The organism is Pannonibacter carbonis, from assembly GCF_003012935.1.
In the GTDB taxonomy this organism is placed as follows: domain Bacteria; phylum Pseudomonadota; class Alphaproteobacteria; order Rhizobiales; family Stappiaceae; genus Pannonibacter; species Pannonibacter carbonis.
In genome coordinates this window covers 115344-203961 of the sequence record NZ_PUDR01000010.1, presented here as the reverse complement: position 1 = coordinate 203961, position 88618 = coordinate 115344, and the positions used below count along the sequence as shown (strand labels likewise).

Genomic DNA, 88618 nt, shown 5'->3' with positions numbered 1-88618 from the left:
GAAACACGCTATTCTCATGACGCATGACATTGACCTCCTGCCCGTGTCCAGACCGTCGCTAAACGCCTGAACACGAGTAGAATCAATGTCATGCACCTTGTCCAGAAACTTAAACCGGACAGCAGTGGCACAAGGCGGGGATGACCGCATCCGAGGTCACGGAGCTCCGTAGTCCGTTTCCGGCGGAGACGTCGGAGAGATGTGCTGGGAGGTTGATATCTTCAGGTGTCCGTGCACTTTTCTGTGCGATCAGCCGCTCTGAGGCTCACGCGTCTGCAACCGCATCCTCTTCGGTCCGGGTCGCCTCGGCATGCTGCAGGGCTGCGGCGATGGTGGCCGGGTCCTCGGCGCCGGCGAGCGCGAAGCGGCCGTCAATGATGAAGAATGGCACGCCGGTCACGCCCATTTCACTGGCCTGTTCGATCTGGCGCTTCAGCTTGGCAAGGTCAGAGTCCGTCTCGAACAATTGCTCGACGAGATCCGACTGCATGCCGGCCTTGGCGGAAATTTCGACGAGGGTCTCGGGCTTTGCCAGATTGCGCCCTTCTACGAAATAGGCCTTGAACAGGAGCTCTACAACTTCATCCTGCAGATCATCAGAGCGGGACCAGAGGATCAGGCGATGCGCATCCAGCGTGTTCGGCGAGACTTCGATCTTTTCAAAGGCAAAGGGGATGCCCTCCTCACGACCAGCCTGACGCACGCGCTCATAGGCAGCCTCCGCCCGCTCTGCGCCGCCAAATTTCTCATTGAGATAGGACGCCCGGTCCTTGCCTTCGGGCGGCAAGGTCGGGTCAAGCTGATAGGGGTGCCAGCGTACATCGACGGCAATGCCAGGAACCGACTTGATCGCCTTCTCGAGCCGCTTCTTGCCGATATAGCACCAAGGGCACATCACATCGGAGATGACATCCACCACGAGGGGCTTGAGTTCAGACATGCAGGGCTCCTCGTGAAAGCAGGTTTGGCGGCGGCCGGGTCCATCATTGCGGACCTGCGGGTGATTTTGCCGAAGACTAGTTACCGAGAGGTGCAGGAGCAAGACCGGCGTACCTGGCCGCAGTCAAAGCGCGGTCTGTCCCAGGATGGCTGAAATCCGATGCTGCAGCAGGGAGGCTCCCTGGTCACCCTTGAGCACGGCAACCGGCCCGAGCCCGCGCACTGCGCAGACCAGGTCTTCCTCGCGGCTTGTCGCATCGGCAATCGACAGGATGGCCCCGGTCATGTCGCCAGACAAGGACGCAACGGGCAGCGGGGTGATCTCGACCCTCGGCATCAGATGCAGTTCGCTGAGCCCCAAGCCCCTTGGATCGCACAGTGCCCGGCATCCGGTCAGATAGCGGTCGTATTTTTCGAGTGGCAAGCCACCACGCCCAGCTTCCTGCAGCAGCCACACTCGGCTTTCGGCAAGAACGCGGTCGGCAAGCCTGCGGCGGCGGCCGAGACGGATAGCGGCAGCCAGGCGTGCGGCAAGCTGCCGTTTGCCCAGGTCGCCTGACAACACATCATTGGCGCCGGCCCGGAACAACGGTTCAAGGTCGCGCTGGTCTGTCGACATCACCAGAATAGGAACACGGACGAAGCGCGCATCCCGCCTGAGCCGGTCGATCGTATCAACGGCATCATCCGCCGGTGTGTCCAGGATGACCGCATCGAAGGCACGTTGGCCGAGATAGGTTTCGCCCATATCCGTTGTCAGGGCGCCGACAAGCGTCACGTTGCGGGCCCGGGCGTCGAAGAGATCAAGAAAGCGTTGGCCGAGGCCGATCACCAGAAGACCCGAGCCGCCCGTGTGATGCGGCGCAGCTCCAAAGCGAGGCACACGGCCAAACACCAGTCGCCGCAGCCGGGCTTCCTCATTGCGCAGGATCGCCCGTTGCAGCGCGCAGATCATCCGGAACAGCGCATCTGCAGGAATCCCGGCATCGATCAGGGCATGGCTGCGGGGCAGGGGATCAGGAAGGACCGTGTCGGACCGGGTAAGGGCGATGACCGGAACTTCGGCCTTCAAGCGCCCGATATCTGCAAGCGCCATGGCCAGGCTGAAGCGAGTGGACGGATCGTCCAGATACAGCAGAACGGCCGCTGGCAGCCGGTTGGCATTCGCTGCCGAACTGCCCAGGTCAACATCGTCGGGCCATCCGGGAACGGATGCACCCTTCGGTCCACCGAGACGCCAGATCGGTCCCTGCCATACCAGGGCGCTGTCGCCCTCCCGGTCCGGTCCATTCATCGCTCAGGCCACCTGTTGGGCGAGCCGCTGGACGCGCATGGCAAGACGGGCACGGTCGACGCTGCCATCGTCATTGCGCGGCAGGGCAGACAGCATCAGAACTCGGGTCGGGATCTTGGCAAGGTCGACCCGTTCGGTGTCGAGAAAGGCGAAGAAGGCCTTCCCGTCCGGTGCCGTTCCAGGCTTGGCGACCAGGGCCGCATAGAGCCGCGCGCCCAGAATCGGATCCTCCACCAGGAAGGCCGCTGCATCGCTGACTTCCGGATAGGAGGCGAAGATCTGGTCGATGCCCGCAAGATCTCCGACGCCGGGGGCATGTTCACCCGGGATGCCGAAACCCGCCAGCCCACCCTCGGTCAACCGAAGCGAAATGCCTGTGCGAAGAAATCCGGCCTTGTCGGTTGCAGGTCCCTCGTCGGCTCCTCCGCCGGATTTCCATCCTCGGTCTGGAACCATCGGGCCTCGGACGAGAAGCTGCGCAGGCCTGCCATCCTCCGGATCGTCGACCTTGATCTCGAGCAGATGCGGCCCGCTGTCGTTGCCTGAGGGCGCAGAAATCTGACCGGTTGCGACCGGCAGGATCCGGGCCGACTTGCCGCGCAGCCGTGCGACCATGGCATACTCATCGGCAACATGCAGGTCGACCAGTGTGTGCCGTGGCACGAAGGTAGCCGCCTGCGGCGCCGAAATGCTCCAGCAGGCAACCAGCGTGGTGCTCTTTCGGGCCAGCCTGGCATCAAGGGCCTCGGCAAGTGGACCGGGCAACAGGACGTAATCTGCCTGGACCTCGTCAGCATGAGCGGCGAGGCGAGCCAGCGCAGTGGGATGGTGCAGATGCAACGTGCCATTTGACAGAAGCCAGGGCACCAGGCCGGCGCCAAGACCTGTCAGCCCGCTGAGGGCATAGGGCACGATGATCTGCGCGCCATCCTCAAGACGAGTTTCGAGATAAGGCATGAAACCGGCGGCAATCCACTGGTTGTGGCTGCGGGTCACGGGCGTGGCTGCAAGGCGGTTGCGGGACCAGGTGATCGTCGCGGTATGCTCGGCAGCCTCGGTCCGGTTGAGTTCGGGCGCTGTTAGGCCATCACCCATTTCGGCCAGCATAGGGCCAAGGTCGATCAATCCGTCCGGTACATCCTTGCCGAGGCCGAAGACAAAGCGCAGGCTGAACAGTTCGGCCGCAACGTCGCGGGCGGCAAAGCCGGTGTCCCGTGTTTCCAGCCGGTCGGCTGCCACCAGTCCCTTGGCACCGAGCCGGTTCATGGCATCCAGCACATCCTTCTGCCGCCAGTGCAGGGGCAGCGGACAGGCGATCAGGCCAGCCCTCAGGGAAGCCAGAAAGGCAATGACAGCGTCAACCGTGTTGGGCGCGTGCAACCCGATCACATGATCGGTTGCAAGGCCGACAGCGGCGAAGAAACCGGCCAGCCGGTCGATCTCTGCTTCAGCTTCGGCATAGGTCAAGCTGCGCGGTGCGCCGCCGGTCCACTCGGCCCTGTCCGGTGCATCAACCAGAGCCACGCGATCCGGATTGGTCTCGGCCACCTTGCGGAACAGCCCATCCAGGGTCACGCGACCCCAGACCTGATTCAGTCTGTGGCGCTCGATGGTTTCGGCTGGCGTCGTGATCATGATCGGGTGATCCTCTGGATCAATTGCCGGGTTTGACCGACCACCAGGTCGGGAACTCGTAGCCATAAATAGGGAAGGTGGCGGGCGCGGCGATCCGGGTCCACTGGCCAAGCCATTCGGCCGGCGGATGGAACAGCGGCACGGCATAGGCACCCGAGACCAGTACCCGGTCGAGAGCCCGCACGGCAGAGACGAAATCCTCGCGGCTGCGCGCGGCGACCATGGCGTCGATCAGGGCGTCAATCGCCGGCTCCTTCGCCCCGGTGATGTTGAGTGAGCCCGGCGTATCGGCGGCCTTCTGCGACCAGCGGCCAACCTGCTCGCCGCCCGGCGAAAGGGATGCTGCCCAAGTGTAGAACACCATGTCAAAGTCGAACTTGATGCGGCGTTCTTCGAACTGCGACGGATCGACCGTGCGCACGCCGGCCTTGATGCCGATGAGATCCAGTCCGCGCGAATAGGCAAGGGCGAGCTTTTCCTCATCCTCGTTCTTGGTCATGATCTCGAGGGTGACCGGCTGGCCGGCCGCATCGACCAGGACCCGGTCCTTGAGGCTGTATCCGGCCTCCTGCATCAGATCCAGCGCCGCCTTCAGGACCGCGCGATCGCGTCCGGAGCCGTCGGTCGCCGCCGGCTTCCAGGTGCCTTCGAGGACCTCCGGCAGGACAACGTCGGGGAAGGGGGCGAGCAACTCCCGCTCCCGCGCATCGGCCGGACGGCCGATGGAAGACAGCTCTGAATTGTCCCAATATCCGGCGGTCCGCTTGTAGAGATCTGAATAGAGGTTGCGGTTGACCCATTCGAAATCGAACAGCATCGACAGCGCCTGTCGCATCTTGCGGTCGGCGAAGACCGGGCGGCGGGTGTTGAATGCCATCCCTTGCATGTTGGCGGGCGTGCCCTTGATGATCTCGGTGCGGATCACCTTGCCGTCCTTGGCCGCCGGGAAATCGAATCCGTTGACCCAGCGTGTCGGATTGGAGAAGGGAAGCACATCGATCAGACCCTTGCGGAAAGATTCCTCAAGGGACGTCTCGTCCCGAAAATATTCGACCCGAATCTCGTCAAAATTGTCAAAGCCGCGTTTCTGCGGCAGATCCTTGGCCCAGTAGTCCGGGTTGCGCCGGTACACGACGCGGCGGCCCGGCACGATCTCCGCAAAGACATATGGCCCGGTCCCGAGCGGCGGCTTGAGCGTCGACTTGTCAAAGTTTTCCGCGTCGGTTGCCGCCTTCGAGAACATCGGCGCCAATGCGATCAGGAGCGGCAACTCGCGGTTCGTTCCATCCTTGAAGGAGATCCGGACTGTCCGCTCGCCCATCACTTCGAAATTCGTGATCTGGGCATACCAGTTGCGGAATGGCGGCCGGCCCTTGTCGCGCATGATCTGAAGGGAGAAAATCACGTCTTCAACGGTGAACGGGGTTCCGTCGGAGAACCTGGCCTTCGGGTTCAAGGTGAACTCGATCCACTCCCGGCTGTCCGGCATGCGCACGAATTCGGCCAGGTGACCGTAAAGCGTGAAAGCCTCACCATTGTTGCGCATCATCAGGCTCTCGGTGATGTTCTCACCGAACTGCCGCTCCTTCATGCCGCGCGCACTGGTAAATCCGCCCTGCACGATGAAGGAGTTGAGACTGTCGAACGTTCCCTGGACGCCCAGCGTCAGGGTTCCGCCCTTGGGCGCGGCTGGATTGGCATAGGAGAAATGGCTGAACCCGCTCGGCAACGCCGGCTCGCCATGCATGGAAATGGCATGCACCGCCGGAACCTCAGGGTCACGCACATCGGCAAGCGAGGCATTGCAGAACAAAGTCGCGGCAAATGGCAACAGCATCAGCGGCGGCAGAGCTGTCGCAAGCAGTTGGCGGCGTGTCACGGAACGGCATAACGCCGGAGCATTTCGCAGCATATCTGGCATGGACCCGCTGGAGCCTCCTTGATTCTCAAGCGTGGATGTTAACACAGGCCCCATGCGCTGCTGCTGTTTTGGCGCTTTCCAGTGCTGGAAATTCGCATGCGATGTGGTTAAACATGGGCCCGCGCATTTCGGGTCACCCTGTTGCCGTATTCATCGGCCATCGGGTGATCTTAAGAAGGGCTTGGCTTGAACGTCCGTCACGACCGGGCTGCGGCATACAGCTGCGCGGACAACGAGTTCGAGAATGGCCCTTGGGACAGCGAACGCACAATCGAGGATGGTTTCTGATGACGAGCTTTTTTAAGAAGGGTATGGCGGGCTGTGCGGTCGCGGCGCTTGCCGTGCTTGGGTCTGTGGCCGGCGTGAACGCCCAGACGGCCGAGCAGGAGTCCCCGTGGGTCAAGGTCTGTAACACCGACCCGAACGTGAACAAGGAAATCTGCCTCATCACCCAGGAACTGCGGACCGCCACCGGCCAGTTCCTGTCGTCGGTTGCCGTGCGTGAAATCGCCGGAGAAGCCCGCAAGACCCTGCTGATCGCAGTGCCGACCGGTATGTTGATCCAGCCGGGCCTGCGTGTCCAGGTCGATGCCGGCAAGCAGACGGAAGCCAAGTACGGCATCTGCTTCCCCAACGCCTGCTATTCCGAACTGGTGATCGATGATGCTTTCGTCGGCCAGCTGAAGAAGGGCACCAAGCTGGTCCTGACCACACTGAATCAGCAGGCCAAGCCGGTTCCGCTGGAACTGACGCTTGCCGGCTTCACCAAGGTCTATGACGGCGCGCCGATGGATGTTGCCGAGATCGAGAAGAAGCAGGAGCAGCTGCAGAACGAATTGCAGCGCCGCGCTGATGAGGCGCGCCAGAAGCTGATCGAGAAGCAGCAGTCCGCCACGGGCAACTGATCTTCAGCTTCCATGCTGTGAAAATGCCAAACGCCGCATCGATTGATGCGGCGTGAGCTTGATGACAAACCTCGACCTCACCGAAGTCATCCCGGCCAAGCGAAGCGCCGAGCCGGGACCGGAGAGCCGGGGTCTCTATCTTTCAATGAGTTACCCTAGGAGAGACCTTGGCTCTCCGGTCCCTGGTCTCCGCTGCGCTGCGCCCGGGATGACGATAGAGGGTTTGTCAGCAGTCTGACGCCGCATCGATTGATGCGGCGTTTTTGTTTGCCACACACGGCCGTTGATCAGTTGCCTGGCTCATATGCCGGGCTCAGTGCATGCCGATCGAGCGCGGGACGTAGGATCCGTCCGAGTTTTCGGCGAAAATCTCGTCCAGCTGCGGATGCCGCAAGGGTTCGCCGGTCATGTCTGGAACGAGGTTCTGTTCCGATACATAGGCGACATATTCCGTTTCCGCGTTCTCGGCCAGCAGATGGTAATAGGGCTGGTCGCGCGAGGGGCGGACGTCTTCGGGAATGGCGTTCCACCATTCCTCGGTGTTCGAAAAGGTCGGATCGACATCAAAAATCACCCCGCGAAAGGGGTAAACCCGGTGGCGAACGACCTGTCCGATCTTGAATTTTGCAGTACGCATGACAGTCACCGTGCACAGGGTCGCGGCACCGTCGCTGCTCCCGTTCGAGGGTTGCGGCTGATACCCGGTACCTTACGACGTTTTACACGATACTACTCAACTGTCTAAAGACCGTAAACCTCGGCAAGCCGAGGGTCGCGCGATGCGACAACCCGCGCAAGGTCGACAATCACCTTCGCCTGTTTCCAGGTCGCGTCGTCCTGCATCTTGCGATCGATCATCACCGCACCCGATCCATCCGGCATGGCGTCGAGGATCTTGCGGGCAAAGGCCACTTCCGCCGGATCAGGCGAGAACACCTGTTTGGCGATCTCGATCTGGGTGGGATGCAGGGACCAGGCCCCAAGGCAGCCCATCAGGAAGGCATTGCGGAACTGCGCTTCGCAGGCCGCCGGATCCGAGAAGTCGCCGAATGGACCGTAGAACGGCTTCAGGCCGGCCGAGAGGCAGGCATCGACCATCTTGGCGACCGTATAGTGCCAGAGGTCCTGCTGGTAGGCCGAGCGCGGCGCGCCGTCGTGGCCAGCGTCGGCCAGAACGGCATAGTCCGGATGGCCGCCGCCGACGCGCGTCGTCTTCATGCCGCGCGAGGCGGCAAGGTCGGCCGGACCAAGGCTCATGCCATGCATGCGCGGCGAAGCGGTGGCGATGGCCTCGACATTCTTGACGCCCTCGGCGGTTTCAAGAATGGCGTGGATCAGGATCGGGCGGCTCAGTCCTGCCCTTGCCTCAAGCTGGGCCAGCAACTGGTCCAGATAGTGGATGTCCCAGGGCCCCTCGACCTTGGGCAGCATCACCACGTCGAGCTTGTCGCCAACGGCCGGGATGATTTCAAGGAGGTCATCGAGAAACCACGGGCTGTTGAGGCAGTTGACCCGGGTCCACAGCCCGGTCTTGCCGAAGTCATTGGCCTTTGCCATCTCGATGAAGCCATGGCGGGCAGCGACCTTGGCATCGGCCGGGATGGCATCCTCGAGATTGCCGAGGACCACGTCGACTTGCGCAATGAGATCAGGCACCTTGGCCCGCATCTTTTCGATATGCGGTGGAACGAAGTGGATCATCCGCTCAAGACGCACCGGCAGGTCGCGAAAGGGGGCAGGGGCGCCGATGGCAAGCGGGGCGTAGAAGGCACGCGGGGTCTTCATGTCGGGTCCCTCCGTCTGGAACTGGGGTCCCAGCCGCTATAGCCTGTTTGTTGCGCCGCAACCATTGACCGAAAGGCGCAGGCATTGATCCCGGGGATCAACCGGGTGCTGCCGTGCTCCGCGCGTCAGGCGGACCATTTGCGATGGATCCACATCCATTGCTCAGGGTATTCGCGGATCCAGGCCTCGAACTGCGCATGAATCGCTTCTGTTCCGGCCTGGATGTCTGCCTCCTTGTCGTCGGTCCGCGGCAGGATCAGGCCGCGTCCCTCGATGCGAAAGCGCACGCCGTCGAGGCGGACGGTGCGGCCCATGATGATCGGCACATTGCAGGCGCGCGCCAGACTGACCGGAACCGGCGTGGCATAAGCCGGCTGGTCAAAGAACGGGACGACCAGTCCGCGCCGTTCGCGCAGGTCCGACATAATCGCGACCGCGCCGCCTTGACGCAGGATCGAAACGAGCTTGCGGGCTGTTTGATGCCCCTTGGAGAACAATCCGCCTGGATAGAGTTCGCCGCGTAACTGCCGCAGAACCGCATCCGAGTGCGCATTTTTCAGCGCCTGATAGACCCCGGTAATCGGGACGCCCCGCCAGACAGCTGGCGCGACACAAAGTTCCCAGTTGCCACTGTGCAGCGAAACAAAGACACACCCACCTTTCCGCTCGAAGACCTCCTGGGTCAGGTCGTCAATGTCGATCTCGAATCGTTGCTGCAGGTGCAGCAGGCGGTCAATGTGGAAGGCCTCGGCAGCAACCCGGCCCAGATTGTCCCACATGCCATCAACGATCCGCGCCCGGTCCGCCGGGCTCAGCTCGGGCATCGCATTGGCCAGATGCCGAAGTGCGCGCTTGTGGCGCGGATTGAAGGGCGCGATCCGTCGCCAGAGCCATCCCATCACGGCAGAAGCAACGTCGACCGGAATCAGACGGAACAGCCAGACCACGCTGACCAGCGCCAGCCACTCGATCCGGCGAACGATTGATCCTATCAGCCGGGAGAGGGATATCTGCATGGCAGGCGCGATCCGTGCTTTCAGGGCGCAAGGTCCAGCGTCGGGTCGCTCGCCCTGTCTGAAGCGATGAGTTCATGCTGCCGGGGCTTCATTGACCGCCCGGTTGGAACAGGCTAGGCCTGATATCAACGCCCTGACCACCATGCAAGCGGGTTGCGATCCCGGTAGAGCAGTCCGGAACAGTCATGCAAGATGTCATCTCACTCGCCTTTCCGTTTTTCGGCTTGATCTTTCTTGGTTTCGCCGCCGGAAAGATCAAGGATATTCCGCCTTCCGGCATGGCCTGGATGAATTTCTTCATCATCTATGTCGCCTTGCCGGCGTTGTTCTTCCGGCTGCTGTCTGAAACACCGGTCGAGCAACTGACGGATCTCAGCTATGTGACCGCCACCACATTCGCCACCTATACGGTCTTTGCCATCGCCTTCTGTATTGGCGTGTTGGCAACCCGGGGCAATATTGCCGAGTCCACCATCATGGCGATTGGCGGGTCCTATTCGAACATCGGTTACATGGGGCCAGGCCTGACCATGGCGGTGTTGGGCCCGGCGGCGACGGTGCCAACCGCATTCGTGCTCTGCTTCGACAACACGCTGATGTTCATTCTCGCGCCGCTGATGATGGCCATGTCGGGCAATGACAAGGAACCGATCACCCGAACCTTGTGGAAGGTGGTGGTCCGCGTCTTCACCCATCCCTTCATCCTGGCGACCATTGCCGGTGTTGGGGCTGCCTTCATCGGTTTCAAGCCGCCGCAGGGGCTGGACACCATGCTGAAGTTCCTGAGTGGTGCGGCAGCTCCCTGTGCGCTGTTTGCCATGGGGGTGACGGTGGCGCAGCGGCCGATCGGACGCATTCCGCTTGAACTGCCGGCCCTGCTCGCCGTCAAGCTGGTGCTGCATCCGGTGCTGGTGTTCCTGCTCTTGAACTGGATTGGCGGGTTTGACCCGATTTGGATTGCCACAGCCGTGCTGATGGCCTGCCTGCCGCCGGCCACCAATGTGTTCGTCATCGCGCAGCAGTATCAGGTCTACATGAACAGGGCCTCAAGCCTTGTCATGATCGGGACAATGGTCTCGGTGATCACCGTGACCGGCTTCATCTATGCCATTACCAACGGCTGGCTGACGCCAGCCGTCTGATCAGCAAGATCGCCCCTTAACGCCGTCCAAGCCGGGAGAAGAGTCGAGGGCGACCGGCAACCGGCGTGATGCCTTCGCGCATCAGCATGCGGCGCAACGGCCCAACCCGTCCCGCCGCATAGAGCCCGAAACTGCGTGCGGCCTGCACCGGAAGCAGATCGGTCAAAAGCGACCGGTTGAGCAGGTCGACCGCCGTCGTCCGTGTCGAGATGTCAACACGGCGGGCGGATTCGTAGCGGGCGAGGGTCAGATCACTGCCAATGTCGTCGCCGCGTTCCTTTGCCTCGCGCAAGACCCCGCCGAGATCGGCGACATCGCGCAAGCCCAGATTGAGCCCCTGTGCACCAATCGGGGGGAAGACATGTGCGGCCTCGCCGACCAGGGCGCAGCGCCTTGCCGCGACAGAGCGGGCGATCAGCCCGGACAGCGTGTAGACCTGACGCGGGCTGGCGATGCGGAACTTGCCGAGAATCGAATGTGCGCGCCGTTCAAGGTCCAGTGCCAGCGCCTCATCGGTGTAAGATGTCAGATGCTGTGCCGTTTCCGGTGTGACCACACAGACAAGCGAGGACATCCGCCCGGGCAGGGGCACCAGCGTGAAAGGACCGGTCGGCGTGTGGAACTCTGTTGAAATCGACTGGTGCGGCCGGTCATGCTCCAGATTGAGCACCAGCGCCTGCTGCGGATAGGTCCAGGTCCGCACGTCAATCCCGGCCGCCGCGCGCACCATCGAATTGCGCCCATCGGCACCAACGACAAGTGCGGCCGCGAGCGTCGTTCCGTCATCGAGCTGGACGGTCACCTGATCCTCGGCAGGCATAACCCGCTCGACCTTGGCCTTGACGAAGCTCAACCCGGGTTCCCGGCCTGCGGCATCCTCCAGGATCCCGTTCAGTTCCCGGTTCAGGACGTTGTAGCCGAAGGCCTCAAGCTGCAGTTCGCTGGCATCGAAGGTGATCTCCGGGGCCCGGATCAGGCGGCCTGTGTCGTCGATCAGCCGCATGTGGGCAAGGGCTGCAGCACGCGGGGCGATCTCCTGCCAGAGGCCGAGTTCGTCGAGCAAATTGACCGAGGCCTGCAGCAGCGCCGTCGTGCGGCCGTCCTCCCTGTTGACGGCGGGGGCGACAAGGACCGTCTGCAGCCCGCGCCGGGCGAGCAGGATCGCTGTGGTCAGACCCGACGGGCCGGCGCCGATCACGATGACGTCGTTCTTCTGCCGGGTCTGCGGGACCGGGGCGTGGGAGGCCTTGGTGCTCATGGTTTCAATCCCTTGCTGGCGCCAGTTGCGCGGGAGAATGGCGCTTTCGGCGGGATTTGCAAGTCTTGCCCCCTGGGGCAGATTGACCTGACGCAATGCGCCGCGTCGACGGATAATGTAGGTGGGTACACAATGTGCGAACTGTCGATGTCCGGTCGGCGTTCAGCAACCCGATGACAGGCAAGAAACAGGAACCTGGATGTCCGACGAGCCTTATCCTGCCAAAGCATTGCGCCCGCGGACCGAAAGTCGGGACAGGCGGCGGGAACGGTTCATTGTCACCGGGCTTGTCGGGCTGCTTGCTGTCATCGGCTGGTCCTATCTGATGGCAATGGTTGTGGCCATGGTTCCAGTGATGGACATGACCGAGGCCGGACCGGGCATGGGACTTCTCAACAGGTTCAATCTCTTTGCCGGCCTGCCGGCCGAGGCGCGGGCGGCGCTCGCGGTCCTGTGCCTGCCCGGTGAAGTTGCGACCTTCGGCATGCCGGATGGCACCAGCCTGGCCGGTGACGCCGGCCTCGTCTTTGTCATGTGGATGATGATGACCCTGGCGATGATGCTTCCGAGCGCGCTGCCGGTGTTCATTGCCCATGCTGGCCGCTGGCCCCAACGGCATCTGCTGGTGTCGACGGGCCTTCTGGCGCTGGGTTATCTTGGCGTCTGGACCGGATATGCAATCCTGGCCACGGCAGCACAACTGGTTCTGTCGGCGGCAGGATTGTTGTCGCCCATGATGGCCCCGGTGAGCCTCGTCCTGGCCGGCACGACCCTGATTGCCGCCGGGCTTTACCAGTTCACTCCGGCAAAGCTGTCGTGCCTGTCGCGCTGCTGGGTGCCGCGCTGGCAAAGCACCGGTCCGGATGGTTCGCCGCGCTCCCTCATGCAGGAGGGGCTGGTTCAGGGGCTTGCCTGTTTCGGTTGCTGCTGGGCGATGATGACAGTGATGTTTGCCGTGGGGATCATGAACATCGTCTGGGTTGCTGTACTCGGCATTATCATGACCGTTGAGAAGAATGTCCCAAGCCTCTGGCTTTACAAGCTGATCGGCGTCTTCCTCATTGCCTGGGGCGGGCTGCTTCTGGTCCTTGCCACCGGCGCTCTGGCCTGAACCGCGGCTTCATCCCCAGTCCCGCGACACGGATGCCGTCCCTTCATTCCGGCTTTTTCTGCAAGGGGACTGTTCAACCCGTCATGAAATTGAAATAATGCGCCGGGAAGCGGCCTTGTTTCGGTCGCCGCCATTGCCTGACGCTGCGGATTGTGCAGCGTCAGGGGCTCGGCCGCGATTGTTCCAGCGGCCGGGCGATAAGACTGGTGCTCAATCGCCGCGCGGCGCTCCGCGTTGCCGCCTGCCTGTGTGGGACATCTCCTGCGGCGGCAGATGGTATGTGACCGGACGAAGTGGAAGACGAACCGTCGTGACCGATATTACTCCTGACAAGGACAGGGCCGAACCGGCACTGTTCCTGATCCATATCCTGACCGCCTCCGGCGCGCCGATTGCCCTGATCGCGCTGCTGGCCGGTGCGCGTGGCAACTGGCAGGAGATGTTCGCCTGGCTCGGTCTTGCTCTTGTCGTTGACGGCATCGATGGCCCGCTCGCTCGCCGGTTCAACATCGCCGAGCGATTGCCGCGCTGGTCGGGTGCCTCGCTCGATTTCGTCATTGATTACGCGACCTATGTCTTCCTGCCGGCCTTTGCCCTGTCTGCCAGCCCGATGCTGGGCCAGCCGTGGAACTGGATCTGCGGTGGCCTCGTCGTCTTCACAGGTGCGCTGTATTTTGCCGACAATGGCATGAAGACCCATGACAAGGCTTTCAAGGGGTTTCCAGCCTGCTGGAACATGGTGGTGTTCGGACTGATGCTGCTGTCGCCAAGCCAGGGGTTCACCATTGCGGTGGTTCTGGCCTGCTGCGTGTTCACGTTCCTACCGGTCCGCTTTGTCCATCCGGTCCGCGTCAAGCGCTGGCGCCCGCTGACCTTGTGCATGACCGTGGCCTGGCTCGCAACCGCCGGCATCGGCCTTTACAACGAGATGAGCCTCAGCGAGCCGCAGGCGGTTATTTTCGCCTTGTCGAGCCTGTATCTTCTGACAGTATCTGCCCTGCATCAGGCGTTGGAGCGCTATTTCTGAGCAGGGAGCTTTTCGATGCTTGTCTGGATGGCAGATCCTCAGATCTGGGCCAGCCTCCTCACCTTGACCGTGATGGAAGTGGTGCTCGGCATCGACAATATCGTTTTCATTTCCGTCCTCGTCGCCAGGCTGCCGGCAGCGCAGGCCAAGAGGGCCCGTCAGATCGGTCTTGGCCTTGCGCTGATCTTCCGGATTGCCCTTTTATCCGTCCTGACCTTGCTGGTTGGTCTGACGGCACCGATCTTCAGCCTGTTCGATCACGGCTTTTCCTGGCGTGACCTGATCCTCATTGCCGGCGGCCTCTTCCTGCTGTTAAAGGCGACACACGAGATCCACAAGGGCATGGAACTGGAAGAGGAGCCTGGCAAGGCGCCGGTCGCTGCGACCTTTGCTGCGGTAATCGTCCAGGTGATCGTCATCGACATGGTGTTCTCGGTCGATTCGATCATCACGGCGATTGGCATGGCGCAGCAGATCGGCGTGATGGTCGCGGCCGTCGTCATCGCCATGGTGGTGATGTATCTCGCCTCCGGCACCATCGCCCGGTTCATCGAACAGCATCCGACGACCAAGATGCTGGCCTTGTCCTTCCTGATGCTGATCGGTGTCGCGCTGATTGCCGATGGGCTCGGGTTCCATATTCCGCGCGGATACATCTATTTCGCCATGGCGTTTTCGGCGATGGTCGAGATCATCAACGTGGTGGCCAAGGCCTGCCGCCGCAAGGCAAACCTGCCGCTTCACTGAGACAGCCTGAAACAGGGAGAGAACCTCATGCCCATGGCCATTCGTATCCACCGCACCGGCGGGCCGGAGGTTCTGACCTATGAGGAAGTAAGCGTTGCTGCCCCCATGGCAGGCGAAGCCCTGATCCGCCACACGGCAATCGGCCTCAACTTCATCGACACCTATTTTCGCTCGGGCCTTTATCCGGCGCCGAACGGGCTGCCGTTCATCCCGGGGAACGAGGGGGCAGGCGTCGTTGTCGCTGTCGGTGAGGGGGTCAGTCATGTCGCGGCCGGGGACAGGGTCGCCTATGTCGGCCCGCTCGGCGCCTATGCGCAGGAACGAGTCGTGCCGGCAGACCGGCTGGTCCGGTTGCCCGAGGCTATTGATGACCGCACGGCGGCCGGCATGATGCTGAAAGGCATGACGGCCCGCTACCTTCTGCGCAGCACCTTCCGCGTCGGTCCCAAGACGACGTTGCTGTTCCATGCTGCAGCTGGCGGGGTCGGGCTGATTGCCGGACAGTGGGCGGCGCATCTAGGGGCAACCGTCATCGGGACGGTTGGCTCCGATGACAAGGCGGAGCTGGCGCGGACACATGGCTACACTCATGTCATCAACTACAACCGCGAGAATTTCGTCACACGGGTGAAGGACATCACCGGCGGCAAGGGCTGCGATGTGGTCTATGATTCGGTCGGGCGCGATACCTATCCGGGGTCGCTCGACTGCCTGAAGCTGCGGGGCCTCTGGGTGTCCTTTGGTCAGTCATCCGGTCCGATCACTGACTTCAACCTTGGACTTCTGGCGCAGAAGGGCTCGCTCTTCGCCACACGTCCGACGCTGTTTAGCTATATCGCCGCCCCTGCGGACCTTGACGAGACTGCCAAGGACCTGTTCGACGTGGTCGCAGGCGGGGTCGTCTCCATCGGCATCAACCAAGAATATGCCCTGTCCGATGCGGCAAGGGCGCATGCCGATCTCGAAGGCAGGCGCACCACCGGCACCACCGTCCTGTTGCCCGGCTGACCCGATGGCGCAGGGCGGAGACCGGTCCCGCAGCCTCTATGCGCCCGCCATGCGCTATTTTGCGGCCGTGGCCGAGCGTGGGTCCATCCGCGCTGCCGCGCGCGATCTGAATGTTGCCTCCTCGGCAGTCAACCGCCAGATCCTCTGGCTCGAGGAAGCCCTGGATCTGGCGCTGTTCGAACGGGTCGGGCGCGGCCTGCGTCTGGCGCCGGCTGGCGAGGTTCTGCTCGCCCATGTCCGCCGCACCTATTCCGACTTCGATGGCACGATTGCCGAACTCGACGCCCTGAAAGGCCTGCGGCGCGGCACCGTATCCATTGCCACCGTGGAGAGCTTTGCCGAGACGATCCTGCCGGAGATCATCGGTTCTTTCCGCAAGGCCTATCCCGGTATCCATGTGGCGATCACGGTGACATCGGCGCAGCAGGCAGCTGCACTCGTCGAAAGCGCAGAAGCCGATGTCGGCTTCACCTTCGATCCGCCGCGCAATGCCGCCTTGTCGATTGCCTTTGCGCATGACCTGCCCATCGGGGCCGTCATGGTACCGGATCATGCTGCCGCCACTACGGAAGACCTGACGCTGGCCGACTGTCTGAAATATCCGATTGCCCTGCCGGCGCCGGGCCTGTCGCTGCGCACCCGCCTCGACGCAGCGCTTGCCCGTATTCCGGGAAACCTGCGTACCTATGTCGAGGCCAATTCCCTCAGCTTCATGCGGGCCCTGGCCCGCCGGGGCATGGCGATCACCTTTCAGACCCGGATCGGACTTGAAAAGGACCTGGAGGCGGGAACGCTCGTGTTCCGGCCCTTGGCCGATGCACCGCTGCAGCAGGATCGCTTTGCCATCGTCACCTCGTCCATGCGCGCATTGGCGCTTGCGCCGGGCATGTTCTTCGATCACGCCGTGATCACGTTGAAGGATCATTTGCCGACGATTGATGCCATTTAGGCATCGATAGACTTCATAAATGGTTCTATGTTCCGCGTGGCTTTTGCGGCAACCTGATTTCAGTTGACCTGCGGCAAACGGCCGCGACAGACGGCGCGCACCAAGCGCAGCGCAGGGCGACGCCAGAGGGAGAATGAAGTATGGGGCGTTTGACGACGCACGTGCTGGATACGGCGTTGGGTCGTCCGGCGGCTGGACTGGTGATCGAGCTGTGGGCCGTCGAGCCGAAGCCATCACGCCTGCGCCGGGTCGAGACCAACGCGGATGGCCGCGTTGATGGTGCGATCCTGGAAGGGGCAGAGTTTGGTCCCGGCATCTATGAGCTGCGCTTCTTCGCCGGTGACTATCTGAAGGCCAGTGGCGCTGCCCTGACCGAACCGCTGTTTCTCGACATCATCCCGATCCGCTTTGGCATTTCCTCGGCAAAGGACCACTATCACGTGCCCTTGCTGCTCTCGCCTTATGGCTATTCCACCTATCGGGGCAGTTGAGCCATGCGCGACACGATCCGCTTCCTGCGTGCTGGTGCTGTTGTCGAACTGACCGATGTCGGCCCGATGGACACCGTTCTCGACTATCTGCGCCTGACGGAACGCGCAACCGGCACCAAGGAAGGCTGTGGCGAGGGCGACTGCGGCGCCTGCACGGTGGCCCTTGGCCGACTGGTGAATGGCAGGCTGGTGTATCAGCCGGTCAATTCCTGCATCCAGCTGCTGGGCATGATTGATGGCGCGGAACTGGTGACGGTTGAAGACCTGAGCGCTGATGGCAAGCTGCATCCGGTCCAGAAGGCGATGCGGGATCTGCACGGCTCGCAATGCGGCTTCTGTACCCCAGGCTTCATCATGAGCCTGTTCACGCTGTATCACGCCCAGGGAATGGAACGGAGCCGCAAGGCGGTGACCGACTGGCTTGCCGGGAACCTGTGCCGCTGCACCGGCTATCGTCCCATCATCGATGCGGCCCTGGCCTCCTGTTTTGACGCCGCCGACGATGCCTTTGCCTGGCGCGCCAGCGAGACCCGCGATGCGCTGCGCCGCCTGGCGGATTCGCGCGATGTGTTTCTCGGCTCGACGGAGAGTTTCTTTGCTGCCCCGGCGACGGTCGAAGGGCTCGCCGCGATCTACGGCCAGCATCCGGATGCGACGCTTGTTGCCGGGGCAACCGATGTCGGCCTCTGGATTACCAAGGGCCTGCGGACACTGCCAAAGATCATCCACCTCGGCCGTGTTTCCGGCATGACCCGGATTGAGGAGACACCTGCCGGCCTGTTTCTTGGGGCAGCCGTGACTTACACCGCCGCCGAACCGGCCCTGACCCGGATTGCGCCGGACCTCGGCGAATTGCTGCGCCGCATTGGCTCAAAGCAGGTCCGCGCCTCTGGAACCATTGGCGGCAATGTTGCCAATGGCTCGCCCATAGGTGACACGCCGCCGGCCTTGATCGCGCTTGGTGCCAGGGTGGAGTTGCAGCAGGGCGACGATCTCCGCGTCTTGCCGCTGGAGGATTTCTTCCTCGACTACGGCAAACAGGATCGCAGGCCGGGAGAGTTTGTTGCCGGCCTTTTCGTTCCCCGGCCTGAGGCGGAGCATTTCTATCGCTGCTACAAGATATCGAAGCGCTTCGACCAGGATATTTCGGCCGTAATGGGGGCCTTTCGCCTGACGATTGTCGACAGCCTGATTCATGAAGCACGGATCGCCTTTGGCGGCATGGCGGCAACACCGAAGCGGGCATCCGGGGCGGAAGCTGCCCTGGTTGGGGCCAGCCTCGATGACCCGGCGACCTGGGGAGCCGCGATCCGGGCACTGACCATGGACTACAAACCGATCACCGACATGCGGGCCAGCGGAGACTACCGCACCGAGGCGGCGCGGGCCTTGCTCGTCAAGGCGCTAATGGAGGCAAGCGGTGCGACGGAACCGCTACGCCTAAAGGGCGCGGCCCATCAGGAAGGGGGCGACAATGAACGCGCCGCATGACACCCGCCAGATGACTGCCGGTCTCGCGCATGTTCACAAGTCGCTACCGCATGACAGCGCCGAGAAGCATGTCACGGGGACGGCGACCTACATCGATGACATGGTCGAGCCGCAGGGTCTCCTGCATGTGGTGCCAGGCTGGACGCGGCATGCAGCGCGTGGACGCATTCTCGCCATGGACCTTGAAGCGGTGCGCAAGGCCGAAGGGGTCGTCACGGTCCTGACCGCTCGGGATGTCCCCGGCCATAATGACTTTTCCCCCTCCATTGGCGGTGATCCCGTCCTGGCGGCGGATGAGATTCTGTTTCACGGGCAGGTGCTTTTTGCCGTGGTCGCGACGTCTCGCGATGCCGCCCGTCGGGCAGCCCGGCTTGCCCGGATCGAGGTGGAGCCACTGGCACCGATCGTCACCGTCGAAGATGCTGTCGCCGCAGACGTTACCGTGCTGCCGGATTACCAGTTCCGCCGCGGCGATCCCGAGGGCGCCCTTGCAGGCGCTGAACGCCGTCTGTCCGGATCGTTCCACATCGGTGGACAGGAACATTTCTATCTGGAGGGTCAGGTCGCTCTGGCACTGCCCGGCGAGGACCGCAGCATGCTGGTCCATACCTCGACGCAGCATCCGACAGAAGTGCAGCATGTCGTTGCCAAGGTTCTGGCGGTGCCGGATGCTCTTGTAACGGCGGAAATCCGCCGCATGGGCGGTGGCTTCGGCGGCAAGGAGAGCCAGGCGAACCAGTGGGCCTGCCTCGCCGCGCTGGCAGCAAGGGTCACCGGCAGGCCGTGCAAGATCCGGCTTGACCGCGATGACGATATGATCATGACCGGCAAGCGGCATGATTTCCGGGTCGACTGGGCCGTTGGCCATGATGACAGCGGCCGCATCCGCGCCGTCGACATGACGCTTCTGGCACGTTGCGGCTATTCTGCCGACCTGTCGCTCGGGGTTGTCGACCGTTCGATGTTCCATTCCGACAGCAGCTATTTCTATCCCGATGCGGTGATCCGGTCGCGGCGGCTGCGCACGGATACCTGTTCCAACACAGCCTTTCGTGGCTTTGGTGGGCCGCAGGGCATGCTGGCAGCCGAGCGAATGGTCGACGCCATTGCCATCACGCTGGGACTTGATCCACTCGAAGTGCGCAAGCGCAATTTCTACGATGGCACTCGCAATCTGACGCCCTACGGCATGCCGGTCGAGGAATGGCAGACCTTGCACACGATCGTGGAGCAACTCGAGGACGGCGCCGGCTATTGGCAGCGTCGGCATGAGGTTCGCGCCTTCAACGCTCGCAATCATGTGCTCAAAAAGGGCCTGGCCCTGACGCCGGTCAAGTTCGGCATTTCCTTCACGCTGAAACATCTCAACCAGGCCGGTGCGCTGGTGCATCTCTATACCGACGGCTCGGTGCACCTGAACCATGGCGGCACCGAGATGGGGCAGGGGCTCTACCAGAAGGTGGCACAGGTGGTGGCCGACGAGCTCGGGGTGACGCTCGACAAGGTCGCGATCACCGCCACGACCACGGCCAAGGTGCCCAACACGGGGCCGACCGCCGCGTCATCCGGCACTGATCTTAACGCCATGGCTGCGCGCAATGCGGCCCGCACGATCCGTGACCGGCTGACGGCCTTTGCAGCCGAGCGCTACACCTGTCCGCCTGAGGCCGTCGTCTTCCGCCGCAACCGGGTGATTGCCGGGGACATCGAAATCCCGTTGGCAGAGCTTGCCCGGGCAGCGCACCAGGCCCGTATCCACATGTCCGATGCCGGTTTTTACGCCAGCCCGAAAATCACCTGGGACCGCGAGACCGCCAGTGGCCGCCCGTTCCTCTACTTCGCCTATGGTGCGGCGATGAGCGAGGTGACCATCGACACCATGACCGGCGAAATGGTCGTTGACCGGATCGACGTGCTGCATGATGTCGGCCATTCGCTCAATCCCGCCATCGATATCGGCCAGATCGAGGGCGGTTTTGTGCAAGGCATGGGTTGGCTGACGACTGAGGAACTGGTCTGGGATGCGCAAGGCCGGCTGCGTACCCATGCGCCATCGACCTACAAGATCCCGACCGCATCCGACATTCCGGCGCATTTCAATGTGAAATTGTTCGACGGTCCCGGCAACCCTGAGGAAACGATCTACCGCTCCAAGGCGGTCGGCGAACCGCCGGTGATGCTGGCCAATTCCGTGTTCTGCGCAATCACGGACGCAATCGCCTCCTTGCGCCCCGGCCATGTTCCCGCGCTCGATACGCCGGCAACGCCCGAAGCCATCCTGAAGGCCGTTCGGGCGATGAAATCGGGAGTGGCCATATGAGCCTGTGGCGCCGGATAGCCGACGGCCTCGCCCGAGACGGGGCCTGCGCCCTTGTCACGGTGGCGGAGGTGGCCGGCTCGGCGCCGCGGGAAGTGGGGGCCCGCATGATCGTACGGGCCGATGGCGGCTTGTCGGGTACGATCGGGGGCGGAACGCTGGAGTATGAGGCAATCCGCTGGGCCAGGGCAGCGATGGCAGATGGCCGGAGTGACCTTGCCCTGCGGCGGGTTTCGCTCGGGCCTGACCTCGGCCAATGCTGTGGCGGGCGGGTTGAGGTTGCGATTGAAGCCTTTTCGGTCAAGGACTTGGCCGAGGTTTCGGCCCTGGCTGAGCGCGAGGCGATGGGGGGACGGTTTCTGACCCGGCGCGATCCCCTCACGGGGCAGCGCAAGGTCGCCGCGGTGAACGCCGACCTTCCCGCCGCCGCCTTTGTTCAAGCCGAAGACGGCAGTGTGCTGGAGTGGTTCGGGGCCTCCGAGCGGCCCGTCTGGCTGTTCGGGGCGGGGCATGTTGGCCGGGCGGTGGTTCTGGCTCTGGCACCGCTTCCGTTTGCGGTCACCTGGATCGACAGCAGGGCGGACATGTTTCCGGGGGCGATGCCGGGGCAGCTAACCTGCATTGCCCATGACCGGCCGGCAGAACTGGTGGACAAGGCCCCTGATGATGCCTTTATTTTGATCATGACGCATTCGCATGCGCTTGATGAGGACATCGCTGCGGCGGCACTGGGGATTGGCAGATTTCCCTATGTCGGCGTGATCGGCAGCGCGACCAAACGGGCGCGGTTTGTCAGCCGGCTTGGCAAACGTGGCGTCGCCCCTGCGGCAGTCGCGGCCATGGTCTGCCCGGTCGGGGCAGGGGGCGTCTCGTCCAAGCTGCCGGCGGCGATTGCGGCTTCGATTGCCGTGGAACTGCTGGTCAAAAATGAGGCAGCAAACGGGGAAACCTTATCCAATCAAACTCTTGCGCTAGGCTCAGGGCTAAGACAATAACACCGCCAAGCGTAGGAACTTCCGGGGGGACGGCGTGGACAGCAGCACTGCAGCGGCAGAAGAGGGCACAGACAACGCCCCGCCCGGTGGCGGAGGGCGGCGCGCGGGCGCTGAAATTCTCCTCGCCGCGCGCGGCATCACCAAGCGTTTTGGCAGTATCGCTGCCAACGCGGATGTGGATCTCGTCATCAACAAGGGCGAGATCCATGCGCTGCTGGGGGAGAACGGCGCCGGCAAGTCGACGCTGGTGAAGATCCTCTATGGTGCACTGGAACCGGATGCGGGCAGCGTCGAGTGGCAGGGCAAGCCGGTGCGGGTGGCCTCTCCGGCAGCGGCCCGGTCGCTCGGCATCGGCATGGTGTTCCAGCATTTCTCCCTGTTCGAAGCCTTGAGCGTGTCGGAGAATATCGCGCTTGCGTTGGAGAAACCCGGGACAATGCGCAGCCTTGGCGAGAGAATTCGCGCCGTCTCGCGCGAGTATGGCCTGCCGCTCGATCCGGACGCGCTTGTTGCCGATCTTCCCGTTGGTATTCGCCAGCGGATCGAGATCGTCCGCTGCCTGTTGCAAGCGCCGCGCCTGATCATCATGGACGAGCCTACCTCGGTCCTGACCCCGCAGGAGGCCGACGAGCTGTTCCTCACCCTCAAGCGCCTGGCGTCCGAAGGTTGCGCGGTTCTCTACATCAGCCACCGGCTGGAAGAGGTGCAGCGCATCTGTCACCACGCCACGATCCTGCGCCATGGCAAGGTGGTGGCAGAATGTGATCCGACACTGGAGACGCCAGGCTCGCTGGCCCGGATGATGGTGGGCGCCGAGATTGGCCATGTGGCGGCGGCGAGCCGGCCGGATGTCACGTCCCCGGTCCGCCTGTCTGCCCGTTCGCTCAGTCTTGCACCGGCGACACCCTTTGCCGTTCCGTTGAGCGGCGTAACGGTCGAGGTGAAGGCGGGCGAGGTGGTCGCGATTGCCGGTGTTGCCGGAAACGGGCAGGGCGAGCTGTTTGATGCCCTGACCGGCGAGCGCAGGACGGCGGCCGGGATGGTCACGATCGATGGCGCGCCTTGCGGCCAGGAGGGCATCACCCGCCGCCGCCAGCGGGGCGCGGCCTTCGTTCCTGAAGAGCGCCTCGGTCATGGCGCCGTTCCGGGATTCCGTCTGTCCTCGAACATCCTTCTGACGCGGCATGCCACCGATGATGGCCTGGTGAAGGGTGGTCTCGTTGCCTTCGGGCGGATCGGCGAGATGGAGAAGCGGATCAAGCAGGTCTATGACGTGCGCATGTCGCATGACGACCCGGAGGCCCGCTCGCTGTCGGGTGGCAATCTGCAGAAATTCGTCGTCGGCCGCGAAATGAGCCGCAATCCGGGTGTCCTGATCGTTAACCAGCCGACCTGGGGCGTCGACGCGGGCGCTGCCGCGCTCATCCGTCAGGCGCTGGTGGATCTGTCGCGCAAGGGATCGGCGGTGCTGGTGATCAGCCAGGACCTCGATGAAATTTACGAAATCGCCGACCGGATCGCCGTCATTTCACGCGGCCACCTGTCGCCAGCGGAACCGGCTGCAGCGATGACGCGCGAGCGCATCGGCCTGCTGATGGCCGGCGGAGCCGAGGCTGGCACGGCAGCACCTGTGCCGGTGACGGCGGCAGCGGCAGCGGGAGGGGCATGATGCGGATTGTTCTCATCAAACGGTCAGAACACAGCCGGCTGATGACCGGGCTGTCGCCTGTGATTGCGGTCATGCTGACAATGCTGTCCGCTGCGCTGCTGTTTGCCGTTGCCGGGCATGACGCAGGACTTGCGCTGTACAAGTTCTTCATCGAGCCGATGACCGACCTCTGGTCCTTGCAGGAACTGCTGGTCAAGGCGGTGCCGCTGGTGCTGATCGCCTGCGGCCTGTCGGTCTGCTACCTGTCCAACAACTGGAACATCGGCGCCGAAGGGCAGTTCGTGATCGGTGCCCTTGCAGGGTCCGTCCTGCCGGTGCTGTTTCCCGCCTTCGACAACGGCCTGACCTTGCCGTTGATGCTGCTGTTCGGTGCGGCGGGCGGCGCGCTCTATGCGCTGGTTCCGGCGCTGTTGAAAAACCGCTTCAACACCAATGAGATCCTCGTCAGCCTGATGCTGGTTTATGTCGCCAACCTGACGCTGGATTATCTGGTGCGCGGCCCCTGGCGCGATCCGGCCGGCTTCAACTTCCCCGAAACTGCGCTGTTTTCCGCCTCGGCCATGCTGCCGACTGTCGGTGACGGGCGGTTGTCGATCTCGCTCTACATTGCCATCGCCATTGCCATCCTGTTGTCGCTGCTGCTGGCGCGCACGCTCAAGGGCTTCGAGATCCGGGTGCTGGGCGAGAGCCCGCGTGCGGGTAGCTTTGCCGGTTTCTCGCAAAAGCGGATGACCGTCTTTGCCTTCATGGTTTCGGGCGGCCTTGCCGGTCTTGCCGGGATCATGGAAGTGGCCGGTTCGCTCGGCCAGCTGCAGCCGACGATTTCGCCGGGCTATGGCTTTACCGCGATCATCGTTGCCTTCCTCGGCCGGCTCAATCCGCTCGCCATCGTCGTTGCCGGTTTCGTGCTGGCGCTCAGCTACATCGGCGGGGAGAGCGTGCAGGCCTCGATGGGCATTTCGGACAAGATTGCAAGCGTTGTGCAGGGCATGCTGCTGTTCTTCGTGCTCGCCTGCGACACGCTCATCCTCTACCGGATCAAGCTGCAATTCGGCCAGACGGCCAAGGGAGGCCACGCCCATGTTTGAAGCCATCCTCCTGACTGTCATCACCGCGGCAACGCCGCTGCTGCTGGCGGCCATCGGCGAACTGGTGGTGGAACGCTCCGGCGTCCTGAACCTCGGCGTCGAGGGCATGATGATCATGGGCGCGGTGACCGGCTTTGCCGTCGCCAATCTTACCGGTTCGGGCACGCTCGGCATCCTGGGGGCCATCGGCGCCGGGATGGCGCTGTCGGCGCTGTTCGGGTTCCTGGTGCTGGTGCTGGTCACCAATCAGGTGGCCACCGGCCTTGCCCTGACGCTGCTGGGTCTTGGCCTGTCGGGCCTCATCGGTGAAGCCTTCATCGGTGTTCCCGGCCTCAAGCTGGAAAAGCTGGATCTGCCGTTCCTGACCGACTTGCCCTTCATCGGGCCAGTGATCTTCGGTCAGGATCCGATTGTCTACATGTCCGTCGCGATTGTCATTGCGGTTGCCTATGCGCTGGCCCGGACCCGGGCAGGCCTTGTGCTGCGGGCGGTGGGTGACAACCATGCCTCGGCGCATGCGCTTGGCCTTTCGGTGCTGAAAGTGCGTTTCCTTGCGGTTCTCTTCGGCGGGGCCTGTGCCGGTCTTGCCGGCGGCTACATGTCGCTCGCCTACACGCCGCAATGGGTAGAGAATATGACCGCAGGGCGCGGCTGGATCGCGCTGGCGCTCGTTGTTTTCGCCTCCTGGCTGCCCTGGCGGGTGGTGATCGGAGCCTATCTTTTCGGCGCGGTCACGGTGCTGACCTTCCATGCCCAGGCTGTTGGCGTCGGTGTGCCCTCACAGCTCTTGTCGAGCCTGCCCTATATTGCCACCATCCTCGTGCTGGTGTTCATCTCCTCGAACCGCCGCCTGACGCTGGTCAACACGCCTGCGTGCCTCGGCAAGCCGTTCGTCCCTGATCGCTGATCACCGCGTCAGCCGCCGGGGCCGTCGCGGTCCGGTCCCGGATGCCATCACCATGATCCGCCTGTGCTTCGATCCGAAGTCCCAACCAAAAGGGGAAGTGTCACAATGAAGAACATCCTGAAAGCTGCTGTCGCGGCTATTGCTCTTGCCGCTGCCGGCTCTGCCGCTCAGGCCGCTGACCTGAAGGCCTGCTTCATCTATGTCGGCCCGGTCGGCGACTTCGGCTGGTCCTACCAGCATGACCAGGGCCGCCTTGCCATGGAAAAGCACTTCGCCGGCAAAGTGGAAACTGCCTATCTGGAAAGCGTGCCGGAAGGCGCTGACGCCGAGCGCGCCATCGAGCGCTTCGCTCGTGAAGGCTGTGGCATCATCTTCACCACCTCCTTCGGCTACATGAACCCGACCCTGAAAGTGGCGGCCAAGTATCCGGACGTGAAGTTCGAACATGCGACCGGTTACAAGACCGCCGCAAACGTAGCGACCTATAACTCGAAGTTCCACGAAGGCCGTTACATCCTCGGCCAGATTGCTGCCAAGATGTCGACGAAGGGCACCGCCGGTTACATCGGCTCGTTCCCGATCCCGGAAGTTGTCTCCGGCATCAACTCGTTCCTGCTCGGTGCCCAGTCCGTCAATCCCGACTTCAAGGTCAAGATCGTCTGGGTCAACTCCTGGTTCGACCCGGCCAAGGAAGCCGATGCGGCCAAGGCTCTGATCGACCAGGGCGCGGACATCATCTCGCAGCACACCGATTCCACCGCGCCGCTGCAGGTGGCGGCCGAGCGCGGCGTGCTGGGCTTTGGTCAGGCCTCCGACATGATCGCCTTTGCGCCGAAGTCGCAGCTGACCTCGATCATCGACGAGTGGGGCCCGTATTACATCGAGCGCGTCCAGGCGGCTCTGGATGGCACCTGGGAAAGCAAGCAGACCTGGCACGGCCTGAAGGAAGGCCATGTGGTCATGGCTCCTTACACCAACATGCCGGATGACGTTGCCGCACTGGCCAAGGAAACCGAAGCCAAGATCATCGCTGGCTGGGAGCCCTTCACCGGTCCGATCACCAAGCAGGATGGCACGGAAGCGGCTGCGGACGGCGTGCGTCTCGACGACGGCGCGATCCTTGGCATGAACTGGTACATCAAGGGCATTGACGACAAGCTGCCGCAGTAACCGGCAAGCGGGCGGGGGCGGTCTTCGCGCCCCTGCCTTCGTTCCGGGATGTGCCCTTGGCGGGACCATTCCTCCCGGGTCATCCCCGCCTTGTGCGGGGATCCATCTGGCGTCTCACCAGGCTCTGATGGTTGTTGTTCGCTCTGGCCGTGGGGGTGGATCCCCGCACAAGGCGGGGATGACGGCTGCGGGTGAGTGGGGAGAACTGCTGAAGCCGGGACGCCGGTGATGGTGTCACTGGCCAAGAATGACGGGGTCGCAGGTTCCGTTCGCTGCACAAAAAGACGAAATTTCCAGAGAGAGTGCCATGCTGATGACCTTCGCTGCTGACTGGCTCAACCTGCTGCTTCGCTGGGCGCATCTGGTTGTCGGCATTGGCTGGATCGGCGCGTCGTTTTACTTCATCGCGCTGGACCTCGCCCTGCGCAAGCGAGAGGGCATGCGCGAGGGCGTCTATGGCACGGCCTGGGAAGTGCATGGCGGCGGCTTCTACCACGTGGAAAAATTCACCGTGGCTCCGTCGTACCTGCCGCAGGACCTGATCTGGTACAAGTGGGAGGCCTATCTCACCTGGGTCACGGGCTTTGCCCTTCTGGTGGTGCAGTACTACTTCAATGCTTCGACCTATCTTATTGATCCAAATCGACTTGTTCTGACGCCCGGTGAGGCGGTTTTGATTTCGGTCGCAAGCCTTGCTGCCGGCTGGTTCATCTATGACGGGCTGTGCCGCTCGGCGATCGGGCGCAACACGCCGCTGCTGGCGGGCTGTCTCATCATCCTGATCCTGGGCGCGTCCTACTTGTTCACACAGGTCTTCTCCGGCCGTGGCGCGTTGATCCACGTCGGGGCCTTCATTGGCACGATCATGGCCGTCAACGTGTTCGGCGTGATCATTCCGAACCAGAAGAAGATCGTCGGCAGCCTGCTGCGCGGGGAAGCGCCGGATCCAGCGCTCGGCCAGATGGGCAAGCAGCGGTCGGTGCACAACAACTACCTGACGCTGCCGGTGCTTTTGATGATGGTCTCGAACCATTACCCGATGCTGACGGGGCATCCGCATGCCTGGATTCTGGTGGCGCTGGTCCTCGTCATCGGCGGCATGGTGCGCCACTTCCTCAACCGGCATGAGGCCGGCGACCCGTTCGCCCGTTACTGGTGGTCGCTGCCGGTGGCAGCCGTTGGACTTGTGGCCGCGCTGGTGATGACCGCGCCGACCGACTATTCAGGCGCGGCCACGGTGGCCGATGCGGAGGCGCTGAAGATCAGCCAGGCCCATTGCGTCATGTGCCATGCGGCGACGCCAACCCATGAGGGCTTCGGCGAGGCTCCGAAGGAGGTGCGGCTGGAAACGGTTGCCGATCTCAGGCGCTACGCGGATCTGATCATGGCGCAGGCGGTGCAGTCCGATGCCATGCCGCTTGGCAACGAGACCGGCATGACCGATGCCGAGCGGCAGACGCTCGGTGCCTGGATCGCGCAGCAGAAGTGAAGCAGGCATATCCGATGAGCGCAAAGCTGAGTATCGACGCCGTCAACGGCCTGAGCGCCGAAGCGTTTCTCGGGCACTACGGCGATGTGGCCGAACATTCGCCCTGGGTTGCCGAGCTGGCGGCCACGCGCCGGCCCTTCGCCAGCCGCGAGGCGCTGGTCGCGGCGTTTGATGCGGCGATGCAGGCGGCCCCGCGGGAGCGGCAGATGGCGCTGATCCGGGCGCATCCGGATCTGGCCGGCAAGGCGGCGATTGCCGGGGAAATGGCCGAGGATTCCAAAAAGGAACAGGCCGGGGCTGGTCTTGACCGGCTCAGCGCGGACGAGTTTGCCCGTTTCACGGCGCTCAATGACGCCTACAAGGACAAGTTCGGCTTTCCGTTTATCTTCGCAGTGAAAGGCGCGACCAAGGACATGATCCTGGCCGCCTTCGAGAGCCGGATCGGCAATGACCCGGCGACCGAGTTTGCAACCGCACTGGCACAGATCGCGCGGATCTTCCGCTTCCGCCTGGAAGACCGCGTGGAAGATTGAGCGGCGCGCTCAGCCTTCGCGTTTCCAGATCAGCGGATAGGATTCCGGCGCGTCGTCGACGCCGTTGCAGTCCTTCTTTTCGCGCAGTTCCAGCGCCTCCCAGCCGATGCTCTCGCCTTCCAGGAACACCAGCTCGTAGGTCTCGAAGCGGCCGCAGTCGCCGACGCCGCGGGCGCGGGCAAAGGAGGTCAGCAGCGAGGTCTTCGGATCGAAGATCGGGCTGATGATCTCCGGATCCTCGGTCGGCTCGCCGGTCGGCGGGCCCTGGAAATGCAGCAGGGCGGCGTTGAGGTCGCCGTCGAGCAGGATGGAATAGACATAGACGAAGGTGCCCTGATAGGCGCCGAGGAAGCAGGGCAGCTCCCAGATGCCGCTGCGCTCGTCGATGCCGTAGAAGGTGCCGCCGATGCTCTCGATGGTGTCGGGCAGGGGGCAGGCGGGCCCGCCGGCGACCGCCTCGCGCACCCGGTCCGGGATGTCGGCAAGGGTGGCCAGCTTGCGCGTCTCGATGATCGGCACGCGGCGGTCATCCGTCACGGTCGACTGGACGACCTGGGTCTCGCCCGGGCGGAACGAGAGGAAATAGCGGCCGGCGGCCGGGTCACGCGGGCCCTGCACGACGACCGCATCTGTGCGGCCAATGCGGCCCTGGGCGTCATCCATCAACGCGAAAACGGGCGTGAAGCCATCGAGCGAAACGGCGATCTCGGTCTGCTTGCCGTCAGGCAGTTCGACCACGGCGGTGGCGGTGGCCGCGGCCTTCAGCGCCATCATCATCGGCTCGTTCGGCGTGATGCCGCCGAAGCGGACCTTGCCGTCCGAGGGCTCCTTGGTGATATCACCGACCATGCGGTAGTCCTCGCTCGGCACCCAGAGGCGGAGCTTGCCACCGACCGGCGGGGTCAGCGAGGATTGGAATTCCAGCACCATCTCCGCCGATGGATCAGCCGGGCGTTCCAGTGCCAGGCGCAGGTAATGATCCTGGCCGACCGAGACGAAGCTGTCGGCGATGCAAAGACCGTCCGTGTCGCAGGACAGGGTCCAGTTGCCATCCTGCAGCACCAGTTCACTGGCAAGGGCAGGCTGAGCCGCCAGACCAAGGAGAGCTGCTCCGGCCAGCATGCAGCGCTGGCGCATCATCCACCGGCTCATGGCCTTGGCTCCTGTTCAAGCTGTTCGAAACGACCATCGAGAAATTCATCCATGGGCCGGGCCCAGATCGTGCCATCGTGGCCCTGGTACAGGAAGGCCTCCGCGCCCGTCGCCTCGATGCGGCACTTGCCGAGGATCCGGTAGGTGCCTTGCGTCTTGCGGTGGCGCCAGAGGGTGCCGCGCAGCGCCGGGTCAAGCCCGTCGCGGGCCACCATCAGCTGAGCGTCTTGCGCAAGAGATGGGCTCGGCTGTTCGGCCGCAGTGGCAGTCAAGCCGGAGGCTGGCAAAGAACCTGGCAAAGAAACGCCGGACATGGATGCTCCTTGTGGCCCGGCACTGCGGGCATTTCACAAGTCATACGGCAGTCAGCAGAGGTTTCACAAGGCTCAGGTGTGTTATCAATCTATCGAAATGCAATCGGAATGGTGAAGGTCCAGCTGTCGCGGCGTGCGGCAGCGGGAATGGCCGGGAAGGGCGCGGCCCGGCGCACGGTTTCAAGCGCGGCCTCGTCCAGTTCAGGCACGCCGGAACTGCGGGCGACGCGGATCAAGGAGGCGCTGCCGCCCTTCGCGACGACGAAGGACACCAGCGTTTCGCCGGTCAGGCGGCGGCGCTTGGCCGAGGGCGGATAGTAAAGCGCACGGCGCAAGGCGCGGCTGATCTGGCCGGGATAATTGGTGACGTCGGAATTGCCTTCCGCATTGTCCGTGCCGATCCGTCCGGCGCCACCGGCGAGGGCGGTGACGTTCGACTGGCCACCGGCTCCCCCTTGGGCCGGCGCGGCGGGCGCACTGGTCTTGGCGTTGGATTGGGCGGCGGCACCCGGGGCCTTGGCCGCAGCTGGTTTGGCTGGCTTTTTCGGTTTGGGCGTGTCCGTTTTTTTCGGCTCGGGTTTGGCAGGCTCGGGCTTTGCCGGTTCTGACTTTGCCGGTTCTGGAAGGGGCTTCACCGCCTCGACGGGAACAACGGGCGCGAGCGACGCAGGGGCGACGGCGGAGACCGGCTCGGCGGGTTTCTGTGCGGGCGGGGCGCTCGGGGCTGTGGCAGCAAGTGCCAGCGTTGCGGTTGGGTCCGCAGCAAGGGGCTCGGGCAGGACGACTGGCGCTGCGGCCAGCGGAGTGGGCTCGGCCGCAGGCTGCAGAGGTGCCGGCTCGATGGCGGCGACGGGGGGACGCGGGGCCTCGGCGGGCCTGACCGGCTCAGTGACCGGCTCTGTTACGGGCGGGGCGACGGGCAGCGTCTCGGCCGGTTGCGACTGCGGGTCGGGGTCCGGGGTCTCAGGGGTGAGCGTGTCGGGTTGGGTCGCGGCGACAATGGTATCGCTGGGATCACCGGACTGGATGACGGTGTCAAAGGCCGTGCCGATATCCGCGCCGATCTGGACGCCGCCGCCGGCAAGCTGAGGTGTTTCCTCGCGCGTCAGGGCGATCACCCCGGCACCGAGATGGAAGGTCAGCGACAGGCCGAGAGCCAGGCCAATGTGCCACGGCCGCAGTCTCATGGCGTGATCCGTCGGGTGACGACCTTGACCCTTGCTGCGCCGGCCTGCTTGAGGGCATCGACGACCTCGACGAGCTTGCGCGCGTCCAGCTCCCGGTCGGCGGCGAGAAGGATTTCAGGTGCGTCCGTGGTCAGGCGCATGCGCCGGTCGGCGACGAAGGCGTCGGCGGAAATGTCTGCGCCGCGGAAGGTCAGGCGGCCGTCGGCATGGACGAACAGCGCATCGGGCGGCGGCAGGGATTCAGCGTCGCGGGCATCGGTCAGGGTGACCGCGCTGTCGAGCGGCGGGGCAAGCTGGCCGGCGACAAGGAAGAAGATCAGCATCAGGAAGACGATGTTGATCAGCGAGATGGTGGTTTCCATCTTGCGCACCGGCTTGTCGCGTTCGAGGCGGATCACGGGATAAGGTCCTTGTGGCAGATCAGCGGGCGACGGTGAGGGTCAGGTCGGTTCCTGACAGCCTTGCGGCCCGGCGCAGCGCCTCGACGGCATCGACCAAGGCCTGGGCATTGGCTCCCTCGCGCGGCAGGATCATCGCGGATTTTGCGCCCTTCGCGAGGTACCCGGCGAGATCTGCCTCGACCGCATCCGGGCTGACGACCGTTCCGTTGATGCGCAGCCCCTCGCCGGAAACCATGACAAGAATGTCGGGCGTCGTGGCAACGCCGCTTCCGCCAGCCTTGCCGGTCCCGCCAAAGTCGACAGACCCAAACCGGGTGAAGGTCGAGGACAGCATGAAAAACAGCAACAGCAGGAAGATGACGTCGATCAGCGACGTCATCGACAGGGGTCTGCGGCGGGGCGCCGGCTTGTCAATGTGCATGCGAGGCCCGGATCGCGACGGCAGGCGCCTGTCCGACAGCTACAGGGGCAACAGAGGCGGTCTGGTGGCTCAGGCCGGGTGTGCCGGGCAAGGCGACCAGGATTTCGGCGCAGATGGTTTCGATCGCCACGCGCTCGCTCTCGACCCAGCTCTCGAACATCGACAGGATGGCCGAGACCGGCATGGCGACCGCAAGACCGGCGGCGGTGGTCAGGAGCGCGACCCAGATACCACCGGCCAGAAGCGACGGATCGACGGAACTGCCGGCGGATTGCAGCGACTGGAAAGCCTCGATCATGCCGATGACGGTGCCGAACAGACCGAGCAGCGGGGCAAGCTGGGCAATGGTATCGAGCGCCTTGAAGCCGCCCTGCAGGCCATGCAGACGCGCGGTGGCGATGCGGGCAATCTCGGTCTCGATGTCGGAACGGTCCATGCCACCGGCCAGCGACAGGTGCATGGCATTGGCAATGGCTTCCTCGGCAGCGCCCGCCGGCTGGTCAAGGAGGCTTGCCGCCTCGCGCTTGCGGCCCTGCCGCCACAGGCGGGCCGCAAGGCGGGCCCGTCCGGGACGCGCCGTGCGGCAGGTGCCAAACTGGACAAGCTTCAGCAGGATGATGGCGAGCGCCACGACCGACATCAGCGCGATCAGGACCACGACCGGACCGCCGAGGTCCAGAAGATCCGTAACAGGTTGCAGCAGGGCGGCGCTCAGCATGGCAGGTATCCTACTTGTTGAAGCTGATGGGCGTGCGGGAGGCGGTGGACAGCGGGGCGGCGCAGAGCGGCGAGGCGGCCGTGGCACCGCCGCAGCCTGACGCGCCGTTGACCAGGATCGAACCGATGCTCTCGCAAGTCCCACCCGGGATCTGGAACTGGCGAACCACGGTCTTGCCCTCCGGCAGCGCGCCGAAGTCGAACACCGTCATGCGGTCCACCAGCCCATCCTTGTCGAAGAGCACGAACTCGAAGCCGGCCGAGGGCAGCGCCGCGCCGGTGGCGTTGCTGGCCACGAAGGTCAGCAGGCATCCGTTGCTCGCGGCGGCGGCCTTGTTCAGCTCCAGCGTCACGCCCTTGCCATCCGCCGCATGGGCCGGATTGGCAAAGAAGGCCGCAACGGTAAGCGAGACGGCGGCAAAGACTTCCAGTTGACGTGCAAATCGCATTCTTACCACCCGAACTGCTTGTTGACGGTGAGCTTGAACGTCCGCCCCCGGCCGTCATCGCCGGCGAGGTTGTTGCGGTAGCGCTTGTCGAAAATGTTGTCGACGGAGGCACGGACTTCCCAGCCCTTGAACTGGGTCGCCTCGTCGCCCTTCCAGCCGATGAAGGCGTCATGGACGGCGTAGCCCGCGAAAGGCCCGGTGGTCTGCCCGGTCGAGATCGAGGTCGCGAATTGGCCGCGCCAGCCGAAGGTGAGGTTGTAGTCCGGCACCCGCGCGCCGAGCGTCACGGCGACCGTGTCGGCCGGAATCGAGGCGAGGGTCTTTTTCGTCTTCTCGTCCTTGCCGCGAATGATGCTGTAGGCGAAGTTCGCAAAGGCATAGCGCGACTGATAGTCGGCCTCGAACTCGACGCCGTAAATGCGGGCCTGGTTGATGTTGACGTAATAGGGGACAGGCACGCTCAGATTGTTCTGCGGGTTGGTGGCGATCAGATTGGTCAGGTTGTTGTAGAAGCCGGTCGTCTTGAACTGCAGCGCGTCACCATCCTGGATCAGATCCTTGCCAGACACGGCAAAGCCGGCCTCGTAGTTGAGCGACTCTTCCTTCTTCAGCCCGAGGCTGGCTGTCCGTCCGCCGGGATAGGTGGCTCCGGGTCGGGTTGGCCGTGCCGATGTCGAGAACAGTTCATCGAGCGTCGGCAAGCGTTCGGTTCGGGCGAGCGATCCGAAAACCGAGAAGCTTTCGGTGAACTTGTACATGGCCGCGATCTTTGGCGAGAAGGCGAGATACGACTGCGACCGGGCGCCGGGGATGCGGCTGTCGGGTTCCAGCGAGACGTAATCGAGACGGACGCCGGGAATGATCGTCAGCTTTTCGTTCCAGATGAACTCGTTCTGAAGGAACACCCCGATCTTGCGGTCGGTGCCTTCCGGATGGAAGTCGACCCAGCCGGTGCCGCCTTTGGTCTTGCCGGTCCGCTGCTGATAGGACAGCTGGGTGCCGAGCGTCAGGAAGTTGGCGAAGTTGTCGCCGGTCGTCTCGAACGTGTTCTCCAGCTTGGCCTGCCAGGTGCGGTAGCCATATTCGCTATCGAGGAACAGCGGTGACGAGATGCGGGCGGTCGCATTGTCCTGAACGACCTTGGTGTCCGAGACAGACAGGTTCAGCTTGAGGTCCAGGAACGGATTGCCCTGCGCCGGGTTTTCATAGGCAAACACCAGCGTCTGGTCGGTAATCTGACGGTCGATGTTGCCGAAGTCATTGACGGTACGGTTCTGAGCGTAGGACGTGTCGTCCGCATCGCTCTGCCAGCGCTGATAGGACAGGCGGACGCTCTGTTCGTTGTTGTCACCGAAATGATGGGTGACCTTGGCAAGGCCCGAGAACGCCTCGAAGCCCGAGCCGGGAACCTTGGTGCCGTAGCCGGTGAGATAGTCATTGGCGCGGCGGAAATTGCCGTTGACCAGAACGTCCGTCTGCTCGCCAAGGCGCGCCGCAAGGATGGCCGACGTGCTGAGGCCTTCCTTGTTGGAATCGAGCATGGACTTCAGCCGCAGCGCGACCTTTTCGTTCGGCGACAGGAAGTCAGATGCATCCTTGGTGACGAAGTTGATCACGCCGCCGAGGGCGCCCGACCCGTACAGGGTGGAGGACGCCGGTCCACGCAGCACCTCGACCTGCTTGTAGAGCTCCGGATCGGAGAAGAACGAGCCCATGTTGTACTGTTCGTAGAACTTGGTCGCGCCATCCACGGTGATGATGATGGTCGATTCGTCCGAGGCATTGGCCGCGCCGACGCCGCGAATGTTGAAGCCCTGACCGCCGACACGGTCGGTGCCGATGATCGTCACGCCGGGCGTCTGGCGGAAGATGTCGCCGATGGTGATGGCCTGTTCGTCGTCGATCTGTTCCTGATCGATGACCGTGACCGCCTGGGGCGTGTCGATGGCGACCTTTTCGCGGCCGGCCCCCACGACGAGGCGCTGCAGCGCCGTTGCCTGAGCCTCGGTCTTTGCGGCCGGTGCGGAGGAAGGCGCGGCCTGTTGCGCGAGGGCGGACGAGGTGCCCGCCAGAGCCAGAAGGGCAACACCCCCCATCAGATATGTCACATGCTTGCGCGCCGTTGCCATCGAAAAAGCCCCTGTCTTTGGACTGGCTGGCGCGAGCTTGCTTGTCCCTGAAACGGATTGTGTTTCCTGAATATCGCATTCAGGTATTGCGGTCGATACAAAAGATGAATATTCAAGTCAACTATTGAACGAACCCTGCGGCCTGCCTTTGCGATCCGGCGTGGCTGCAGCGTCACAATGAGGACCGGCAAGAGCCGAACCCCGCCAGGTCATCCCCAGCTCCAAGGACGATCCGGCCGGTCCCCGTACACAGGATGTCCCGGAGGGACAGGAAATCACGGCCCGTGCCGCACCGCCTTGACCGGTTGCCGCACGAACATGAGGGGAAAGCCATGACCACAAACCAGAGCCAAGCTGCGGACCACGTTCCGGCCCAGCGTCCGGGACCGGAGGCCATCCGCGCGGCTGTTGCAGCCCATCCGGAGCGCCGCGAGCGGGACCTTGCCCGGGACCTGGGCGTCAGCGAAGCCGAGCTGGTTGCGGCCTTCTGCGGCGAGGGCGTGATCCGTCTTACACCGTCCTTGTCCGGGATCTGCAACGGCATGAAGGCCGTGGGCGAGGTAATGGCCCTGACGCGCAACGAAAGCGCCGTGCACGAGAAGATCGGGCCGTTCGAAAAGTTTGTCGATGGCAGCCGGGCGGCCATGATGCTGGGCAGCGCGATCGATACGCGCATGTTCCCGTCTCACTGGGTGCATGCCTTTGCCGTGGAAAAGCCGGGGGAATCCGGTCCGCGCCGCAGCATCCAGGTGTTCGACGCCCATGGCGATGCCGTGCACAAGATCCATCTGCGGGCGACCTCCGATGTGGCGGCCTTTGAGGCGCTGGTCAAAGACCTGACCCATGCGGACCAGAGCGCGGGGCTTGGCGTGGTGCCGGTTGCAGCGCTGCGTCCGGAGCGGCCGGCGCGGGACACGTCCAAGGCTGCCGAACTCAACCGGCGCTGGAGCGCGATGACGGATACGCATCAGTTCTTCGGCCTGCTGCGCGATATGGACCTGCACCGGCTGAACGCATTTGAACTCGTTGGCGAGGAATGGGCCTGGAAGGTCGATGGCGATTCGGTGCGTGCGATGATGCGGCTGGCCGCAGACAACGACATCCCGATCATGTGCTTTGTCGGCAGCCGGGGCTGCATCCAGATCCATTCGGGGCCGGTGCGCCAGATCAAGGAAATGGGGCCGTGGATCAATGTCCTCGATCCGACCTTCCACCTGCATCTGCGGCTGGATCACATTGCCGAGGTGTGGGCTGTGCGCAAGAACGCCGACAACGGGCATGTCACGTCGCTCGAGGCCTTTGATGCCGATGGCCAGCAGATCATCCAGTTCTTTGGCCTGCGCAAGGAAGGCCGCGAGGAACGCTCCGACTGGCGCGATCTGGTCGAGCACTTGCCGCGCGTCGGCCAGCTTGCGGTCGCCTAAGGGGAGGGGAACGATGCGTGCAGTCGTCTCTTTCGCTCGCCCCAAGGCAGCGGCCCTGATCGCCGCGGCCGTGCTGAATGTCGGCCTGACCCTGAGCCTGTCGTCCGCCTGGGCGGCAGAGACCGCGGATCTGACCGGTGCGAAGCGGATCGTGTCGATCGGTGGTTCGGTCACCGAGATCGTCTATGCGCTGAAGGCGGAGGGCCGGCTGGTGGCGCGGGACAGCACCAGTACCTATCCGCCAGAAGCAACGAGCCTGCCGGATGCGGGCTATATCCGCGCGTTGAATGCCGAAGGCGTGCTCGGCGTGTCGCCGGATGCGATCCTGGCGCTGGAAGGCAGCGGTCCGCCTGAGGCGCTGGATGTGCTGAAGACGGCCGGGATCCCGTTGGCCATGGTGCCTGAAAGCTTCACCGCAGACGGGATCCTGGCAAAGATCGACCGGGTTGGCGCGGCCCTCGGGCTTCAGGATGAAGCGGCCACTCTGGCGGCAGCCGTCCGGGCGGATCTGGCCGCTGCGACGGCCGAGGCAGAGGGCATGCCGGAGAAGCCGCGGGTGCTGTTCGTCCTGTCGATGAATGGCGGCCGCGTGCTGGCTTCGGGCAAGGACACGGCGGCCGATGGCATCATCCGCATGGCCGGCGCCGTCAACGCCGTCGAGGCCTTTGCCGGCTACAAGCAGCTGACCGATGAGGCGATTGCCGACCTCAGGCCCGATGTGGTGCTGATGATGGACCGGGGCGGACAGCATGATGCCAAGGCTGACGAGCTTTTCGCCCATCCGGCCCTTGCCCTGACCCCGGCCGCCAAGACGCGCCGGGTGGTGCGGATGGACGGGCTGTACTTGCTTGGCTTCGGACCGCGCACGGCCGGTGCGGTGCGCGAGCTTGCCGTGGCCCTGCGCCGTCCCGGGACAGCGGCGCAATGACGCTTACCTCCAGCGCAGTTGACGTTTCGCCGGTCCGCCGGCGCAGGATCGAGGGTGACCGTGCTCCCCGCGCCCGCGTTGCCCTCGTCCTGCTGGCGGCCTGCCTGGCGCTTGTCATGCTCGGGGCGGTCTCGATTGGTTCGACAGGCTGGGCCAATGGCGAGGCGCTGCGGCTGATCCTGTCGGGCGAGCGGCCGACGGACAATCCCTTGCTGCTGCGGGACATCATCGTGCTGGCGGACATCAGGATGCCGCGTGTCATCATGGCCGCGCTGATTGGTGCCTCGCTGGCCGTCTCCGGTGCGGTGATGCAGGGGCTGTTCCGCAATCCGCTGGCCGATCCCGGCATTGTCGGCGTGTCTGCAGGTGCAGGACTTGGCGCGGCGCTGATGATCGTGCTGGGCGGCGGCGTGCTGGCGCCGGTTATCGGGCTCTTCGGCAATCACGCCGTGTCGGTCGCCGCCTTCCTCGGCGGGCTGGCGTCGACGATGCTGCTCTACCGCATCGGCACGCGCGGCGGATCAACCAACATTGCCACGATGCTGCTGGCCGGAATCGCGCTCGGGGCCCTGGCGGGGGCCGCGCTCGGGCTGCTGGTCTTCGTGGCCGATGACCGCGCGCTGCGCGATCTCAGCTTCTGGGGGCTTGGCTCGGTGGCGGGTGCCACCTGGGACAAGATCCTGACCGCCGGTCCGGTCATTGCGCTGGTGCTGCTGCTCAGTCCGCTTTTGGCCCGCGCGCTGAACGCGCTGGTTCTGGGCGAGGCGGCGGCGGGGCATCTCGGCGTCAACGTGCAGCGCCAGAAACGCCTTGCCATCGTGACCGTAGCAGCCGCGACGGGCGCGAGCGTCGCGGTGAGTGGCGGCATTGGCTTTGTCGGCATTGTCGTGCCGCATCTGCTGCGCCTCACCATCGGGCCGGATCACCGGTATCTGTTGCCGGGCTGTGCGCTGCTGGGTGCGATCATGCTGATTGCGGCCGACACGGTGGCGCGCATCATCGTGGCACCGGCGGAGCTGCCGATCGGCATCCTGACGGCCCTGGCCGGAGCCCCTTTCTTCCTCTGGATCCTGCTGACACGCAGGGGCTTTTCCCTCGGATGAGATGATGAGCGAACTGGTGCTGGAACAGGTCAGCGTGCGCCTCGGCGGACGCGTGATCGTCGACGATCTGAGCTTTACCGCCCGGGCAGGCGAGGTGACCGCAATCATCGGGCCGAATGGCTCGGGCAAGAGCACGACGATGAAGGGGCTGTCCGGTGAGACCCGCTATCAGGGGCGCGCAAGGCTGAACGGGCGCGAGATCAACGAGACCCCAGCCGTCGAAATGGCCGGCTACCGCGCGGTGCTGCCGCAGCATGGCACGATCACCTTTCCCATGACGGTGAGCGAAGTGGTCAGCCTCGGCTTTCACGCAAGGCGGCGCGAACCGGCGTTGATTGGCGAGGCGCTGGCGCGGGTCGGGCTGGACGGGTTCGGCGGCCGGTTCTTTGAAACCTTGTCTGGCGGCGAACAACAGCGCACGCAGCTTGCCCGCGTGCTGGTGCAGATCTGGGAGCCGGTGCGGGGCGGAAAGCCGTGCTGGCTGTTTCTCGATGAACCGGTGTCGAGCCTCGACATCCACCACCAGATCCAGATCATGGATCTGGCCCATGCCTATGCCCGCGCCGGCGGCGGCGTTCTGGCGGTGATGCATGATCTCAACCTGACCGCGATGTATGCCAACCAGGTGGTTGCCCTGCGCGGCGGACGGTGCCTTGCCGCTGGTCCGACGCGGGAGACCTTGACGGGGCCGATCCTGTCGGCGGTCTATGGCTGTCCGCTGGCGGTCAACGAAGCCCCTCGCGATGACACGCCCTTCATCCTGCCGCATCTGGCGCGCAGCTCTGGCGCCTGAGCACTCGACCCGACAGGGACCTTGCACTTTCCGGCGGCCTCGTCCATTGCAGGACGGGGTCTACGGCCAAATGGGCCAGGGCGGGGGATCAGGATGCGCATGTACAGAGCAGTTGCCGCAGTGGCGCTTGTCGCGATGACCGGGGTGCTGCCGGGCTGTGCCGCCATCGCGGTTGGCGGTGCGGTGGTTTCAACGGCGGCAAGCGGCGTGACGACTGTTGCCAGCACGGCAGTCGGTGTGACCACAAGCGCCGCCGGTGTTGCTGTGGACGTGGTGACCCCGGGATCCAAGGAACCTCCGCGTCCTTGAGACCGTGCGCTGGTCAGTTTGCGGGTGCCATCCGGATCAGGCGGCCATCCTCGGCATCGGTGAGCAGATAAAGGTTGCCGTCCGGGCCACTGCGGACATCGCGGATGCGTTCGCCCAGATCCTCCAGCAGCCGTTCCTCGGCCACAACCTTGCCGTCCTTCACCTCAAGGCGGTTGAGATGGGTGCCGGCCAGCGCGCCGAGGAAAAGATCGCCCTGCCACTCGGGAAACCGTTTGCCGGAATAGAAAGCCATGCCGGACGGGGCGATGGAGGGCACGTAGATGTGGATGCCCTGTTCCATGCCCGGTTTTTCCGTGCCTTCTCCGATGCTGAAGCCGGAATAGGCGCGGCCATGGGTGATGACCGGCCAACCGTAATTGGCACCAGCTTTCAGCACGTTGATTTCGTCGCCGCCGCGCGGCCCGTGTTCATGGGCCCAGAGTGCGCCCTCCGGTGTTACGGTCAGGCCTTGCGGGTTACGGTTGCCGTAGGTGTAAATCTCCGGCAGGGCGTTCGGCTGGCCCAGGAACGGGTTGCCGGGAGCCGGCTGACCGTCGCGGGTGATGCGGATGACCTTGCCTGAGTGCAGCGACAGGTCCTGCGCCGTCTCATCGCTGCCATGGTCGCCAATGCTGGCATAGAGGAAGCCGTCCGGTCCAAAGGCGAGACGCGAGCCGAAGTGGCGGCCACTCGAGCCCTTGGTCTTTGCGGTGAACAGCACCGTGACATCGCGCAGGCCGCCGTCCACCAGCGTGGCACGGGCAATCGCTGTCGTGCCAAGGCGGCCCGAGGGAGCGGCGTAGGACAGATAGATCGTGCTGTTGCTGGAAAAGTCAGGGTCCAGAATCACATCCAGCAAGCCGCCCTGGCCGGTGTCATAGACAACCGGAACGCCATTCAGCGGCGCGCTGATATCGCCCTCGGGCGTGACAAGCCGCAAACGTCCAGCGCGCTCGGTGACGAGCATGCGGCCGTCGGGAAGGAAAGCCAGGGACCAAGGGTTCTCGAGCCCGGTTGCCACATCGCTCAAGGTGAAGCGCGCCTGCTGCGAGACAATGGTCTCCGCCTTTGCCATGCCCGTGAGGGCCAGAAGCGCAGCCAGGACCAGTCCGGCGCCGGTCAGCAGACCAAGCCGCAGCGTTTGCCGCTGCGAGGCCCTGGCCTCTTTCGCCAGCCGCTTTTTCTGACGCGTGGCAATGCTGGGATCCGTGGAAAACACAGGTTGGGGCGTGAGACGCATGGCGGGCCCTTTGCGGCTGACAGTCCACGCTGGCGTGGACACTTGCAACCGATATGGGGCGCTGCGGCGGGTGCGCAAGGCTTTGCCGGCGAAGGCTCACATCGTCGTGATCTGCAGGTCGGTCAGCTCAACCGGCACAGCGTCTTGACGTGACTGTCAGCCGAACGCGCTGGCCTTGCGCTTGACCGAGGCTGCCTTGTCGACCTCAAAGGCAACAGACCGGAAGGCCTTGAGCAGCGGCTGGTCAATCTTCTTGCCAAGGTCAACCAGCACGCCATAGGCCTGGCGCGGGCTGTAGGCAGGCTTGTAGGCGCGCTTCTCGATCAGTGCGGCGTAGATGTCGCAGATGGTCAGCATCCGCACGGCACGGCTGATCTCATCGCCCTTGAGCCCGTCCGGGTAGCCGCTGCCATCGAGATACTCATGGTGATGCACGGCAATATCGATGACGGCCTGCGACACATGCGGCTGGGCTTCGAGGATCTCGCGGGAGCGGACCGGATGCTGCCTGATGATCGCAAATTCTTCGTCGGTCAGTTTCGCCGGCTTGTCGAGGATCGACAGCGGGATATAGACCTTGCCGACATCATGCAGCAGCGCCGCAGCGCCCAGGAACGCCTGTTCCTCGCTGGACAGTCCGAGAGCTGACGAGAAGGCGAGGGCATAGCCGGTCACCAGCATCGAGTGGCAATAGGTGTGGCTGTGGTGCATCTGCACCGCAGAGATCCAGGCATCCATGCCATCCAGCCGGAAGGCGTCGAGCGTGTCGTCGACGGCGCGTGCCACCTGGGTCAGCGGCAGCAAGGTTTCGGTCACGACGGCTGTGGCGCATTCCCCCAGGGCCGCGCTCATGGCCTGGACCGAGCGGGCTGTCTGTTCCGGGGTGGATTTCGGCAGGTCTGCAAGGGCGTAGGACCCAAACAACTGGTCGATTTCGCGCAGCGCTTCCTTCGCCAGCCGGGTGCGCGACCAAACCCGGGTCAAACCCAGGGCGTCGGCCTGGATCTTGTCACGACGGCTGTCTCCCCGGGTGAGTCCGACGCTCACCGTCGAGCCGGATTTGGCGAGGGCCTCACGGACAGCGGACATTTCTTCATCCGTGCCATCAGCGATGTCGACGATCACCATATCCGCAGACTTGAGGTCAGCCTCGCCAACGTCACGGTGCTCGAAAATCTCGGCAGGATGCATCTGGCCGATGGTGTGCAGCAGGGCCGGACACTTTTCGAGATCCGTTACCAGCAGGACCAACCTAAACACAGCGCATTTCTCCCGACCTTCGATGCAATTCAAATTCACTGGCAACGCCTAAGCGAAGCTTAACCGCTTTCTCATGGCGGCAAGAACCGAAGTAGAATGGCATTGCATAATTTACGTAGGGTTATTCTAAGCATGAAAGTTTTACGTGACTGCCATGCGTCGCGCGCGCAGGTCGCCCCCCGGCCGCTTCCTCCTTTTGGACGGCTCGCCATTGCCACAGGAACGTGAAAAGGGGTCCGCTGGTCAATTGCCGGAGGAGAATGCCGGGTGGATGGAGTGCAGACCCTCGCAGATTTGCGCTGCAGCGTGGTGGACCACCTTGTTCCGACCGATCAAGGTTTCGTGTCTGTACGCCAGTGGCAGCCGCAGAACCATTCTCGAGCAGCAGGGGTGCCGATCATCCTGTTGCATGATTCCCTTGGATGCATTGACCTGTGGCGTGATCTTCCTGAACGGATTGCCCTTGCGATCGGCCGAAAGGTGATCGCCTATGACCGTATCGGGTTTGGCCGCTCCAGCCGATTGAATGAGCGTCCGCCTGCGAATTTCGTCACCCTTGATGCGACCGGGGAACTTGCCACCGTTCTTGATGCCCTGGGAATCGCGGAGTTTGTGGTTGTCGGGCATAGCGTCGGTGGCGGGATGGCGCTGGCGGCGGGGGCCGTGTTCGGCGCGCGGTGCCGCGCCGTGATCACCATCTCGGCGCAGAGCTTTCTGGAAGACCTGACCCGGGCCGGGATCCGCAAGGCCGCCGAGGACTTCGCCGATCCCCAGCTGAAAGCGCGGCTGGAGAAGTATCACGGCCCCCGCACGGACTGGGTGCTGGATGCCTGGATCGGATCCTGGCTGTCGCCGGCCTTTGACGACTGGTGTCTTGATGCGGAGATCGGGCGGATCACCTCGCCGGTGCTGACCATTCACGGCGCCCTGGATGAATATGGCTCGCCCGCACAGCCGCAACGCATCGCCCGGACAGCCAGGGTGCCGGTAAGCGCGCTGCTTCTGCCCGATGCCGGGCATTTTCCCCACCGCAGCCATGAGACACAGACGCTGAAGGCCATCATCGGTTTTCTGGCGCAGGTCCTGTAATCCCTGATCACGCGCAGGCCCCGCCGGGACTTGCTTCCGCTTGTTCTATCGTCTATCGACGATAAACGAAGCGAGGTGACAATGCCCGGTAGCAACGAACAGATCGCGGATCTGGCCAAGGCCCTTGGCCATCCGGCGCGTATCCGCATTGTCCGGCTGCTGATGGCAACGCCGGGATGCATCGGCGGGGACATCGTCAATGCCGTTGGACTGGCGCAATCGACCGTGTCCGAACACCTGCGCATCCTCAAGGCGGCCGGCATTATCAGCGGCGAGATCAGCGGCCCGAAGGTCTGCTACGCCTTGACGCCGGATGCCCTGGCGCCGCTCGCCGCCTTTATTGCTGCCCTGACACCGCCGACCGGGACCGGCTGCTGCCTGCCCGTTGCAGAGGAGAGATCATGAGCCTGTTCGAGCGTTGGCTGACCCTTTGGGTGGCTTTGTGCATTGTCGCCGGCATTGCGCTCGGCTGGTTGCTGCCGGACCTGTTCGCGGTGCTGGCAAAGCTGGAATATGCTTCGGTCAATCTTGTCGTTGCGGTGCTGATCTGGGCGATGGTCTACCCGATGATGATCGCCATCGACTTCACCTCCCTCAAAGCCGTCGGCAAGCGGCCCAAGGGGCTGGTCATTACCTTGGTGGTGAACTGGCTGATCAAGCCCTTCACCATGGCAGCGCTGGCGGTGCTGTTCTTCGATTATGCCTTTGCCGGCCTGATCGATCCGGCACGGGCCCCGGAGTACATCGCCGGCCTGATCCTGCTGGGTGCTGCGCCCTGCACCGCGATGGTGTTTGTCTGGTCGCAGATGACCAAGGGTGACCCGAACTACACGCTGGTGCAGGTCTCGGTGAATGACCTGGTGATGGTTATCGCCTTCGCGCCGATTGTGGCCTTCCTGCTCGGGGTGACGGAGATTTCCGTGCCGTGGGAAACGCTGGTGCTGTCGGTGGTGCTCTACATCGTCATTCCGCTGATCGCAGGCTGGCTGACGCGGCAGGCCTTGCTTGCCCGAGGCGGCGAGGGTGCTGTCAGCGACTTTACGTCCCGCATCAAGCCGGCCTCCATCGTCGGGCTGCTCCTGACCGTTGTGCTGCTGTTCGGGTTCCAGGGTCAGGTAATCCTCGCACAGCCGCTGCTGATCGGGCTGATTGCCGTGCCGATCCTGATCCAGTCCTATGCCATTTTCGCAGTCGGCTATGCCTGGGCCTTTGCCTGGCGTCTGCCGCACAAGGTGGCCGCGCCCTGTGCGCTGATCGGCACGTCCAACTTCTTTGAACTGGCGGTCGCAGTTGCCATCGGTCTGTTCGGGCTCAATTCCGGCGCTGCCCTTGCAACGGTGGTCGGGGTCCTGGTCGAAGTGCCGGTGATGCTGAGCCTTGTCGCCATCGCCAACCGCACGCGGGAGCGGTTTCCGGCAGCCTGACCCGTTCGCGTTCTTTTGCCTGTTCCTGTGCCTGTTCCTGGGTCGGGGGTGTCCCTGTCATCAAAACTTCACTGGACTGTGACAAACATTTCCTGCATTCAGGAAATATGGAAACAGAACGCGCTGCTCTTGCCTTTGCTGCACTTGGCCATGCCGGCCGCCTCGGTGTCTTTCGCCTGCTGATGCGGTTTGCGCCGCGCGGGGTGAGGCCGACCGAGATCGCGGACGCGCTCGGTCTGAAGCAGAACACGCTGTCTCACTATCTTTCGGACCTTTTGGCGTCCGGAATCATTCAGGTCGAGCGGCAAGGCCGCTCGCTGCTCTATTCGGTGAATCTCGAGGCGACCGAGGCCCTGATCGGCTATCTCGCGCTCGATGTCGGCAGGGCCCGGCCGGATCTTGTGGTGCCGCTTCTCCTCGCACAAAAGGATACTCCGCCTATGCGTGACACCGGTTTCAACGTGCTGTTCATCTGCTCGGGCAACTCTGCCCGCTCGATCTTTGCCGAAGCGCTGCTGCGCGATCTGGGCAAGGGCCGGTTCAATGCCTATTCGGGCGGGACCCGCGCAGGCTCCGAACTCAATCCCTTCGCGATCGAAGTGCTGCAGCGCAACGGCCATGACACGAGCGGATTGCGATCCAAGCAGATCACCGAATTCCAGCAGCCGGGTGCCCCGGTGATGGATTTCGTGTTCACCGTCTGTGACACCGCCGCTGCCGAGGAATGCCCGCCATGGATGGGCCAGCCGATCACCGGTCACTGGGGCCTGCCGGATCCGGTCAAGGCGACAGGCAGCGATGCCGAAAAGGCGGTTGTGTTTTCCCAGACCTATGGCGCCCTGCGCCGGCGCATCGCGATCTTCGTCGAACTGCCCTTTGCCTCGCTCAATCGCCTCGCCCTGCAGGCCCGGATAGATGACATCGCTGGCGATGGACTTGCCGGGGATGCAGCCGCTGCCGAGAGCGGTTCCTGACGCACGGCTCTTACGATGGATCGCCCCGCGACCTGAGTGCAACGGCGCTGGTCTGCGCCACCCGATCTCCGGTGAAGTTCCTCATCGGGGTCGGGCCTGATTTCCTGAAAGGTTGACTGACATGCCGCGTATCGCCCTGAACGGCCTTGGCCGCATTGGCAAGCTTGTCCTGCGGGACCTCATCGACAGCGGGGCAGGGGGCGATATTGTCCTCCTGAATGATCCGGTCGGGGATGCGGAGCAGCACGCGCTGCTGATGGAATTCGACAGCGTGCACGGACGTTGGCGCACCCCGGTGAGCCATCAGGACGGGGCGCTGATGCTGGACGGCAAGACGATCCGCCTGAGCCATGAAAAGACCATCGAGGCGCTGCCGCTGGCGGAACTCGGCGTGGACATCGTCATCGACTGCACCGGTGTCTTCAAGACGGGCGCCAAGGTCGCGCCTTACTACGAGGCCGGGGTTAAGAAGGTGGTGGTCAGCGCGCCTGTGAAGGATGGCGGGGCCCTGAACCTTGTTTATGGCGTCAATCACCATCTGTATCAGCCGGCCGAGCACAGCCTGATCACGGCAGCGTCCTGCACCACCAATTGTCTGGCGCCGGTGGTGAAAGTGATCCATGAGGCCATCGGCATCCGGCATGGCTCGATCACGACGATCCATGATGTCACCAACACGCAGACCATCGTCGATCGTCCGGCCAAGGACATGCGTCGCGCCCGGTCTGCGCTGATGAACCTGATCCCGACGACCACGGGTTCGGCCACGGCCATCACCCTGATCTATCCGGAGCTCAAGGGCCGGCTCAATGGCCACGCGGTGCGTGTGCCACTGCTCAATGCCTCGATCACCGACTGCGTGTTTGAAGTGGAGCGGGAAACAACGGCAGAGGAAGTGAACGCCCTGTTCAAGGCCGCTGCGGATGGTCCGCTCAAGGGCATCCTCGGCTATGAGACACGCGCACTGGTCTCGACGGACTTCGTCAATGACCCACGCTCGTCCATTGTCGATGCCCAGTCGACCATGGTGATCAACGGGACGCAGGTGAAGATCTACGCCTGGTATGACAACGAGTGGGGCTATGCCTGCCGCCTGGCCGACATCACCCGCATGGTCGCAGGTGCGCTATGACGGACGCTGTAACCCCTGCCAATCCGCTGCGCGCCTATGCCGCCGTGACGGCGGCCTACTGGGCCTTCATGCTGTCCGACGGCGCCCTGCGCATGCTGGTGCTGCTGCATTTCAATACCCTGGGTTTCTCTCCAATCCAGCTTGCCTGGCTGTTCCTGCTCTATGAAATCGCCGGGATCGTCACAAACCTTGCGGCCGGCTGGCTGGCCGCGCGCTTCGGGTTGGCAGCGACGCTCTATGGTGGTTTGGCGCTGCAGATCGCGGCGCTGGTGGCGTTGTCGCAGCTTGACCCTGCCTGGGGAATAGCCGCCTCCGTCGCCTTCGTCATGGCGGTCCAGGGCGTGTCCGGTGTGGCCAAGGATCTGGCCAAGATGTCCTCCAAGTCGGCAGTCAAGCTGCTGGCGCCGAAAGAGGACGGGGGCCTGTTCCGCTGGGTCGCGGCTCTGACCGGATCAAAGAACGCGGTCAAGGGCCTCGGCTTCTTCCTTGGAGCCGCGCTGCTGGCGCTCGCCGGGTTCCAGAGCGCCGTGTGGGGCATGGCAGCGGTGCTCACTGTCATCCTCACCGCTGTCGTCCTGTTCCTGCCGGCCGGCCTGCCGGGCCGGATGAAGTCGGACGAGGCCTGGGGCGGCTGGCGCTCGAAGGACAGCCGGGTAAACCGGCTGTCGCTGGCACGCCTGTTCCTGTTCGGCGCGCGCGACGTCTGGTTCGTGGTCGGGATCCCGGTCTATTTCCAGATGATCCTGTCCGATGGCACCCCTGACGGCCGGCGCGAGGCGTTCTTCCTCATCGGTGGTTTCCTGGCGCTGTGGATCATCGCCTATGGCGTTGTGCAGGGCTTTGCCCCGCGCATCCTTGGCGGCAAGGGCCAGCCGGAAGAGGCCACGGTGCGCAAGGCGATCTTCTGGGCCGGAGCCCTAGTGCCGATCCCCTTTGTCCTGGCCGCTGCTGCCTGGGTGGCAGGTGCGCCGGCACTGTGGCTGACCGTCATGCTGGTGGCTGGCCTTCTGCTGTTCGGCTTTGTCTTTGCCATCAACTCGTCGGTCCACTCCTACCTGATCCTCGCTTTTGGCGATGCAGGCCGGATCACCCGCGATGTCGGGTTCTACTACATGGCCAATGCTGCCGGCCGGCTGACCGGGACGTTGTTGTCCGGCCTCAGTTTCCAGTTCGGCGGCCTGCCGCTGTGCCTCGCCACCGCTGGTTTGATGGCTTTGGCAAGCTGGATTGCGGCGCGGCGTCTGGCCGCGGCGTAATCCGGGACTAGTGACCGGCGTGGTGCCCCGGTGCGGGGATCGGCTCCGCAGGGCCGGCAAAGGCCACGCCGATCTGGTTCGCCGTGCGCCAGACGACCTTGGCCGGACGGCGGCTGTGCTCCGAATCGATGTAGAGCAGGAACGTCTCCGGCACGTCGTGGGTGCTGGGAACGTTGAGCAGGACCCCGCCATCCGACGTGTTGCGGATCACGCAGTCATAAACCCGTGTTCCATTGTGGAAGACAATGCGGGCAGACTTCAGGGTGCGCCGTCGCGGGGCGCTGCGGCGTTCATCCACGGCAACCTCCAGCCTGTCAGGACAGGGCTACCCAAGGATAGCGCTGCGGTGTGAAACAAACCTTGCACTGATCCTGTAAAAGCAGCCACATGAGGCAGGAAATCAGGCCGGACGCGCGGCCTGATGAGGGAGATCCGGAATGTTGTACCTGATCGCAGGGCTTGTCCTGTTTTTCGGCTGTCATGGTGTGACCATGAAACGCGATCTGCGCGCCCGTCTGATCGGGCGACTGGGGGAGGGTGGCTACAAGGGGCTGTACAGCCTCGTGTCGGCAGCCGGCCTTGCCCTGATGATTTACGGCTATGGCGAAGCCCGCTTCGAGGGCGCGCCGCTTGTCTATGAGGCCCCGACCTGGCTGCGGCATGTGGCCCTTCTGCTGCTGGTTCCTGTTTTCGTGTTCCTGATTGCCGCCTATGTTCCGGGCCGGATCAAGACAACCTTGAAACACCCGATGCTGGTGGCCGTAAAGCTCTGGGCATTCGCCCATCTTCTGGCAAACGGAGACCTCGCCTCCGTGCTGCTGTTCGGCAGTTTCCTCGCCTATGCGGTGATCGACCGGATTTCGGTGAAGCGGCGGGCAGTCGGTGGTGGGAGCGGTGCCCCTTCTATCCAGCTCGGTGCTGCCGGTGACATCATTGCCGTGGTGGGTGGTCTTGCGCTTTATGGCCTGTTCGTCTGGAAGCTGCATCTGTGGCTGTTTGGCGTGTCGCCAATGTGAGCGATTCTCGTCGCCCCTGCAGATGGCCGCCTCACTTCAGCCATCAAGTCCTTGAAAACAGCTGAAGACGGACGTTTGCCACAGCGCAGGTGACACTGTAATGTGGCGCCGCGCCGTGCGGGCTTCGTTTCGCGCCGCTCACGCTCAGACAGTTTTCAGGAACCTGGCTCGTATGTCCGACATTTTCCGCGAAGTCGACGAGGATATCCGTCACGAAAAATACCGTCGCCTTTGGGACAGGTTCGGCATCTATGTCATCGGCCTTGCCCTGCTGGTGGTGCTAGGCACCGGCGGCTATCGCGGCTGGCTCTATTGGCAGGAACAGCAGGCGCAACTCTCCGGCGACACATTCCTGCAGGCCGTCAGTCTTGCCAATGACGGCAAGAGCGAAGAGGCGCAGGCCCTGTTCGAAAGCCTGACCGGGGCGACCGGCGGCTATCCCGTGCTGGCGCGCCTGCGCGCGGCAACGGATCTGGCCAGCCAGGGCAAGGAGGCCGAGGCAATCGAGCGCTTCGACGCCATTGCAGCTGACACCTCTGTCGACAGGCTGATGCGCGATCTGGCTGCGGTTCGGGCCGGTTATCTGGCCATGGACAGCGCCGACTACACCGCACTCAGCGCAAGGCTGGAGCCGGTTGCGGCGGCAGATGGCAATGCCTGGCGGTTTGCCGCACGGGAAATCCTGGCTTTCAGCGCCTGGAAGTCCGGCGACCTGACCGCGGCCCAGACATGGGTCGACAGGATCTCCGGTGATCCGCTTGCCCCGCGTGACATCACCGGGCGCATCGGCCTTCTCAATGATCTGATCCGCGCGGCGACGGGCAAAACCTCCGCCGGCGAGGGAGTAAGCAACTGATGCAGCGCCCGCGTTCCCCGCGTCTTACCGCCATTGCCAGCCTCACCGTCCTCCTGGCGGCCTTGCAGGGCTGCAGCTCGGTGTCGGAGTATACCGACGCGATCAACCCTTTCTCGGAAAGGGAGAAGATCCTGCCCGGCGACCGCAAGCCGGTGTTCGCCGAAGCCGATCCGCTGGCCTCGCCGTCCGGCAAGTCGGCCAGCATCGGCTCAGCCACCGGTGGCCAGAGCTGGCCGCAGGCCGGTGGCCCGGAAAGCAATGACCCGGGCAATGTCTCGGTGTCTGTCAGCGGGCAGCGCGCCTGGCGCGCCTCGATCGGTAGCGCCGGTGGCGGTCTGACATCCTCGGGCCTGCGCGCAGCCGCCCGTCCCGTCTCCGATGGCAGCCGGCTCTTCGTCTACAAACCAAGCGGCGAGGTGATTGCCTTCTCGACCGGTGGCGCGCGTGCCTGGACCCGCGACCTTCGTCCCGAAACGGAAGGCGATGTAGCCGCTGGCGGCGGCGTGGCGGTTGCCAATGGCCGTGTGTTCGCGGCGACCGGTTACCGCAAGTTTGCCGCCCTTGATGCGGGCTCCGGCCAGGTATTGTGGTCGATCGACCTCAGCGCCCCGGCGCGCGGCGCACCGGGTGTCGGCGGAGGCTATGTCTTCGTCGTGACCCAGCGCAATGAAGTCTATGCCATCAAGCAGGACGACGGCACGGTGGCCTGGACCTACTCCGGCATCGATGAATCCGCCGGTTTGCTCTCGGCCTCATCGCCGGCTGTTGTCGGCGGCACGGTGGTGGTGCCCTTCTCCTCCGGCGAGATCATGGCGATCGATATCAAGAAGGGTGAGCCGATCTGGGCCGAGGGCGTTGCCCGCGCCTTCCGCACCCTGACCCTGTCGACCATCGCCGATGTCTCGGCCAGCCCGGTGGTTGCCGGCGGTACGGTCTATGCGACCGGCGTTGCCGGACGCACCATTGCGGCCTCTCTGAAGACCGGTCAGGTAGAATGGGAACAGGACATCGGCAGCGTGCATACGCCCGTTGTCTCGGGTTCGGCGATGTTCATGGTCACGCTCGATGACCGGGTCGTCGCGCTGGATCGCAAGACCGGCCAGATCCTGTGGCGCGCTGACCTGCCGCAGCTTGAAAACAAGAAGAAGCGACGCAACTGGGCCGGTCCCGTGCTCGCAAACGGCACTTTGGTCGCTTTCTCGAACGATGGACGCATCGCACTGGTTGACGCGGCGTCCGGAAACGTGCAGAGCGTGAGGGATGTCCAGACCAATGTGTTCGTGACGCCGATCGTGGCCGGTGGCCGCGTCATCGTGCTTGAAGGCGATAGCGGTCTGGCGGCCTTCAACTGATAAAAAAGAAACGGCACCGCGATGGCGGCTGCCGGCAGGAGATGCAATTTGGGTGCGACCGTCGCCATTATCGGCCGGCCGAACGTGGGCAAGTCAACGCTGTTCAACCGGCTCGTCGGCAAGCGCCTGGCGCTCGTTGATGACACTCCCGGGGTGACGCGTGACCGGCGGCCCGGTGATGCCCGCCTCGGTGATCTTCGGTTTACCGTCATCGACACGGCTGGGCTTGAAGACGCGGATGCGGCGAGCCTCGAGGGCCGCATGCGCGCGCAGACCGAGGAAGCGATTGCAGAAGCCGATGTGGTGTTGTTCGTCATCGACGCACGCGCCGGCGTGACGCCACTTGACGCGCATTTCGCTGCCGTCGCGCGCAAGACCGACACGCCGGTGATCCTGCTTGCCAACAAGGCAGAAGGCCGCGCCGGCGAGGGTGGCCTCTATGAGGCCTTCTCGCTTGGCCTTGGCCAGCCGATCCCGGTGTCGGCCGAGCATGGCGAAGGTCTTGCCGATCTCTACGAAGCCCTGTTGCCCTTTGTCGAGCGAGTCGAGGAAGAAGAGCAGGCGGCAGCCGATGAGGCGCGCATCGCCATTGAACTCGACGAGGAAGGCCAGGATCTGGTTCCCGAAGAGCCGGTCGGCACCAAGGAACGCCCACTGCGGGTGGCCATCGTGGGGCGCCCGAATGCCGGCAAGTCGACACTGATCAACCGCATGCTTGGCGAGGAGCGGATGTTGACCGGTCCGGAAGCCGGGATCACGCGCGATTCCATCTCCGTCGACTGGATGTGGCGCGATCATCATATCAAACTTTTCGATACGGCCGGCATCCGCCGCAAGGCGCGCGTGCAGGAGAAGCTGGAAAAGCTCTCCGTCGCCGATGCGCTGCGCGCGATCAAGTTTGCCGAAGTCGTGGTCGTGGCGCTGGACGCCACGAACTCTTTCGAAAAGCAGGATCTGCAGATCATCGAACTGTGTGCCCGCGAGGGCCGTGCGGTGGTGATCGCCATCAACAAGTGGGATCTGATCGAGGACCGGGAAGCGGCCTGGCAGGCGATCCGCGATGCGCAGGAACGCTACCTGAACCAGATCCGCGGCGTCATGATCTGCACCCTGTCGGGCCTGCAGGGCCAGGGCATTGACCGGCTGATGGAAGCTGTGCTCGGCGCCTATGATATCTGGAACAGCCGTATCTCGACAGCGCGGCTCAACCGCTGGCTCACCGGGATCCTGGCGCACCATCCGCCTCCGGCCGTGCAGGGGCGCCGGGTCAAGCTGCGCTACATGACGCAGGCCAAGACCCGTCCGCCGCATTTCATCGTGTTCAGTTCCCGTCCTGAGGAACTGCCGGAGAGCTACACGCGCTACCTGACCAACAACCTGCGCAAGAAGTTCGAGATGCCCGGCACGCCGATCCGGCTGTCCTACCGCAAGGGGGACAATCCCTATGCGGCCCGGGCAAAACAACACCGCTGATGTTTCAGCCCGGGGCAGTGATGCCCCGGGTTTTGTATGCCCGCCGATATTTCCGTTTTCCCGTATTCTAGTGCCAGGAGGTCTGTCATGGCTGGTTCGCGCCTGGAATTTGCCCTTGCGCTGGCCGAGCGCGCCGGTGCGCTTGGTCTTGAGTATTTCCGCCGCCTCGAAACCCTGACCGTCACGGCCAAGGGACATCAGGATCTGGTGTCCGAGGCTGACCGCGACGTCGAAACGCTGGTCCGCGCGGCCTTGGCCGAAGCCTATCCCGAGGACGGCATCGTCGGCGAGGAACATGGCCGGCTGGCCGGCACCTCCGGCTACACCTGGGTGATCGATCCGATTGATGGTACGGCGAATTTTGTCGCCGGCATTCCGCAGTGGTGCGTGGTCATCGCCTGCGTCAAGGAGGGTCAGACGGTGATTGGCATCACCTATGATCCGGTTGCACGCGAGATGTTCCATGCCGAGCGTGGCTCCGGCACCTTCGTCAATGGGCGGCCGGTGAAAGTGTCGTCCAGCGACAGTCTCGGTCGCGGCTCGGTCGGTGTCGGTTTCAGCGGGCGGAGCCACGCCTGCGGTGCCGTCCAGGTGATCGACGCGCTGGTGGCCAAGGGCGGCGTGTTCTTCCGCAATGCGTCCGGCGGCTTGATGCTGGCCTATGTCGCCTCGGGACGGCTGATCGGCTATTGCGAGGCGCATATGAACGCCTGGGATTGCCTGGCAGGTCTCCTGATGATCGAGGAAGCCGGCGGCTTTGCCGTGGCCTATGATGCCGAAGCCGCCTTGACCGATGGCGTGCGCGTCATCGCCGGCGGCAAGGGCATCGAGGCCGACCTTATCGCGATCTGCGACGCGTCGTTCCCCAAGGTTGCCTGAGGCCAGATCGGAATCCAGACAAGAAAGCCGGGGCATGCCCTGGCTTTCTTGCTTTCAAACACCAGTGTCGCGTCAGACGACGAGCGGGACGAAGTCCTTGAACATGCCGGACGGGCGATCAAACAGGCGGCCGGTGTCGATAAAGTCCGGACGCAGCATGGCGATGATCTGAGGTGCCACTTCGGACGGATGCGGCAGGGTGTCCGGATCCTCGCCCGGCATCGCCTTGGCCCGCATGGCGGTGCGCATGGCGCCGGGGTTGAGCAGATTGACACGGACGGTGCCCGACTGGGTTTCGGCGGCGTAAGTCCGGACCAGCGCTTCAAGCGCTGCCTTGGAGGCTGAATAGACGCCCCAGAACGGCTTGCACTTGTGGGCGGCGCTGGAAGTCAGGAACACGGCGCGGCCCGCATCCGATTGGCGCAGCAGAGGGTCCAGCGAGCGGATCAGGCGCCAGTTGGCGGTGACATTCAGCGCCATCACCTTGTCGAAGGTCTTGATGTCGATATGGCCGAGCGGCGACAGACCGCCGAGCATGCCGGCATTCCCAACCAGCATGTCCAGCTTGCCCCAGCGCTCAAAGATCGCAGCGCCGAGACGGTCGATGCCGTCGTAGTCCATCAGGTCCAGCGGCACGAGAGTGGCGCTGCCGCCGAGCCCCTTGATCTCATCATCGAGATCTTCCAGGCCACCGACAGTGCGCGCCAGGGCGATCACATGCACGCCTTCGGCGGCAAGCGCCTTGGCAAGATGATAGCCGATGCCACGCGAGGCGCCGGTTACGACGGCGACGCGGCCTTGAAGTTGAGTATCTGTCATTCGTACTGGATCCCGTTACGGACTACCGGATTTCAACAAGCCGCGGCGGCTTGCGGAACTCGACGTCATCCGCAAGATCGGTCAGCGGGGTCGGATAGTCGCCGGTGAAGCAATGGTCGGTGAACTGCGGGTTGGCGCTGTCGCGTCCCTCATAGCCCATCGCTTTATAGATACCCTCGACAGACAGGAAGGCCAGACTGTCGGCACCGATGAAGGCGCACATCTCGTCGAGATTATAGCGCGCGGCGAGAAGCTTCTCGCGTACCGGCGTATCGATGCCGTAGTAGTCAGAATACCGGATCGGCGGGCTGGCGAGGCGGAAATGCACTTCCCGGGCGCCGGCATCGCGGATCATCTGCACGATCTTCACCGATGTCGTGCCACGCACGAGGCTGTCATCGATCAGGGTCACGCGCTTGCCCTCGATCTGGGCGCGGTTGGCCGAGTGCTTCAGCTTGACGCCGAGCGTGCGGATCGACTGGGTCGGCTCGATGAAGGTGCGGCCAACGTAGTGATTGCGGATGATGCCGAGTTCGAAGGGAACGCCGGATTCCTGGCTGTAGCCGATGGCAGCGGGTACGCCACTGTCGGGAACAGGAACGACGACATCGCTTTCGACATGCGACTCGCGCGCCAGCTGACGGCCCATCTCGCGGCGTACGTCATAGACCGAGCGGCCGCCAACGACGGAATCGGGCCTTGCGAAATAGACGTATTCAAAGATGCAGGGCCGCGCCGGACGGCGGCCGAACGGGAAGTAGCTCTCAATGCCGGAGGTGGTGCAGACGATGACTTCGCCGTTCTCCACTTCGCGGATGAAGCGCGCGCCGATGATGTCGAGGGCGCAGGTCTCGGAGGCGAGGATCGGCGCGCCGTTCAGGTCGCCCAGCACAAGCGGACGGATGCCGAGCGGGTCGCGGGCACCGATCAGCTTCTTGCGCGTCAGGGCCACCAGCGAGTAGGCGCCTTCCATCTGCTGGATGGCTTCGATGAAGCGGTCGACGATCTTCGGCTGACGGCTGCGGGCGACGAGCTGCAGCACCACTTCCGAATCCGACGTCGACTGGCAGATGGCTCCGTCGCGGATCAGCTGGCGGCGCAGGGTCAGCGCATTGGTGAAGTTGCCGTTGTGGCAGATGGCAAAGCCGCCGCCATCCAGTTCGGCAAACAGCGGCTGCACGTTGCGCAGGATCGGTTCGCCCGTGGTGGAATAGCGCACATGGCCGACTGCGGCCGAACCAGGCAGGCGCGAGATCGTGTTGGCGCTGGAGAAATGGTCGCCGACGAGGCCGAGATGCCGCTCGGCGCGGAACTGGTCGTTCTCGTCATAGGTGACGATGCCGGCCGCTTCCTGGCCGCGGTGCTGCAGGGCGTGCAGGCCAAGCGCCGTCAGGGCGGCGGCATCTTCATGCCCTAGAACGCCGAACACGCCGCATTCTTCGCGCAGCGTGTCGCCGTAGAGGTCGTCGGTCTGGTCAATAGCGTCTTTCGACACCTGGTCCGGGTGATGGGATGTTCCGGTCATGGCGATGTCCTCAGCTCTTTACAGGCCGGGCGGACCCGGCCCAACCTGGCTTAGTTTCCGGTGCCACCGGTGGTCAGTTGCTCGATGCCCTGGCGTTCAGCCGGGGAGTAGCCTGTGTTCTCATTGCCCGTCGCCGGGACTGTCCCGGAGGCAGACGCAGGCGAGGCGCCCTGGCCCGAGCGTATCCGGTTGAGAATAGCAGCTTCCGGGTCTTCCGGCAGCGCCGCAACGAGGCGGTCGCCGATATGGACGAGGAGATCACGTGACTTGGCCTGGGCAACCCAGGTCGGCTGACGCTCTGGGGCGACGAACCAGTTGAAGAACAGCATCGCCACTACCACCAGCAGCAGGCCACGGGCCGCGCCAAAGACGAAGCCGAGCGTGCGGTCGAGTGCCCCGATGCGGCTGTCCAGCACGAAATCCGAAATCCGCATGGTGATGTAGCTGACGATGATCAAGGTCAGCAGGAACACGCCGGCGACAGACGCGCCAAGGGCGACATATTCGTTGCTGATATACTGGCGCGCGAAGGGCAGCACATGTCCGTAAAGCATGTAGGCGCTGGCAGCTGCCGCCACCCAGGAGGCGATCGACAGCACCTCGCGGACAAAGCCGCGCACCATCGCCAGCACAGCCGAGATAAGCATGATGACGATAAGGATTCCGTCCAGAAGCGTGATCGGCATTGCTCGGTCTTGTCCTCATGTCCCGCGCGGCGCACCGGACATAAGCCGGTTGTGCCCTGCGCGCAAGGTGCAGGTCAAATTCCGTTCCGGCTAAGTGCTTTTTCCGCAGCTCAGCCGGCACTCCGGCCCGGTGTCCGGGCCGCTTCCCTGGTCGGCGCATCGCCCTTGCGGGCCGCACCGGCGGTGATCCTTGCTATGAAGGCTGCAAGATCCTGGACACCGTCCGCTGCAATCTCCGCCTTGCCGCCGTCCTTGACGGTGCCTTGCGGACAGATCGCGCGGTCAAAGCCGAGTTTCTGCGCCTCTTTCAGCCGGGCCTGTCCCTGCGCGACCGGTCGGATCGCCCCGGACAGGCTGACCTCGCCGAAATAGACGCAATTGGCCGGCAGGGCAAGGCCGCTGAGGGAGGAGACAAGCGCTGCGGCCACGGCAAGGTCGGCGCCGGGTTCGTTGATGCGCAGGCCGCCGGCGACGTTGAGATAAACGTCATGCTGGGAAAAGCGGACGCCGCAGCGCGCTTCCAGCACGGCCAGGATCATCGACAGGCGGGCGCTGTCCCAGCCAATCACCGCCCGGCGCGGCGTACCGAGGGAGGAGGGAGCCACCAGCGCTTGGATCTCGATCAGCAGCGGACGCGAGCCTTCCAGACCGGCGAATACGACGGACCCGGGCGAGTTGGTGGCGCGGTCGCCGAGGAATAGCGCCGACGGGTTGGCGACTTCCTGCAGGCCGGCCCCGGTCATCTCGAAGACGCCGATCTCATCCGTGGCACCGAAGCGGTTCTTCACCGAGCGCAGGATGCGGTACTGGTGCGCGCCGTCTCCCTCGAAATAGAGCACGGCGTCGACCATGTGTTCAACGACGCGGGGGCCGGCGATCTGGCCGTCCTTGGTGACATGACCGACGAGGACCATCGCCGTGCCGGATTTTTTCGCATAGCGCACCATGGCCTGCGCCGAGGCTCGCACTTGTGTGACCGTGCCCGGGGGCGAATCGGCCTGTTCGGTCCAGAGCGTCTGCACCGAATCGAGGATCAGCAGGGCAGGGGGCGGACCAGCTTCAAGCGTTGCGAGAATATCCTCGACGCTGGTTTCGGCGGCAAGCGCAACAGGGGCCTCAGACAGGCCCAGCCGTTCGGCGCGCAGGCGCACCTGGTCGACGGCCTCTTCGCCCGAAATATAGACCGAGCGCAGGCCCTTGTTGGCCAGCGCTGCGGAGGCCTGGATCAGCAGGGTCGACTTGCCGATGCCCGGATCACCGCCCACCAGCAGGGCCGAGCCGCGTACGAACCCGCCACCGGTGACCCGGTCGAGTTCCTTGATGCCGCTCTGGAAGCGCGGGGCTTCCTTGGCCTCGCCCGACAGGCCGACGAGCGGCACGACACGGCCCTTGGCGGGCTTGCCCTTGGCCGGCCCGCCGCCAATGCCGCTGCCAGTCTGTTCCTCGACAATCGAGTTCCATTCGCCGCAAGCATCACAGCGGCCGGCCCAGCGGGTGCTGACCGCGCCACAGGACTGGCACAGGAATGTGGTTGAGCGGCGCGCCATCTCAGCGGTCCTCTTTTAATGTGGCGGCTGCCGGCGCTTGCAAGGGGGCGTACACCCGCTGATGCCGGTGGCCGAGGCTGGTCAGGAGCTCGTAGTCGATGGTCTCTGCAGTGCCCGCGATATGGGACATGTCGACATCGGGCCCATACAGCTCGACAAAGGCACCGCGCCGGGCAAGTTCCGACGGCACGTCTGTGACATCCACGGCCATCAGATCCATCGAGACCCGGCCGAAGAGTGGCACCTTGTGCCCGGCCAGAACGCCATGGGCGGGTGGTGCGTCATCCGGTCGGGTGTCCGCCCCGCCAGCGCGGCGATGATAACCATCGCCGTATCCTGTCGACAGGATCGCAAGCCGTGTCGGGCGGCGGGTGGTCTGGCCCTGGCCATAGCCAACGGGCACATCAGCCGGGACTTGCCGGATCTGCAGGATCCGCGCCTCCAGTTTGACCACCGTCTGAAGCCGTTCCGGCGCGCCCTCGATGATTTCGCCGCCGTAGAGGGCAATCCCGGGACGGACCATGTCGAAATGATAGTCGGGGCCGAGATGAATACCGGCGGAATTGGCAAGCGAACAGGGCGTGCCTGGAAACAGTTCCTGCAGCGCCTTGAACCGCGCGAGCTGTTGTGCGTTGAAGGGCGAACCGGCCGTCGAGCCGCAGGCCAGGTGGCTCATCACCAGCGTCAGGTCGAAGGCCTGCAGCATCGCGCTGTCGGCGGCGATCCGCCGCGTATCGGCCTCGCTCAGTCCAAGGCGGTTCATGCCGGTGTCGATATGCAGCGCCGCGTCCAGCACCACCTTGCGGCTGCGGCAGAACAGGGCCCATTCCTCCGCTTCCGCCAGCGAGCCAAGCACGGGCCGCAGCCGCGCTTCAGCGTAAATGGGAGCTGCGCCCGGCAGGAGTCCGTTCAGCACATAGATGACGGCGCCGGGCACTTCGCGGCGCAGCACGACGCCTTCTTGCGGCAGGGCGACAAAAAAGGTGCTGCAGCCCGCGCCTGCCAAGGCCCGCGCAACCGGCGCCAGGCCGCAGCCATAGGCATCGGACTTGACCGCGGCAGCGCAGTTCACTGACGCCCCGACCCGCTCTCGCAGCACCTGCCAATTTGCGGCAATCGCATCAGTGTCGATGGTCAGGCGGCTGCCATGCACCATGCTGTCCGCATCACCGTCAGCCCCGGCTTCTGGCCGCAGGCCAGGCGATGCAGATGGCGATCTGGTTTGTTTGGTGACTGGCGTCATGCTTGGCGGTCTTGTCCGGCGATGCGTCGACAGGAAGGCGAATCGTGGCCCAGGCGGTTGAGGCCATCATAAAGACCTTAAGGCGGAATTTCGCCATTTGCCTTTGCCCAGAACAAAGATACCCGGACAACGCCGCCACCCGGGATTGTCCAAGGCCTGACAAGGCCGCAGTTGTCGGGGGATTTACTCCATCCGTTCGGGCAGATACTGGTCTTCGGCCAGATCCGAGAAGCGGGTGAACTCGCCCTGGAAGTGCAGCTGTGCCGTGCCGGTCGGGCCGTGACGCTGCTTGGCGATGATGATTTCAGCCTTGCCTTTCAGGCGGTCCATCTTGTCCTTCCAGACTTCGTATTCCGGGGTGCCTTCCTCCGGCTCGGTCTTGCTCATGTAATATTCCTCCCGGAACACGAACATGACCACGTCGGCGTCCTGCTCGATCGAGCCTGATTCGCGCAGGTCCGACAGCTGCGGCCGCTTGTCTTCGCGCGATTCCACCTGACGCGAGAGCTGGGACAGGGCGATGATCGGAACGTTCAGTTCCTTCGCCAGTGCCTTCAGGCCGGTGGTGATCTCGGTGATTTCCTGGACGCGGTTTCCGCTGTTCTTCTGCGAGCCGGAGAGGAGCTGGATATAGTCGACGATGAGCAGGTCGAGGCCGCGCTGGCGCTTGAGGCGGCGGGCACGGGCTACCAGCGAGGCAATGGAAATGCCACCGGTTTGGTCGACATAGAGCGGCACGGTCTGCATGTGCTGGGCGCAAGCCGCAAGCTTCTCGAACTCGGCCTCGGTGATGTCACCGCGGCGGATCTTGGACGAGGAAATCTCGGCCTGTTCGGAAATGATACGGGTTGCGAGCTGCTCGGCCGACATTTCCAGCGAGAAGAAGCCGACGACACCGCCGTTCATCGTCTTCATCGTCCCGTCTGGCTGCTCTTCGGCCATGAAGGCCTGAGCCACGTTGAAGGCGATGTTGGTGGCCAGCGACGTTTTGCCCATGGCGGGACGTCCAGCCAGCACGATCAAGTCGGAATGCTGCAAGCCGCCCATGAGCCGGTCGAGATCGGTCAGCCCCGAGGAGATGCCCGACAACGCGCCTTCGCGGTTATAGGCAGCATGCGCCATCTGGATGGTTTCGGTGAGCGCGTCGCTGAAGGAGACGAAGCCACCTTCGCTGCGGCCCGTTTCCGCCAGTTCGAACAGACGGCGCTCGGCATCGTCGATCTGCTGGTTCGGCGGCATGTCAATCGGCGCGTCAAAGGCGATGTTGACCATGTCCTCGCCGATGCGGATCAGGTTGCGGCGCACGGCAAGGTCGTAGATGGTGCGGCCGTAATCCTCCGCATTGATGATCGAGGCCGCGTCGGCGGCAAGGCGCAGGAAATACTGCGTCGCGCTCAGGTCGGCGATCTTGGTATCTGCGGGATAGAAGGTCTTCAGCGTGATCGGCGACGCGGTCTTGCCGGCGCGGATCAGCTGGCCGATCTTCTCGTAAATGTCCTTGTGCGGGGGCAGGAAGAAATGGTGCGCTTCGAGAAAGTCCGAGACGCGATAGTAGGTCTCGTTGTTCACCAGGATCGCGCCAAGCAGCTGGCGTTCGGCCTCCGCATTATGCGGCGCGACGCGCAGACTGTCGCTGGCAGCCTCGATCTTCTGAATGTTGCCTTTCATGGGGTCCCCCGCCTGTCGCACCCCTTCGTTTAGCGGGGATGGCGAGACAGGAAAAGGCGGGAGTGAAGGATCTGTTAATATCCTTCCCGCACCTCAGATCAGCGGGGACAACTGTCGTTTTCCGCCTTGACGTCCTTGCCCGAGGGGCCGCGCCCTGACCTATCCGGCAAACGAAAAACGGCGCCCGCAAGGGGCGCCGTCGTTCAGGTCTTCGCTGATGCGCAGACCAGAAGATCAGGCGTTGTCGCCTTCGCCTTCGATCTCGTCGTCACCGTCCTCGGCTTCATCTTCTTCAAACTCGAAGATGTCCTGTTCGCGGCCGGTCAGGTCTTCACCGGTTGCCTGGCGCGCGGCTTCGTCGGCCGAACGGGCAACGTTGATGTTGATCGTGACTTCGACTTCCGGGTGCAGCGCAACGATGACGCTGTGCAGGCCGATGTTCTTGATCGGCGCGGACAGAACCACCTGGGTACGGGCAACCGTGAAGCCGCCGGCGGTTGCAACTTCGGCGATGTCGCGGGTCGAGACCGAGCCGTACAGCTGGCCGGTTTCAGAGGCCGAGCGGATGACTACGAAGGTCTGGCCCTTCAGGGTCTCGCCAACAGCCTCGGCGTCCTTGCGGCGCTCCAGGTTGCGGGCTTCGAGCTGAACGCGGTCAGCTTCGAACTTGGCGAGGTTTGCCTTGTTGGCGCGCAGCGCCTTGCCCTGCGGCAGCAGGAAGTTACGGGCGTAACCGTCGCGGACGCGAACCTTGTCGCCCATCTGGCCAAGCTTGGCCACGCGTTCAAGCAGAATGACTTCCATTGGACTTCTCCAGTCGGTCTGTCCCACGGACAACACGGTCCGCGGTTAGAGGCCGAGCACCAGCCCGTCGGCCCCAATCCGGGATTGCCAGGTTTTACGCCGACAGCGTCAGGTCTTAAACTGACAAGGTCGCGGCAAGGAAAACCCCGCCGCGACCTGAACCGGGACAGGCCCGGGATTACTTGATGACGAAGGGCAGCAGCGACAGGATGCGGGCGCGCTTGATGGCGCGGGCCAGCTCACGCTGCTTCTTCGCGGAAACCGCAGTGATGCGGCTCGGAACGATCTTGCCGCGCTCGGAAATGTAGCGCTGCAGCAGACGGATGTCCTTGTAGTCGATGACCGGGGCACCGTTGCCGGTGAACGGGCAGGTCTTGCGACGACGGAAGAACGGACGACGGGTCTGGGACTGGGTCTGGGCGATTTCGGACATTGTCAATTACTCCGCATCTGCACGGCGGGGACCACGGTCACCGCGGTCACCACGAGCCGGACGGTCGCCACGATCCGGGCGGTCACTGCGCTCACCGCCAAAGCGGTCGTCGCGGCGGCGACGGTCGTCACGGTCGCGCTTCTGCATCATGGCAGACTGTTCTTCGTCATGTGCTTCGACCTTGATGGTCATGAAGCGCAGGACGTCTTCGTTGAGGCCCATCTGGCGTTCCATCTCGGCAATCGCGGCATGCGGTGCGTCGATGTTCATCAGGGTGTAGTGAGCCTTGCGGTTCTTCTTGACGCGGTAGGCGAGGGAGCGCAGGCCCCAGGTCTCGATCTTGCCGACCTTGCCACCGTTGGTCTCAAGGAGACCCTTGTACTGCTCGACGAGCTGCTCGACCTGCTGGGTCGACACGTCCTGGCGGGCCAGGAACACGTGTTCATAAAGCGGCATGTGTTGATTGCCTTTCTAAGTGTCAATCGGACAGAACCTGGCGCAAAGCCTCAACGTGCCTACGGAAAGGTACGTATAAGTCCTACGAGAGCGGAGACACGGGAAGGCGGATCCCTTACGATCCTGATGCACCGACAAGGCACATCCTTCCGTTCAGCCACCAGCCAAGGTTCCGGACGAGCCCGCTCTATACAGGAACTTTGCCGGATTGCAAGACGAATGGCGCTCCAAAGCCGGTCAAGGTGTGACAAGGGCGGGTTTGGCCATGGAGCTAGAAAGGCTCTGTGCGGGGAAACGAGGGATCGGGTCCTGCATTCCTGGACCCTGACCAAGGGAAAGCCACGGAAATCTAGGGGTGCATTGGGGGGCAGTCGCCCTGCAAGACTTGACAGCGGGCCAGTGCCCGGACCATAGCGGCGCAAAGAACGGTTGTATTCTGGCCCAAATGGCGCTGCTGCGTCAGGGGTGAGTGCAACCTGAACAGGATAACAAGGGCCGGGCGGATCACGCCTCGCCGCTGCGGAGGCACAGGCATGAGCGTTGCTTTCATCTTCCCCGGGCAGGGCAGCCAGGACATCGGCATGGGCAAGGAACTGGCTGACGCCTTTCCGCAAGCCCGGGCCGTGTTTGAAGAAGTCGACGCCGCGCTTGGCCAGAAGCTGTCCGAGTTGATGTGGTCGGGCGAGAAGGATGAACTGACGCTGACCGCGAACGCCCAGCCGGCGCTGATGGCCGTTAGTCTGGCCGCCATGAAAGCCATGGAATCGCGTGGCATCGAGCTGAAGGCAAGCGCTGCCTATGTCGCCGGGCATTCCCTGGGTGAATATTCGGCCCTGGCTGCCGCCGGAAGCCTGAGCATTGGCGATGCGGCGCGGCTGCTGCGCTTGCGCGGAACTGCCATGCAGGCGGCGGTTCCGGTCGGGGTCGGCGCCATGGCGGCCCTGCTGGGCCTCGATTTCGACGTTGCCCGAGAAGTGGCGGCAGAGGCAAGCGCACCCGGCGAGGTGTGCGAGGCGGCGAATGACAACGCGCCGGGGCAGGTGGTCGTCTCCGGCCACAAGGCCGCTGTCGAACGGGCCCTGGAAATTGCCAAGGGCCGGGGAGGGCGCCGTGCCGTTCTGCTTCCCGTGTCTGCCCCGTTCCATTGTTCCCTGATGCAGCCGGCGGCCGACGCGATGGCTGCAGCGCTTGCGGATGTCACCATTCACGCGCCGAAGGTGCCGCTTGTGGCCAATGTCCTGGCCGCACCGATCAGCGATCCGGACGAGATCCGGGCGCGCCTCGTCGAGCAGGTGACCGGCACCGTGCGCTGGCGCGAATCCATCGAGTGGATGGCCGGCCAGGGTGTGGATACTTTTGTGGAAATCGGGGCAGGCAAGGTGCTGACCGGCATGGTCAAGCGTATTGCCAAGGACGCGGGCGGCCTGGCCGTGAATGCGCCGGCCGATATCGATGCCCTGCTTGAAAAACTGAACGGCTGAGTGGCCCTTGCCGAAGTCGAACGAGGAAGGAAGAAGCAATGTTCAACCTGACCGACAGGATGGCCCTCGTCACCGGCGCGACCGGCGGGATCGGCGAAGCCATCGCCCGTGCCCTGCACGCCCAGGGCGCGACCGTGACCCTGTCTGGCACGCGCGCCGAAAAGCTGGAAGCCCTGGCTGCCGATCTTGGCGAACGGGTGCACGTGGCTCCGGCCAACCTGTCTGATCGCGCTGCAGTCGAGGGGCTCATCCCTGCGGCTGAAGCTGCAATGGGCCGGGTCGACATTCTCGTCAACAACGCCGGGATCACCCGCGACAACATCTTCATGCGGATGAAGGACGAGGAGTGGGACCAGGTGCTGGAAGTGAACCTGACCTCCGGGTTCCATCTCTGCCGTGCCGCGATCAAGGGCATGATGAAGCGCCGCCACGGCCGCATCATCGGCATTGCCTCGGTCGTCGGCATCACCGGCAATCCGGGCCAGGCGAACTATGCCGCGGCCAAGGCCGGCATGATCGGCATGTACAAGTCGGTTGCCCGCGAGATTGCCAGCCGCGCCGTCACGGTCAACACCATCGCGCCCGGCTTTATCGAGACGGCGATGACCGATGTGCTGAACGACAAGCAGAAAGAATCGATTCTGGGCAGCGTCCCGGCCGGACGGCTGGGGACGGCGCATGAAATCGCCGCCGCAGCCGTCTATCTGGCCAGCGACGAGGCCGGCTACATGACAGGTCAGACCCTGCATGTGAACGGCGGCATGGCGATGATCTGATATCCGAGCTGCCGGCGATCCGGCCCTTTGCCGGGCTGGTCCACAGCACGGTTGTTCAGCCACTATAAGGTGCTGATGCACCAGCATCATTGCATCTGTACAAGAGTTTTCGATTGCCGGTGGAACACGTTGTTCCCTGGCGTTTCAAGCCCTGGGTCGGCGGCTGGTAATGCCCTACAAAGTGTGTTACCTAGCCGCCGATTATTCTGGACAGATCAACGGACTGGCCTATTTTCTTTGGTCATGCCCGGCGATTGGCCCGGATATCTCCCGAGCGAGCACTTGTGGATTTCTGAAATATGCCCAAGATGCGCTGGCACGGGTGACCGGTTCGTAAAAACCACCGAGGTAAGTAAAATGAGCGATATCGCGGAACGTGTGAAGAAGATCGTTATCGAGCACCTGGGCGTCGATTCCGAGAAGGTAGTCCTGGGCGCGAGCTTCATCGACGACCTCGGCGCAGACAGCCTTGACACTGTTGAACTCGTCATGGCGTTCGAAGAAGAATTCGGCGTTGAAATCCCGGATGATGCAGCCGAGACGATCCTGACCGTCGGTGACGCTGTCAGCTTCCTGGAAAAGAACGCCGGTTAATCCGGTTCTCCCCCTGACCTTACGGGCAGCAGCGTTCGCGCTGCGCCCGAACCATGTGCGGGCTTATGAGACGAGTCGTCGTTACCGGTATGGGCATGGTCACTCCGCTTGGATGCGGAGTTGACGTGACCTGGAAGAAGATCCTCGAAGGTCAGAGCGGGGCGCGTCGCGTCACCGGCTTTGAGAGCGACGATCTTGCCTGTCAGATTGCGTGTCAGATCCCGCGCGATCCTTCGGTCGAGGGGGCCTACAACCCGGATGACTGGATGGATCCGAAAGAGCAGCGCAAGGTCGACGATTTCATCGTCTATGCCATGGCTGCCGCGGACCAGGCCCTTGCCGATGCCAACTGGAAGCCATCGACTTACGACGAGCAGACCCGCTCGGGCGTGTTGATCGGCTCCGGCATCGGCGGCCTCCAGGGCATCGAGGAAGCGGCCAATATCCTGCGGGACAAGGGCCCGCGCCGCATCAGCCCGTTTTTCATTCCCGGTCGTTTGATCAACCTGGCCGGCGGCCAGGTGTCGATCCGGCACGGGCTCAAGGGACCGAACCACGCGGTCGTCACAGCCTGCTCTACAGGTGCGCATGCCATTGGCGATGCGGCCCGGTTGATTGCCTTTGGCGATGCCGACGTGATGGTGGCCGGTGGAACGGAATCACCGATCTGCCGTCTGTCACTGGCCGGCTTTGCCGCCTGCCGCGCGCTTTCCACAAGTTACAACGATCAGCCGGCCAAGGCATCACGCCCGTATGACAAGGACCGTGATGGCTTCGTCATGGGCGAGGGAGCCGGTGTTGTCGTGCTTGAAGAGTACGACCATGCAGTTGCCCGTGGCGCTCGGATTTATGCCGAGGTCATCGGCTACGGCCTGTCCGGCGATGCGTTCCATATCACGGCCCCGTCCGAAGATGGCGATGGCGCCTTCCGCTGCATGAGCGCCGCCCTGAAGCGGGCCGGCGTCATGGCCAGCGATATCGACTACGTCAATGCCCATGGTACGTCGACAATGGCCGATACGATTGAACTGGGCGCTGTCGAGCGACTGGTCGGCAATGCCGCCAACCGCCTGACCATGTCGTCCACGAAGTCGTCGATCGGACATCTGCTTGGCGCTGCCGGTGCCGTCGAGGCGATCTTCTCGATCCTGGCCATCCGTGACAGCATCGTTCCGCCGACGCTCAACCTCGACAATCCGTCTGTCGAGACCGAGATCGACCTGGTTGCGCACAAGGCCAAGCCGATGAATGTCGACATTGCGCTGTCGAACTCGTTCGGCTTCGGCGGCACGAATGCCTCGCTGGTGTTCCGCAAGGTCGCGGCCTGAGGCAAGATCCGGCGTCTGGTCCCGGGCTGGGCAGTTCTTGCCATCCGGGACTGACCTACCAATCGCTGTTTCGCCCCAATCGGCAGGTTTAAGGTCGATAGGGCGATTGGCCCGGGTCCTGGGTTGTCCAGCGCCCCCTCGACAACACGCAGGCCTCTGGACGTCCGGCGCTTCCATCTGGGCGCAGGACGGGGAGGCGCGGACTGATCCTGAGGAACGAGCGAGCCTATGCGACTGAAGCCGAAAAGCCCGCGCGAAGCGATTCAGCCGGACAAGGCCCCCGAGCCGCCAACCCGTTCGCGCCATGTGCGTAATCCGTTCGTCATTCTCGTGAACCTGATTCTCAGCAGCGTCGTCCTGATGATGCTGGCTGCAGGGGCCGCGCTCTATTGGGGCAAGACCCAGTTCGATGCCACCGGCCCCCTCGCGGCAGACCAAACCGTCATCATTTCCTCCGGACAAGGCCTCAGCACGATTGCCGAGACCCTTGAGGCGAACAACGTCATTTCCAATGCCTGGGTGTTCGATGTCGGGGTTCGCGCCTACAAGAACGCCGGACGGCTGAAAGCCGGGGAGTATGCTTTCAAGGCCGGCGTCTCCATGCAGGACGTCATGAAGGATCTGGTCGAGGGCAATGCCGTCACGCATGCAGTGACCATCCCGGAAGGCTGGTCGACGGCCCAGATCGTGGCACGACTGCGCGAAAACGCGATCCTTACGGGCGAAATCACGGCCATCCCGGACGAGGGCGCCCTGTTGCCGGAAACCTATACCTTTACCCGCGGCGCCTCACGCCAGCAAATCCTCGACCAGATGGCGGCTGCACAGACGAAGCTTCTCAAGGAAGTCTGGGGACGCCGGACAGAGGGCCTGCCGATCAAGACGCCTGAAGAACTGGTGATTCTTGCCTCCATCGTGGAAAAGGAAACTGCCCGGGCGGATGAACGGCCACGCGTCGCTGGCGTGTTCGTCAACCGGCTGAACAAGTCGATGCCGCTGCAGTCCGACCCGACCATCGTTTACGGCATTCATGGCGGCGAGGCCTGGACTCGTGACCGCTCGGCGATCACGCGGGCCGATCTGGATCGCAAGACCCCTTACAACACCTACCAGATCCCGGCACTGCCCCCCGGTCCCATCGGCAACCCCGGCCGGGCGGCCATGGAGGCCGTGGCCAATCCGTCGCGGACCAAGGAGCTGTATTTCGTCGCTGATGGCACGGGCGGGCATGTCTTTGCCGAGACCTACGAGCAGCACCAGGCCAATGTACGCAAGTGGCGCGAGATCGAGCGCAACCTGCGCAGCCAGCAGGGCCAGCAGGCCCCCACAGCTCCGGCCGCACCCGCGACGCAGAACTAGGCCGCCACCGGCAGGGCCACTGGCAGGGCCGGTGGCGGCATCCGAAAGCGCGAAGGACAGGACATCATGGCACTGGCCAGCATGACCGGGTTTGCCCGGGTCGAGGGCTCCCATGGCGGCGCCCGGTGGACGTGGGAACTGCGATCGGTCAATGGCAAGAACCTCGACCTGCGCCTGCGGTTGCCCGCCGGGATGGAGGAGCTTGAGGCCAGCCTGAAGGCACGGGCCGGGCAGGTTCTGGCGCGTGGCAACGTGTCCGCCAACCTGTCGCTGCAGCGCGAGCAGGGCGGGGCAGTGCTTGCAGTAAACGAGGCCGCGCTTGAAGCTGTCCTGCGTGCGATCCAGGTGTTGCACCGCCGGCTTCCGGATGCTGCCCCGCCGACGCTGGACGGGATCCTCGCGCATAAGGGTGTGTTGGAACTCATAGAACCGGAAGAGGACGAGGTGGCCCGTCTTGCCCTTCAGGCGGCCGTTTCCGAAAGCTTCGATATCGCGCTGGCGGGACTGGTCGACATGCGTCTCAGTGAAGGGGCGACCATCGCGCAGGTGCTGGACACTCATCTCAACACCATTGCCGCCGCAACACAGGCAGCCGAAGCGCTCCCGGCGCGGCAGCTTGAGGCGATCAAGGCGCGGCTGAAGTCCCAGCTGGAAGAACTGGTCGCCGCAGTTCCTGCGCTCGATCCCCAGCGCCTGGCACAGGAGGCAGCCTTGCTGGCCACCAAGGCCGACGTGCGCGAGGAACTGGATCGCCTCAGGGCCCATGTAGACGCCGCGCGCAAGCTGCTGGCGACCGGCGGCCCGATCGGCCGCAAGCTCGATTTCCTGGCGCAGGAATTCAACCGCGAAGCCAACACACTGTGTTCCAAGTCGAATGATGTGGCGCTCACCGCCATCGGACTGGAGCTGAAAGCGGTGATCGACCAGCTTCGCGAACAGGTTCAGAACTTGGAGTGACCCCGATGGCAGATGCGCAAAAGTCGCAAGCCGGTACAGTCGTGACTGCGGACGCTGCCGAGGCCAGCCGGCGCGGCCTCATGCTGGTATTGTCGTCGCCGTCCGGCGCGGGCAAGTCGACCATCGCCCGGCTGCTACTGGAGCGGGAAGACAATCTCGAACTGTCGATCTCGGTGACGACCCGGCCCCGTCGCAGCAGCGAGATCGACGGCGTGCACTATCATTTCATCACCCGCGAGCGCTTCGAGCAGATGCGCGACCGCGGCGAATTACTGGAATGGGCCGAAGTGCATGGCAATTACTACGCCACGCCGCGCGATCCGGTCGAGAAAGCGCTCGGTGAGGGCAGGGACGTCCTGTTCGACATCGACATCCAGGGCACGTTCCAGCTCTATGAGCGCATGCGCGAGGACGTGGTCTCGGTCTTCATCCTGCCGCCGTCCATCGCCGAGATGAAGTCCAGGCTGCATCGCCGGGCAGAGGACACCGAGGATGTCATCCTGCGCCGCCTGAAAACGGCTGTCGGCGAGATGCGGCACTGGAGCGAATACGACTATGTCGTCGTCAACGAGGATCTTGCCCGCGCCTATGAGGCAGTCCGGGCGATCCTGAAGGCCGAACGCCACAAACGCGCCCGCTCCGCCGCCATCGGCCAATTCATCGAAGGCATGGTCGGAGACCTGCATGGGGAACTGGGCGGCGAAAGCTGAGCGGACAGGGCAGGATACGTCCCAGACCGGCGCCGGATTGCCGTTCGCGGGCTTTTTTGGCAGTCTCGTCAGAGCAACCAGATGCCGTTCTCGATAGCAGGAGCGACGAGGGCCTTGTTTTCGGCGCTCTCGTAGAAGCCGATGAGGAAGTCGCGAAAAATCTCTCGCGTGCAGGCGCATGTCCCGATCGGAGCCAAGAGACAATCAGGGCGCAAAAGAAGGCGCAGGGCAGGGGGAATGGCGGGGCCGTTTCAGCCCGCACGAGCATAGGCGCGCAAGAAGACGCGGACGGCGGCGTTGACCGTTGCGGTTCGCTCCGTGTCGGTCGGTGCGTCACCGACGTTCAGCAGCATGCGGCGCAGGGTGCCGGCGATGCACAGGTCTAGGAAATGCCAGGCGGCAACGTCCTCGTCTTCGATGTCCAGGGCGCCGGCGGCGATATGCGGACGCAGGAAATCCTTGAGGTTTTCGCGGCCGCGCAGCGGGCCTTCCTCATAGAGCAGGCGGCCGAAGTCGGGGAACTTCTCGGTGGCGCCGATGACCATGCGCAGCATCGAGATCATGTCCGGCTGCATCATTCTGGCCAGATACAGGTCGGCGATGGTCTTGAGGTCATGTTCCAGGTCGCCGATGGTCGCCGGGATCTGCAGGCAGCTTTCCGGCTGGTCTAAACGGTCCTTCAGGATCAGCGCCTTGAACAGGGCTTCCTTGCTGTCGAAATAGACGTAGAGCGTGCCCTTTGACACGCCGGCCTCCCGGGCGACCGCATCCATGCTGGTGCCGTCGAAGCCGTTGGCCCGGAACACGCGGCGCGCGCCGTCGAGGATCTGATACCGTTTGGCATTGTCCTGCCGGTCATCTGCCGGCGTGGCATCTTGCGTGGCTGCCGGCGCTGCATCCGGCCTGGTGGCTCCGCGTGTCATGTCGTGTCCATGGTTAAAGGGCTGGGGTGCTGCCGTTTGTCCCGGTTCGTACGTATCTGGCCCGATCCTGTCAAACCCCGAGACCCGATCTGGCGGAAGAGTGCCAGATTCGCGGTCTCTTCCTGCCAGACTGCCCCGATTTTTCCAGTTGCCCCGACGAGCGTGCACGGGGAGGGGGCGCTTTTTGCCGATGTCCGGCCTCTTGCAAGGGAGCGGGCACAGCGCTATAAGCCATTGACCGAACCGTTCAGTCAATACGCAATGCTCCTTCTGGCGCGCAGTGCGGTTCCAAGGAAAGTTTACGCCTGTGTCCGACAGCGTTCCCGCCTCGATTGACACTTCCGCTGCACCTTCAGCAGCAGAACCGGATCGCCGCTCGCCCCACGCGACGGCGACGGGCGGCGGATCTCCGACAGGTCAACCGGAAGCACATTCCCCCACCCGTGCCCGGAACAACCCCGGAGATCCGTCGCCGATCCCCTCCGACCGCAGCCGCCGCAAGGCGAAGGCGAAGACGATTGTCAGCGTGCTGGCGCTTGCCGCGTTCGGCGGTGTGTCCTGGGCCGGTTACGGCTGGTGGACCGAGGGCCGTTTCATGGAGACCACCGATGACGCTTATGTCGCGGTGGATATCACCGGCGTTCTGTCCAAGGTTTCGGGCTATGTCGCGGCCATCGAGGTGAGCGACAACCAGCGCGTTGCGGCCGGCGACATACTGGCCCGCATCGATGACGGTGACTATCGGCTGGCCGTGCAGGGGGCGCGGGACCAGATTGCCAGCGCCGAGGCGACGGTTGACCGCATTTCGAGCCAGATCGGCGCTGCCCACGCCTCGGTCGACCAGGCCACCGCGACCGTCGCAGCCATGCAGGCCCGGGCGGACGAGGCGCGCGCCAACCACGACCGTCAGATCCGGCTGACCGAAGGCAAGGTGACGAGCCAGGCGTCACTGGATGGAGCCGTCGCCAATCTCCACAGCAGTGAAGCCAACCTGAGGAGCGCGGAGGCCGCTGTTGCCGTGGCGCGCGCCAACATCCTCGTGCTGGAAGGCCAGAAGCGGGAGGCCGAGCAGGCCATCGCCGCGGCCCGCACCAAGCTGGAAAAGGCCGAGTATGACCTCAGCTTCACCGTCATCCGCGCGCCCGTCGCGGGCATCGTCAGCAATCGGGCGGCGCAGGTTGGCACGTTGCTGCAGCCGGGCAACCGGGTTGCGGCCATCGTGCCGCTGACCGACACCCGCATTGACGCCAATTTCAAGGAAACCCAGCTCGGCCACATCCGCCCTGGTGCCCAGGTGGCGGTGAAGGTGGATGCCTATCCGGGACTGGTGCTGGAGGCGACCGTCGACAGCATATCGCCGGCGACAGGCTCGGTGTTCTCGCTGCTGCCGTCGGAGAATGCCACGGGCAACTTCACCAAGGTGGTGCAACGCGTGCCCGTTCGCATCACCGTGCCGATGAGCCAGAAGGGCGCCGATGCCCTGCGTGCCGGCATGTCGGTGGTGGTGGACGTGGACACCCGCACGGGCGCAGCCGATCCCGCCGCCACGGCCAGCCTGCACTAGGCCGGCCATGACCAGCGCGGCGGCAACCAGCAGTGACGCGCCAAGCCGGGGCGGGGAAGGGCGCAAGCTTTTCACCTTCCTCTGCATGGTCTTCGGCATGTTCATGGCGATCCTGGACATCCAGATTGTCTCGGCGTCGCTTGCCGAAATCCAGGCAGGACTGGCGGCATCCTCCGACGACATTCCCTGGATCCAGACCAGTTACCTGATCGCCGAAGTGATCATGATCCCGCTGTCCGGCTACCTGTCGCGGATGCTGTCGACGCGCTGGATGTTCACGATCTCGGCCGCCGGCTTCACCTTGATGAGCCTGATGTGCGCGACCGCCACCTCCATCGAGGAAATGATCGTCTGGCGCGCGCTGCAGGGCTTTCTCGGCGGCGGCATGATCCCGACGGTGTTTGCCACGGCCTATCTCATCTTCCCGCGCGAGAAGTTCAACGTCATCTCGCCGATCATCGGCCTCGTGGCGACGCTTGCGCCCACCATCGGTCCGACGCTTGGCGGCTACATCACCGACTACGGCTCGTGGCACTGGCTGTTCCTGATCAACGTGGTGCCCGGCATCTTCGTGACGCTCGCCGCCGTGACGCTCATCGACTTCGACAAGCCGGACCTCAGCCTGTTCGACCATTTCGACTGGGTGGGCTTTGCCGCCATGGCGGTGTTCCTCGGCTCGCTGGAATTCGTGCTGGAGGAAGGCAACGGCGAGGACTGGTTCCAGAGCGAGGAAATCGTTCTGTTCACGGCCGTCATGCTGATGGGCGCCGCCGTGTTCTTCTGGCGCGCGTTCACCGCCCGCGAGCCGGTGGTGGATCTGACGGCCTTTTCCAACAAGAACTTCGCCATGGGCAGCCTGTTCAGCTTCGTGCTTGGCATTGGGCTCTACGGGCTCACCTACCTTTATCCCGTCTATCTGGCGGGCGTGCGCGGATACACGTCACTGCAGATCGGCGAGACGATGTTCGTCAGCGGCCTCGCCATGTTCCTGACCGCGCCTCTGGCCGGCCGGTTGATGTCGGTGCTGGATCCGCGCGTGATGATGGGCATCGGCTTTGCAGGGTTTGCCGCCGGCACCTGGCTGATGACCGGCATCACGCAGGACTGGGATTTCTACGAGCTGCTGCTGCCGCAGATCCTGCGCGGCTCGTCGCTGATGCTGTGCATGGTGCCGATCAACAACATCGCGCTCGGCATGCTGCCGCCCCAGATGATCAAGAATGCTTCCGGTCTGTTCAACCTGACGCGCAACCTGGGCGGTGCGGTTGGCCTTGCCATCATCAACACGGTGCTGAGCCAGCGGCAGGATTTCCACTACGCGCGGCTGCAGGAAAGCGTCAACGGCGCGCGGGCCCCGGTGACCGAAACGCTCGCCGGCCTGACCCAGACCTATCAGAGCCTCGGCGATGATGCGGCCACTGCGGCGCTGAAGGCACTGAGCGGCATGGTGACGAAACAGGCGTTCCTGATGTCCTTCATCGACGTGTTCCTGATCCTGACGCTGCTGTTCCTGTCGCTGCTGGCGACGATCTTCTTCGTTGAACGGCCCAAACCCATGGGCGGCGGGGGCGGGGGCCACTGAGCGGGCATCCGCATTCGCACCGGCAGACACGGGGCGAATCCGGTAGGCTCGCGCCCATGTCCGACCTCGCAAAACCTGTGCGCAAGAAGCCACGCGTGCCAACTGAAGAGCGGCTGACGCGGATCACGCTGGCCTATCTGGAGCGCTACGCCACGTCACTCGCCAACCTGCGCCGGGTGCTGACACGGCGTGTCGAGAAGGCAGCCAGGGCACATGAGCGCGATGTGGCCGAGTTTCTTCCGCTCGTCGAGATCGTACTGGAGAAAGCCGCTCGGTCTGGCCTCGTCAATGACGAGGTCTATGCCGAGACAAAGGCGGCCAGCCTGCGCCGCAAGGGCGCGTCCAGCCGCCAGATCACCGCGAAACTAAGTGCCCGTGGGGTCAGCCGCAACGTCATCGAGGAAACGCTCGCCCGCGATGACACCGATGCGGCCGCAGCCGCCCGCCGCTATGCACAGCGCCGCCGCCTTGGTCCCTGGCGCAAGGGATGGTCTGAGGAAGACGATGCCGCCCGCCGCGACCGCGACCGCAAGGACCTTGCGGCGCTGTGCCGTGCCGGCCATGGGCTGGACGCGGCACGCAAGGCACTGCAGGGTGCCGAGGACGAGTTGGGGTAAGCGTCGCCATCCAGACGCTTCGAGAGCCTTGGTTGCGGCGGTCTTGGTGGGCGATCGTGGCGGAAATCCCGGCATGAAATGAACAGGTGGCTGGCACAGGGATACGAGCCGACCAAGGTGTACAAATCAAACTATCCGAGTATGTTCCATAATATATCTTATGCGAATTACGGATCAGGTCAGAGCCGTGTGTGCATGTTGCCGTCGACAGCCCCCCGGAACGACGCTCACGAGTGCTGCTACAGGCCAGAACAGCCCTTCTTGCGCCGGGACGAGCGAGACAGTTCCGGTTGCCATTCAGCTGCCTCGGCTTTCCGGTCCCGGGTCTCGTTACACTCGCCCGGGATGACGCCGAGGTTGGGACAGGGCCGGCTGTCGCGCCAGCTCAAGTCCCGCTCAGTCGCTGTCCGGCCGTCCGCTGCGCAGCTTCTTGATGCCGCCGCGTTGTTTCTTCGTGTCGACACGGCGCTTCTTGGAGGCGAGCGTCGGACGGGTTGCCTTGCGCGGCTTGTCGCGGTGTGCGGCCTTGACCAGAAGCTCGATCAGCCGGGCCAGCGCATCCTCGCGGTTTTGTTCGCGCGTGCGGAACCGGTCGGCCTGAATGAGGATTTCGCCGGCCTGTGTCAGGCGACTTCCGGCCAGTTCCCCTGCCCGTTGCTTCACATCGTCCGGCAACGTACGGTTGTTGTCAAGTTGAAAACGCAACTGAACCGCCGTCGAGACCTTGTTGACGTTCTGGCCGCCCGGACCGGAGGCGCGGATGAACTCCTCGCTGAGGTCGCGCTCGTCAATATGCAGCCGTCCCTTGATCGTGATGCGGCGGCTTTCCGGCGCGATCTCGAGCGGCCTTGGCGACGGTGGACCCGGCGGCGCGGGCGGCACTGGAGGCACCCGGTCGCTCATGCCAGCACGCCTCCGAGAATGGTGGCGACCAGCGCTGCTTCTGCCTCGCCGCGGAAAGCCTCGTCCTTCAGCGTCTTGCCGGTGAGCGCAAGAACCTGCGTTTCGAAGTCGGCATAGTGCTGCGTCGCGGACCAGATGAGGAAAATCAGATGCACCGGCTCCACATGCGGCTTGAGTTTGCCTGCCGCGATCCAGGCGCGGATGACGGCTGCCTTTTCGCTCACCAGCTGGCGCAGCGAGCCCTGCAGCACGGGTTTCACCTGCGGCGCTCCTTGCAGGATCTCGGAGGCAAAAAGACGTGATGCCTCAGGCCACTCGGCTGAAATCTTCAACTTCTGCCGGATGTAATCCGCCAGCTCTGCCGCCGGATCGCCGGTGATATCCAGCATGCGCAGCGGTGCCAGCCAGGTGTCGAGGATGTGTTCCAGCACGGCCTCGTAGATCGCCGTCTTGGTCGGGTAGTAGTAGAGCAGGTTCGATTTCGACATCCCTGCCCCGGCGGCGATCTTCTCGATCGTCGCCCCGCCAAAGCCGAAACGAGAGAATTCCGAGAGACCGGCTTCGAGAATGCGGGCGCGGTTGCGTTCCTGGATGCGGGTCGGCTTCCCGTCGGTCTCGCCCAGTGCCTGCCGGGCCACTGGCGCACTGCGCAGGCCGGGCTTGCGCTTCAAGGGGGATGACTTCGGCGTGCTGCGCGTCGGGCTCATCGGGCTGCCCCCGCCTTGACGCTGCTTGCGGCCCTCGCCCGGATGCCGACACCGGACAGGATGATGCGCACCACGTTGTCCCTCGCGACGGCGAACTGGTCATCGCTCAGCGGCTTGCCGTCGTTCAGGGTCTCGATCTGGTGGATGAAGTCGGCGTAATGCTGCGTCGTCGACCAGATCATGTAGAGCAGCGTGCGCGGATCGACCGGATCCATGCGCCCTTCGCTCACCCAGCGCTCGATGATGGCGATGCGGGTGGCCGTCCATTCGCGCAGTGTCGTCTCGAGATAGTCCTGGATGACCGGCGCCCGGTGCAGGATCTCGTTGGCCCAGACTTTGGATCCCATCGGGTGCTGGCGCGAGATGTCCATCTTGGTGGTGATGTAATGGGTCAGCGCCTCCTCCGGGTCCTCGCAGTCGTCGAAGGAGTTGGCGGCATCAAGCCAGATCATGAAGATGTTCTCCACGACCTGGCGGTAGAGCGCTTCCTTGGTGGCGAAGTAGTAATGCAGGTTGGCTTTCGGGATCCCTGCCCGCTCGGCGATCATGCCGGTCGTTGCGCCCCGATAGCCATGCTCGGCAAACACGGCCTCTGCCGCCGACAGGATCGCCCGTTCCGTTTCCGCCCTTGCTGCACTTCTGGTGGACACCTTGCGATCCATGCGCTCCCGTTTCCCCTGCGTTCGGCAGGTCGTATTCCGGCAAGCGGGTGCCGGGAAAATCATCTGGCCGATGAAATTATCATCTTGACCGTTTGGTCAAGTATTCATAGGCTCAATTTGACCGTTTGGTCAGGTTTCATGGACGCCTCGTCCCGGCTGCATAGCCTGGACAGGATGTCATTGAAAGCCAGCCATGGTCCAACGACAAGCGTCAAGATCCGAACATAATGGACGGCGCGATCCAGAGAGACAACCGGACCTGCCAGCGCCGTCAAGAGAGCGGCAGGACCAGTGGGAACAGCACGATTGGAAAAACTGAAGACGATCCCGGACAAGTCCGCCCGCCGCTGCTAGGCTCGGGTGCTTTCCGCGTTCGGCTCGATCCGTCCGCGTGCGCTGAATGCTGCTGCCAAGACCGGTCCGCAAGCGATGGACCGGCAAGGAGGAACCATGTCTGATACGGCTGCAACCGCTGCCATTCCGAACAATCTTGAAGCTTTCTGGATGCCGTTCACTGCCAACCGGCAGTTCAAGAAGGCCCCACGCATGTTCGTGGGCGCCAAGGACATGCACTACACCACCGCTGACGGCCGCCAGGTGCTGGACGGCACTGCGGGTCTGTGGTGCTGCAACGCCGGCCATGGCCGCCCGCGCATCGTTGAGGCCGTGCAACGCCAAGTGGCCGAGATGGACTATGCGCCGGCCTTCCAGATGGGCCATCCGCGCGCCTTCGAGCTGGCCGCTCGCCTGGCTGCCCTGCTGCCCTCCCCGCTTGACCATGTGTTCTTCACCGGCTCCGGCTCGGAAAGCGTCGACACGGCGCTGAAGATTGCGCTCGCCTATCAGCGCGCCATCGGCCAGGGGTCGCGCACGCGTCTCATCGGCCGCGAGCGCGGCTATCATGGCGTCGGCTTTGGCGGCATCTCGGTTGGCGGCATCGTCAACAACCGCAAGCATTTCGGCACCATGCTGGGCGGTGTCGACCACATTCGCCACACCCATGATCCGGCCCGCAACGCTTTCACCCGCGGCGAACCGGAGCACGGCGCCGAGTTTGCTGATGACCTGATCAAGGTCATCCAGCTGCATGATCCCTCGACCATTGCCGCTGTCATCGTCGAGCCGGTGGCTGGCTCCACCGGCGTGCTGATCCCGCCGAAGGGCTACCTGAAGCGCCTGCGCGAAATCTGCGACCAGCACGGCATCCTCCTGATCTTCGACGAGGTTATCACCGGCTTCGGGCGTCTCGGCACCGGCTTTGCGACGGACTATTTCGGCGTGGTTCCGGACCTGATCACCACCGCCAAGGGCATCACCTCCGGCGTGATCCCGATGGGCGCGGTGTTCTGCAGCAGCAAGATCTACGAGACCTTCATGACGGGTCCGGAACACATGATCGAGCTGTTCCACGGCTATACATACTCGGCGCATCCGGTTGCCTGCGCTGCCGCCCTCGGCACGCTCGACACTTACGAGGAAGAAGGCCTCCTGACCCGCGCGGCAGAGCTTGCCTCCTACTGGGAAGATGCGGTGCATTCGCTCAAGGACTGCCCGAAGGTCATCGACGTGCGCAACCTCGGCCTGATCGGTGCCATCGAGCTGGAATCGATCCCCGGTGAGCCGACCAAGCGGGCGTTCTCGGCCTTCCTCAAGGCCTATGACGACGGCCTCCTGATCCGCACCACCGGCGACATCATTGCCCTGTCGCCGCCGCTGATCATCTCCAAGGCGCAGATCGACGAGCTGTTCGGCAAGCTGCGCACCGTGCTTCAGAGCAATATCTGACAAGGCACTCCTGGCCCGCGCGGATACGCGCGGGCCCTTCCAGACAAGACAACAAGTCCGCCAGGGACAGTCCGGGGATCCAGACCATGAAGAAGATCAACAACGCCATCGGCGGCCGCGAAGTCGTGTCGAATTCCGGGCGCGTCGCGCCGGTGTTCAACCCGGCAACGGGCGAACAGGTGGCCGAGCTGGGGCTGTCGTCGGCAGCCGACGTGGCGGACGCCATTGCGGTGGCCAAGGCCGCCTTCCCGGCCTGGCGCGACACGCCGCCGCTGAAGCGCGCCCGCTTCATGTTCCGCTTCAAGGAACTGCTCACCGAAAACACCGACGCCATTGCCCGCGCGATTTCCGCCGAACACGGCAAGACGCATGACGACGCGCTTGGCGAAGTGGCGCGCGGTATCGAGGTGGTGGAGTTCGCCTGCGGCATCCCGCATCTTCTGAAGGGTGAGTTTGCCCGCAACGTCGGCCCGGCCATCGACAGCTACTGCGACCGCCAGCCGCTCGGCGTCGTTGCCGGCATCACGCCGTTCAACTTCCCGGCCATGGTGCCGCTGTGGATGTATCCGATCTCGGTCGCCTGCGGGAACACCTTCATCCTGAAGCCGTCCGAGCGCGATCCCTCCGCAGTCATGTTTGTCTACGACCTGTTCCGGCAGGCGGGCTTCCCCGAGGGCGTGCTCAATGTCGTTCATGGCGACAAGGAAGCCGTCGATGTGCTCCTGAAGCACCCGGACGTGAAGGCGATCTCCTTCGTCGGCTCCACGCCGATTGCCGAATATGTCTATTCCACCGGCACCGCCCATGGAAAACGCGTGCATGCGCTTGGCGGGGCCAAGAACCACATGATCATCATGCCGGACGCCGACATGGACCAGGCGGCCGACGCGCTGATGGGCGCGGGCTATGGCTCGGCCGGCGAGCGCTGCATGGCCATTTCCGTCGCAGTTCCGATCGGCGAGAAGACAGCGGACGCGCTGGTTGAAAAGCTCATCCCCCGCGTCGAGGCGCTGAAGATCGGTCCGGCCACGGACAAGTCGGCCGACATGGGCCCGGTGATCACCGAGGCGCACAAGCGCAAGGTGCTGGGTTACATCGACCAAGGCGTCAAGGAAGGCGCCAAGCTGCTGGTCGATGGCCGCGGCTTCAATCTGCAGGGCTACGAGAACGGCTATTTCGTCGGCGGCACCCTGTTCGACCGGGTGACGAAGGACATGACGATCTACAAGGAAGAGATCTTCGGTCCGGTGCTCTCGGTCGTGCGGGCCAAGGGCTACGAGGAAGCCCTGACGCTGATCAACGAGCATGAATACGGCAACGGCACCGCGATCTTCACCCGCGATGGTGACGCGGCCCGGGCCTTTGCCGACCGGATCGAGGTCGGCATGGTCGGCATCAACGTGCCGATCCCGGTGCCGGTGGCCTATTTCTCCTTCGGCGGCTGGAAGCGGTCGCTGTTCGGCGATCACTCGATTTACGGGCCGGAAGGCGTGCGCTTCAACACGCGCATGAAGACGGTGACAACCCGCTGGCCGGCCGGCATCAAGGACGGCGCGGTCTTCACCTTCCCCAGCCTGGATTGAAAAATGTCAGTCACTGCAAAAATCAGCACAAAGTACAAAAATAGAAGCGGCGCATATAAAAGTTTAGATACAAACTTTTTCAATAACATGACGGTTTTGATGTCTCAAAGTTTTGGCGACAAAAACGACATCGAGTCCGGAGAACTATATATACTTCGTAATGAAATTAATAAGAAAAGTATTTTTAGATATTTAGTTCTATCTCGGGAATTTGATCAAGATCAGAATATTGTATGCGTGGATGGAGTTTTTAGAAAAATTCTTGAAGTAAAAGATGGACATGATGTGAGCATTAGAAAATTTGGTTCATATGATTGGATAAATTTGCTTAGAGCATACCGCAGTATGTCGACAGTTACGCGCATAAATTATTGGTTTATGTGGTTTGGCGTCGTTCTAAGTTCGTTTCTTGGAGCTTCCATCGGGGCTTTAGTTAGCAAACTTTAGGAGTAGCAAATGGCAGCACTCGGACAAAACCTCAGGATCAACCCGGACCGGCTCTGGGACAGTCTGATGGACATGGCGAAGATAGGGCCGGGGATCGCGGGCGGCAACAACCGTCAGACCCTGACGGATGCCGACGCCGAAGGCCGCAGGCTGTTCCAGTCCTGGTGCGAGGACGCCGGCCTGACGATGGGCGTCGACAAGATGGGGACGATGTTCCTGACCCGCCCAGGCACCGATCCGGACGCCCTGCCCGTCTTTGTCGGCTCGCATCTCGACACCCAGCCGACCGGCGGCAAGTATGACGGCGTGCTCGGTGTTCTGGCCGGCCTTGAGGTGGTGCGCACGCTGAACGACCTCGGCATCAGGACGAAGCACCCGATCGTCGTCACCAACTGGGCCAACGAGGAAGGCGCGCGCTTTGCCCCCGCAATGCTGGCCTCCGGCGTCTTTGCCGGCGTGCACAGTCTTGACTATGCCTATGGCCGCAAGGACCCGGAGGGCAAGACCTACGGCGAGGAGCTGAAGCGCATCGGCTGGGTCGGCGAGGAAGAGGTGGGCGCGCGCAAGATGCACGCCTATTTCGAACTGCACATCGAGCAGGGCCCGATCCTGGAGGCCGAAGACAAGCAGATCGGCGTCGTCACCCATTGCCAGGGCCTGTGGTGGCTGGAGTTCACGCTGACGGGCCGCGAGGCGCACACCGGCTCCACGCCGATGAACCTGCGCGTCAATGCAGGCCTCGCCATGGCGCGGATCATGGAAATGGTCCAGACCGTGGCGATGGAGAACCAGCCCGGCGCGGTCGGCGGCGTCGGCCAGGTGAACTTCTCGCCCAACTCGCGCAACGTGCTGCCGGGCAAGGTCGTCTTCACGGTCGACATCCGCACGCCAGATCTCGCCAAGCTCAACGCCATGCGCGCCCGCATCGAAACGGAAGCGGCCGAAATCTGCGAGGCGCTTGGCGTCGGCTGTGCGGTCGAAGCCGTCGGTCATTTCGATCCGGTGACCTTCGATCCGAAACTAGTGTCCAGCGTGCGGGCGGCAGCTGAGCGGCTCGGCTACAGCCACATGGATCTGATTTCCGGCGCGGGCCACGACGCCTGCTGGGCGGCCAAGGTCGCACCTGCCACAATGATCATGTGCCCTTGCGTCGGCGGCCTGTCGCACAACGAGGCGGAGGACATCTCGAAGGACTGGGCCGGCGCCGGCTGCGACGTGCTGCTGCATGCAGTGCTGGAGACGGCGGAAGTGGTTGGGTGAGTGATGCGGCTGGTGGCCTGTTCGGTGCTTGATCCGCGCCGTCCCGGCCTTGAGCCGGGACCCGTGAGGAGCGCTTCGGGTCGAGACGCATTTGATCTACGGGTGGTGGCGAGAACTTCTAGCCCGGATTTACTTCACATGACAGGTCCCGGCTCAAGGCCGGGACGGCGCGGGTGTTCCGGGGAGCGCAGGAAACACCGACAGCGCTGAAACGAAAAGGGGAACAGACATGGCAAGCACTGTGATCAAGGGCGGCACCGTGGTGACCGCTGATCTGACTTACGAAGCCGACGTGAAGGTCGAGGGCGGCAGGATCGTCGAGATCGGCAAGGGCCTTTCCGGCGACAAGGTGCTGGACGCGACCGGCTGCTACGTCATGCCCGGTGGCATCGACCCGCATGTCCACCTCGAAATGCCCTTCATGGGCACCTATTCGGCCGATGACTTTGAAAGCGGCACCCGCGCCGGGCTTGCCGGCGGCACCACGATGGTGGTGGATTTCTGCCTGCCCTCCCCCGGCCAGTCGCTGCTCGACGCGCTGTCCATGTGGCACAACAAGACCAGCCGCGCGACGGCGGACTATTCATTCCACATGGCGGTCACCTGGTGGGGCGAACAGGTATTCAACGACATGGAGACCGTCGTGCGCCAGAAGGGCATCAATTCCTTCAAGCACTTCATGGCCTACAAGGGCGCGCTGATGGTGGATGACGACGAGATGTTCTCCTCGTTCCAGCGCTGCGCGGAACTGGGGGCGCTTGCCATGGTCCATGCCGAGAACGGCGACGTGGTGGCCCAGATGCAGGCCAAGCTTCTGGCAGAAGGCAACACCGGACCTGAGGCGCACGCCTATTCGCGGCCCGCAGAGGTCGAGGGCGAGGCCACCAACCGCGCCATCATGATCGCCGATATGGCGGGCGTGCCGCTTTATGTGGTGCATTTGTCCTGCGAGCAGAGCCACGAGGCCGTGCGCCGCGCCCGGGCCAAGGGAATGCGCGTCTTTGGCGAGCCGCTGATCCAGCATCTGACGCTCGATGACAGCGAATATGCCAATCCGGACTGGGACCATGCCGCCCGCCGCGTCATGTCGCCCCCGTTCCGCAACAAGATGCATCAGGACAGCCTGTGGGCCGGCCTTTCCTCGGGCTCGTTGCAGGTGGTGGCGACGGACCACTGCGCTTTCACCACGGCGCAAAAGCGCACGGGGCTCGGCAACTTCACCCAGATCCCGAATGGCACCGGGGGACTTGAAGACCGCATGCCGATGCTGTGGACCTATGGTGTTGCGACCGGCCGCCTGACGATGAACGAGTTCGTCGCTGCGACCTCGACCAACATCGCCAAGATCCTCAACATGTATCCGAGGAAGGGCGCGATCCTTGTGGGCGCGGACGCGGACATTGTCGTCTGGGACCCGAACAGGGAAAAGACGATCTCGGCCGCCAGCCAGCAATCCTCCATCGATTACAACGTCTTCGAGGGCAAGCATGTGAAGGGCCTGCCGCGCTTCACGCTGACCCGCGGCCATGTGGCCATTGAAGAGACGAAGGTCAACACCCGGGAAGGCCACGGCGAATTCGTCGCCCGCCCGCCGGTCACAGCCGTCAACAAGGCCCTGTCGACCTGGAAGGACCTGGTCGCACCGCGCAAGGTGGAACGCAGCGGCATTCCCGCCAGCGGGGTTTGAGGGTCAACCATGGCGATTCCTACGCTTTTACCAAGTGTCATTCTCCTGGCCCTGGCGGCCGGCAGCGCAATGGCGACAGACAATCCGGTGGTTATTGACGGACGTTATGGCGATGAGGCGGGCTGTCATTTCGCGGCGACAGGCAACTCCAGTGGGGACGGCTTCTTCTTTCTGATGGATGATGAGGGCGTTGCAACGGCCGTATCCTACTGCGCCTTTTCCGCCGACCGGAAAGCTGTCGCAGCCACAATCGAAATCAGCGCGCAATGCCATGAAGAGGGAGAGGAAGGTACCGTGCCGATCACCCTCACGCTCTCGCGGCAAGGAGACAGCTTTGAGGTGAGTTTGCCCGACGGGACGCGCTGGGGGCCGCTGAAACGGTGTCTGCCCTGACCGGAATGACGATCCAGAGACATCCGCCCGACACGGGACTAACCCGGCAGCGGACGCGCAGCAACAGCGGGGAACAATGAGTGTGACGAGCGGAGCAGTGGACCGGCCGGCGTCCGTCCAGCCGGTGATTTCGGCGAAGGATCTGTGCCTGACCTTCGAGACCAATGACGGACCGGTGCATGCCCTGTCCAACATCGAGCTGACGATTGACGAGGGGGATTTTGTCTCCTTCATCGGTCCGTCGGGCTGCGGCAAGACCACGCTCTTGCGGGTCATCGCCGATCTGGAGCAGCCGACTTCCGGCAAGATCGCTGTCAATGGCATGAGCCCGGAAGAGGCGCGGTTGAACCGGGCCTATGGCTATGTGTTCCAGGCACCCGCGCTTTACCCCTGGCGGACCATCGCCGGCAATGTCGCCCTGCCGCTGGAGATCATGGGACTGGACGCGAAGGAGCGTGAAGAGCGCATCGCGCGCAACATGGAGCTGGTCAACCTCAAGGGCTTCGAGAAGAAATATCCGTGGCAGCTCTCCGGCGGCATGCAGCAGCGCGCCTCCATTGCCCGCGCGCTTGCCGTCGAGCCGAAGCTGCTGCTAATGGACGAGCCCTTCGGCGCCCTCGACGAGATCGTGCGCGATCACCTGAATGACCAGTTGCACCAGCTCTGGGCCAAGACCAACAAGACGGTGGTCTTCGTCACCCACTCGATCCCGGAAGCGGTCTATCTTTCTACCAAGATCGTGGTGCTCTGCCCGCGTCCGGGCCGCATCTATGACGTGATCGAAAGCGACCTGCCCCGCCAGCGCACGCTCGATATCCGCGAGACGCCGGAGTTCCTGAAGATCGCCCACCGCGTTCGCGAGGGGCTGAAGGCAGGGCACAGCTATGACGACTGAGGCCGCCGTCCGCCCCCTTTCCCCCTTTGCCGGGCTTATGTCCGGCACGATCGGCCCTGTGCTGGTGGTTGTGCTCGGGCTCATCGCCATCTGGTATGTGGCGACCGTGGCCCTCAACGCCCCATTCCAGCGCGACATCTATGCCCGCGCCGGGCAGACGGATGTACCGTTTTCGCAGATGGTCGCCGATACGCTGGCGCAGGAGCGGCCGGTCCTGCCCTCGCCGCATCAGGTGGCGATCGAGATCTGGGACACGACCGTCAACAAGAAGGTCACCTCCAACCGCAGCCTGATCTATCACACCGGCATCACCCTCTCCTCGACTCTGACCGGCTTCGTCATGGGCACGCTGCTGGGGATCGGTCTTGCAATCCTAGTGGTGCATTCGCGGGTGCTGGACAAGTCGCTGATGCCCTGGGTGATCTCGTCGCAAACCATACCGATCCTGGCCATCGCGCCAATGATCATCGTCGTGCTGAACGCCATTGGCATTTCCGGCCTCATGCCGAAGGCTATGATCTCGACCTATCTGTCGTTCTTTCCCGTCACAGTTGGCATGGTGAAAGGGCTACGCTCACCGGAGCTCATTCACATCGATCTGATGCGCACCTACAGCGCCAGCGAGGCCGAGACTTTCTGGAAGCTGCGGCTGCCCTATGCGGTGCCTTATCTGTTTGCCTCGATGAAAGTCGGCATTGCTGCCAGCCTCGTCGGTGCCATCGTCGGTGAGCTGCCGACAGGGGCTGTCGCCGGTCTTGGCGCTCGCCTTCTCGCCGGCTCCTACTACGGCCAGACGGTTCAGATCTGGTCGGCGCTGGTCCTCGCATCGGTGGTCGCCGGCAGTCTGGTGGCGCTGATCGGCCTGCTGGAAAAGGCAACGCTTGCGAAAATGGGGATGAACCGATGAGCTCGATCGCCACCAGCCGTCCCCGGTTCGACACGCCCGCGCGCCTTGCCATCGGGGTGCTGGTCTTCGCCGTGCTCGGCCTCACCGGCACGGCCTTTCAGCCCGACCTTGGCTCGCTCGATTTGCCGCGCCTGTCCATCGTCGTCACGGTGCTCGCCATTCTTGGCGTGCGCTACAGCCTCGGCTTTGCCCGGCATCGCCTCGGTGATGTCATCATCGGCCTCGTCACGATCCTGTCGGCCTGGTTTCTGGTCGAGACAGTCGGCAACCATCAGGGACTGGCAGCTCCGGGGTTCTGGTTTCTCACCATTGCCACCTGGTTCGCGAGCTGGCTGTTCGTGGAGCGAATGGCGCATTGGCGGGGCCTGTCGCCCTTCGCCCAAAAGCTGGTCAACCTTGCGATCCCGCTGATCTTCGGCATCACATTGCTGGTGCTGTGGCAACTGGTCGTGGTCGGTGCCGGCATCCCGCAGGTGCTGCTGCCCTCCCCCGGTGCCATCGGCACGCGGCTGGTCAGCTCGGTGCCGGTGCTCTGGGCCGACTTCCAGCAGACCTTCCTGAAGGCGGTGCTCGCCGGTTATGCCATAGGCTGTGGCAGCGCCTTTGTGGTGGCCATCCTGATCGACCGGGTGCCGTTCCTGCGCCGGGGCCTGCTGCCCATCGGCAACCTGGTCTCGGCCCTGCCGATCATCGGCGTCGCCCCGATCATGGTGATGTGGTTCGGCTTCGACTGGCCGTCCAAGGCGGCGGTCGTCATCATCATGACCTTCTTCCCGATGCTGGTGAACACGGTGGCAGGGCTTGCCGCAGCTGACGCCATGCAGAAGGACCTGATGCGCACCTACGCAGCCTCCTACTGGCAGACGCTCATCAAGCTGCGCCTGCCGATGGCCCTGCCCTTCATCTTCAACGCGCTGAAGATCAACTCCACCCTCGCCATGATCGGCGCCATCGTGGCCGAGTTCTTCGGCACGCCAATCGTCGGCATGGGGTTCCGCATCTCCACCGAAGTGGGGCGCATGAACCTCGACATGGTGTGGGCCGAGATCGCGGTCGCCGCGCTCGCCGGGTCGCTGTTCTATGCGGCCGTTGCCCTGATCGAGCGCATCGCCACGTTCTGGCATCCCTCGCAGCGCGGCTGAACGGGCCGAACCGGCATAGGCACCTGGCCGGGAAGCCTGTAGGCTCCCGGCCAGGTGATTCCGTCTTATCTGCCCAGCGAGGACCGCCATGAAGCCCGGCCGCGACATTTCCGTTCTGATCGACATCATGGCAGCGCTGCGCACCCCGGTTACGGGCTGCCCCTGGGACCTGGAACAGGATTTCTCCACCATCGCCCCCTACACGGTCGAGGAAGCCTATGAGGTCGCCGAGGCGATCAGCCGCGATGATCTCGATGACCTGCGCGAGGAACTGGGCGATCTGCTGTTGCAGGTGGTCTACCATTCCCGCATGGCGGAGGAACAGGGCGCGTTCAGCTTCCCCGACGTGGTGGAAGCGATCACGAAGAAGATGATCCGCCGGCATCCGCATGTCTTCGGCGATGAGAGCGCCCGCACCTCCGGCATGGCCAAGGGCATGTGGGACCGGATCAAGGCCGAGGAAAAGGCCGAGCGCAAGGAGCGCCGCGCGGCCCTTGGAATGGCCGATACGGAACCTGGCTATCTCGATGCGGTGTCCTCCGCCTTCCCTGCCCTTATGGAAGCTGAAAAAATCCAGCGGCGGGCCGCCCGCGTCGGCTTCGACTGGGACAGCTTCGCGCCCGTGATCGCCAAGATCCGCGAGGAGCTGGACGAGCTGGAAGCCGAGCTGAAGGACCACACGGCGCCGGCTGTCACCGGAAACGTGCCGGATGCAATCAAGGACGAGATGGGCGACGTGCTGTTTGCGCTGGCGAACCTTGCCCGTCATCTGGAAGTGGAACCGGAGGACGCGCTGAAGCGGACCAATGCCAAGTTCCGCCGCCGCTTTGCCGCCATCGAGGTCGAAGCCACCCGCCGCGGCGTTGCGCTGGAGGACATGACGCTCGATGAGATGGAAGCGGTGTGGCAGGCGGCGAAGGGGAAGTGAATGGCCGAGTTGCCGCGGAATTAGACCCAGTTATTCAAAATTGGATCCGAGCAAATGAAAAAGAATTAGGTTCAGCAATAGT

The 88618-nt window shown here is 63.7% G+C and carries 85 protein-coding genes; 53 read left to right on the top strand and 32 right to left on the bottom strand.

From position 1 onward, the window contains the following. Nucleotides 1-265: 265 nt before the first annotated feature. From C8348_RS15385 to C8348_RS15370, 4 genes are all read right to left on the bottom strand, one after another. Nucleotides 266-940 (bottom strand): DsbA family oxidoreductase, encoded by a 675-nt coding sequence (locus C8348_RS15385; RefSeq protein ID WP_106754240.1) that lies wholly within the window; start codon nt 938-940, stop codon nt 266-268. Nucleotides 941-1063: 123 nt separating this feature from the next. Beyond that, a complete protein-coding gene (locus C8348_RS15380) occupies nt 1064-2233 on the bottom strand; it encodes a PleD family two-component system response regulator (RefSeq protein WP_106754239.1) in 1170 nt (389 codons plus the stop codon). A 3-nt stretch (nt 2234-2236) separates the two neighbouring features. Further along, complete coding sequence (locus C8348_RS15375; RefSeq protein WP_106754238.1) at nt 2237-3868, bottom strand: AMP-binding protein; 1632 nt, start codon at nt 3866-3868, stop codon at nt 2237-2239. A 19-nt stretch (nt 3869-3887) separates the two neighbouring features. After that, nucleotides 3888-5780: an extracellular solute-binding protein gene (locus C8348_RS15370; RefSeq protein WP_198647082.1), complete on the bottom strand. Its 1893-nt coding sequence runs from the start codon at nt 5778-5780 to the stop codon at nt 3888-3890. Between the two features lie 296 nt (nt 5781-6076). Between C8348_RS15370 and C8348_RS15365 the strand changes: the two genes are divergently transcribed. After that, nucleotides 6077-6694, top strand: coding sequence for an invasion associated locus B family protein (locus C8348_RS15365; protein ID WP_106754237.1), 618 nt, complete (start codon nt 6077-6079; stop codon nt 6692-6694). A gap of 313 nt (nt 6695-7007) precedes the next feature. On the opposite strand, the gene hspQ is transcribed toward C8348_RS15365, so the two are convergent. From hspQ to C8348_RS15350, 3 genes are all read right to left on the bottom strand, one after another. Continuing rightward, nucleotides 7008-7331 (bottom strand): heat shock protein HspQ, encoded by a 324-nt coding sequence (hspQ, locus tag C8348_RS15360; protein ID WP_106754236.1) that lies wholly within the window; start codon nt 7329-7331, stop codon nt 7008-7010. A gap of 104 nt (nt 7332-7435) precedes the next feature. Beyond that, the gene (locus tag C8348_RS15355) at nt 7436-8479 is read right to left on the bottom strand and encodes an HpcH/HpaI aldolase/citrate lyase family protein (protein ID WP_106754235.1); all 1044 of its coding nucleotides are present in this window, start codon (nt 8477-8479) and stop codon (nt 7436-7438) included. Between the two features lie 125 nt (nt 8480-8604). After that, entirely contained in the window at nt 8605-9495 is an 891-nt protein-coding gene (locus C8348_RS15350; protein ID WP_106754234.1) for a lysophospholipid acyltransferase family protein, read from the bottom strand. Between the two features lie 185 nt (nt 9496-9680). Between C8348_RS15350 and C8348_RS15345 the strand changes: the two genes are divergently transcribed. Beyond that, nucleotides 9681-10637: an AEC family transporter gene (locus tag C8348_RS15345; protein WP_106754233.1), complete on the top strand. Its 957-nt coding sequence runs from the start codon at nt 9681-9683 to the stop codon at nt 10635-10637. A gap of 16 nt (nt 10638-10653) precedes the next feature. Here C8348_RS15345 and C8348_RS15340 read toward each other — a convergent pair whose 3' ends face one another. Next, nucleotides 10654-11895: a UbiH/UbiF family hydroxylase gene (locus C8348_RS15340; RefSeq protein ID WP_106754232.1), complete on the bottom strand. Its 1242-nt coding sequence runs from the start codon at nt 11893-11895 to the stop codon at nt 10654-10656. 199 nt (nt 11896-12094) lie between these two features. Here C8348_RS15340 and C8348_RS15335 point away from each other — a divergent pair, with 199 nt between their 5' ends. The 15 genes from C8348_RS15335 (at nt 12095) to uraD (ending at nt 28887) form a co-directional block, all read left to right on the top strand. Next, nucleotides 12095-13006 (top strand): DUF2182 domain-containing protein, encoded by a 912-nt coding sequence (locus tag C8348_RS15335; protein WP_106754231.1) that lies wholly within the window; start codon nt 12095-12097, stop codon nt 13004-13006. A gap of 310 nt (nt 13007-13316) precedes the next feature. Then, nucleotides 13317-14033, top strand: coding sequence for a CDP-alcohol phosphatidyltransferase family protein (locus tag C8348_RS15330; RefSeq protein WP_106754230.1), 717 nt, complete (start codon nt 13317-13319; stop codon nt 14031-14033). A 15-nt stretch (nt 14034-14048) separates the two neighbouring features. After that, a complete protein-coding gene (locus tag C8348_RS15325) occupies nt 14049-14780 on the top strand; it encodes a TerC family protein (protein ID WP_106754229.1) in 732 nt (243 codons plus the stop codon). A gap of 27 nt (nt 14781-14807) precedes the next feature. After that, the gene (locus C8348_RS15320) at nt 14808-15788 is read left to right on the top strand and encodes a quinone oxidoreductase family protein (RefSeq protein WP_106754228.1); all 981 of its coding nucleotides are present in this window, start codon (nt 14808-14810) and stop codon (nt 15786-15788) included. A 4-nt stretch (nt 15789-15792) separates the two neighbouring features. Next, nucleotides 15793-16737, top strand: a complete 945-nt coding sequence (locus C8348_RS15315; protein ID WP_106754227.1) for a LysR family transcriptional regulator — start codon at nt 15793-15795, stop codon at nt 16735-16737. 140 nt (nt 16738-16877) lie between these two features. Continuing rightward, nucleotides 16878-17228: a hydroxyisourate hydrolase gene (gene uraH, locus C8348_RS15310; protein WP_106754226.1), complete on the top strand. Its 351-nt coding sequence runs from the start codon at nt 16878-16880 to the stop codon at nt 17226-17228. 3 nt (nt 17229-17231) lie between these two features. Continuing rightward, a complete protein-coding gene (gene xdhA, locus C8348_RS15305) occupies nt 17232-18719 on the top strand; it encodes a xanthine dehydrogenase small subunit (protein ID WP_106754225.1) in 1488 nt (495 codons plus the stop codon). Next, a complete protein-coding gene (gene xdhB / locus C8348_RS15300; protein WP_106754224.1) occupies nt 18703-21039 on the top strand; it encodes a xanthine dehydrogenase molybdopterin binding subunit in 2337 nt (778 codons plus the stop codon). The genes xdhA and xdhB overlap by 17 nt, the downstream gene beginning before the upstream one ends. After that, entirely contained in the window at nt 21036-22031 is a 996-nt protein-coding gene (xdhC, locus tag C8348_RS15295) for a xanthine dehydrogenase accessory protein XdhC (protein ID WP_106754223.1), read from the top strand. The genes xdhB and xdhC overlap by 4 nt, the downstream gene beginning before the upstream one ends. Nucleotides 22032-22146: 115 nt before the next feature. Continuing rightward, complete coding sequence (locus C8348_RS15290; RefSeq protein WP_198647080.1) at nt 22147-23700, top strand: ABC transporter ATP-binding protein; 1554 nt, start codon at nt 22147-22149, stop codon at nt 23698-23700. Continuing rightward, nucleotides 23697-24788 carry an ABC transporter permease gene (locus C8348_RS15285; protein WP_244294027.1) on the top strand — a complete coding sequence of 364 codons (1092 nt, stop codon included), beginning with the start codon at nt 23697-23699 and terminating at the stop codon, nt 24786-24788. The genes C8348_RS15290 and C8348_RS15285 overlap by 4 nt, the downstream gene beginning before the upstream one ends. After that, entirely contained in the window at nt 24781-25695 is a 915-nt protein-coding gene (locus C8348_RS15280; RefSeq protein WP_106754220.1) for an ABC transporter permease, read from the top strand. The genes C8348_RS15285 and C8348_RS15280 overlap by 8 nt, the downstream gene beginning before the upstream one ends. A 105-nt stretch (nt 25696-25800) precedes the next feature. Then, the gene (locus C8348_RS15275; RefSeq protein ID WP_106754219.1) at nt 25801-26865 is read left to right on the top strand and encodes a BMP family ABC transporter substrate-binding protein; all 1065 of its coding nucleotides are present in this window, start codon (nt 25801-25803) and stop codon (nt 26863-26865) included. A 307-nt stretch (nt 26866-27172) separates the two neighbouring features. Then, complete coding sequence (locus tag C8348_RS15270; RefSeq protein WP_106754218.1) at nt 27173-28354, top strand: urate hydroxylase PuuD; 1182 nt, start codon at nt 27173-27175, stop codon at nt 28352-28354. 14 nt (nt 28355-28368) lie between these two features. Next, nucleotides 28369-28887 carry a 2-oxo-4-hydroxy-4-carboxy-5-ureidoimidazoline decarboxylase gene (gene uraD / locus C8348_RS15265; RefSeq protein WP_106754260.1) on the top strand — a complete coding sequence of 173 codons (519 nt, stop codon included), beginning with the start codon at nt 28369-28371 and terminating at the stop codon, nt 28885-28887. Between the two features lie 9 nt (nt 28888-28896). Here the strand turns inward: uraD and C8348_RS15260 are convergent, their stop codons facing one another. The 8 genes from C8348_RS15260 to C8348_RS15225 form a co-directional block, all read right to left on the bottom strand. Next, nucleotides 28897-30039, bottom strand: coding sequence for a DUF1176 domain-containing protein (locus C8348_RS15260; protein ID WP_106754217.1), 1143 nt, complete (start codon nt 30037-30039; stop codon nt 28897-28899). Further along, nucleotides 30036-30353 (bottom strand): DUF1653 domain-containing protein, encoded by a 318-nt coding sequence (locus C8348_RS15255; protein WP_198647073.1) that lies wholly within the window; start codon nt 30351-30353, stop codon nt 30036-30038. Before C8348_RS15255 ends, C8348_RS15260 begins: the two co-directional genes overlap by 4 nt. A gap of 89 nt (nt 30354-30442) precedes the next feature. Next, complete coding sequence (locus C8348_RS15250; RefSeq protein ID WP_106754215.1) at nt 30443-31540, bottom strand: energy transducer TonB; 1098 nt, start codon at nt 31538-31540, stop codon at nt 30443-30445. Continuing rightward, nucleotides 31537-31938: an ExbD/TolR family protein gene (locus C8348_RS15245; RefSeq protein WP_208983782.1), complete on the bottom strand. Its 402-nt coding sequence runs from the start codon at nt 31936-31938 to the stop codon at nt 31537-31539. Before C8348_RS15245 ends, C8348_RS15250 begins: the two co-directional genes overlap by 4 nt. A gap of 22 nt (nt 31939-31960) precedes the next feature. After that, nucleotides 31961-32320 carry an ExbD/TolR family protein gene (locus tag C8348_RS15240; RefSeq protein WP_244294026.1) on the bottom strand — a complete coding sequence of 120 codons (360 nt, stop codon included), beginning with the start codon at nt 32318-32320 and terminating at the stop codon, nt 31961-31963. A gap of 31 nt (nt 32321-32351) precedes the next feature. Further along, nucleotides 32352-33080, bottom strand: a complete 729-nt coding sequence (locus C8348_RS15235) for a MotA/TolQ/ExbB proton channel family protein (RefSeq protein WP_106754213.1) — start codon at nt 33078-33080, stop codon at nt 32352-32354. Nucleotides 33081-33090: 10 nt separating this feature from the next. Further along, nucleotides 33091-33528 carry a hypothetical protein gene (locus tag C8348_RS15230; protein WP_106754212.1) on the bottom strand — a complete coding sequence of 146 codons (438 nt, stop codon included), beginning with the start codon at nt 33526-33528 and terminating at the stop codon, nt 33091-33093. 2 nt (nt 33529-33530) lie between these two features. Next, nucleotides 33531-35657, bottom strand: coding sequence for a TonB-dependent receptor domain-containing protein (locus tag C8348_RS15225; protein WP_106754211.1), 2127 nt, complete (start codon nt 35655-35657; stop codon nt 33531-33533). Nucleotides 35658-35989: 332 nt separating this feature from the next. Between C8348_RS15225 and C8348_RS15220 the strand changes: the two genes are divergently transcribed. From C8348_RS15220 to C8348_RS15200, 5 genes are all read left to right on the top strand, one after another. Beyond that, nucleotides 35990-37081, top strand: a complete 1092-nt coding sequence (locus C8348_RS15220) for a hemin-degrading factor (RefSeq protein ID WP_106754210.1) — start codon at nt 35990-35992, stop codon at nt 37079-37081. Between the two features lie 13 nt (nt 37082-37094). Continuing rightward, nucleotides 37095-38009 carry a heme/hemin ABC transporter substrate-binding protein gene (locus tag C8348_RS15215; protein WP_106754209.1) on the top strand — a complete coding sequence of 305 codons (915 nt, stop codon included), beginning with the start codon at nt 37095-37097 and terminating at the stop codon, nt 38007-38009. Continuing rightward, a complete protein-coding gene (locus tag C8348_RS15210) occupies nt 38006-39112 on the top strand; it encodes a FecCD family ABC transporter permease (RefSeq protein ID WP_106754208.1) in 1107 nt (368 codons plus the stop codon). Before C8348_RS15215 ends, C8348_RS15210 begins: the two co-directional genes overlap by 4 nt. Before the next feature lie 4 nt (nt 39113-39116). After that, on the top strand, nt 39117-39905 hold the full coding sequence (locus tag C8348_RS15205; RefSeq protein ID WP_106754258.1) for a heme ABC transporter ATP-binding protein: 789 nt from the start codon (nt 39117-39119) through the stop codon (nt 39903-39905). A 93-nt stretch (nt 39906-39998) separates the two neighbouring features. Continuing rightward, nucleotides 39999-40214: a hypothetical protein gene (locus tag C8348_RS15200; protein ID WP_157950442.1), complete on the top strand. Its 216-nt coding sequence runs from the start codon at nt 39999-40001 to the stop codon at nt 40212-40214. Nucleotides 40215-40227: 13 nt separating this feature from the next. Here C8348_RS15200 and C8348_RS15195 read toward each other — a convergent pair whose 3' ends face one another. Together C8348_RS15195 and C8348_RS15190 are read right to left on the bottom strand one after the other, a co-directional pair. Beyond that, nucleotides 40228-41454, bottom strand: coding sequence for a PQQ-dependent sugar dehydrogenase (locus tag C8348_RS15195; protein ID WP_106754206.1), 1227 nt, complete (start codon nt 41452-41454; stop codon nt 40228-40230). A 156-nt stretch (nt 41455-41610) separates the two neighbouring features. Beyond that, nucleotides 41611-42714 (bottom strand): HD-GYP domain-containing protein, encoded by a 1104-nt coding sequence (locus C8348_RS15190; protein WP_157950441.1) that lies wholly within the window; start codon nt 42712-42714, stop codon nt 41611-41613. Nucleotides 42715-42990: 276 nt separating this feature from the next. Here C8348_RS15190 and C8348_RS15185 point away from each other — a divergent pair, with 276 nt between their 5' ends. The 6 genes from C8348_RS15185 (at nt 42991) to arsJ (ending at nt 48589) form a co-directional block, all read left to right on the top strand. Next, entirely contained in the window at nt 42991-43803 is an 813-nt protein-coding gene (locus tag C8348_RS15185; protein WP_106754257.1) for an alpha/beta fold hydrolase, read from the top strand. An 81-nt stretch (nt 43804-43884) separates the two neighbouring features. Next, the gene (locus tag C8348_RS15180; RefSeq protein ID WP_106754204.1) at nt 43885-44208 is read left to right on the top strand and encodes an ArsR/SmtB family transcription factor; all 324 of its coding nucleotides are present in this window, start codon (nt 43885-43887) and stop codon (nt 44206-44208) included. After that, a complete protein-coding gene (gene arsB, locus C8348_RS15175; protein WP_106754203.1) occupies nt 44205-45227 on the top strand; it encodes an ACR3 family arsenite efflux transporter in 1023 nt (340 codons plus the stop codon). Before C8348_RS15180 ends, arsB begins: the two co-directional genes overlap by 4 nt. 107 nt (nt 45228-45334) lie before the next feature. After that, entirely contained in the window at nt 45335-46201 is an 867-nt protein-coding gene (locus C8348_RS15170; RefSeq protein WP_106754202.1) for an arsenate reductase/protein-tyrosine-phosphatase family protein, read from the top strand. A gap of 121 nt (nt 46202-46322) precedes the next feature. Further along, a complete protein-coding gene (locus C8348_RS15165; RefSeq protein ID WP_106754201.1) occupies nt 46323-47333 on the top strand; it encodes an ArsJ-associated glyceraldehyde-3-phosphate dehydrogenase in 1011 nt (336 codons plus the stop codon). Then, the gene (arsJ, locus tag C8348_RS15160) at nt 47330-48589 is read left to right on the top strand and encodes an organoarsenical effux MFS transporter ArsJ (protein ID WP_106754200.1); all 1260 of its coding nucleotides are present in this window, start codon (nt 47330-47332) and stop codon (nt 48587-48589) included. The genes C8348_RS15165 and arsJ overlap by 4 nt, the downstream gene beginning before the upstream one ends. Nucleotides 48590-48596: 7 nt before the next feature. Here arsJ and C8348_RS15155 read toward each other — a convergent pair whose 3' ends face one another. Further along, nucleotides 48597-48887 carry a PilZ domain-containing protein gene (locus C8348_RS15155; RefSeq protein ID WP_106754199.1) on the bottom strand — a complete coding sequence of 97 codons (291 nt, stop codon included), beginning with the start codon at nt 48885-48887 and terminating at the stop codon, nt 48597-48599. Between the two features lie 139 nt (nt 48888-49026). Here C8348_RS15155 and C8348_RS15150 point away from each other — a divergent pair, with 139 nt between their 5' ends. The 5 genes from C8348_RS15150 (at nt 49027) to C8348_RS15130 (ending at nt 54165) form a co-directional block, all read left to right on the top strand. After that, a complete protein-coding gene (locus C8348_RS15150; RefSeq protein WP_106754198.1) occupies nt 49027-49605 on the top strand; it encodes an NnrU family protein in 579 nt (192 codons plus the stop codon). Between the two features lie 172 nt (nt 49606-49777). Further along, a complete protein-coding gene (locus C8348_RS15145; RefSeq protein WP_106754197.1) occupies nt 49778-50461 on the top strand; it encodes a tetratricopeptide repeat protein in 684 nt (227 codons plus the stop codon). Next, nucleotides 50461-51813 (top strand): outer membrane protein assembly factor BamB family protein, encoded by a 1353-nt coding sequence (locus C8348_RS15140; protein ID WP_106754195.1) that lies wholly within the window; start codon nt 50461-50463, stop codon nt 51811-51813. The genes C8348_RS15145 and C8348_RS15140 overlap by 1 nt, the downstream gene beginning before the upstream one ends. Before the next feature lie 48 nt (nt 51814-51861). After that, nucleotides 51862-53286: a ribosome biogenesis GTPase Der gene (der, locus tag C8348_RS15135; RefSeq protein ID WP_106754193.1), complete on the top strand. Its 1425-nt coding sequence runs from the start codon at nt 51862-51864 to the stop codon at nt 53284-53286. An 87-nt stretch (nt 53287-53373) separates the two neighbouring features. Beyond that, complete coding sequence (locus tag C8348_RS15130) at nt 53374-54165, top strand: inositol monophosphatase family protein (RefSeq protein WP_106754191.1); 792 nt, start codon at nt 53374-53376, stop codon at nt 54163-54165. A gap of 72 nt (nt 54166-54237) precedes the next feature. Here C8348_RS15130 and C8348_RS15125 read toward each other — a convergent pair whose 3' ends face one another. The 9 genes from C8348_RS15125 to rpsF all read right to left on the bottom strand — a co-directional run bounded on the left by C8348_RS15125 (nt 54238) and on the right by rpsF (nt 63346). Beyond that, on the bottom strand, nt 54238-54984 hold the full coding sequence (locus tag C8348_RS15125) for an SDR family NAD(P)-dependent oxidoreductase (protein WP_106754190.1): 747 nt from the start codon (nt 54982-54984) through the stop codon (nt 54238-54240). A 22-nt stretch (nt 54985-55006) separates the two neighbouring features. Continuing rightward, nucleotides 55007-56509: an amidophosphoribosyltransferase gene (gene purF, locus C8348_RS15120; protein ID WP_106754188.1), complete on the bottom strand. Its 1503-nt coding sequence runs from the start codon at nt 56507-56509 to the stop codon at nt 55007-55009. 50 nt (nt 56510-56559) lie between these two features. Next, a complete protein-coding gene (locus C8348_RS15115) occupies nt 56560-57195 on the bottom strand; it encodes a CvpA family protein (RefSeq protein WP_106754186.1) in 636 nt (211 codons plus the stop codon). Between the two features lie 110 nt (nt 57196-57305). Beyond that, complete coding sequence (radA, locus tag C8348_RS15110) at nt 57306-58742, bottom strand: DNA repair protein RadA (RefSeq protein WP_106754185.1); 1437 nt, start codon at nt 58740-58742, stop codon at nt 57306-57308. A gap of 1 nt (nt 58743) precedes the next feature. Next, nucleotides 58744-59898, bottom strand: coding sequence for an alanine racemase (gene alr / locus C8348_RS15105; protein WP_198647072.1), 1155 nt, complete (start codon nt 59896-59898; stop codon nt 58744-58746). A 270-nt stretch (nt 59899-60168) separates the two neighbouring features. Beyond that, complete coding sequence (locus C8348_RS15100) at nt 60169-61653, bottom strand: replicative DNA helicase (protein ID WP_106754182.1); 1485 nt, start codon at nt 61651-61653, stop codon at nt 60169-60171. A gap of 234 nt (nt 61654-61887) precedes the next feature. Then, a complete protein-coding gene (gene rplI, locus C8348_RS15095) occupies nt 61888-62457 on the bottom strand; it encodes a 50S ribosomal protein L9 (RefSeq protein WP_106754181.1) in 570 nt (189 codons plus the stop codon). Between the two features lie 178 nt (nt 62458-62635). Next, complete coding sequence (rpsR, locus tag C8348_RS15090; protein WP_106754180.1) at nt 62636-62890, bottom strand: 30S ribosomal protein S18; 255 nt, start codon at nt 62888-62890, stop codon at nt 62636-62638. 6 nt (nt 62891-62896) lie between these two features. Then, nucleotides 62897-63346: a 30S ribosomal protein S6 gene (gene rpsF / locus C8348_RS15085; protein WP_106754179.1), complete on the bottom strand. Its 450-nt coding sequence runs from the start codon at nt 63344-63346 to the stop codon at nt 62897-62899. A 533-nt stretch (nt 63347-63879) separates the two neighbouring features. On the opposite strand from rpsF, the gene fabD reads away from it, so the two are divergent. The 7 genes from fabD (at nt 63880) to gmk (ending at nt 70551) form a co-directional block, all read left to right on the top strand. Next, a complete protein-coding gene (gene fabD, locus C8348_RS15080) occupies nt 63880-64827 on the top strand; it encodes an ACP S-malonyltransferase (RefSeq protein ID WP_106754178.1) in 948 nt (315 codons plus the stop codon). A 38-nt stretch (nt 64828-64865) separates the two neighbouring features. Continuing rightward, on the top strand, nt 64866-65603 hold the full coding sequence (fabG, locus tag C8348_RS15075) for a 3-oxoacyl-[acyl-carrier-protein] reductase (RefSeq protein ID WP_106754175.1): 738 nt from the start codon (nt 64866-64868) through the stop codon (nt 65601-65603). Between the two features lie 357 nt (nt 65604-65960). After that, nucleotides 65961-66197 carry an acyl carrier protein gene (locus tag C8348_RS15070; RefSeq protein WP_106754174.1) on the top strand — a complete coding sequence of 79 codons (237 nt, stop codon included), beginning with the start codon at nt 65961-65963 and terminating at the stop codon, nt 66195-66197. A gap of 65 nt (nt 66198-66262) precedes the next feature. Continuing rightward, a complete protein-coding gene (fabF, locus tag C8348_RS15065) occupies nt 66263-67525 on the top strand; it encodes a beta-ketoacyl-ACP synthase II (protein ID WP_106754172.1) in 1263 nt (420 codons plus the stop codon). Nucleotides 67526-67753: 228 nt separating this feature from the next. Next, nucleotides 67754-68884: an endolytic transglycosylase MltG gene (gene mltG / locus C8348_RS15060; RefSeq protein WP_106754171.1), complete on the top strand. Its 1131-nt coding sequence runs from the start codon at nt 67754-67756 to the stop codon at nt 68882-68884. A 66-nt stretch (nt 68885-68950) separates the two neighbouring features. Then, the gene (locus tag C8348_RS15055) at nt 68951-69841 is read left to right on the top strand and encodes a YicC/YloC family endoribonuclease (RefSeq protein ID WP_106754170.1); all 891 of its coding nucleotides are present in this window, start codon (nt 68951-68953) and stop codon (nt 69839-69841) included. 5 nt (nt 69842-69846) lie between these two features. Further along, nucleotides 69847-70551, top strand: coding sequence for a guanylate kinase (gene gmk / locus C8348_RS15050; RefSeq protein WP_106754169.1), 705 nt, complete (start codon nt 69847-69849; stop codon nt 70549-70551). A gap of 251 nt (nt 70552-70802) precedes the next feature. Here the strand turns inward: gmk and C8348_RS15045 are convergent, their stop codons facing one another. Beyond that, nucleotides 70803-71474 carry a TetR/AcrR family transcriptional regulator gene (locus tag C8348_RS15045; protein WP_106754168.1) on the bottom strand — a complete coding sequence of 224 codons (672 nt, stop codon included), beginning with the start codon at nt 71472-71474 and terminating at the stop codon, nt 70803-70805. Between the two features lie 307 nt (nt 71475-71781). Here C8348_RS15045 and C8348_RS15040 point away from each other — a divergent pair, with 307 nt between their 5' ends. The 3 genes from C8348_RS15040 to C8348_RS15030 are packed head-to-tail and all read left to right on the top strand — an operon-like array spanning nt 71782 to nt 75237. Next, entirely contained in the window at nt 71782-73038 is a 1257-nt protein-coding gene (locus C8348_RS15040; RefSeq protein ID WP_208983781.1) for an HlyD family secretion protein, read from the top strand. A 7-nt stretch (nt 73039-73045) separates the two neighbouring features. Continuing rightward, complete coding sequence (locus C8348_RS15035; protein ID WP_106754167.1) at nt 73046-74620, top strand: DHA2 family efflux MFS transporter permease subunit; 1575 nt, start codon at nt 73046-73048, stop codon at nt 74618-74620. A 56-nt stretch (nt 74621-74676) separates the two neighbouring features. Continuing rightward, nucleotides 74677-75237 carry a regulatory protein RecX gene (locus C8348_RS15030; RefSeq protein WP_106754166.1) on the top strand — a complete coding sequence of 187 codons (561 nt, stop codon included), beginning with the start codon at nt 74677-74679 and terminating at the stop codon, nt 75235-75237. 396 nt (nt 75238-75633) lie between these two features. Here the strand turns inward: C8348_RS15030 and arfB are convergent, their stop codons facing one another. Genes arfB through C8348_RS15015 form a run of 3 tightly spaced genes read right to left on the bottom strand, consistent with a single transcriptional unit; the run spans nt 75634 to nt 77509 of the window. Then, on the bottom strand, nt 75634-76140 hold the full coding sequence (gene arfB / locus C8348_RS15025) for an alternative ribosome rescue aminoacyl-tRNA hydrolase ArfB (protein WP_106754165.1): 507 nt from the start codon (nt 76138-76140) through the stop codon (nt 75634-75636). Further along, nucleotides 76137-76847 carry a TetR family transcriptional regulator C-terminal domain-containing protein gene (locus C8348_RS15020; protein WP_198647071.1) on the bottom strand — a complete coding sequence of 237 codons (711 nt, stop codon included), beginning with the start codon at nt 76845-76847 and terminating at the stop codon, nt 76137-76139. The genes arfB and C8348_RS15020 overlap by 4 nt, the downstream gene beginning before the upstream one ends. Next, entirely contained in the window at nt 76844-77509 is a 666-nt protein-coding gene (locus C8348_RS15015) for a TetR/AcrR family transcriptional regulator (protein ID WP_106754164.1), read from the bottom strand. Before C8348_RS15015 ends, C8348_RS15020 begins: the two co-directional genes overlap by 4 nt. Nucleotides 77510-77959: 450 nt before the next feature. On the opposite strand from C8348_RS15015, the gene aptA reads away from it, so the two are divergent. From aptA to mazG, 10 genes are all read left to right on the top strand, one after another. After that, a complete protein-coding gene (gene aptA / locus C8348_RS15010; protein WP_106754254.1) occupies nt 77960-79294 on the top strand; it encodes an omega-aminotransferase AptA in 1335 nt (444 codons plus the stop codon). 86 nt (nt 79295-79380) lie between these two features. Then, entirely contained in the window at nt 79381-80877 is a 1497-nt protein-coding gene (locus C8348_RS15005; protein ID WP_106754163.1) for a CoA-acylating methylmalonate-semialdehyde dehydrogenase, read from the top strand. Between the two features lie 3 nt (nt 80878-80880). Then, the gene (locus C8348_RS21990) at nt 80881-81324 is read left to right on the top strand and encodes a hypothetical protein (protein ID WP_157950440.1); all 444 of its coding nucleotides are present in this window, start codon (nt 80881-80883) and stop codon (nt 81322-81324) included. Between the two features lie 9 nt (nt 81325-81333). Beyond that, nucleotides 81334-82584 (top strand): Zn-dependent hydrolase, encoded by a 1251-nt coding sequence (locus tag C8348_RS15000; protein WP_106754162.1) that lies wholly within the window; start codon nt 81334-81336, stop codon nt 82582-82584. A 229-nt stretch (nt 82585-82813) separates the two neighbouring features. Next, nucleotides 82814-84271 (top strand): dihydropyrimidinase, encoded by a 1458-nt coding sequence (gene hydA, locus C8348_RS14995; protein ID WP_106754161.1) that lies wholly within the window; start codon nt 82814-82816, stop codon nt 84269-84271. Nucleotides 84272-84280: 9 nt separating this feature from the next. Further along, the gene (locus C8348_RS14990; protein ID WP_106754160.1) at nt 84281-84664 is read left to right on the top strand and encodes a hypothetical protein; all 384 of its coding nucleotides are present in this window, start codon (nt 84281-84283) and stop codon (nt 84662-84664) included. A gap of 76 nt (nt 84665-84740) precedes the next feature. Further along, nucleotides 84741-85559, top strand: a complete 819-nt coding sequence (locus tag C8348_RS14985; protein ID WP_106754159.1) for an ABC transporter ATP-binding protein — start codon at nt 84741-84743, stop codon at nt 85557-85559. Beyond that, nucleotides 85549-86466, top strand: coding sequence for an ABC transporter permease (locus tag C8348_RS14980; protein ID WP_244294025.1), 918 nt, complete (start codon nt 85549-85551; stop codon nt 86464-86466). Before C8348_RS14985 ends, C8348_RS14980 begins: the two co-directional genes overlap by 11 nt. Then, entirely contained in the window at nt 86463-87608 is a 1146-nt protein-coding gene (locus C8348_RS14975) for an ABC transporter permease (protein ID WP_106754158.1), read from the top strand. The genes C8348_RS14980 and C8348_RS14975 overlap by 4 nt, the downstream gene beginning before the upstream one ends. Before the next feature lie 88 nt (nt 87609-87696). After that, nucleotides 87697-88536, top strand: a complete 840-nt coding sequence (gene mazG / locus C8348_RS14970; protein ID WP_106754157.1) for a nucleoside triphosphate pyrophosphohydrolase — start codon at nt 87697-87699, stop codon at nt 88534-88536. Nucleotides 88537-88618 lie beyond the last annotated feature (82 nt).

Excerpts from the sequence above, each read along its gene's own strand:
- radA (WP_106754185.1), bottom strand. The coding sequence starts at position 58,742 with ATGGCGCGCCGCTCAACCACATTCCTGTGCCAGTCCTGTGGCGCGGTC.
- C8348_RS15375 (WP_106754238.1), bottom strand. The coding sequence starts at position 3,868 with ATGATCACGACGCCAGCCGAAACCATCGAGCGCCACAGACTGAATCAG.
- xdhA (WP_106754225.1), top strand. The coding sequence starts at position 17,232 with ATGCGCGACACGATCCGCTTCCTGCGTGCTGGTGCTGTTGTCGAACTG.
- C8348_RS15180 (WP_106754204.1), top strand. The coding sequence starts at position 43,885 with ATGCCCGGTAGCAACGAACAGATCGCGGATCTGGCCAAGGCCCTTGGC.
- C8348_RS14980 (WP_244294025.1), top strand. The coding sequence starts at position 85,549 with ATGACGACTGAGGCCGCCGTCCGCCCCCTTTCCCCCTTTGCCGGGCTT.
- C8348_RS15200 (WP_157950442.1), top strand. The coding sequence starts at position 39,999 with ATGCGCATGTACAGAGCAGTTGCCGCAGTGGCGCTTGTCGCGATGACC.
- C8348_RS15205 (WP_106754258.1), top strand. The coding sequence starts at position 39,117 with ATGAGCGAACTGGTGCTGGAACAGGTCAGCGTGCGCCTCGGCGGACGC.
- C8348_RS15235 (WP_106754213.1), bottom strand. The coding sequence starts at position 33,080 with ATGCTGAGCGCCGCCCTGCTGCAACCTGTTACGGATCTTCTGGACCTC.
- C8348_RS15140 (WP_106754195.1), top strand. The coding sequence starts at position 50,461 with ATGCAGCGCCCGCGTTCCCCGCGTCTTACCGCCATTGCCAGCCTCACC.
- mazG (WP_106754157.1), top strand. The coding sequence starts at position 87,697 with ATGAAGCCCGGCCGCGACATTTCCGTTCTGATCGACATCATGGCAGCG.
- C8348_RS15380 (WP_106754239.1), bottom strand. The coding sequence starts at position 2,233 with ATGAATGGACCGGACCGGGAGGGCGACAGCGCCCTGGTATGGCAGGGA.
- C8348_RS15035 (WP_106754167.1), top strand. The coding sequence starts at position 73,046 with ATGACCAGCGCGGCGGCAACCAGCAGTGACGCGCCAAGCCGGGGCGGG.
- C8348_RS15255 (WP_198647073.1), bottom strand. The coding sequence starts at position 30,353 with ATGTCCGGCGTTTCTTTGCCAGGTTCTTTGCCAGCCTCCGGCTTGACT.
- C8348_RS15150 (WP_106754198.1), top strand. The coding sequence starts at position 49,027 with ATGTTGTACCTGATCGCAGGGCTTGTCCTGTTTTTCGGCTGTCATGGT.
- C8348_RS15020 (WP_198647071.1), bottom strand. The coding sequence starts at position 76,847 with ATGAGCCCGACGCGCAGCACGCCGAAGTCATCCCCCTTGAAGCGCAAG.
- hydA (WP_106754161.1), top strand. The coding sequence starts at position 82,814 with ATGGCAAGCACTGTGATCAAGGGCGGCACCGTGGTGACCGCTGATCTG.
- C8348_RS15125 (WP_106754190.1), bottom strand. The coding sequence starts at position 54,984 with ATGACAGATACTCAACTTCAAGGCCGCGTCGCCGTCGTAACCGGCGCC.
- C8348_RS15030 (WP_106754166.1), top strand. The coding sequence starts at position 74,677 with ATGTCCGACCTCGCAAAACCTGTGCGCAAGAAGCCACGCGTGCCAACT.
- C8348_RS15005 (WP_106754163.1), top strand. The coding sequence starts at position 79,381 with ATGAAGAAGATCAACAACGCCATCGGCGGCCGCGAAGTCGTGTCGAAT.
- C8348_RS15270 (WP_106754218.1), top strand. The coding sequence starts at position 27,173 with ATGCTGATGACCTTCGCTGCTGACTGGCTCAACCTGCTGCTTCGCTGG.
- C8348_RS15100 (WP_106754182.1), bottom strand. The coding sequence starts at position 61,653 with ATGAAAGGCAACATTCAGAAGATCGAGGCTGCCAGCGACAGTCTGCGC.
- C8348_RS14975 (WP_106754158.1), top strand. The coding sequence starts at position 86,463 with ATGAGCTCGATCGCCACCAGCCGTCCCCGGTTCGACACGCCCGCGCGC.
- C8348_RS15340 (WP_106754232.1), bottom strand. The coding sequence starts at position 11,895 with ATGAGCACCAAGGCCTCCCACGCCCCGGTCCCGCAGACCCGGCAGAAG.
- C8348_RS15240 (WP_244294026.1), bottom strand. The coding sequence starts at position 32,320 with ATGACGTCGCTGATCGACGTCATCTTCCTGCTGTTGCTGTTTTTCATG.
- C8348_RS15225 (WP_106754211.1), bottom strand. The coding sequence starts at position 35,657 with ATGGCAACGGCGCGCAAGCATGTGACATATCTGATGGGGGGTGTTGCC.
- C8348_RS15170 (WP_106754202.1), top strand. The coding sequence starts at position 45,335 with ATGGAAACAGAACGCGCTGCTCTTGCCTTTGCTGCACTTGGCCATGCC.
- C8348_RS15145 (WP_106754197.1), top strand. The coding sequence starts at position 49,778 with ATGTCCGACATTTTCCGCGAAGTCGACGAGGATATCCGTCACGAAAAA.
- C8348_RS15220 (WP_106754210.1), top strand. The coding sequence starts at position 35,990 with ATGACCACAAACCAGAGCCAAGCTGCGGACCACGTTCCGGCCCAGCGT.
- C8348_RS14985 (WP_106754159.1), top strand. The coding sequence starts at position 84,741 with ATGAGTGTGACGAGCGGAGCAGTGGACCGGCCGGCGTCCGTCCAGCCG.
- C8348_RS15370 (WP_198647082.1), bottom strand. The coding sequence starts at position 5,780 with ATGCTGCGAAATGCTCCGGCGTTATGCCGTTCCGTGACACGCCGCCAA.
- C8348_RS15115 (WP_106754186.1), bottom strand. The coding sequence starts at position 57,195 with ATGCCGATCACGCTTCTGGACGGAATCCTTATCGTCATCATGCTTATC.
- C8348_RS15000 (WP_106754162.1), top strand. The coding sequence starts at position 81,334 with ATGGCAGCACTCGGACAAAACCTCAGGATCAACCCGGACCGGCTCTGG.
- C8348_RS15335 (WP_106754231.1), top strand. The coding sequence starts at position 12,095 with ATGTCCGACGAGCCTTATCCTGCCAAAGCATTGCGCCCGCGGACCGAA.
- C8348_RS15165 (WP_106754201.1), top strand. The coding sequence starts at position 46,323 with ATGCCGCGTATCGCCCTGAACGGCCTTGGCCGCATTGGCAAGCTTGTC.
- aptA (WP_106754254.1), top strand. The coding sequence starts at position 77,960 with ATGTCTGATACGGCTGCAACCGCTGCCATTCCGAACAATCTTGAAGCT.
- C8348_RS15325 (WP_106754229.1), top strand. The coding sequence starts at position 14,049 with ATGCTTGTCTGGATGGCAGATCCTCAGATCTGGGCCAGCCTCCTCACC.
- C8348_RS15055 (WP_106754170.1), top strand. The coding sequence starts at position 68,951 with ATGGCACTGGCCAGCATGACCGGGTTTGCCCGGGTCGAGGGCTCCCAT.
- C8348_RS15210 (WP_106754208.1), top strand. The coding sequence starts at position 38,006 with ATGACGCTTACCTCCAGCGCAGTTGACGTTTCGCCGGTCCGCCGGCGC.
- rpsR (WP_106754180.1), bottom strand. The coding sequence starts at position 62,890 with ATGTCCGAAATCGCCCAGACCCAGTCCCAGACCCGTCGTCCGTTCTTC.
- C8348_RS15215 (WP_106754209.1), top strand. The coding sequence starts at position 37,095 with ATGCGTGCAGTCGTCTCTTTCGCTCGCCCCAAGGCAGCGGCCCTGATC.
- fabD (WP_106754178.1), top strand. The coding sequence starts at position 63,880 with ATGAGCGTTGCTTTCATCTTCCCCGGGCAGGGCAGCCAGGACATCGGC.
- fabF (WP_106754172.1), top strand. The coding sequence starts at position 66,263 with ATGAGACGAGTCGTCGTTACCGGTATGGGCATGGTCACTCCGCTTGGA.
- C8348_RS15355 (WP_106754235.1), bottom strand. The coding sequence starts at position 8,479 with ATGAAGACCCCGCGTGCCTTCTACGCCCCGCTTGCCATCGGCGCCCCT.
- xdhB (WP_106754224.1), top strand. The coding sequence starts at position 18,703 with ATGAACGCGCCGCATGACACCCGCCAGATGACTGCCGGTCTCGCGCAT.
- C8348_RS15365 (WP_106754237.1), top strand. The coding sequence starts at position 6,077 with ATGACGAGCTTTTTTAAGAAGGGTATGGCGGGCTGTGCGGTCGCGGCG.
- C8348_RS15320 (WP_106754228.1), top strand. The coding sequence starts at position 14,808 with ATGCCCATGGCCATTCGTATCCACCGCACCGGCGGGCCGGAGGTTCTG.
- gmk (WP_106754169.1), top strand. The coding sequence starts at position 69,847 with ATGGCAGATGCGCAAAAGTCGCAAGCCGGTACAGTCGTGACTGCGGAC.
- uraD (WP_106754260.1), top strand. The coding sequence starts at position 28,369 with ATGAGCGCAAAGCTGAGTATCGACGCCGTCAACGGCCTGAGCGCCGAA.
- arsB (WP_106754203.1), top strand. The coding sequence starts at position 44,205 with ATGAGCCTGTTCGAGCGTTGGCTGACCCTTTGGGTGGCTTTGTGCATT.
- C8348_RS15015 (WP_106754164.1), bottom strand. The coding sequence starts at position 77,509 with ATGGATCGCAAGGTGTCCACCAGAAGTGCAGCAAGGGCGGAAACGGAA.
- arfB (WP_106754165.1), bottom strand. The coding sequence starts at position 76,140 with ATGAGCGACCGGGTGCCTCCAGTGCCGCCCGCGCCGCCGGGTCCACCG.
- C8348_RS15345 (WP_106754233.1), top strand. The coding sequence starts at position 9,681 with ATGCAAGATGTCATCTCACTCGCCTTTCCGTTTTTCGGCTTGATCTTT.
- C8348_RS15315 (WP_106754227.1), top strand. The coding sequence starts at position 15,793 with ATGGCGCAGGGCGGAGACCGGTCCCGCAGCCTCTATGCGCCCGCCATG.
- arsJ (WP_106754200.1), top strand. The coding sequence starts at position 47,330 with ATGACGGACGCTGTAACCCCTGCCAATCCGCTGCGCGCCTATGCCGCC.
- rplI (WP_106754181.1), bottom strand. The coding sequence starts at position 62,457 with ATGGAAGTCATTCTGCTTGAACGCGTGGCCAAGCTTGGCCAGATGGGC.
- xdhC (WP_106754223.1), top strand. The coding sequence starts at position 21,036 with ATGAGCCTGTGGCGCCGGATAGCCGACGGCCTCGCCCGAGACGGGGCC.
- C8348_RS15280 (WP_106754220.1), top strand. The coding sequence starts at position 24,781 with ATGTTTGAAGCCATCCTCCTGACTGTCATCACCGCGGCAACGCCGCTG.
- C8348_RS15130 (WP_106754191.1), top strand. The coding sequence starts at position 53,374 with ATGGCTGGTTCGCGCCTGGAATTTGCCCTTGCGCTGGCCGAGCGCGCC.
- hspQ (WP_106754236.1), bottom strand. The coding sequence starts at position 7,331 with ATGCGTACTGCAAAATTCAAGATCGGACAGGTCGTTCGCCACCGGGTT.
- C8348_RS15285 (WP_244294027.1), top strand. The coding sequence starts at position 23,697 with ATGATGCGGATTGTTCTCATCAAACGGTCAGAACACAGCCGGCTGATG.
- C8348_RS15385 (WP_106754240.1), bottom strand. The coding sequence starts at position 940 with ATGTCTGAACTCAAGCCCCTCGTGGTGGATGTCATCTCCGATGTGATG.
- C8348_RS15070 (WP_106754174.1), top strand. The coding sequence starts at position 65,961 with ATGAGCGATATCGCGGAACGTGTGAAGAAGATCGTTATCGAGCACCTG.
- uraH (WP_106754226.1), top strand. The coding sequence starts at position 16,878 with ATGGGGCGTTTGACGACGCACGTGCTGGATACGGCGTTGGGTCGTCCG.
- C8348_RS15260 (WP_106754217.1), bottom strand. The coding sequence starts at position 30,039 with ATGAGCCGGTGGATGATGCGCCAGCGCTGCATGCTGGCCGGAGCAGCT.
- C8348_RS15195 (WP_106754206.1), bottom strand. The coding sequence starts at position 41,454 with ATGCGTCTCACGCCCCAACCTGTGTTTTCCACGGATCCCAGCATTGCC.
- purF (WP_106754188.1), bottom strand. The coding sequence starts at position 56,509 with ATGACCGGAACATCCCATCACCCGGACCAGGTGTCGAAAGACGCTATT.
- fabG (WP_106754175.1), top strand. The coding sequence starts at position 64,866 with ATGTTCAACCTGACCGACAGGATGGCCCTCGTCACCGGCGCGACCGGC.
- C8348_RS21990 (WP_157950440.1), top strand. The coding sequence starts at position 80,881 with ATGTCAGTCACTGCAAAAATCAGCACAAAGTACAAAAATAGAAGCGGC.
- C8348_RS15045 (WP_106754168.1), bottom strand. The coding sequence starts at position 71,474 with ATGACACGCGGAGCCACCAGGCCGGATGCAGCGCCGGCAGCCACGCAA.
- C8348_RS15275 (WP_106754219.1), top strand. The coding sequence starts at position 25,801 with ATGAAGAACATCCTGAAAGCTGCTGTCGCGGCTATTGCTCTTGCCGCT.
- C8348_RS14990 (WP_106754160.1), top strand. The coding sequence starts at position 84,281 with ATGGCGATTCCTACGCTTTTACCAAGTGTCATTCTCCTGGCCCTGGCG.
- alr (WP_198647072.1), bottom strand. The coding sequence starts at position 59,898 with ATGGTGCATGGCAGCCGCCTGACCATCGACACTGATGCGATTGCCGCA.
- C8348_RS15350 (WP_106754234.1), bottom strand. The coding sequence starts at position 9,495 with ATGCAGATATCCCTCTCCCGGCTGATAGGATCAATCGTTCGCCGGATC.
- rpsF (WP_106754179.1), bottom strand. The coding sequence starts at position 63,346 with ATGCCGCTTTATGAACACGTGTTCCTGGCCCGCCAGGACGTGTCGACC.
- C8348_RS15250 (WP_106754215.1), bottom strand. The coding sequence starts at position 31,540 with ATGAGACTGCGGCCGTGGCACATTGGCCTGGCTCTCGGCCTGTCGCTG.
- mltG (WP_106754171.1), top strand. The coding sequence starts at position 67,754 with ATGCGACTGAAGCCGAAAAGCCCGCGCGAAGCGATTCAGCCGGACAAG.
- C8348_RS15230 (WP_106754212.1), bottom strand. The coding sequence starts at position 33,528 with ATGCGATTTGCACGTCAACTGGAAGTCTTTGCCGCCGTCTCGCTTACC.